This is a genomic window from Paenibacillus sp. YN15, from assembly GCF_003285005.1.
Lineage (GTDB): Bacteria > Bacillota > Bacilli > Paenibacillales > NBRC-103111 > Paenibacillus_AR.
The window spans coordinates 1-115343 of the sequence record NZ_QMFA01000009.1; the positions used below are offsets into that span (position 1 = coordinate 1).

The following is a 115343-nucleotide window of genomic DNA, read 5'->3' on the forward strand; positions in this document are numbered from 1 at the left end:
TCGGATCAGATGAATCGAAAGATGTTGAATATGCGTGTCGCTGGAAATTTGATGCGTGGAGCCTGTGGAGGAAAAGCATTTCTTGCACAATTTCAGCGGATGTGCTATTATTATTAAATAACCTTTGTTCACTGTTTGAATGTGTAAATTCTCACTGGCGCGGTCATCGGAGCCGCAAGGATGGAAGAGAGGCAGGGCTTTCGTTGTTTTTAAGATTCAAAGACGAAGCCGGCCGGTTGTTTCAACAAAAGGGTAGCTTATGATCTGTTACACCCCATAGATGCAGGTGCAAGAGAACGAATGCAGTTTGATGCTGTTGGAACCATTGGAAGGCTTCACGGAACAGGTAAGGTTAAGCTCAAGGCGCTTCTTCCCGACGGAAGGGGCGTCTTTTCTTCAACGTTTTGCGGGTGTATAAACAGGCGCATGGATTGCTATTTTCAGATTTGCGGACTATAATAACCTTATAATAATTCTAAATTCGTTTGCGGCCATGTAAGAACAAACGGGTGGTGAAGGAGGTTCGGAGAATGATCTGTGTAACAGAGGAACTGACCAAAATCAACAAACGGCTGTCTGCAAAAGGCTATAAGCTGACTCCCCAGCGGGATGCCACACTGCGGGTGCTGCTGGAGAACGAAAAGGACCATTTAAGCGCGGAAGAGGTTTACATGCTGGTCCGCAAGCAATCTCCCAAAATCGGCATTGCCACCGTTTACCGGGTGCTGGAGCTGTTGAGCGAGCTGCATATCGTGGAAAAGATGAACTTCGGCGACGGCGTGGCGCGGTATGATCTGCGCAGCGAAGAACATGAGCATATGCATCATCACCTGATCTGCCGGGAATGCGGAGAGGTGCGCGAGATTATGGAGGATTGGCTGTCCCTGCTGGAGAAGCGGCTGGAGGCGGAATACGGCTTTATTGTGACCGATCACCGGCTGGACTTTTTCGGCTCCTTCCGCGATTGCACCAATAAGAATTGCAAGCATTCCTGCAAGGCCGTTTCTTAATAAACAAACCAAACCGCCAAAGCCGCCTTCGGGCCTGTTTTGGCGGTTTTTTGCGTTCCGCTTAGCGCCGTTATGAAGGTCCGGGTCCTACTTACCTTTTTTTAACTACTGTCCCCCCAAAATTGAATATGCTACAATTGGAAAAGGGAGAAGCAGGCCCGACCGGCCTGCAAAGAGGATGAAAGACTAATAGAGGTGAAGACATGCAATACAGACCATTTGGCAATTTGGACTTTCAGGTATCCACCTTCGGGTTGGGATGTATGCGGCTTCCTCTGGAGGAACAGCCGGAGGGCGGCAAGGACGCGTCCCGCATTCATGAAGAGGAAGCAATTGAACTCATCCGGTATGCGATTGATCATGGCGTTACATATGTGGATACGGCGTATCCGTATCATGGAGGCAACAGCGAGCTGGTAGTAGGCAAGGCTCTGATGGACGGGTACCGGGAAAAGGTGAAGCTGGCCACCAAACTCCCCGTCTGGCTGTGCAAGACGTATGAGGATTTCGGCAGGCTTCTGGATGAGCAGCTGGCCAAGCTTCAGGTGGAGTACATTGATTTCTACCTGCTGCACGCCCTGAACAAGAGTACCTGGCAGAATATCATGTCCCTGGGTGTGCTGGATTTCCTGAATGAGGCTGTGGCCCAGGGGAAAATCCGCTATCCCTCCTTCTCCTTCCACGACGAGCTGCCGCTGTTTAAGGAAATTATCGATGCGTATGATTGGAAGATGTGCCAGATCCAGCTGAACATTCTGGACGTGAATTATCAGGCGGGGCTGGAGGGGCTGCAATACGCAGCCGACCGGAATATTCCGGCGGTGATCATGGAGCCGCTGAAGGGCGGCAGCTTGGCCCGGAATGTTCCCGACGATATTCTGGCCATCTGGAATGAAGCCGACGCCAAACGCAGTCCTGTGGACTGGGCCTTCCGCTGGGTAGGCAACTTCCCTCAGGTGGTCACCATCTTAAGCGGAGTCAACAATCTGGAGCAGCTGAAGGACAATCTGCAGATCTTCGACACCATCACCCCGGACTGCATGAACGCCAAGGAGCTTGGTCTGGTTCAGCGGGTCAAGGCGGCTTACGAAAGTAAAATCAAGGTGGGCTGCACCAAATGCGGCTATTGTGTTCCCTGTCCCGCGGGAGTGGCCATCCCTGATGTGTTTGCCCATTACAACCATTCCTCCATTTTCAATGCACTGCCGGAAAGCCGTAGGAACTACGCGAATCTGGTCAAAAACGGCAAGGACGCCTCCTTATGCGTGGAATGCGGCAATTGCGAGGAAGCATGTCCCCAAAGCATCCCGATTATTGAAAAGCTGGCGGAAGCCAATCTGGTGCTGGCCGGACGGTAAGCATCGCCATTTATTTCAGGCAGCCTCTCCTGACGGGGGTTGCCTTTTTTCCATTATTTGGACGAATCGAAAAAACACTGAAAAAAATGAGGTTCTGCAAAGACTGTGATATACTGGAAGCACCTCATATTTATTCTTCTACAAAATGTTTCATTATTTTTAGGGAGGAGGAAGAAAGATGACAAAAGCTACCGGGATTGTCCGTAAAGTAGATGAATTGGGCCGGGTGGTGCTACCCATAGAGCTTCGGCGCACCATGGGCATAGCCGAGAAGGATGCTATCGAAATTTATGTGGATGAGGAGCGAATCATCCTGAAGAAATATGAGCCTGCCTGTATTTTTACCGGATCTGCGGAGGATCTGATTTATTTCAAGGGAAAAATGGTCAGCAGAGCGTGCGCGGAGGAATTGGTGAAGCTGTGGAATGAAAAGAACGGCGGCAAAGCATAACAGGCTTGACGATACGCCAAACCCCCGGACATTGGAGGACCGGGGGTTTTGTCGCTGTTTTTTACAGAGCTTCTCGTCACCGTTGGGGGATTTGTTTATCCCCGGATGAGGGATTCCGCGCCGTCGATATAGATTTCGGTTCCCGTGACCAGGGAGGCTTCATCGGAAGCCAGAAACAGCACCAGATTGGCCACCTCCCGGGGGGACCCGGGGCCGTGGCGCAAGGGCTGGTCTCCGGCGGGGAACTCAACCGGAATGCGGATTTCCTGCACCTCCGGCAGCGTCTCCGTGCTTTCGCCAATATTGGTGGAGATGGCGCCGGGGCAAATAACATTCACCCTGATCCGGTACTGGGCCAGCTCCAGCGCCGCCATTTTGGCAAAGGCCACCTGGCCTGCTTTGGTGGTGCTGTAGGTGCTGAAACCGAAATTGGAGAATATCCGGTTGCCGTTGACCGAGCTGGTAATAATAATACTACCCCCTTGCTGCTTCAGATAGGGGATGGCATGTTTGACGGTCAGGAAGGTTCCCTTCAGATTCACATCCACCGTTTTGTTCCATTCCTCCAGGGGCATGGATTCAATGGGAGAGAGGGTGCCGTTGATGCCCGCATTGGCAAACAGCACATGAAGCTTCCCGCCGAAGCGGGAGACACCTTCCCGAAACGCGGCTTCGATTCCGGCCTCATCCGCAATATCCACGGGAAGCGGCACCGCTTCCCCGCCCAGCTCCCGGATGGCTGTCCCCACCTCCGCCAGCCGTTTCTCATCCTTGTCCGCCAGCAGCAGGCGGGCGCCATGCCTTGCCATAAGAAGGGCGGCGGACCGCCCGATGCCGGAGGCAGCTCCGGTGACCAGAGCCACCCGGCCTTTCAGACGGGCATTGCCATCCGCTTTAATTTCCAAAGGACGCCCGGTCATATCCATTCACTCCTTCGCGATAGCCACGGGTATAGGCATTCCAGCCGCCTTGATGCTCCTCTTGGGAGACATTCCCAATGACACTGATCTGCTTGCGTGAACCGCCGATGATAGCGCCGTCCTCAATAACCGCTCCTTCGCCGATAATGGCGTGGGAGATCAGCACATTCTTGCCGATAACCGCATTGGGCATGATGATGCTGTCGGTGACCAGACTGTTTTTGCCCACCCACACGCCCTTGGAGAGGATGGAGCGTCTGGCCCGGCCCTCCAGAAAGCAATGCTGGTGCAGAAGGGAGGCGGAGCCACGGTCATCCTCCATGCGCAGCATCTCATTTTGCAGGGTTTGTCCGGCCGGCCGCATGGGCCAGGTAGGCGGATTCAGCGCCAGTTGGGCAGGGGAGCCCAGCAGGTCCATGTGGGTGCGCCAGAGAGCATCCACCGTCCCCACATCCTTCCAGTATCCCTCAAACGGAAAGGCATATACACGGGCTTGCCCCTTCAGCAGCCTGGGAATAATGTCCTTGCCGAAGTCATGGGACGACTCCGGGTCGGCGGCATCCTGAAGCAGCAGTTCACGCAGCTCGGACCAGCGGAATATATAGATCCCCATGGAGGCCAGATTGGATTCCGGGCGGCGTGGTTTTTCCCGGAAGGCGGTGATCCGGCGGTCGGCGTCCACCGACATAATGCCGAAGCGGCTTGCTTCCTCCAGAGGGACCCGGATCACCGAGATAGTGGCGGCGGCCTTCTGGCTGTTATGAAAATGCAGCATATCGCGGTAGTCCATATGGTAGATATGATCGGCAGAGAGGATCAACACATTTTCCGGATGAAGCTGATCGATATAAGCGATATTTTTATAGATGGCATCCGCTGTGCCGGTGTAGCCTTCTTCCTGCTTCGAGCCGGCAGGCAGCAGAGTAATATTGGAATCGGAAGCGCCCAGATGCTGATGCAGAGTTTCCGCCCGGTATTGGGTAAGCACGCCGATTTTCTCAATGCCTGCGTTCAGGCAGTTGCTTAAGGGAAAATCGATCAGACGGTATTGTCCGCCGAAGGAGATGGCAGGTTTGGCATGAGTCAGGGTCAGAGGACGGAGTCTTTTTCCTTCTCCACCCGCAAGCAGCATCGCGAGGCAATTTGTCGTGTTCATGTTTGTTTCCTCCTTCTCGGGTTTGTTGGCCGCTGCACATTAACTTCCTTCAGGCCGCCAGGCTCGATATATAATCCGAAAGCTGAAGCTGTCCAATTGGAGGGTCATGCGGCCGTCGGCTGCAGGGACCTCCTTCTGTGTCCAGGCATCCTTCCAGTCATTGGTCTCCAGAGCAAGGGAGAGCTCCGTTGGCTTCTCCGAATGGTTTATCCAGATGAGGGCATGGGAGCCCTCCCCCAGACGCTCATAGACAATGGCGGGGCTGCCGCTCTCCGCATGGAGCATCCGGTACCGGCCGAGGCTTAAGGCGGGAATTTCGCGCCGCAAGCGGATGAGAGCTTGGAAAAAATCCAGCAGCTCCTGATCCCGCCTGTCGGGATGCCATTCCATACACTTCCGGCAATCCGGATCATCGCCTCCGGTCATACCGTATTCATCGCCGTAGAAAATACAGGGTGTGCCGGGATAGGTCAGCAAGAACAAAAAAGCGTGCTTCCGCTTCCGCTTGTCCTCCACCCGACTGGCAACCCGGCCTGTATCATGGCTGCCCAGAAGATTGAACAGCACCTCATGAGCCTGCTCCGGATAACGCACGGATAAGCGGGCAACCGTCTCGGCAAAGCTTGCCCCGTCCAGCGATTCCCCCTCAAAGTAGTCCAGAATCCGCTTGCCCAGAGGATAATTCATGGCGGAGTCGAACTGGTCGCCCTGCAGCCAGGGACCGGCGTCCGTCCAGCATTCTCCCACAATGTAAGCCTCCGGATTAATGGACTTCGCCAGCCTACGGAAATGCCGCCAAAATTCATGGTCGATTTCATCGGCCACATCCAGCCTCCAGCCGTCAATCCCCGTTTCCTCCATCCAATACCGGGTAATGCCCAGCAGATATTCCCGCACCTCCGGATGGGCCGTATTCAGCTTCGGCATATGGCCGAAATTGCCGAAGGTATCATAATGGGGCTGCCCGTTTTCTCCGCGAATCGGAAAAGAATGAATATGGAACCAATCCTTGTACGGGGAATGCTCCCCTTTTTCCAGAACGTCCGTGAATTGCTCCAGCGCCTCGCTGCAATGGTTAAACACCGCATCCAGCATCACCCGGATTCCGCGCTTGCGGCATTCGTCCACCAGCGCCTTCAGCTCCTCCTTGCTGCCCAGATTGGGATCAATCTGCCGATAATCGGAAATATCGTACTTATGGCAGGAAGGAGAGGAGAAAATGGGAGTGAGGTACAGAGCATTAATCCCCAATTCCTCCAGATAATCCAGTTTCTCGCGCAGTCCTTTCAGATTTCCGCCGAAGCCGCTGTCCAACTGCGGCGCGTCTCCCCAATGGAGAAACTTGCCTTCTTCCCGGGATTCATCGTAATCGGAGGGAAGGCTGAACCGGTCGGGCATAATTTGATAGAAAACGGCTTTTTTGGCCCAATCGGGAACGCGAAAAACCTCGGATTCATGCAGGTAGGGATATTCAAAGCAAGCGCCGGCGTCGGGGGGCGGGGCGCCCGCAATTCCCGCTTCGGAGTACCAGAACTGCTCTTCTCCGCGCTGCAGCCGGAAGGTGTAGCACATCCGTCTTTTGGGCGGGATGACGGGGCAGAACCAATAGTCGAACAATGCATCCGCCGCTATTTTTTCCATGGCGAACTCCTTTTGGCCGGCTCCCCAATCGTATTTGTCCCCTGCCTGTACGAAAACCTGATCCGCATCATCACGCTTGACGCGCAGCCGGAGATGAACGGTTTCATGGTTGTAGGCATAAGCCCAGCTTCCGCCTGCGGCATGGTACAGCGCTTCAGCCTGCATCCGCGCACCTCCTCTCAAAAATAGCCATCACGGATGCCAAGACCCGTGCATGACCTTGTGATACCTTATTAAACCCGGCGGTGAAAGAAGAAACAGGGCTGCCCCAGGATTTTGGCCGATGGTCCAAAAAACCATTCTATTTTCTGGACATGCTGCAAAACAGTGAGCTATGATTAAGAAATAGAGTCTATCAGCAAGAGGTGGCTTATATGCGAATTGCAATTGTGGACGATAATCTCATCAACCAGATGATCATCGAAAAAATTTTGGACGGGGCCGGATTCCTCAACCATGTCTCTTTTAACAATGCGTGGGAGCTGTTCTCCTATCTGGGCATGGACCGGCAGCCGGCGGAGCGGGTGGAGGCTACGCCCGATCTGATTCTGATGGATATGATGATGCCGGGCGTGGATGGGATTGAAGCCTGCCGGCGGATTCAGGGCGTGGAGAAGCTGAAGGATATTCCCATCATTATCGTGACGGCGCTGGGCGATTCCAATAAGCTGGCGGAGGCTCTGGATGCGGGAGCCACCGACTATGTGGTGAAGCCGGTCAACAAAATTGAGCTGCTGGCCCGAATCCGCGTCGCTCTGCGGCTGCGCGCGGAGCTGAACTGGCACAAGGCCAAGGAGCGGGACATGTCCCTGGAGCTGGCGCTGGCCAAGCAGGTGCAGGAGAGTGTGCTGAGCAAACCGTTCGAGAAGAAAAATTTGCGCATTGAGGCGGTTTATCAGCCGTCCATGGTGCTGGCCGGAGACTTTTACTTCTGGCAGCAGCTGGAGGACGGCAAATACGGCATCATCCTGCTGGACATGATGGGACACGGGATTTCCTCCTCCCTGATGTGCATGTATATTGCCTCGGCGCTTCAGGACGCCATGCAGAAGAATCCCGATCCCATCGAGGTAGTCAGCCTGCTGAACGCTTATATGCTGCGCCTGCAGAACAAAGACAAGTGGGTCCGGTATTATTTCACTGCCATCTATCTGATTATGGACCCTTGCGCCCGCACCGTGGAATATGTCAATGCCGGGCATCCCGAGGGGCTTATGCTGGCCGACGGAGAGGAGCTGCACAGGCTCCATTCGGGGGGCTGCGCCGTGGGGTTCGACGACCCCATCCAACTGGAGAAGCGGGTGATCCGTTACAAAGACCAAATGAAGCTGCTGCTTTTTACAGACGGCCTTCTGGAGGTTTGCGGCTCCGATTGGGACACCTCAACGGACAAGATTGCCGATTTGCTCCTGAAGAGGCCCGAGCTTCATGCGGCGGACCTGGCCGAGGCGCTGATGGATGGAAAGGAAATAAGCGAAAAGCGGGATGATTACTGTCTTCTTTCCATAGAAGCAGGCAAGCTGGCCGGAAAATAACAACTGGGTTCCCAAGGAGAGGAGCATCGGCATGACTATACGCAATAAGCTGCTGGCCGGCATGAGTATTCTTCTGATTGTTATGTTTTGTATCGCCGGCTTGGGCATGAACCGGCTGACCACCATGAACAGGGATATTGGAGCCAGCTATGGCGAAATGTATGACAATGTCAAGGATAGCCAGCAATTTCAGATCATCACCAATGAGATTGGCCGCAATTTGGTCAGCCTGATGCTGAATAATCCCGTCCTGACCCAGAGGGAAATTCTGGAGCGGCTGGCCCGGAATGACCAGGATATGCGCAAGCTGTTTGAGGATGCCCGGGCCAAATATCGGGATGCCCGGCAAGCCCAGGTAACGGAGGAGGCCATTGAAGCCATCACCCGTTATTTAAGCTATAAGGATACGATTGTAAAGGAGGTTATGAATAACCGGCTGGAGGAGGCGGTGCTGCTCCGCAGCTCGGAAGGGCTCAAGCTCCAGCAGGAGATCCAGGAAAAGAACGATGCCCTTGGCAGCTATAACCAGAACAGCATGGATCAGGTTCTGAAGGACGGTACGGAGAGCAACCGGCAAACCCTCCACTACACCATCAGCCTGATGATTCTGGGCCTGGTGCTGGTGCTCATGATTACATACTGGATTATTCAAAGCATATCCAAGGGCTTAAACCGGCTTTCCGCCCTGGTTCCCCGCACAGCCACGGATACGCTGGCGCCGATTGAATTCGCCGAGGACGGAGGACGGGACGAAATCAGCCAGGTCATCCGCCTGTTCAACCGGCTGTTCCGGGACCTGTCCGAGCAGCGGGCGCGGGAGCAGGAATTCAACAGGAAGAATGAAGAGGAGGCCTGGCTGAAAACGCAGCTGAACAGCATCATGCTGATCCTTCAGGGACGAACCAATCTGAAGGAGGTGGGGGAGCGCTTCGTGCGCCAAATTGCGCCGCTGGTGGAGGCGGTTTACGGCGGCTTCTACGTCTCCGACTCGGGGCAGCCCAAACCCGGCATGTATACATTGGTAGGCAGCTATGCCGTCCAGCCGGGAGAGATCCGCAGCGTCTACCATCTGGGGCAGGGGCTTGTGGGCCAATGCGCCGCGGACAACCGCTGGATCAAACTGCGGGAACGCTCCGCCCATCCCATCCGCGTGGAGCTGTCGCCGGGAGAGCTGGCATTGGGCGAGGTGCTGATTATTCCCCTGGCCTATGAGGGCAATGTGGTGGCCGTTCTGGAAATCGGCTCCGTCCATCCCTTTTCCCCGCGGCATGTGGCTTTGCTGGAGCAGGTTACGCAGAATGTGGGGGCTGTGCTTAACAGCATCATGGGCCGCATCCGGGTGGAGGAGCTGCTCCGCACCTCGCAAATTCTCACCGAGGAGCTGCAGACCCAATCCGAGGAGCTTCTCACCCAGTCGGACGAGCTGCGGATGACCAATGAAAAGCTGGAGGAGCAAGCGGAGGCTCTGCGGAAATCCGAGGAGCTGCTCCAGCAGCAGCAGGAGGAATTGGCGGCAACCAATGAGGAGCTGACGTTGAAAACCACCCTGCTGGAGGAGCAGGTGCGGGTTACGAAGGAGAAGAATATCGAGGTGGAGCGGGCCAACAAGGTGCTGGAGCATCAGGCGGTGGAGCTGGAGCTGGCTTCCCGGTACAAGTCCGAGTTTCTGGCCAACATGTCCCATGAGCTGCGGACGCCGTTGAACAGCATGATGATTCTGTCCTTGATGCTGCAGGAAAACAGGGAGGGCAATCTGACGGAGAAGCAGCGGGAATATGCCGCCGCCATTCACGGAGCCGGCGGGGATTTGCTGCGCCTGATCAATGATGTGCTGGACCTGTCCAAGGTGGAGGCGGGCCATATGGAGATTCATGTGGAGCCTCTGGAGATAAAAGAAATTGTGCAGTATGTGGAAAGAAGCTTTATGCCGGTTTCCGTCCGCAAGGGAGTGGAGCTGGCCATCCGGACAGCCGAGGCTTTGCCGGAGGTGATCAATACCGACTCCCAGCGCCTGATGCAGATTATCGGCAACCTGATGTCCAATGCCTTCAAGTTTACCGAGGAGGGCAGAGTCACCTTCCGGCTGGAGCTAAGCGACGGCATGTGGCTGTTCATGATTGAGGATACGGGCATCGGCATTCCCGATAGTCAGCAGGAGGAGATCTTCCAGGCCTTCCGCCAGGCGGACGGAACCATCAGCCGCAATTTCGGCGGCACGGGTCTCGGCTTATCCATCAGCCAGAAGCTGGCCAAAGCGCTGGGCGGCAATATCACCGTGACCAGCGGTGTCGGCGCCGGTAGCACCTTCATCCTGTGGATTCCGCTGATTGCCCCCAAGGCCGCGGCGGCTAACCGGATCTCCAATGCTCAGGACCCCATTTTTGTCCAGGACGAAAGCGCCGGGGAAACCGGTTATCTGCCGGACATGGCGGCTCCCCTGGAGGCGGCTGTTTCGATTTCCGCGGAAGAGGATAATGACTCCGTAACGGACTCTTATCTGCACAAGATTCTGATTGTGGATGACGACATCCGGAATGTGTTTGCGCTGTCCGTTGCGCTGGAGGATGCCGGTTTGCAGGTTGTATTCGCCGAGAACGGCGTTGATGCTCTGGAAATGCTGAATGCGGACAATCATGGCATCGACCTGGTGCTGATGGACATCATGATGCCCAGGATGGACGGTTATGAGGCCATCCGCAAAATCCGCAGGATGCCTGAATTATCCGGCCTGCCGATTATTGCCGTCACGGCCAAGGCCATGAAGGAGGACCAGCAGAGATGTATGGATGCCGGCGCGTCGGACTATTTGACCAAACCAATCGATATCGGCCGGCTGCTGTCGCTGTTGAAGGTTTGGCTGCATAAGGAGGAATGAAGGTGGAGCCTGCATCCCCTGTTCAAATATTGCTGGTGGATGATCATCCCGAAAATTTGCTCGCTCTGGAAGCGGTGCTGTCCGACAAAAGCTATCAGCTGGTGAAGGCTTCATCCGGCCACGAGGCGTTGCGGAAGGTGCTCCAGGGGGATTTTGCCGTGATTGTGCTGGATGTTCACATGCCCGATATGGACGGTCTGGAAACGGCTAAATATATCAAGATGAGAGAGCGTTCCCGGGATACGCCCATCATCTTTATTACCGCTGCGGACCAGGACCCTGCGGTCTATTTTTCTGCTTACGCCCTGGGCGCCATCGATTATATCCGCAAGCCCTTCGTGCCGGAAATCCTGAAGTCCAAAATTGACGGCTTTGTCAGCCTCCACCGCACCAGTATGAAGCTGCAGCAGCAGAAGGAGCTGCTGCGCCAGCAAACTATGGACCTGGAGAAGGCCAATGTGGAGGTACATGCCGCTTCGTTGGTGAAAACCCGCTTTTTGGCCACCATGAGCCATGAAATCCGCACTCCCTTAAACGGAGTGATCGGAGTGGCCGACCTGCTCCTGGGCACACAGCTGGACGAGGAGCAGCGCATGTATGTGGAAACCATCAAAAGCAGCGGCGACTCCTTGCTGCGGATGCTCAACGATATTTTGGATTTTGCCAAAATGGAGACGGGCAAGCTCCATCTCTCCGAATCTCTCTTCGATCTCCATGCCACGGTGATGGAGACGGTGGATTTGTTCCAGGCCAAAGCCAGGCTGAAGGGCGTTGAGCTGATTATGGAGCTATCCCCGGAGGTTGCCAAGCTGGTCAGCGGGGATGAGGCCAGACTGCGGCAAATTCTGATGAATCTCATCGGCAATGGGGTGAAGTTTACCAATAAAGGCTCCGTGTCCATTCTCATGCGGCCGTATACACCCGCCGCCCCTGTGGAGGCGGCTTCCTCCATGCCGGTGCAATGGGTGGAGTTTGAGATCACCGATACGGGAGAGGGAATCCCCGCCGGACGGGAGGATGAGCTGTTTCGGCCGTTCACCCAGCTGTCGCCATATATGACCCGGCATCATGACGGGACAGGGCTGGGCTTGTCCATCTGCAAGCTCCTGGTGGAGCTGATGGGCGGGAATATCCGGTTTGAGCACGCTGCCTCCGGTCAAGGGGCGACATTCATTTTCACCGCTTGCCTGATGGTGCCGCAAACCGGCTCCTCTGTTTCGGACTCCCTGTACACGGGTAATAGTCAAGTAAGAAGCGGAGGCTGAAGCACAATTCAGCAGCCTGCGCTTCCCGCTCCCTTCAACGAATCTGGAGGGGACAAGCCAAGAGCTCTTGGTTTGCGCTTGCGATACCGGCTTTCCTTACAGGAAGCTATTAGGAGGGATTGTTATGAACTCCCGGGCTATGATGCAAAAGGTCATTACCGGCGTGTTGATCGCCCTGGTGCCAAAAATCGTATCTAAGCTTATGGAACCGCGTAAATCCAAAATCCGCTCCGGCGGATCATAAGGAGGCGTTACCCATGACAATCAAACTGGTCCGAAACGAAGAGGAAGCCAATGATTTTATCCGCCAATTGACCCAGGAAGGCTACCACACGGATAATATTTACGCGTTGGCCTATAATGCCGACCGTACCGACGCCATTGTGGAGAACACGGAAATCAACAAGGTGGGCATGACCGAGCAGGGGATTATCCAAACCGTCGCCAATATCTTCCGTTCCCGTGGCGATGAGCTGATTGCCAAGATGAGATCCTTGGGCGTATCGGAAACGGATGCGGCCCATTATGAACGGATGCTGGCGGCAGGAGACATTCTGGTGCTCACCTGGCCGGCGGAAATTGAAGCGGGCCCCCAGGACAGCGGGATTGACAGCGAGCGGCCGCCGGAAAAGGATACGCTGCTGACCCAACCCGTCGTGAATCCGCTGCTGTTTGCGGGAAGCCCGGAGGACCGTCTGAGATAACGGCTGCAACCATCAGTAACGGCTGAAGGCCAGAAAGGGTGAGCCCCCATGACGGCAGGCTTAAAATATATGTTGTCCGCCGGCGGCTTAGCCGCCTTGGCAGGGGGATGGATAGCCGTGTATGCGGATTTCCTTCCGCCGCTGCCGGCGCTTCGGGTGGAGCAGGCGGCCGTTTTTGCCGGCCAGCCGCCGGGCATTCCGGCGTTTGCGCTGCCTGAGGAAGCGCCCGCCGAGGTTGCGCCGGAAGAGAAAAGGGAGACGCTCCGCTTAAGCTCCGTAGAAGGGATTAAGCTCGACGACAGCATCATGGAGCTGATCCGCAAAAAGGGACAGCCTGTCGCCATTCGCTCCGACCCCAGGCTAAGCGATCTGGAGGTTTACGACTATGGCGCCATGGATGTGGCGTTCCGCGGCGGCGATCTCCTCTATGTGGAGGTGGGAGCCGAAGCGGAAGCGGTCCAGATTGACGGAATCCCGCATTCCTTTGATCCGGAGGCGCTCCGGGAAACGCTGGGAGAGCCGGATTTTGCCGCCGAGGACGGCTGGGGCTACAAACGGGGGTTCGGCGCCATCAAGTTCTACACCGATCCGGCTACCGGCCAGATCCGGTCCGTCCATTACTTCGATGCCGTGGGCATATAGCTGCCGCAAGCTATATTGCCGGCGGCATTTTTTGCGTCGGCACACATACTAGGGCATATCTGATCACTCCGAGGGGAGCAGCTAAGGCCCATATTTTCGTTCCAGGCAAGGCACTTTTGTGAAGGCATGGCCGGGGGGGGGGACGTCAAGCGAAAGCGACGAAGAAAGGGGCGAAAGGAAAGTGAAAGATGCCCTCAAGCGGATTTTCAGACACGCCCTAACCGGCACTTAAGAAAAACCTGACGGAAGATCACCGCCATGTCCTTTACGTTGTGGTGGGCCACCTTGTGCTGACCTGATCTGCATTCCAACCCGTCCCCGCACCGGGAAATGGCCTGCCCTTACCTTTTCTTCTGCACCCGGAAGAGCGTAACGGAATTGTGCGACTCTTAAAAGCGGCTTTCGCCGCTTTTTCCCGATTGTACGGAACTATGAAGCCCTTATTCCCCGCCGCGGCCTGATTTCCACCCTATTTTCGCCGAATCAAGGATGGAACGGTTTCTTAGTTCCGTTAATTCTCCAAATTCTCATTTTCACCCTCATAAGAGTCACTTAGTTCCGCAATAGCAGCCTACCTGCCTGTCCCCGCTAACTTCTCGCAAACATCACTCGGGAAAGACGAAAAAAGGAGGACTGCTTCCAGTTGAAGAACAAAGGCTACGCCTTGCCTGCTTGCAAATCAGGTCTTATGACGATTGCCAAAGCGCCGCAAGCTGCGAAAGGACTTCCCTTCCCGGGAATTTTATACATTCTATAATTACAAAAAAGAGCCGCCCTCTGCAGGACAGCCCTTTTGGCCATATGATCCATTTCAGCAGTGGATTCATTTCAGATACGACTTCAGCATCCAGATATGCTTCTCCACCTTGCCCTTCAGGCCGGTGAGCATATCGGCGGTGGGGTCATCCTTGTGTTCATCGGCAAGCTCAATACCCTTGGAGAGCTCTCCGGCAATATACTCCAGATCCTTCCACGCCGACTCCACCATTTGGTCGGGGCTTTCCTTGCCGGTGGCTTCTTTGACGGCAGCCAGGGACAGGCATTCCTTCAGGGTGGAGGCGGGGGCGCCGTCCAGCGCCAGCATCCGCTCCGCCAGCTCATCCAGATTGAGGGCGGCTTCGTTGTACAGCTGCTCGAATTTCTCATGGAGCGTGAAGAAATTCTCGCCTGTCAGATACCAGTGAAAATGATGCCATTTCATATAAAGGACGGTCCATTCGGCTACTTGTTGATTCAAGCTCTCCAGCACCGGTTTGAGATCGGCGCGGGGGTCGGTTTTCAGCATCACTTTGGGCATAGTCAATTCCTCCTTCATGATGGGCTTCGCAAACCCTATGAACTCTATAAACCTCTTGTTTGGGATTGAAACAACCAAGAAATTTTGGGAAAATAGGACCAAGGCGTTTCATCCTTCCGACTTCAGGTTAAAAGCTCACAGGAGGGATGCACATGATAATCCAGATAAGCGCAGCCGTTCTAACCATCGCGGTAGTGGTGCTGATTGTGGCACTTGTCCGGACCCTGAAGGAGGCGCGGGCAGCTCTCAACAAAATCGGGATGCTGACGGATGAAACCCGGATTCAGCTCAATGCCTTGTCGGGTGAAGTGAAGGAAACCATTCAAGGCGTAAACGATGTAACCTATGATATAAAAACCAAGATGGCTGAGCTGCACAGCGCATTCCAGACCATCGGTGAAATCGGCAGAATGGCTGCCGGCACCACATTGACAATACGGCAAACCGCCGCTTCAGTCAGCAGAACACTGCGCCATAAGCTGGATGAACAGAAGGAAACGGCAGCGGCTACCCAATCTTCCTTGGCCGCATGGCTTTTGACCGCCGGCAAATTCGTTCAGAGGTTAAACGGCTTCAGGCGTTCCAAGGATTCCAAACGGCTAACGGCCAGAACATGACGCAGGAGGGAATGGGTGTGAGCATGATCAAATCGTTTCGATTGGTAAAACATATGTCCGAAAATTCCGTCACCTTTGTCTTTATCGGGGAGTTCGACTTGTCCCGCACATGTGAATTGCAGGGGGAGCTAGACCCCTATCTTTATGAGCCTGACCGCAAGCTGGTTTTTGACTTCAAGGATCTCCGCTACATTGATAGCACAGGCATCGGCATCATTCTGGTGGTAATCAAGGCCCGGGCCGAAATCAAGGCGGGCTTTGAGATCCGGAATATTCCCCCCCATATCAACCGATTGTTCGATATCGCCGGCATCAGCAAGTTTTTGAACAATAACGCAGTGTAGAATTTATGAAAGGGAATGGTACCTCCATGAACGCACAAAAGGATCGAATCGTAATGTCGCTGCCGGCAAAATCGCAATACATAGAGGTTGTCCGCCTTGCGCTGTACGGGATTGCCGTGCGGATGGGGTTCAGCTTCGAGGATATTGAGGATCTGAAGGTAGCTGTGGGCGAGGCCTGCAACAACGCCGTGCTTCATGCCTATGATGACGGGGAGGGCGTCATGAAGATCGTCTTTGAAGCCGCCCCCCGCTATCTGCGGATTATTGTGCAGGATGAGGGGAGGAGCTTCAATTCCTCCGAGGCCTGCAGCCGTGTGCCCGTGACCTTTACGGACAAGTCCCTGTCGGAGATGCACGCAGGCGGTTTGGGCCTGTATCTTATGCAAGCGTTGGTGGATGACGTGGAAATCCGCACAGAGGCTGGAACAGAGGTGATTCTGACCAAACTTCTGAATGGAAGCGGTGTGGTCATATGATCCGAAAGCTGCCGGATGAAGAGACTCCGATTGATGCGGAGGCGCTTCTGTCCAGCTACCGGGAATCCGGTAGCAAAGAAACGGCAGAAGTGCTGCTGAAGCACTATGAAGGTATGATCCGTATGGCCGCGGGACGGCTGTCGCGCAACCGCAAGGATATGTTCGAGGATTTGTTCCAGGTGGGACAGATGTCCATATTCCGCTTGTTTAATTCCTACGATCCGTCTTTTTCCATTCCTTTTGAAGCCTATGCCATGAAAAGCATCGTGGGGCATATGAAGAACTATCTCCGGGACAAGTCCTGGTATGTCCAGGTTCCCCGCCGGATCAAGGAGAAGGGCCATGCCCTGCAGCAGGCCCTGGACGAGCTGTCCCTGAAGCTGGAGCGTTCCCCCCAGGTGGATGAAATCGCCGCTTATCTGGAGCTGTCCGAGGAAGAGACCATCCAGATTCTGGTGGGATGGGACTGTTACCAATCCCTGTCCTTGGATACGCCCTTGTTTGCGGATGAAGCGGGGGCCACCCTGGCGGATATGATTCGTGAAGAGCGGGACGATTATCAGTCCCTGGAGGAACGGCTGGACCTGGAGCAGGCGATGGAGCAATTGAAGCCGGAGGAGCGCAAGGTGCTGCAAATGGCATATACGGAAGGCCGCTCCCAGCGCCATATTGCCGAAGAGCTGGGGGTTTCGCAGATGAGCATCTCCCGTATCCAACGAAGGGCCATGGACAAGCTCCGCCTGCTGCTGGCCGATCCAGAACGGGAGCTGGAGAGCGGGTAGAGGCAGCAAAATTTTTCCATAATAACCCAGAAACCTCTTTTTGCCGGAAGGCAGGCGGAGGTTTTTTTGCGCAGCCTGTGAAGGATTACTCATAGTAAAAGCGCATTCATTGCGGTAGAATGGGTTTAAGTTGGCCTGAAGGGGGAATCAAGATGTATAAATTGGTTATTGTGGATGATGAGCCTACAGTCCGCAACGGACTCAGCACATTATTTGATTGGAATGCCTATGGAATCGAGCTGATCGGCCAGGCTGACGACGGGGATACGGGACTGGAGCTCATTGCCCGGGTAGAGCCGGATATTGTGCTGACTGATGTGAAGATGCCTTCCATGGATGGCATCCGCATGTCCCAGGAAATCCGCAAGAGCTTGCCGGGGACGAAGATTATTTTTGTCAGCGGCCACAGCGATGCGGATTACCTGAAATCCGCGCTGCAGGTGTATGCGGTGGATTACATTTTTAAACCCGTGAAATTGCCGGAGCTGGAAAAGGTGGTGGAGCGGGTGATCCAAAATCTCCAGGCAGAGGATAAGGAACGCACACTGGTCAAGGAGATGCAGGTAAAGCTCACCCAAAGCATGCCTTTGCTCCGCGAGAAGTTCCTGATGTCCCTTGTCCGCGATGAGGCGGTCCAGTCTGCCGGCCTGAAGGAGAAGCTAGCGTTTCTTAACCTGTCGCTGCCTCCGGAAGCCGCTTATCTCGCCCTTCTGGTTGCCGTTGACGACCAGGCTGAGGTGCTGGACACCCGTTCGGAACGGGATAAGCAGCTCCTGTCTTATTCTGTTCTGAATATTGTTCAGGAGCTGATCGATCTTTATGGAAAGGGATATGCCTTCGAGAATCGGGCCGGAGAGTATGTGGGAATCCTGGTGCTGGATGAATGCCGGGAAGAGCGGGAGGCCATGCTATTGGCTTTGTCGGGAGAAATCCGGGATAATCTGAGCCGATGGATGAAAATCAGCGTGACCATCGGAGTAGGCGAGGAAGTGCAAGGGATTGGGAGACTGCCGCTCTCCTTCAAACGGGCCAGAGAGGCTGCCGACCAGAAATGGTACCTGGGGAAGAACCGGATTATTACCATTGACAGCCTGGAGGCGGGGGAGGAGGAGCTTCACCGGTTTGATACGGAGCAAAGCGAACGGTTGCGGTCGGCGCTGAAGGCGGGAGACCGGCAGCGTCTGGAAGCGGAGCTGGACGATATTTTTCTGCCGCTGATGCGAAACCGCAAGGATGGCTTCCGATACAGCCGCTATGTTGCCCTGCAGGTGATCCCTTTATCGGGCCGGGTCCTCCTGGAACTAAATATTCTGACCAAGGAATGGGATGCCCGGGAAAAGGATGCCTTGGACCAGCTGTTCCGGCTGGAGATAATGGCGGATCTGCGCCATTTTGTCGCGTCTTATCTGGGGGAAATCTGCACTTGGGTTCAGGAGAAGCGAAACAGCAGATCCAGCAATGTCATTGAGCGCATCCGCGCATTTATTGACGAGCATTATGCCGACAATCTGACGGTAGCCGATATTGCGGGTTATGTCTATCTGAGCCAGACCTATGTCAGTCTGCTGTTCAGGCAGGAAACCGGCGAGACCATTTATGAATACTTGATGAAGGTGCGGATCGAAAGAGCCAAGGAGCTGCTGCGGGACCCCCGCACCAAATTCTATGAGGTATGCCAGGCGGTAGGGTATACGGACCCCAGCTACTTCAGCAAGCTATTTAAGAAAATGACGGGCTTGACACCCAGCGCCTACAGGGATCAGTTCTATTGAACCGGTGAACCGGCGGCGGCATATCCCAATATGATCAGGAGGTGCCTTTGTGATCAAAAGCTTGCAAAGAGGGTGGAGCCGGATAAGAGGGCTGGGACAGGGGATTGCAGCGGCCAAAAAATGGATGCTGGCCTATACCGCGCTGATTTTATTGCCGGCCTCCGTGATGCTGTTCGGTTATTATCAGAGATCCTCCCAGATTCTCGAGGAGGAGGTGTCCCGCAGCATGCAGATGACGTTAAAGCAGGCGGGGATTAATCTTAGCTACCGGCTGAATCACATTCAGGATATTTCCAATTCTCTGTTTATGAACCGGAAACTGTACGAGTATTTGGATCTTTCTTACATCATTAACGAGCAGATTGACCAGTCGGGAGAGCTGATGAATCTGCTGCAATCGGTTCAGACCAAAACGGAGATTGTCAGGGCCCGCATATTTGTCGATACCGCCAATGTGTTTGGGACCGATCGGATCAATACCTTTCCTTTGGAAAATCTGGAGTCGAGCCCTTGGCACCGGGAGATTATAGACGGAGGAGGCCGCATTGTCTGGACCGGAGGGTATAAGGAAACGTATCTGGACCTGGGAGAGCAGAATGTAATCTCCTGCGCCAGAATGCTGCGCAATCCCCGCCACTTTGAACAAGTCTTGGGCGTATTGATGATTGATGTATCGGACAAAATGATTTCGGAGATTATTTCCGAGCTTGATTTTCCCAGTCAAATTCATCCCTACATTATGGACCGCAATGGCATGGTTATATACAGTGAAGAGCGTTCCCTGATCGGAACGCTGTCGCCTCTTCAGCAGAACGGGCAATGGGCGGGAAATGAGGAGGAGGGAATTACCCGGCGTACGGAAGGCAAGGAGGACCGGTACGTGGTCTATTCCACCATCCGTCCCACAGGCTGGAAGCTGGTGGCGGAGGTTCCGAAGGCGGCGATTTCCCGCCGGGCTACCGCCCTCAATCAATTTTCCGGCGTTGCCACCTTGATCGGGATGACGCTGATGTTCCTGATTCTGGCCTTCGTGCTGATGGCCTTCGTCATCAACATGATGAACCGACGGATCAAGACGGTTCTGAAGCTGATCCGCACGGAGGGGATTGACCGGCTGGAGGAGCAGCGGCCCAAGGAGGACGGTGATTTTCATCTCCTGGAGCGCAGCGTGGATTATCTGATCCACCGGGTGAAGAATCTGATGGAGGAGGCCTACCGTTCCAAAATGCTGGAGCGGGAAGCTCAATTGAAGGCCCTCCAAGCTCAAATTAACCCCCACTTTCTGTATAATGCCTTGGACACCATCAATTGGCTGGCGCTTGCCATCAAAGCCACGGATATCAGCAAAATGATTGAGGGCTTATCCGATTATTTCCGCTTGAGCCTGAACAAAGGCAAGGATCATGTAAGCATTACCGATGAGCTTGAGCTGGCCAGAGTTTATTTGGAGATCCAGCAAAGCCGGTTTCCTGCCAGCTTTACTTTTGATATCGAGGCGGACATGGATACGGACCGGTATCTGATTCCCAAGCTGACGCTGCAGCCCATTGTGGAGAATGCGCTGCTCCACGGTATCCGCAAAGCCAAGGGGAAAACAGGCCGCATTGTCATCCGGGCGGAGATGGAGGCGGACCGGGTGCGGATCAGCGTCAAGGACGACGGCATCGGCATGAGCCAGGAGATGGTGGACAGGCTGCTTGTGGAATCGCGGCCGGACCAGCGGCCTGACGGAAGCGGAAGCTCTTACGGATTGTACAATGTGAACGAACGGATCAAGCTGTTTGCCGGGAATGCCTCCGGCTTGGAAATCCATTCCTCCCAGGGGATGGGAACCACAGTGACAGTCTGGTTAAAGGCGGTTTTGGCGAATAAAACAGAGTAGGATGCACCCAGAAAGTGTCGGATTACCATCTACAGGCGGCTGCCTTGTGTCTTTATAATGGAACCATAAGGACACGGAGGTGTACGACATGAGCAATATCGCAACAAAGCTGAGCGGCAAGGCAGCGGAGAAGGGGGTCATACAAAAAGGGTCCGGCAAATGGAGGCTGGTCCGCAACAATTTGGACTATTATGCGCTTCTGATCCCGGGTCTTCTCTTCCTTTTCCTGTTCAAGTATACGCCGATGTACGGCATTGTCATCGCGTTTCAGGATTTCAATATTTTTGAGGGGATTTCGGGAAGCAAGTGGGTGGGATTGGAGCAATTCTCCAAGCTGATGCAATCCGAGGAATTTGCCCGGGTATTCGTCAATACGCTCCTGATCAGCTTTTACAAAATCATTCTGCTGTTCCCGATTCCCATCCTCGTTGCCTTGCTGTTGAATGAAGTCCGCTTCAGCGCCTTCAAAAGAACAATTCAAACGATTATTTATTTGCCCCATTTTCTATCCTGGGTCATTATTTCCGGCTTGTTCATTACGATTCTTTCCCCGTCCGGGGGTTTGGTCAATACCTTCCTTCATTGGCTGGGGTTTGAACCCATCACCTTTTTTATGGACAACCGCTTCTTCCGCAGCATTGTGGTGTTTACCGCAGGCTGGAAGGAATCCGGCTGGAACGCCATCATTTTTATCGCCGCTATAGCAGGCATCGAGCAGGAGCAATATGAAGCGGCTGCCATAGACGGAGCCGGGAGAATCCGGCAAATGCTCCATATCTCCCTTCCCGGCATTATGCCCACCATCGTCCTGATGCTGATCCTTCGTCTCGGTTCTGTGCTGGAGGCGGGGACAGAGCAAATTCTGACCATGTATAACCCGGTGGTATACGAAACCGGAGATGTGATCGGAACCTTCGTTTACCGGGTGGGCCTGGGCAAGATGGATTACAGCTTCAGTACGGCAGTGGGTCTGTTCAATTCCGTTGTCGGTTTTCTTCTGGTGGTCTCCGGGAATTTTGTCAGCAAAAAATTAGTTCAGCGCGGAATCTGGTAGGAGGTGCCGGCAATGAGAAAACGGACTTTCGGCGATTGGTCATTGGATCTATTTGTTTACATGTTTCTCCTGATATGCGGGATTATTACCCTTCTGCCCCTGGCCAATGTATTCTCCAAGGCAGTCAGCGCAGAGTGGGCGGTGGTCTCCGGGAAGGTCAATATTTTTCCCGTCGGGTTTCAGTTGGATACGATGAAGAGTGTAATCACCTCCAGCACCTTTACCCGCGCTTTTGGCGTATCGGTCTTTGTCACGGGAGTGGGAACGGTGCTGTCCATCCTGCTGACCGCTCTTACGGCATACCCGTTGTCCAAGCGCCATCTTCCCGGCATCTCCTTCATTCTGGTCTTATTCGTGTTCACCATGCTGTTCAGCGGAGGGATGATCCCCAACTATCTCTTAATCCGCAATTTGCATCTGATCAACAGCGTATGGGCATTGATTCTGCCCACCATGATCAGCGTATTCAATCTTCTGGTGATCAAAAGCTATTACGAAGGGCTGCCCGAAGCGCTGGAGGAATCGGCCCGCATAGACGGCGCCCGCACGCTGACCATTCTTTTCCGGGTGATTCTTCCCTTAAGCCTGCCTGTAATCGCTACCATCTCCTTGTTCTATGCCGTGGGGTTCTGGAACGACTACTTCCATCCCATGCTCTATATCAATGATCCGTCATTGAAAACGCTGCAGCTGTACCTTCGGGACATTGTCATGGAGGCGGATACCTCCAATGCCACCAACAAAAGCATAGACGATCTGATGAATATGTCCCCGGAAGGCATCCGGGCCGCAACCGTAGTCGCTTCCACCGTTCCGATTATTTGCGTGTACCCGTTCCTCCAGAAATATTTCATTAAAGGCGTTCTCATCGGCTCCGTCAAGGGATGATCTCGCATTAACGCTGACAGCGGAAGTTGCTGGCTGCTTAATGATAGAAAGGCTAGGCGTCTGTTCGACGATAGGAAAAGCGAATTCATATTCATGGTGGAATGACTGGGAGGGTAAGGAGTGACTTGAGGGCGAGTTTTTTTGGCGGCTTTGACACCTTAAACAAACATTCAATAAAATCAAGGCCGACAAAACGTGTTTGAGCATCCAAGGCACTCCTTTCCCGGTAAGGAATGAAGCCCAATGAATATGAATTCGCCTAAATAACTCCGTCGGACAGACGCCTATGAAAAACCAAAAACAGGAGGGTTACAAGCATGAAAAACAAATGGCTATTGATTCCGGTGGTTGCCAGTCTTGCTCTTGCGTCTACGGCATGCGGCGGCAGCAGCGGAGATGAAGCAGGCGGCGCCGCTTCCCCGGCTGCATCCGCAACGGTGGCTGCAACCAGCGGTCCCAAGCCTGAACTGAAAGCGCTTATGCGGTGGATGAAGGATGATTACAACACGTATCCCGTGGCCAAAATGCTGGAGGAGAAAACCGGATACAAAGTAATGTATGACATGCTCCCCGCCGATAAGCCGGCAGATAAGCTGAATCTGCTGATTGCGTCCTCGGAGCCTTATGATTTGATCAGTGTAGGAGGCGACAATACCTTCAAGGCTCTGTATGCGGACTATGCCCAAAAAGGGGCGCTGGTGGACCTGACCCCGCTGATTGACAAGTACGGTCCCAACATCAAAAAGGCCATTTCGCAGAAATCCTTCGATGCTATTAAAGTAAACGGCAAAATATTCGCCATTCCTCATACTACCTCCGTCACTGTCGGATCAGACCTGATGATCCGCAAGGATTGGCTGGATAAGCTGGGGCTTCCGGTTCCCACTACCCTTGACGAGCTCACCAATGTGCTGAAGCAGTTTAAGGACAAGGACCCCGGCGGCAACGGCAGCAATAACCTTCCCCTGTCCCTGAGAGGGGACGCTCCCATGCTGGACAATGTAATCGGAGCCTTCGGCTTGTCCAATGCATGGAATGATGTGGGCGGCAAGCTGATTCCCCGCGCCATGGACCCTGCCTTCAAGGATTACCTGACTTATATGTCCGATCTCTATAAACAAGGACTCATCGATAAGGAGTTTGCCATTAACAAGGACGCCACTGTGAAGGAGAAATTCACCAGCGGCAAGGTAGGGGTTATTCCCGTTAACTGGGCGGATGTTCCCACCATTGCCGACGCCCTGAAGAAAAATGTTCCCACTGCGGAATATCTGTATCTTCCTGCCTTGAAGGGCAAGGATGGCAAAGCCGGTTTTGGCGCTTCCTTCGGTTTCGACCGGCTGACCTTCGTCCCGAAATCCTCCAAACATCCGGAGGATGCCGTCAAATATATGAATGCCAAACTGGAGGAAGAAACCTTCAAGAATATGGCCATCGGCGAGGAAGGCAAGCATTATACCTTCAAGGATGGAGTTTATTCCCCGATTCTTCCCATCTTTAACGATGAGCGGAATCAGGCTACCAACTATCTGACGGGGATCGACGAAGTCAAATATCCGATTTATTGGCAGGCCCGCGTCCGCAAGGATCAACGGCTGTTCGACGCCTGGGATTATCTGAATCAAAAACAGCCCAGCGAGCTGAAATTCGCCAATCCTCTGGGTCTGGCTCCGTATCTGGCGCAATACGCCAAGGACAACGCCCAACTGGAGCAGCTGGTAACCGACTATGCCACCAAGGTGATCGTCGGCGGAGAGCAGGTATCCGGACTTGATGCGTTTATAGCCAAATACAAGGCGGCGGGCGCGGATGCCAGCTATAAAGAAGTAAATGACTGGTATGCAACGGTGAAAAAATAAACGAACCCATACGGATGATGGAGGCGGCTTATCCCGGATATCGGATTCAGACAATCCGTGGAGCGACTGTATTCTCCATCATCTGGTTTTTATGTAAATTATATATATTATAAAGGAGAGGATACAGCATGACGGCATATACCTTGTCGCAACGCACCATTCCCTTGCAGGAGGAGTGGGATGTGCTTGTTATCGGCGGAGGGCCTGCAGGCTGCGCCGCCGCCATATCCGCTGCCCGGGAAGGGGCAAGAACTCTGTTGATCGAAGCAACTGGCGCCCTGGGCGGGATGGGCACCTCCGGCCTGGTGCCGGCCTGGACTCCGTTCTCCGACGGAGAGAAAATCGTGTACAAGGGCATCGCGGAAGCAGTGTTCGTCGCCTTGAAAAGCGAAATGCCCCACATCGACAAGAACGCGACGAACTGGGTAGCGATTAACCCGGAGAAGCTGAAGCGCATCTATGACCGGATGGTCACGGAGGCCGGAGCGCAGGTGCTGTTTAACACCATGGTGTGCGCGGTGGATACGGATGGCGCAGGCGGGATTCAGGCGGTCATCGTGAATAATAAAGCCGGGCTGACCGCCTACCGGGCCGGAGTCTATGTGGATTGCACCGGGGATGCGGACCTGGCGGCATGGGCGGGAGCGGAGTTCCAGAAGGGCGATGAGGACGACGGCTCGCTGCAGCCCGCCACTCATTGCTTCACCATGGGCAACGTGGATGAATATGCTTACCGGCACGGCGTACAATTAAACGGGTGGAAAAATCCGGCCAGCCCGGTTCACGCCATTATCGCATCAGGGAAATATCCGCTTCTGGATCATCATATGTGCAACTCCTTGGTTGCTCCGCGTACCGTCGGCTTTAACGCCGGCCATATCCAAGGGGTGGACAATACTGATCCGCACTCCGTTTCCCAGGCGTTGATCAAGGGCCGGATTATCGCCGAGGAGGTTCGGAAGAGTCTGGCGGAGTATTGCCCGGACGCCTTCGGCAACGCATTCGTTGCGGCCACCGCCCCTCTCATGGGCATCAGGGAATCCCGCAGAATTGTCGGGGATTATGTCCTGCAGCTGGAGGATTATGTGGAGCGCAAAAGCTTTGAGGATGAAATCTGCCGGAACAGCTACTTTATTGATGTTCACGGCTCCCGCAAGAAGAAGCTGGCCACAGGCAAGGATGAGGAATATTACACTCATGTGATGAGATATGGCCCGGGAGACTCCCACGGCATTCCGTACCGCTGCCTCACGCCCAAAGGAATCCGCAATATGCTGGTGGCAGGACGCTCCATTTCCTGCGAAAGAATGGTGCTGGGAAGCGTGCGGGTGATGCCGGTGTGCCTGGCCATGGGAGAAGCGGCGGGGTTGGCCGCAGCCATGGCGGCGAAGCTGGACAGCCATGATGTCCATGCAGTGGACACCAAGCGTCTTCGGGAACGCCTGAAGGAGGAAGGGGCCTATATTCACTGAGGCGGGAGGACAGCATGATGAGCCGGATTGAAGAAAGACAGCCGATTTATGCGGATATACTAGTTGCCGGAGGCGGCATAGCGGGAGTGACCGCGGCATTGGCGGCGGCGCGCAACGGCGCAAGGGTGATCCTATGCCAGGACCGGCCCGTCCTGGGAGGCAATGCCTCCTCGGAGATTCGCATGCACATTGTGGGAGCCGCCAATTCCAAACGGAGGAAGGCGTTGGAGACGGAGGCGCGGGAAGGGGGCATTCTGGAGGAAATTCTGCTGGAATGCGCCGTCCGCAACCCGCAGCGGAGCGCGTCCATGCTTGATCTTATTCTGTATGAAAAGTGCCGCGCCGAACCCAATCTTACGCTGATGCTCAATACGGCGGTTACCGGGGCGCAGATGGAGGGAAGCCGGATTGTCTCCGCGCTGGCCGCCAGAGAAAGCACAGAGCAGCGCTTTGAGCTCTTCGCGGATATTTTCCTGGATTGCACCGGCGACGGGCGTCTCGCCAAGGAGGCGGGGGCCGTCTTTATGACCGGCAGGGAGTCCTCGGGGCAATACGGGGAGAGTCTGGCGGGAGAAGAGGCCGACCCCTATTGCCTTGGCTCTTCCCTGCTGTTTACCGCCAGGGACATGGGCAGGCCCATGCGGTTCATCCCGCCCGAGTGGGCGAGGAGCTTCTCGGAGGAGGATCTGAAATTCCGCTCCCACAGCTCCTGGGAATACGGCTATTGGTGGGTGGAATACGGCGGCTTGATGGACACCATTCAGGATAACGAGACCATCCGCGATGAGCTGCTGGCCATTATGATGGGAGTCTGGGACCATATCAAGAACAGCGGCAGTCATCCCGAATCGCTGAACTGGGCTCTGGACTGGTTCGGCTTTCTCCCCGGCAAGCGGGAGTCCCGGCGTTTTCTCGGCAAGCATGTGCTGACCCAGAGGGATTTGGAGGAGGCGGTCCACTTCGATGATGTGATCGCCTACGGGGGTTGGCCCATGGATACCCATCCGCCCCAGGGGATCGAGGCGAAGGACAGGGAGCCGGCCCGCCAGCCGGTGACCAATTATGTATACGGAATTCCTTTGCGGTCATTAATCAGTGCCAATGTGGAAAATCTGATGTTCGCGGGACGCCATATCTCCGCCACCCATATCTCCTTTTCCAGCACCAGGGTGATGGCCACATGCGGAGTGATGGGGCAGGGGGCCGGAACCTTTGCGGCATTGGCTGCCAAGGCCGGACTTCCCCCTGGACCTGCTGCAGCCGACGGCGAGCTGGTGCGGCAGACCCAACAGCAGCTGCTCCGGCAGGATGTGTTTCTCCCGGGGATTGCTCCTGAAGGAAATCTGGCGGGACTGGCTGTTGTCCGGGCCTCCTCCCAGCAACCGGAAGGGCAGGCCGAGAATGTCGTAGACGGTTATACCCGTTCCCTTCATGGTCCCAGCGGGGTCCGGCCGGGCCTTATTCCGCCGGGAAGCCACAGATGGATGTCCATGCCGGAGGATTCCAACCCCTGGATTGAGCTGGAATGGGCCTCACCTGCAGCCATACGGGAAATCCGGATTGTGCTGGATACCGGCATGCACCGCAGGCTGACATTGACTCACGAGGATGCACTCCATATGCAAAATGTATGGGGGCCGCAGCCGGAAACCGTGAAGGAGCTGCGGGTATCGGCGTATCTTACCGGTTCCTTGGCCGGATACAGGGAGGTGCTGCATATCCGGGACAACTATCAGCGCCTGATTGTATGTCCGGTTCAATTGGAGCAGGTGGTGAAGCTGCGCCTGGAGGCGCTGTCCACCAACGGACTGGACCATGCCCGGATTTTCGAGATTCAATGCTATTGAAAGCGGATGCCAAATGCGATGCACGGGCCGCCATAACAAACCAAAAAGCCGGGAGAACAGCTCCCGGCTCTTTTTGGTTTGCTTTCTGTTTTCCGGCGCCGCCATACCCCGGAAAAGGCCTCTATCGCTGTGCCGGATCGGACACAAAACCGTCCTTCTTCAACTCGGAATTGGTCTTCATGGCGTCCATCTCCTTGCCCAGCTTTTTCATTTCATCTTCATTTTGAGCCAGGGAGCTGTTATCGGATGCCTGCAGCTTCTCCTTGGTTTCTTCGGCATTGGCCTTGACGGTTTCCTTGGTTTCCTCCGCTTCCTTCTTGATGGTGCTGATGATGGTATTGGCAGAGTCCTTCAAATCGCCGGCCGCGCTTTTAAGGGAATCCACGGCAGCCCCGGCTATTTCTTTGGTCTCCTGAATTTTGTTCAGGCCGCTTTCCTTGGCGGTCTCCGCCAGCCCAGCCGCTTTCTCCTGGGCGATGCTCATCCACTCGGCGGACCGCTCCTTGATTTTGGCCACATCCTCGTTCAGCTTTGCCCGTGTATCTTTACCCGCGCGCGGGGCGAATAACAGACCGGCGGCGGCGCCGATAAGCCCGCCTGCCAGCAGGCCTTTCCATAATCCGTTGCTTTTGGCTGGAGTCGCTTCCATGTTCATCTCTCCTTTCGCTTGGTTACTGTTTTATACCCTGAGGTGCTTGTCCTGAAACCGGCATCCAATTGTGCTTGACAATGATTTCCTTTGGATATGCTATAATAAGAATCATCCCCAACAAAAATATTTCTCACCGAAAAGGAGAGTGTCACGTGATGAGAGACATGCTTCACCGTGCGGTGTCCCTTGGATTGGGTTTGGCTGTAGCCAGCAAGGAGCAAATTGAAAAAACAGTGGAGGAGCTGGTCAAAAAAGGCGAGGTCAGCCGGGCGGAATCCGGCGAGTTTCTGGAGGAGCTTCTAAATAAGGGCAGCGAGGCCAAGGCCCGGATGGATCAAGCCGTCAACGACAAGGTGCAAAGCATATTGAAGGACAGAGGCATTGCCTCCCTGGATGAGGTGAAGGCTCTGGAGCGCAGAATTGCCGTGCTGGAGCTGGCTATTGCCAGATTGGAGAAGCAAGACGGAGAGAACGGGGAATAATCGGCGGACTACGCCAACTTTTGACGGGGAGGCGGGACCTTCATGAATGTCAGCAAGGGCTTCCGTCACTTGCACCGGTACAGGGAAATTGCAGTGGCGCTGGCCCGCAACGGCTTCGGCTATGTGGTCGGCGAGCTGGGTTTCCCCGAGGCCATTCCGTTTCTGCGGAACAATGAGCGCAAGGATATCCATAAAAAAACGGTTGGCGAACGGATCAGGCTGATGCTAGAGGATCTGGGCCCCACCTTTGTTAAGCTGGGGCAGATTGCCAGCACCCGCCCCGATCTGGTCCCGGCCAGCGTGATCTCGGAGCTGGTGCAGCTGCAGGATCGGGTGCCGCCCTTCTCGTATGCCGATGCCGTGCGGATTGTGGAGGAGGAGCTGGGGGCGAGCATCGGGGAATTGTTCATGGTCTTCCCCGAGACGCCCATCGCGGCGGCCTCCATCGGCCAGGTTTACCATGCGGTGCTGAAGGACGGCACCCCCGCGGCGGTGAAGGTGCAGCGGCCCCATATCCAGCGGATTGTGGATACGGATCTGGATATCCTGGCGGAATTTGCCCGGGTAGCGGAAAACCGGCTGGAGTGGGCGAGAAATTACCGCGTCCGCGATATGGTGGAGGAGATTTCCAAGGCCATCCGCGCGGAGCTGGATTATGCCGCAGAAGCCCGGCAGGCAGAGAAATTCCAGCAGCAATGCCGGCAGCTTAAAGATGTGCTGGTCCCCGATGTATTCTGGGACTACACCACCCGGCGGGTGCTGACCATGCAGTATATGGAGGGCATTTCCCTGTCGGATCGGGGGCGGCTGGAGCGGGAGAATATCGATAAAAAAGCGCTGGCCCGCCAACTGGCGGATCTTATTATCCATCAGATCCTGATCGAAGGTTTTTTCCACGGCGATCCCCATCCCGGGAATATTCAGGTGCTGCCCGGCGGGAAGTTGGGCCTGCTGGATTTTGGCTCGGTGGGCAAGCTGTCCCAGGATATGCGCAAGCAGTTCGCCTTCTTCGTTATCAGTCTCCGCAATCAGAGCACCAGCGGGATTATCCGGGCGATCTCCAGCATGGGAATTATCCCCGACGAGGTGGATATGATCCAGCTTCGCGCCGATGTGGACGAGATGCGGGAGAAGTATTATGCCACTCCCTTAAGCCGGATCAGGCTGGGGGAGGCGGTGAATGACCTGTTCACCCTGGCTTTCCGCCACCACATCCGCATTCCCTCGGAGATGACCATGCTGGGCAAATCGCTCCTGACCTTGGAGGGAGTGGTGGTGTCTCTCGATCCGGACTTAAGTGTGCTGGAGGTGGCGGAGCCTTACGGCCGGAAGCTGTTTATGGAGCGGTATGACCCCAGGAAGCTGTACAAAAAAGCCATCGAGGACCTGCCGGAGTTTCTGGAGGCGGCCGTAGAGTTTCCCTCCGGCATGAGAAGCATGCTGGCCACCATCCGCAAGGGCAAGCTGCGTTTTGAGGCGGGCATTCCGGAGCTGGGCGTTTTCCTGAAAAGTATGGATAAGCTCACGGATAAGCTGGCCTTAAGCCTGGTGCTCCTGTCCTTCAGCCTGCTTGTGGTGGGGCTGATCATCGGCGCTGCTTTGGCTCCCGCGGAAACGGTGCTGTGGAATTTGCCTATCCTGGAAATCAGCTTTGTTATTGCCGCTCTGCTGCTGTTATGGCTGATCATTTCTCTCTGGCGCTCCCGCAAGCTGTGACGGTGAAGCAGCCTCGCGGCAGCCCCAAAAGGCCGTCTTCAGGAAGACGGCCTTCATCATAACAGGCAAGCTTTAGTTCTTGAAGCTGTGAATAGGGGCGGGAATCCGGCCGCCGCGGTTGATGAAGGCGTCGCAGGAGAAGCCGTTGACGGGCATTACCGGGGCATATCCCAGCAGGCCGCCAAACTCCACCATATCGCCCACATCCTTGCCGATGACAGGAATGATCCGGACGGCTGTGGTTTTGTTGTTCACCATGCCGATGGCCGATTCGTCGGCAATAATGCCGGAGATGGTTTCCTTCTTGGTGCTGCCCGGAATGGCGATCATATCCAGGCCGACGGAGCAGACGCAGGTCATGGCTTCCAGCTTCTCCAGGGTAAGCGCGCCTTTTTGCACCGCCTGGATCATGCCGTGGTCCTCGCTCACCGGGATAAACGCGCCGCTTAAGCCGCCCACATAGGAGGAGGCCATAACGCCGCCTTTTTTCACATTGTCGTTGAGGATGGCCAAAGCCGCTGTCGTACCCGGGGCGCCGGCTTCCTCCAGGCCCATCACCTGGAAGATCTCGGCGATGGAATCGCCGATTTCCGGTGTGGGAGCCAGGGACAAATCGATAATTCCGAAAGGAACCCCCAGCCGCTTGGAGGCCTCCTGAGCCACCAGCTGGCCGACCCGGGTCACCTTGAAGGCAGTCCGCTTGATGGTTTCGCACAGGGTTTCAAAATCCTGCCCCTTAACCTCCTCCAGAGCGCGCTTCACCACGCCGGGACCGCTGACTCCCACATTGATGACGCATTCGCGCTCGCCGACGCCATGGAAAGCTCCGGCCATAAAGGGGTTGTCGTCAACGGAATTGCAGAAGACCACCAGCTTGGCGCAGCCGATGGAATCCCGTTCCTTGGTCAGCTCGGCTGTCTTCAGGATAATCTCGCCCATCAGCTTAACGGCATCCATATTGATGCCGCTGCGGGAGGAGCCTACATTCACAGAGGAGCAGACCCGTTCGGTGACGCGGAGCGCCTCGGGAATGCTGTCGATGAGAATCCGGTCCCCTTTGGTGAAGCCCTTCTGCACCAGGGCGGAGAAGCCCCCGATGAAATTGACGCCCACTTCCTTGGCCGCCCGGTCCAGCGTCTCCGCAACCGGCACAAAGGTATCCGTATGCAGCCCGCCGGCGGCAATGGAGATGGGAGTGACGGAGATACGCTTGTTCACAATGGGCACGCCGAATTGGCGCTCCAGATCCTCGCCTGTTTTCACCAGATGCTGGGCGGTGCGGGTGATTTTTTCATATACATTCTGGTTAAAAATCTTCAAGTCCGAATGGGCGCAGTCCATCAGGCTGATGCCCATGGTAATGGTGCGTACATCCAGATTCATTTCGCGGATCATCTTGTTGGTTTCCTGCACTTCCACCAGGGAGATCATAGGGGTCCTCCTAAAAAGAGTTTTAGATGCGGTGCATAATATTGAAAATATCCTCGTGCTGCAGCTTAATCTCCACACCCAGGGTACGCCCTATATCCTGAAGATCCTCTACCAGCATTTCGAAGGACTTGGCGGGTTCGGAAATATCCACAATCATCATCATGTTGAAGTAGCCTTGGATAATCGTCTGGGAGATATCCAGAATATTGACATTGTGCTCCGCCAGGTAGGTGCAAACCTTGGCAATAATTCCAACCTTGTCTTTTCCCAGTACGGTAATAATGCCTTTCATGCGTACAGCCTCCTCATATATTCGCTCTTGTCCGTATCAATGGCAAAGAACCGATTTCAACTATTATGTCAAATCCCGGCGTCCGGGGCAACAAAATGTTTTTTGTCAATCTGAATGAAATTCTGAATTTACCAAAAAAAGGGGTGGGGAGAATGGCGGTTCAATTTCAATTATGCCAGCTGGACAAGGATTTTGACGCGTATGTAAGATTCTTGAGCCGGAATTATGACGAACTGAATTTACCCTATTCCTATGCCATGATGCTTAATTTTTTTGCCAGTCCGCTGACGATGGGCAAAGCGATGCTGGCCTATCTGGAGGAGCCGTACACTGTCGTGGGGGCAGCCGGCTTTGTCTACGGAACCTCGGCCAAGGACCATAAGGACCGGAACATCTGCCAGATCGAGGTGGTGTATCTGCTCCGGGAGTACCGGACGCCCATGATATTTATGCGGGGCTTGCGGGCGCTCCTGCGGGAAATCCGCGCCGGGAATCCGGAGGTGTCCACCATCCAGTTCTGGGTGTCGGAGCGGCACAAAGGGTTCAAACGGCTCATTACCCGCTTTTCTTCGCTGCCGGGAGCGGTGATGGAGGAGAAGGACGGACTTATGCTTTATATGATTCCGTTTGCGGAGCTGGAATTATTCAGCAGACGGTTTATTCCTTTGACCAGCCCCACGTGACAAACCACCTGTCCTTGAACAATCGGGGATAATGCCTCCCTCGAGCCATTGCGAGGCATGGTTGAAGGGCCGGCGGCAAAGGCTGAACCGTTTGCTGCCGGCTCCAATCCGGATCACCCCCAAGATAGACCCGCCCAGAGCCGTTTCGCAGCTTCTAGGCCTCCAGGGCTTCCACTACATTCGCCGAATAATATGAAGCTCCCCGTCCGGCGTCAACTCGGCATATGCAATTGCCTTGATGTCGGTTATACCCTGCTTCTCCAACTCCTCCAGGAGCCATTCCTCTCCAAGCCCGGCCTCCTCCAACTCCTTGCGGCACCGCTTTCCGTTCTCGATCACTCCCCGCGGCAGCACTGCCGGTTCATCAGGCAGTCCCAAATCCCTCCGGCTTACTGTTTCATAGGAGGATTTCCGCATTACGCTTAAGGTTCCGTTGGTTTCATAAACGGCAAAGGCCACCTCGCTCAAGGAAAAGATGTCTTTGCTGCGGAGCATGGTTCTCAGCTGGTCGAAATCCAGGTTATTGCGATAAAGCTCCTGTACATCGATTTTTCCGTCGCAAATGAGCAGATCGGGTTTTCCCTCCAACGGCTTCCGGAAGGCCTTCACATATTGTGTCAGCTTATCGAAGCAAATGGACAGGATGGTCCAGCCGGCAAGGGCCACAAGCAGCTGAAGGATGGTAAGGCTCTCCTCATAGATGGTGCTGCCCACCAAATCACCCAAAATGACGGCGGATACAAAATCAAAGGGGGTAAGGGCGGATATTTCTTTTTTGCCGAGAATCCGGGTCATGGCCCATAGCCCGAGAAAGCCTGCAGCCAGCTTGGCGAGTATCTGGAGATATTCCATAAGCAACCCTCCGGTAAGGATAATGGCAGCGGGCAATCATCCGCCTATGCACTCCATTAACCGTTCGGGTAGGGTTTTGTAACCCGGATCGGGGAATGATCGCAAACGAGAGTAATTATCAATGCATAGCAGAGATTTGGAGGAATTATTAGACAAAGGCAGAATTTGCGAGAATCATAGAGTTAATTTCTCCCTAAGGTGAATAGCGCGAATTTTTAGAATTTTTAATATTCTGTAAATTCACTTATAATACAAGTACACCGACGGCATCCAGTTGGAGGACAAGCCCGAGGTGAACCGCTCTTCTTTTTTGGAGGAGAAACAAAAATCAAGAGAGGAGAGAGCCCCGATGATCTAGGTTAGCGATGCATACCGGAGTTCAGCTGTAACCGGCAGGACGGAAGTGACACCGTTTTGGGGAACAGACTGAGGTATGCGGGAATCCAACTTCCCATGGATTTGGCAATCCCATTCTCGAAGCAAGGGATGTTCTTGCGAGGAAAGAGGGCGATTCCAATGGAAAGGGTAAGCGAAGCGTACGGATACGGTGAGGCACGCCTGGAGTGACGGAAGTGACAACGTTGCTCGTGATCGCCGGGTACGCGGGAACGCAAGACCAATTGAAAAACAATTACCATGTCAAGGCCGTGGATTGTTGCTGGAGGAAATGATTGAATTGAATAGCGTGTTACGCAAAAAATCCCCGTAGCCCGGTTGATCAGGCGGCGGGGATTTTTCTTGTGGGGCTCAAGCTTTATTTCTTGGACTCCTTATAGGAGGCATTGTATTCTTCAATAATTTTGTTGCCGCCGTCATTCTTCCATTTATCCACGGCTTTTTGGAACCCGGCTGCATCAATATCGCCTACCATGTATTTATAGGTGGCATCCTTGATGATGTCTTGGAGAATCGCACCCTTTTCTGTATATGTCTGTGAATCAAGGGAGTTAGTGGGATTCTGGACGGCGAACTTCACTGCAGCATCAGAGAGCTGCACCGCTTTCTCCTGGGTCTTCAGGGTGTAGTAGGTGGGCAGGATGTTGGTGGAATCCGCAAGCGCTACAGTCAGATAAGCTTTTTGCTCCTTCTCCAGCAGCTTGGCATCGGTAACCGGTTGAACCTTGCCTTCCACCAGCTTGTAATGCTCGTTTTCAACGCCATATTTCAACAGATTGGCAATTTCCGGGCTGAAGAACTTGTCATAGAAGGCAAGGATTTTCTTCAGCTCAGCTTCGGATTTAACCGCCGATTTGGGGAAAACCACCAGGGTGCCGTAACCGGGAATGCCCCAGGTAGAAGCGGTTTTTTGGGTGGAGCTGGTGATTTGGTTGACTACGTCATACACAGCCGCTTTGTTATTGGCTTCGGTTTTTTGCTGCAGGGTTTGCACGTCATGCATGGAACCGACGTACATGCCGGAAGCGCCGGTATACATCAGGTTCTGCTGGTCCGTCTTGCTGGTAACCGGGAAGTCCTGGTTGATCAGGCCTTCGGTGCGCAGCTTCTTGATGAAGTTCATAGTGTCCATATAGCCTTGGGTCATGAACTCGGGAACAAGCTTGCCATCTACAAGTCCCCAACCGTTGGGGGTTCCAAAATAGGCGGACAATGTTTTGAAGGAGCCGTAGATCAGGTCGTTGCGGTCTGCCAGCGGGATGGTTTTGCCGCCGCCCAGGTTGGCTTCCTTGAACTTCTTCAGCATGTTGTAGATATCGTCGGTAGTTTTTGGCTCAGCCAGGCCCAGCTTGTCGGCCCAGTCTTTGCGGTAAATAATGCCTTGCCGGGCAATGGGGCGCTCCTGGTACAGGGAATAAATTTTGCCGCCGACCTTGGTATTTTCCAACACTTCGGGGTTCAGGTTTTTCAGGTTCGGATAATCCTTCAGATATGGTCCAATTTCCCAGAACTGCCCGTCTTTCAGCGTTTGTCTCAGCAAGACGAAGGAGGCTTGGTTCTTGAGATAAACCGCTTGCGGGAGGGAGCCCGTAGCCAATGCAGCCTGGAACTTTTCATCGTAGGAGCCGTCGGGCACCCATTGGAACGTGATGTCGCTGTTGGTTTTTTGCTCCAGCAGCTTTTCCAGCTTGTCGGAGGGAACCTCAGGCGTGGACAGGTTCGCCATAATGGTGAGCTTCAGCGGAGTGTTATCCACTGTAGGAGCTGGAGAGCTTGTGCTCCCGCTGCTGCTGCCTGAGCCTTTGCCGCAGCCTGCCGCCACCACGGACAGAGCCATCAGCGTAATTGCAATTGTTTTCTTGTTCATCACATAAAATCCTCCCCGAAATATCGTTGCAAACGTTTGCAATTATATATATTTGCTATGCCGAAAGAAATTCCTCTTTTTTTGACTTCTTAAAAATTTCTTAAGACGGATTTCTGAAGGTGCAAAGCGGAAGTGGCTTTTTTTGCCGCGGCGGATTCAAATTTTGGTTGACATTCGGAAGAAATCAAGGGACAATATTCCTTGTTGACCAAAAAAATGAAACTTCTTGGCAGTAAGGAGGCAGCCGTGAAAAAAATCATACTTCGTTTTGTGGCGCTGGGATGTGCATGTGTGCTTGCCGGTTTGTTATATACACAGTTTAAACCATATTCATTTTCTTATACGCTGGAGTCGGAACATTTTTCGTTTTATTATACGAAGGCGGATAAAAGCTCCATTGATCAGATCCGGGACCGGCTGGAGGAAAACTACGGCAGGATTGTGCAGGATTTGGCTCCGCCGTCCATGCCCAAGGTTAAGGTGAGAATTTATCCGAATCTGGCGGACTTTCATAAGGAGATTGACCGGAAAGACGCAGGCAATTGGCTGGTGGGGATTGCAGAGAGCAATGACGAAATGCGGATGGTGTCGCCCAATGACCCGGAGTCCGGCCAATCCTTTGAGAGCATTCTGAAGGTGGCTGTACATGAGTTTACTCATGTTGTCACGTTTAATCTGACGGCGTATCCCAGCCCGTCCGTGAACTGGCTGTATGAGAGTATCGCCTGTTATGAAGCGGGGCAGTTCACAGATCCGAAAGATGTGGTGCATCTGTCGGGAGGAAGGTATCCGACTTTGGCGCAATTAAACAGCGGCAGTGGAAACCTCAACATATATAGTGTTGGTTACGTCATGATTGAGTATATCCGAGACACCTGGGGGATGTCGGCGGTCCGGGAGCTGATTACAAGCTCCGGCAACCTTCCTGCTGTGCTGGGGAAGACGGCGGAGGAATTTGAGAAGGGCTGGCAGGACTATGTTCAGGCGAAATACCTCAACCCCAAAAAGCAATCCTAAAAAAACCGGTCTTGCCTATGGCAAGGCCGGTTTTTTGCAATACCCGGAAGGGGACTGGCCGTCGATGGTTGCGGGGGAGAGGGGGGATGGCTGCGGACCGAGCGTCCGTTATTTTCCGCATTTGGCCCTTTTATTGATTTTCACGGACACACCATTCGTTATTTCGCTCCAGAANCCCTTTTATTGATTTTCACGGACACACCATTCGTTATTTCGCTCCAGAAGCAGGAAGACCCATTGGTTTTGCGGATTTAACGGATTCTGTGTCCGCGTCGGAGCAAAAAAGGCCAATTTTGGCGAATTAGCGGAACCTGGGTCCGTACAATGAGAAGCAGCATGGCGCAGAACTGCATGATGCATGATGCAGGTAGTCTGGGAGATGCTAGTTGAGAGGCCTCTCGCATGGAAAAAGTGCTGTTTTGCAAAGGACTACTGAAGCTCCGGCTGAAGAAACTCGCGGAAATTCTGCTGCAGAAACATGGAGTTGATATCCTCCCGGAGGTGGCGGTCAATAAGCTCGGGAAGATGGGGGCCGTCTCCCTGGATCAGTCCCTCCAAAATCCGGCAGTGCTCCTGGAAGAGGTCCTGGAGCTTTTCCTGCTTCAGCAGATGCAGCCTGCGGTAGCGGGCATAATGGACATTGGATTGCTGCAGCAGATTCCACAGATAGGAGCGTCCCGCCAATTGAAACAGGGTCCGGTGGAAGGCGTCGTCGCACTCCATGAACTGTTCATGGGCGTTGTCGGCGGAGGCAATAGCCTTCTCCTGGGCAGCAAGGTTATCCCTAAGCTCCAGAATGCCGGGCAGCGGCAATCTGCCGGAGAGGCTTTGCAGAATTTCTTTTTCCAGCACGCTGCGCAGGAAGATCATCTGCTCCACGGATTCCAGATCGATATAGGAAACCACATTTCCTTTTTTGGGATAAATATTCATATATTGCTCCAAAGCAAGCTGCTTGAGGACATCCCGGAGAGGCGTCCGTGAGATCTGAAACTGCTCTGACATGGCCGTTTCGCTGAGAATGGTGCCGGGCTTTAGTGCCAGAGTCACAATATCCCGTTTTAAGGTTTGCAAAATTTCCTCTTTCCGCATGGCAATCCCCTGTCTTTTGAATAAGATCATGTGAGAATTAGTATACAACAGTTTCGGATAATCTGAAAGCGGAGGATACTTGCAGAAGTGAAATTTCTTCTTTATTCGGTGTATTTCCTTGTTATATCATGATTGACACAGAGAAGCTTTGTCGCTTATGATCAAATCAGACTTGTATACAAGATGAAATTTACTTAGGAGGATTTCTGCAGATGAACATGACTTGGAGATGGTATGGGGAAGGCAACGATTCCATTACATTGGATCACGTCCGGCAAATTCCCGGCGTAATGGGAATTGTCTGGTCCTTGCATGACAAGGTGGCCGGCGAGGTTTGGGAAATGGAGCGGATTCAGGCGGAGGCGGACAAGATCGTCGCCAAAGGCTTCAGCCCGGCAGTGGTGGAGAGCGTCAATGTCCATGACGACATCAAAATCGGTCTGCCCAGCCGCGACCATTACATCGATATCTATATTGACACCATCCGCAAGCTGGCCAAGGTGGGGGTGAAGGTCATTTGCTACAACTTCATGCCCGTATTCGACTGGACGCGGACGAATCTGTACAAGGAACTGCCCGACGGCTCCAATGCATTGTTCTATGAAAAGGCGGCTATCACCGATGATCCCAAGGAAATGGCGGAGCGGATTCTATCCGGGGCCGGACACTTTACTATGCCAGGCTGGGAGCCGGAACGGATGGCGCGGCTGGATGATCTGTTCGCCGCATATGCCGGTGTTACCGAAGAAAAGCTATTCGAAAACCTGGTCTATTTCCTCAATCGGCTGATGCCGGTTTGCGAGGAGACGGATATTCGCATGGCCATCCACCCGGATGATCCCGCTTGGCCGATCTTCGGTCTGCCGCGGATTGTCCGCAGCCGGGATTCCATCCGCCGCCTTCTTGATGCCGTGGATAATCCATATAACGGTCTGACCTTCTGCACCGGCTCCCTGGGCTCCAATCCGCAGAACGATCTGCCGGCCATGATTCGGGAGTTCCATGACCGCATCTATTTTGCCCATATCCGCAATGTGAAGGTGTTCGAAAACGGCGACTTTATCGAGGTATCCCACCGGGGCTGCGACGGCAGTGTGGATGTGCCCGAGGTGGTTAAGGCTTATCATGAAAACGGCTTTAAGTGGTATGTGCGGCCGGACCACGGCAGACATTTGTGGGGCGAGGAAAAAACTTGCCGTCCAGGCTATGGACTGTATGACCGGGCATTGGGTATTATGTATTTGTTGGGAGTTTGGGACAGTCTGGAGAATACCAAAGGAGTGAAGTAAATTGCTGACGCTTAATCTGGCGAGTCTGGTCAATGCTGCGGAGTGGGAAGCAGCAGGTGTGGAGCTGCCCCGGTTTGACCCCAAGGAGGTAGCCGCCAAAACCGCGGCCCAACCGGAATGGGTTCATTTTGGAGCGGGGAATATTTTTAGAGGCTTTGTGGCCAATGCCCACCAGAAGCTGCTGAATGAGGGCAAAGCCGCTACGGGAATTATTGCCGCCGAGGTGTTCGATCTGGAGATGATCGACAAGGTGTACAAGCCTTGCGACAATTTGACCCTGCTGGTGCTGATGAACGCCAAGGGGGACTTCCAGAAGAAGGTGGTAGCCAGCATTGTGGACGCCATTGCGGCAGACCGCAGCCGTGAAGGGGAATTTAACCGCCTGGTGTCCATCTTCGAGACTCCTTCCTTGCAAATGGCCAGCTTCACCATTACGGAAAAAGGCTATGCCATCACCGGTCCGGACGGAGCTTATCTGGGCATCGTGCAGCAGGATCTGGAGAAGGGCCCGGAGCAGGCAGTCCACATTATGAGCGTGGTTACGGCATTGGCCTATAAACGCTATCTCAAGGGCAAGTATCCCATGACCTTCGTCAGCATGGACAACTGCTCCCATAACGGCGACAAGCTGAAGAAGAGCATGGTTGCTGTCGCTGTGGAATGGGCCAAGCGCGGCCTGGTGGAAGAGGGCTTTGCCGCCTACCTGCAGGATGAGAGCCGGATTGCTTTCCCGCTGTCCATGATCGACAAGATTACCCCCCGTCCTTCGGAAAAGGTGCAGGAGGCGCTGCTGGCTCAAGGCATCGGCGGCATGGATATGGTGGTCACCTCCAAAAACACGTATACTGCGCCTTTTGTCAATGCGGAGATCAGCGAATATCTGGTCATTGAGGACTGCTTCACCAACGGGCGTCCGTCTCTGGAGGAAGCAGGCGTGATGTTTACCGACCGGGATACGGTGAACAAGGTGGAGACCATGAAGGTTACCACCTGTCTGAACCCGCTGCATACGGCTTTGGCCGTGTCTGGCTGTCTCCTGGGTTATACCCTGATCGCCGATGAAATGAAGGACCCTGCCCTGCGCAAGCTGGTGGAGATTATCGGCTACAAGGAAGGACTGCCCGTTGTGGTCAACCCGGGCATCCTTGATCCAAAAACCTTCCTGGATGAGGTTATTCACGAACGGTTTGCCAATCCGTTCATTCCGGATACGCCGCAGCGGATCGCCACGGATACCTCCCAGAAGGTGGGCATCCGGTTTGGGGAAACCATTAAGTCGTATATGAAGCGCGACGATCTTGATCCGGCTTCCTTGACCGCTATCCCCCTGGCCATTGCGGTGTGGTGCCGTTATCTGCTGGGTGTGGATGATGAAGGCAAACCCTTCACCCTGAGCCCCGACCCGCTGCTTGCCGACCTGCAGGCGCAGCTTGCAGGAGTATCCCTGGGGGACAAGACATCCGATGTCCGGACTATTCTGGCGAATGCGCAGATTTTCGGCGTATCCCTGGAGGAAGCCGGTTTGGCCGGCAAGATTGAAGGCATGTTCCACGAAATGCTGGCAGGCCCCGGCGCGGTCCGCAGCACCATCGAAAAATATGTAAGCTGACCTTAAAAGAGCGCGTGCGCTGTCGTAAGGGGTTCCCCCAAAAAGTATGTGGAATTCTCTCCGCAGGCTGGATGGTGTTATGGAAGCCTCGAGACCGGCGGAGCCGCTTTGAGGATCTCCCCCAAAATTTCATCCTTTTATGATGCCGCTCTTTGAGCGGCAGGGATGGCTTTTGGGGGATGTTTTTACTTTCGCAGGGTTTTGCCCTATGGTGGGATAAACATGAACGGAGGGAACGGCCATGAAAGTAGTGTGTATCGGCGACAGCTTTACCCGCGGCTTCAAAATCAAAGCAAACGAGGCTTGGGCAGCGCTGCTTGGGGAAAGACCGGGGGTGGAGGTTCTGAACCAGGGGATCAATGGCGATTCCACCGCAGGCATGCTGTCCCGCTTCCAACGGGATGTGATCGATGCCGCGCCATCCCGCGTTATCATTGCAGGAGGCATCAACGATCTGATCCTCCGGGTTTCTCCCGATTCGGCATGCTCCAATATGGCCACCATGGTTCATCAGGCCCGTCACTACCGGATCACGCCTATCTTGGGAATTGAGCCGCCCGTTATCCCGGATATGGCGGAGTCGTTTTGGCCGGGGATTACGGATTTCTGGCGGGTGAATCTGGAGCTGGCCGAGCTGCGGCGGAAGCTTCTATCGTTTGCCGAGGCTTTCAAGGTAGAGACTGTGGATTTTTTCGGCCGGCTGGAAGCCTATGAAGGGGAACAGAGGGCTCTATACAGCGACGGTCTTCACCTGAACGCCGAAGGCAACCGGTTGATGGCGGAGGCGGTTCAACTGGGAGAGAATTAATCAAATATAGGTTTTGAACCGGCTGGCCGATTCAAACGTCAAACCGAACAGAAAGCTTGCCGATCAGGCAGGCTTTTTTCTATCGAGGAAGCGGCTCGACTTTTTGACAAACGCAGGTTGTCAAAGGACGATGACAGGCGTTTATCCTCACTGGATGTGGAATAAAGGGGGGAAGATACATTTTGCCTTTATTTCTGGGCCCAACTTGACGATATAGGTAATGTGATAGATTAACAAAAGTGAGGTGGACTTGATTTGAACAGCAAGCGGAAAAAGGTTGCCTTACTCGCCTTTCTGTTAACGGGAGCTTTTGCGGCAGGGGCCGCGGCCTCCAACGGAATCGAGCGAGTGGACGCGTTTCTCCGGCCCGATTTCAAGCTGATCGTAGACGGCAAGGCCGCACAGCTGAACAAGCCGATCCTGATTTATGACGATACCAGCTATCTGCCGATCCGGGACATCAGCGGTCTGTTGAACGCCGATGTGAATTGGGACAATTCCTCCAATACAGCTTATGTCAATTCCCGATATGCGGGACAGCCAACCATTCCAGAAGATAGTGGGGATTATAAGGAAATTGAGATGAAAAGCCCTTCTCCTATTTTCATGAGATATCTGGGCAGAGACTATGGGATACTGACGTTTTATGGGGACTCCGGAAATTACGGAACGTATTATCGGGTTACGGATTTAAACCGGATGGGTGTGAATACGGCAGGCGTTCTGAAGTACCGAGAGAAGAACACGCATGATTTGTATATTCAAGAGGAAGATGTCCAAAAGCTTTGGAAGGAGACTCCAGAATATCAAGGATCGTATGAGATCATTATGTCCGGAGTGAGTGATTCCAAGGTGAAGGAGTTCCTTCAAAATATGATCCGTGATGCCATTCCTGATTATAACAGCACTGGACAATACGTTTTTTCTCCATTCACCACCGTATTCTTTGTAGATTCCGTGGAAAACCATCCAGGATACTACGCCATGTATTTTTGGAATGAAAAGGGAGAGATCGGGATTATTATGGTTCAGCTTCAAAAAGACGATAATGGAGATCTTATGCGAAGATCCTTCAGCATTGTCGATCTGCAATATATGCATAAGTTCTTTTCGCAATAAAACTACATAATATTGGCAATGCAGAAAGAGTTTGTTGAACGATTGCTGCACAACCACTTGTCCGAAATCCATGCACCAGGACATACTGCCAAAGCAGCTTCGCCCATCCGAAGCTGCTTTTTCAGGTTTTTCTGCAACTTTTCAAAATTCGGGTGGAGTTGTGGCGCAGAACCCTTTATAATATGACAAGTAGATTTTATAAAGGAAAAGGTGTTTACACTCCATGAGTATATTAAATGTTGAAAACCTGAGCCACGGTTTTGGAGACCGCGCGATTTTCCATGACGTATCATTCCGGCTGCTGAAGGGTGAGCATATTGGTCTGATCGGCGCCAACGGCGAGGGAAAATCCACCTTCATGAATATTGTCACAGGCAAGCTCCAGCCGGACGACGGCAAGATTGAATGGGCCAAGCGCACGCGGGTAGGGTATCTGGACCAGCACGCGGTTCTGACCAAGGGGCAGAGCATCCGGGATGTACTGCGCGGGGCTTTCCAATATTTATTCGATATGGAACAGGAAATGAACGATATGTACGGCCGGATGGGTGAGGTGTCCCCGGAGGAACTGAAGCAGCTGCTGGAGGATGTGGGCACCATTCAGGACATTCTGACCAACCAGGATTTCTACCTGATCGATGCCAAAATCGATGAAACCGCCCGCGGCCTGGGCCTGACCGATATTGGTCTGGACAAGGACGTCAACGACCTCTCCGGCGGTCAGCGGACCAAGGTACTGTTGACCAAGCTGCTTCTGGAAAAGCCCGACATCCTGATGCTGGACGAGCCCACCAACTATCTGGACGAGCAGCATATTGAATGGCTGAAGCGGTATTTGCAGAGCTACGAGAATGCCTTCATCCTCATCTCCCATGACATTCCGTTTCTGAACAGCGTCATCAATCTGATCTACCATATGGAAAATCAGGCACTGACCCGGTATGTCGGGGATTACGACTACTTCCAGCAGGTGTACGAGGCCAAAAAGCAGCAATTGGAATCTGCCTACAAGCGCCAGCAGCAGGAAATTGCCGATCTGAAGGATTTTGTGGCCCGGAACAAGGCCAGTGTGGCGACCCGGAATATGGCCATGTCGCGGCAGAAGAAGCTGGACAAGATGGACGTTATTGAGTTGGCTAAGGAAAAACCGAAGCCCCAGTTCAACTTTAAGGATGCCCGCACCTCCGGCAAGCTGGTGTTTGAAGCGAAGGATCTGGTTATCGGGTACGACTCCCCGCTGTCGAGACCGCTCGATCTCCGCATGGAACGGGGCCAAAAAATCGCCCTCTACGGAGCCAACGGCATCGGCAAAACTACCCTTCTGCGCAGCATTCTGGGCCAGATTCCGGCGATTTCCGGTTCGGTCCAACTGGGCGATCTGCTGGAGATCGGCTACTTCGAGCAGGAGATGAAGGATGCCAGCTACAACACCTGTATTGAGGAAGTATGGCAGGAGTTCCCGGCCTTCTCCCAATTCGAGGTGAGGGCGGCGCTGGCCAAGTGCGGGCTGACCACCAAGCATATTGAGAGCAAGGTAGCGGTATTAAGCGGCGGCGAAAAGGCCAAGGTCCGCCTCTGCAAGCTGATTAACCGGGAAACCAACCTGCTGGTATTGGACGAGCCTACCAACCACTTGGACGTGGATGCCAAGGATGAGCTTAAACGGGCGCTTAAGGCGTATAAGGGCAGCATCCTGCTGATTTCCCATGAACCGGAATTTTACCGCGACGTAGCCACCGAAACCTGGAACTGCGAATCGTGGACGACGAAGGTGTTTTAAAAACTGGTTTATGCATCGCATACAGAGATACCCTGCAGCTTCAATGGTTCTTTCCACCATTGAAGGGCTGTAAGGGTATTTTTTTTATGAAAAAAATGTTATTTTATATGGTTTATACCTTCTACAGGATTCGGCGCGATGTATGTTATACTGGTGATAAAACAGCGAAAAAGCTTATGACAAGGGGGGCATCGCATGGAAAAGGTCAATTCACCGGAAGAGTTGATGGAGAACATATCGAATATGAGCCGCGATAACTCTGTGTACCAATTTCATATTCCAGGTAAAGGAAAGTTCACACTCGTCTTGCAAGAGGAAGAGCAGCGGTCCATTCAGGCCGACGTTGAGGCGAATCCGGAATTAAAATTCATGATTGAACAAAGCAAACAGGAATTCAAGCTTGGCAAAAGCATGAGCACATCGGAGTTGCTTAAATCCTTATCTCCCGAGGACTTTCGACCATAAACCGCGTAATTTTATGGTCTCCGGCAGTAAGATACAAGCTCTCCCAGTTTCGCAGCGAACGATTTTCCCCTGAGGAAACGTTTGATTTCATATCTCAATTCATTCTTGAAACAGAAGCTGTACTCTCCAATTCGATAATAAGCAAAGCTTATACAGAGGAATACGGATTGAATCCAAAAGCTGACCTATTGCAATTCCTTTGAGGATGCAGTGGGTTTGTTTATATACTTGGATTATCGCGAGGTGCTTAATGCCTGTGAAGCTAACGAAGTCTGCTCTGAATAAGTATCTGAAGCAGCCAAGCAACGACCAGCTTATGGTATTTGTTGAGCAGAACGCAGTTGATCCTATAGTAGAATGTGGATATAATGTAGTTAGAATATTGCTATGGAAGGCGGCTGAACAGATGCAAATTAAACCATCCGCGAGTATTAGGCAAAATTATAACGAAATTGCAGACTTGTGCAAATCTTCTGGAGAACCTGTGTACCTGACCAAAAATGGCGAGGGCGATCTGGTGGTAATGGATATCGCTTCATTCACCCGCCGTGAGAAAATGCTGAAGCTGCGCGAAGAACTGCTGGCCGTGGAGGAAGAACGTTTGGCCGGACGAACGGGTATGACGCTGGATGAACTGGATACGTATCTGGACGATCTTATTGGCGAGGTGGAGCATGGAACCAACGGCTCCTTATAAAGTAATCGTATCCGACCGTGCCCGTCAGATGCTGGCTGGGCATGTTCGGTTTCTGGCCCAAAAAAGCCCTGAAGCCGCCCGAAGGACCAAAAATGATTTGATGAAGGCCATTCGTTCCTTGTCCCATATGCCGGAACGGTTTCCTTTTCTGAACGCAGAATATATTCCGCTGAACAAGTATCACAAAATGTATATAGAAAAGTGGTATTTGATTCTGTATCAAATCAAGGATCAAACTGTTTATGTGGACTATATCCTGGATTGCAGACAAGATTACGGGTGGCTGGCGGGAAAGTAAGGTGTTTTTATTTATTTGTAAAAAAACCGTTCCTTGATGAAGGGAGAAGTATCTCCGAGCCTTCATAGGAGCGGTTTTTGTTTTGATTCGTAACAGCTTTATACGAATAATGCATAAATGCCAATATGAGATTTCGGGATGAAGTATACTTTTACTTAGGTGATGATGACATTATGGATTTATTTTTCCCATTGACTTTGGAGGATAAAAATGAAAAGTATTCTAGCTGACTTGTATGAAGGCAAATTGCATCCCGATGAAACGATCATGCCCATTGACCCTGAATACCGCCGGAATAACAGAGAAATCTCCAACACCCCATAGAGGCGTGTAAAAAGACATTCTCCGAAAGCGATTTTAAATTGCTGGAGGAGGTATTGGACCTGTATGGAACCTCTCACTCCATGCTCAATTCGGCATCCTTTGTAGAGGGCTTCAAAGTGGGGGCTTTAATGATGATCGAGGTTTTTGCGGGGAAAGAGGAAGGGGGGAATAAAATATAAAATACGGCATGTATATTGCACTCTACAAATTACCAATATAAAATAAGCTTCTGTTCGATATAGGCATTTTGTCATATAATGATAAAGTTAAATTCCATCATAACAGGCTATGACATTATAATAGAGTTACAGGGGAGTGCCGCGGCAACGACTGAAAGAAAGCAGTAGAGGACATTTTAATCAAAATACTCCTAAGGAAACGGAACAATGGAAGGGCAGCATCCTGCTGATTTCCCATGAACCGGAATTCTACCGCGATGTGGCCACTGAAACCTGGAACTGCGAATCGTGGACGACGAAGGTGTTTTAAAAGCTGTTTTTGCGCAGCTTTGCATACAGAGATACCCTGCAGCTTCAATGGTTCTTGCAACCGTTGAATAGCTGTCGGGGTATTTTTTTGTGAAAAAAATCTTATTGTATAACTTATTATATGGTTTATAATAAGTCCCGAGATAATACTGCGGCTACATTAACTTAAGCTTGGGTGGTGAAACGGAATGGGCGTGAATGCGCTGAATCTGAAGCAGAGCAATGTGTATACCGTCCTTTGGACGCTGTGCTCCTGCAAAACCTCCACAAGGCTTTGGCCCGCATGACGGACCTTAGCTTTGCCACAGTGGGAAATATCCTGAACGCTCTTGTGGAAACCGGGGAGGTGCTATTGGGGGAACAGGTTGCTTCCGCAGGCGGCAGACCGTCGCAAACCTATACCTTCAATGCTGAATATGCCCATGTGCTGGCCGTGTCTGCCCGGGTGCAGCATGGAGCGCATACGATTCAGGCTTGTGTGGGCAATTTGTACGGCGAGGTGGTTTGGGAAACACGGCAGAGCTACGACACCATCCAGCTGGCGAGCCTGGAAGCGGTGGTGGAGGCGTATTTGCGCCAATACCCAACCATCCGTGTGATGTCCTTTGCCCTGCCCGGTGTGGAACATAACGGCCGGATTCTCATCAACGACTATAAGGAACTGGTCGGAGTCCCGTTTCAAGCACATTTTCAAGAGAAATATAATCTGCCAGTGATTGTGGAAAATGATGTGAACGCAGCGGTGCTGGGCCATTGCCGGGAAAGGGAGACGCCGTCTGTTACAGTGGGCATCGACTGGTTGGCAGTGGATTACGGGAATCCCGTGGAAATCGGCAGCGCCATAACCCGCCTGATCGGCATGCTCTGCGGAATCCTAAATCCGGACCAGGTGGTGCTGTATGGGGATTTTCTGTCTCTGCCCGTGCAGGAAAGCATCCGGCAGGAGATTCCCTCCTTGGCAGTCCGGGATATCTTCCCTTCCCTGAACTATACCAGTGACCTGAACACGGACATTATTGCCGGGCTTATAAAGCTGGCGGTTTCCGTTTATCAGCAGAATGTGTTCGGGAAGAATCACTAGGAGCTGCACCGTAGTCTCCAAGCAGAAAGACAACTTCTGAGTAAAGCAGGCGATGATACATGATTTTTCTGGCCTTAATCTATCTGGCGTTTATTAGCTTGGGATTGCCGGATTCACTGCTGGGGTCCTCCTGGCCCATGATGAACCAAGAATTTGGAGTACCCGTAGGCTATGCGGGCTCTGTCTCCATGATTATCTCCGGCGGCACCATTGTGTCCAGCCTGTTCTCCCACCGGCTGATCCAGCGCTTCGGGACCGGCAGGGTGACAGTAGTCAGTGTGGCCATGACCGCTGTGGCGCTGCTGGGCTTTTCTGTATCGCCGTCGTTTTATTGGCTTCTGGCTCTGGCGGTTCCTCTTGGTCTGGGGGCAGGGGCGGTGGATTCGGGCTTGAATGAATTTGTAGCGGAGCATTACGAGGCCAGGCATATGAACTGGCTGCACTGCTTCTGGGGAGTGGGCGCCATGCTGGGGCCCGTTCTGATGGCGGCGCTGGTGCAGGGAGGACATCATTGGAGAAACGGCTACTCCGCCATTTCTCTGATCCAGTTCGCGCTGGTAGTGCTGCTGCTGTTTTCCTTGCCCATGTGGAAAAGGTACGAGACTCCGTCTCTCGGACACGTGGAAGAAGCTCTTACCGGCAAACAAGAGCAGGGACTGCTTGCGCCGCTGCGGGCAAAAGGGGCCGTCTTCGCCATGCTGACCTTCTTCCTGTATACCTCCATCGAGGCATCCATGATGCTGTGGGGAGCCAGCTACCTGGTTAATGTCAAAGACATCCTGCCGGAACACGCGGCGGGCTGGGTCTCCTTATTCTTCCTGGGCATTACCGCCGGGCGGATGCTGAGCGGCTTCGTCTCTATCAAAGCAAGCAACGAAGCGTTGATCCGCCTGGGAACGGTACTCATTATCGCGGGGATTGTCCTGATGCTGCTTCCGCTGCCCACCTGGGTAACTATTGGCGCATTTATCATGATCGGGCTGGGGCTGGCCCCCATCTATCCGTCCATGCTGCACCAAACCCCGGTCTATTTCGGCAAAGCCAATGCCCAGGCCACCATGGGCCTGCAAATGGCCTTCGCCTACACCGGCACCACCCTGATGCCGCCCCTCTTCGGGCAAATCTTCGCCCGTGTATCCTTCTCGCTGATGCCATACGTCCTGCTCATTTGCAGCACAGGCCTGCTGGCCAGCACCATGATCCTGGCCGCGTTGGCGAAGGACAGAGGTGTGGGGGCGAGGGAGTAGTTTTTAACAATAGCGCGTCAAATAAAAACCGTCCTTGATGAAGGGGAGGAGTTATCTCCAGTTCTTCAAAAGGGGCAGTTTTTGATGTAGCGGCAATCACTCAACTAGAACGGTTGGGATTGTCTGTGACCTATTATCTGGCAGTCCAGATTCTGTTGGCCGCAACTTGCATATATTGAAAGGATGATAAATGGGGAGGGACCGGCTTGAGCAAATCAGCGGATAAGGCAAATGGAGTATCGGTTATTGTATGCACCAATCGCCCGCAGTTTTTTCATAACATCCTGAGAAATTTCCTGAATCAGCGGTATGCCCATAAGGAATTGATTATCATCCTGAATAAGGACAGCATGGATGTGCGGCAATACCGGAACAAAATACGCGCCTATCCCCGGATCTCCGTGTATCAGGTGCCGGAGAAAATTTCATTGGGACAATGCCTGAACTGTGGAATTGCCAAAGCCAGGCTGCCGCTAATCGCTAAGTTCGATGATGATGACTACTATTCGCCCTTTTATTTGAGGGAGCAGGTCAAGGCGCTGCGGCGCACCAAAAGCGATATCGTGGGCAAGCATGCCTCGCTCGTGTACCTGGAAGCGAGCAAGAAGCTGATTATCCGGTCGCCTGGCGAAGCGAACAAGCAGGCGCATTTTGTGCAGGGTGGCACATTACTGTTCACCGGACGAGTGTCCAGGCAGGTGCGGTTTCCCGATCGTTCTCTGGGGGAGGATGTGGCGTTCCTGAAGCAGTGCCGCGACAAGGGATATGAAACCTACGCCACATCCCCTTACAATTATGTATACATGCGCAGGGAAAATAAAAGGAGCCATACCTGGAGGGTGCCGGACCGCTTCTATCTGAGAGGCAGCAAGCCGGTTGCCCATACGGTCCGCTACCGTTCCATCGCCGTCCGTTATTGCCGTTGAGACTGGAAGCTCTGAGGTGCCGGGGAATGCTTCCAATGAAAGCTGGCTGAAGAAAATTGGCTATGCTTCTCCGTCTGAGACCTTGGAGCAGTTGGAGGATGTGCTGGCAAATTCCGTAATAATGATCCTGACGGCTTTTCTCAAGCTACACTACGGATATCAAGCTTACGCAAGCGCAAGAAGCCGATTCTAAACCATCGGCTTCTTTTAGCGCTGCTCTGCAACTTTAGCCGCGGAATTCAATCAGCTCGCCATCGGGTCCCTGGAAAACGACTCTTTTCCAGCCGACCTCCTGCGGTGTTCTGGGGCTTGGGATATGAGGCTCCTTTACGACCGGTATGCCGGCGGCCGCCAGCCTGGCATAATCCGCATCGAAATCATCGCTAATCAGGCAGAAGTGGTAGCCTTTGTTCTCTGTTTCGATGGTCCACTGCTCCATCTCCAGGACGGTATCTCCCAATTGAAGGTACACCACTTTTTCGATTTCCGGCATTCCGGGTACATCATGTTCAAAGTATTTCCTGAATCCGAAATTCTCCTCATAAAAGGCAACGGATCTGGCCCGGTCCTTCACCGAAAAAGCAACATGGTCTATCCGCGTAAACATAGGGGCATCCTCCTTTAATTTATTTTTGCTTTGATCTGCAGCACAACCCAATTGGAAGGGCTGGTGTTATAGAAGCCGTGAGTCTCACCGTTGGGTGAAAAAAGAATATCCTTTTCCTTCAGCAGGAAATCCTCATTATTGATCCTGACCGTCCCTTCGCCGGAAACCACATAAAACACTTCGTCTATATCCGCGTGCTTATGATCCGGTGTGGATTGTCCCGGCGTATAGAGCAACAGTCCTGTATCCAGCAGCCCCTCTTTCAAAATGGCTTTGCGGGAGCTTTTGTTATTGGCGAAATCAAGCATGTTTTCGATATTGCTTTTTTTCAAGCTGCACACCTCCTCTCTGTTGGAATCTACGATAAGGCCAATACTTACTTTTCGCAAGAAGGCACTATTTTGTGCTATACTGACCAAAAAGTAAGTAATGGACATCATGATGGTTAGGAGCCAATAACATGCCTTGTGATCAATCTTGCCCCATCGAGCATACCGTGAATTTGATTGGACATAAGTGGAAGGTGCTGATTCTAAGGAATTTGTTTAACCAAGGCACGCAACGATTCAGTGAGCTCAGCAAGGGAATCAGCGGTATAAGCCAAAAAATGCTGACCCAACAGCTCCGGCAACTGGAGCACGACGGAATCATTCAGCGGACTGTCTATCCGGAGGTGCCACCCAGGGTAGAATATGATCTTACGGAGCTGGGACAATCGTTAAAGCCCATATTGGAGGAAATGAACATGTGGGGAAAGGAGCATATGAAGCGGAGCGGCCAGGGGCAGTAAAACTGCAAGGAGATATAGTTTTATAGAAAATACGCAAATGGTTGCAGGAAGCTGACAGCAGAACTTCATGTGCAAACTCGATCATGGAAGGTTCTTTTTTGGGTAAAATATCCTTGATTAATTTAAAGGGAGGTGATGCCCATGACCACTCAACACGTACCCAATAGATTAGCCAAGGAAAAGTCGCCGTATTTGCTGCAACATGCTCACAATCCGGTGGATTGGTTTCCTTGGTCGGAGGAGGCTTTTGACAAAGCCAAGCAGGAGAACAAGCCTGTTTTCCTGTCCATTGGCTATTCCACCTGTCACTGGTGTCACGTTATGGAACGGGAGTCCTTTGAGGATGAGGAAGTGGCGGGGCTGCTGAATGCGCATTTTGTTGCGGTGAAGGTGGACCGGGAGGAGCGGCCCGATGTGGATCATGTGTACATGTCGGTGTGCCAGGCCATGACCGGGCAGGGCGGGTGGCCGTTGACGGTGCTGCTGGCGCCGGACCGGACGCCTTTTTTTGCCGGGACGTATTTTCCCAAACGCCGGAAGTATGGCCGGGTGGGTCTGATGGAGCTGCTGGCTCAGGTGGCAGAGAAATGGGAGGCGGACCCGGAAGGGATGGCGGCTATCGGCACCCGGGTGGCGGAGCAAACCCGGCAGCAATTGGGCGAGCATAGCCAGGGCCAGGTTCACACCGGGCTGCTTCAGCATGCCTATGAGCTGTACAGCAAGAACTATGAACCCCAATACGGAGGCTTCGGCCGGGCGCCCAAGTTCCCTTCCTCCCATAATCTGTCTTTCCTGCTGCGGTACCATTACCGGACGGGGGATTCCTATGCTCTGGAAATGGTGGAGCATACCCTGCAGGCGATGTACCGCGGCGGCCTCTATGACCATGTGGGCTTTGGCTTTGCCCGGTATTCCACGGATGAGAAATGGCTGGTGCCCCATTTTGAGAAGATGCTCTATGATAACGCCCTCCTGGCTATGACCTACACGGAAGCCTACCAGATTACCGGGAAACCGGAGTATGCCAAGGTGGTAGAAGAGATTTTCACTTACGTGCTGCGGGATATGACCTCTCCGGAGGGGGGCTTTTATTCGGCGGAGGATGCGGATTCGGAAGGGGAGGAGGGACGTTTTTATGTATGGTCTCCCCCGGAAATTGCCGAGGTGCTGGGCGAAGAGGACGGAGCCCTCTATTGCAGGGTTTATGATATTACTCCCCTGGGAAATTTCGAGGGGCACAGCATCCCGAATCTGATCGAAACCGGCAGCTTGGAGCACGCGGCGGAGGAGCTAGGTTTGGACGCTGCCCAACTGAAGGAGCGGCTGGAGGCCTGCCGCCGGAGGCTGTTCCAGCAACGGGAGAAGCGGATTCATCCCCACAAGGACGACAAGATCCTCACTGCGTGGAACGGGTTGATGATTATGGCTCTATCCAAGGGAGCCAAGGCCTTAAACCGCAAGGAATATGCGGAGGCTGCGGAACATGCCGCGGCATTCCTGAAGGCCAAGCTCCGGCGAGAGGACGGGCGTCTGTTGGCCCGGTACCGGGATGGAGAGGCGGCTTATCTTGGGTATGTGGACGATTATGCTTTTTTAGTGTGGGGGCTGATCGAGCTGTATGAAGCCACCTTCAGGCTGGACTATCTCAAGGATGCATTGGAATTGAATGAGGAGATGCTGAGGCTGTTTTGGGACGGGGAGGAGGGAGGGCTGTTCTTCAATGGAACAGATGGGGAGGAGCTGTTCGCCCGGCCCAAGGAGCTGTATGACGGGGCGATGCCCTCCGGCAACTCCGTGGCGGCCCAGAACCTGGTCCGCTTGGCCCGGCTTACAGACGCGGAGGCTCTGACGAAACGGGCAGAGGCCCAGCTCACTGCCTTTGCCGGCACGGTGATGGGGTATCCCCCCGGCTTTGCCATGTATCTGCTGGCAGCCGATCTTCACCTCTACCCGGGACGGGAAGCCGTAGTGGCCGGAGCGGCAGGCGCCGCGGATACGGAGGCATTGGCAGCAGTATTGCGGCAAGCCTACCGGCCGGATACCGCCTTGATGCTTCATCCCGCAGGGGAGGCGCATGAAGCGGAAGCCCTTCTCCCGCTGACAGCCGGGAAGGACCCGGTTGCAGGCAAAGCCGCCGTGTACATCTGCGAGAACTTCGCCTGCCAGGCTCCGGTAACCGATCCGCAGCAGCTTCTGCAGGCTCCGTAAGTTCTTTCTCCAGGAATGCCGCATAAAAAAGCCACTTGGGGCCTTTTTGCCGGAGAGGGAACATCATGAGGCCGCCAAAGCCCTAAAAAAACAGCAAATACCGCGGGGTATGCTTTTTGTAGTCCAGGTAGGCCGATCCGAACAGGCCGGGCAGGAGCTTTTCCTCCTGGAGGATTTGCAGATGGAGGATCAGGATGCAGCATATGGCGGCAAGGAAGATGACCACATTCGGCATGGCCAGCGCGCTGCCCAGATACAAGAGGTCAAAGCCGACGAAGGCGGGATTCCGGCTGATCCGGTACACGCCTTGAATGACCATGACGGTTTGCTGGTTTTCCTCCACGCCTGCCCGCCAGTTATCCTTCATAGTGGCGAGAGCGGCGATGAAAAAGGCGACGCCGATCACCATCAGGAATACCCCGGTGGACCGGACATCCTTTGGCAAAGGAATGCCAACGAGATAGCGGGACAATCCGGAGCTGCCGTACTGAATGACGGCCATTCCGTAGGTGGCCGCCAGCACGGCCATTTCCACCCGCATGGTTTTCACCGGTTTTTGCCCTCTGGCCAGCCGGTTGGTGCGGATGCCTTGTTTGGCAAGCAGCACCTGCTTATAGAAGTAAGCCAGGTAAAACAGGGTCATGCAGATTACAGCTGCAATTTCATGGATCATGAGTTTGTCTGCTTCCTCCATTCCCATAACATAGAACAGCCCATCATGGGGAAAAACGCGCTTGTTAAGCTTGAGCGTTCCCTCCGCCAATGATGGGCTGTATGGCTTTCGCCAAAAAATGAACGATGCGGTTCTATTCCGGACGGATGGTTATTTATTCTGCAGAATGGTTTCCCAGAAGGCTGGGTCTTCCTGGCCGAGCCGCCAGGCTGCTACGCCCGCCAGGTCATATTTTTTCGCCAGCTCCAGACGGGCTTGCACGCTTTCCTGATTTTCCAGCCAAAAGACCCGCTTATTGCCGTCATCCCCGACGTACTCCACCTTGTATTGGTTAAAGGTTTTGTCCCAGGTGGAGACGGTAGGCCTCGATGCCATCAAGGCCTTCAAATCCCGGGAATACAAGGCTTTGTTCCCCAGAAGTCCGCCCTTGGCATCCAGCGTCCACTCCCGCACATAGAAGGGAATGCCCAGGATCAGCTTGTCCCGGGGGATGCCGTAGGACAGGAACTCTTCGATACCTTCTTCCACCCATTGCAGTCCTGCAACGGAGCCGGGCACCGTGCTGCCGGAATAGTGCTGGTCGTAGGTCATGGTGATGACATAATCCACGATGCCGCCCAGCTTCTCATGATCGAAGGCGGTGAGATGATTCCACTTGACGCTGCCGCGGGGCAGGTCTACGGAAATTTTGAGCCCTTGCTGATGGGCCGCAGCGGTCAGATTGGTGATAAAGGTGGTGAAGGCCGCCCGGTCCTTGCCGTTCAGGCTTTCAAAGTCCACGTTGATCCCGTCCACCCGGAGCTGGGCGCACTTGGCCACCAATGCCGAGATGAAGCGGGCTTGGGCATCCTTGTCCGCCAGGAACTGGGTGGTCAGGGCGCTGTCGAACTGGTTGCTGACCAAGGGATGGACCTGGTAGCCGCGGCTGCGCAGAAGCTCCACGGTCTCCTTGCTGGAGGCATCCTTCAGCTTGCCCGTCGCATCCTCCAACGTGAACCAGCTGGGTGAGTCCACATCGAGCCCCATCAGATTGGAGGTCTGGGTGTCAATGGTATTCTTGGCGGAGGAGCCGTTCCAGCTCCATACCTGAAGCGTGCGGAAGTTGTTCCAAAATTTCATGCCTTCCCGGCTACGGATGGAGGCATTAGCATAATAGGAGGCGTAGCTCAAGGCGTCGCTCAACTTGTTATATTCGCCGATCAGATTGCTGTTCTGGTATACAGTATAGGTTGGATAATTATTCCAGATAATGTTGCCGTTCAATCGGATGGAGGAATGCCCCCACAACCGGGCGTAATCTGCCGCTTCATCCAGGCTGACAAACTCGTCCAGGAAAGTTTCGTTCTGATACACCTTGTATTCCTTGAAGTTAGTAAAGACGGTTTTCTTGTCTGAAATGCGGACAATCTGCGAGCCGCCCCATTTCAGAGCTTCGTTTACCGCATCCTCCAGATAGGCAAAACGCCAGCCGTCCTGGGAGTAGGTTCCCTGGTAGACCTGATAAACCGGCTGGCCACTCCTAAGCTCCGTCTTTTCCTTGGCGCTCAGGTTGTCCCATACCCAGTGGTTATCCGACAAGTCGATGATATGAGCGCCACCCCACTTGCGGGCTTCGGCAATGGCCGCATTCAGAGTGGTGAAGGACCAGCCATCCAGAGTGTTATCCCCCTGATACACCCGGTAGCGGGGATAGTTGTTCCATACCCAGCCGCTTCCCTGCAGGTCGCGGATGCTGGATATTCCCCATTTGGAGGCTTCGGCAATGGCTTCCTCCAGCGTGCGGAAAGCGCCGTTGGGAAGGGCGTAGCCCAATTGATACACCTGGTAGCGGGGATAGTTGTCCCACTTCCATGCCCCGGTGCTGATTTCTTCCACACGGCTGGCATAGAAATATTGGGCGTAAGCAACCGCTTGCCCATAGTCGGAAAATTCCTTGACGGGCTGGTCAAACTGGTAGACCCGGTATTTCGTGGTTTTGTCCGCCGCATATCCCTGGGAGGGGGCCAGGAAGGGAACGGCAATGGCGCAGGCCAATGAAACAGCTAATCCTTTATACATCCAATTCCTCATGCGTCACTCCTCTTTCTGCCAGTTTCTACTCTATTAAACGGTAGATTGATAGATTTGTTGCGCAGGAAGATTTGGAAATTCTTTGTCATTGGCAAAAAGACTCCTTACGTCCGCGAAAACATGAAGGCCGGTAGACAGAATTGATGCGGTTTCGCAAACGATGTACTTTTGTTAAAATAGGGTTATTGGTTTCAGGATAGGACGGTGAGCACATGGGGAATATTGGATATGCCGACGCATACGTAACTTATTTGGCACATTTCCATGGGACCAGGGATTATTTTGAATGCCATGAGCTTCTGGAGGAGCACTGGAAAAAGGAGCAGGACCCTCAGCTGAAGGAGGTCTGGCATGGGCTTATTCAGGTGGCGGTATCCCTGTATCATGAACGCCGCGGCAATCTGCCCGGAGCACGGAAGATGCTGGAGCAGGCCATTCTCCATCTGACCCGTGTCAGTCCGGAGATAGCGGGACTTGACCCCGGCAAGCTTCTGGAGCTGCTCCGGGCCCGGTACGCCTCATTGGCGCGGGAACAGGAGCAGCCGGGGGAGCGGCGGTTTCAGGATATGGCGTTGCCTTTTATAAACGGCGAGCTGCTGCGTAAAGCGATGGATGTGTGCAAGGCCTGGGGCTGCCAATGGGGAAGGCTGAGTCCCCTGAATGAGGATATGCTGGTGCATCGGCATCTTCTCCGGGACCGGGCGGATGTGGTGACGGAAAGGGCCAGGCAGCTTGCAATCCGCAGGCAAACCCGACAGGACTTGGCAGAGAGGGATGGCGTATGAACGGAGTTTCGGGCATTAAAGTTCTCATCGTGGATGATGAGCCGAATATTGTGGAGGTCATCCGGCTGTATGCGGAGCATGTGGGGTATAAGCCCATTGTGCTGCATTCCGGCAAGGATGTGGTCAAAACGGTAGAGGAGGAGCGCCCCGATCTGGCGGTGCTGGATGTGATGCTGCCGGATATCAGCGGGTTTGATCTGTGCCGCGGCATCCGGGCGCTGCCCGAGCCGATGAATGAGCTGCCGATTATTATGCTGACGGCCAAGGGAGAATCCATCGACAAGCTGCGGGGGTTCAATCTGGGTGCGGACGACTATATGGTGAAGCCCTTCGATCCCAATGAGCTGGTGGCGCGGATGAAGGCGATTTTGAAGCGGGTAAAAAGCCCGAACCACCGCAAGGAGGCCAAGCAGCCTGAACGGCGGGTGCTGGAATACCCCGGGCTCCTGGTGGATTTGGAGCAGTATAAAGTGTCGGTGGACGGGGAACGAGTGGAGCTGACTCCCAAGGAGATTGAGCTGCTCTATTTTATTGCGTCCACGCCGGGGAGAGTGTATACCCGGGAGGAGCTTTTGGAGCAGGTCTGGAAGTTCGACTTTGCCGGAGGCACGCGCACCGTTGACGCCCATGTGAAGAATATCCGCAAGAAGCTGGGCGCTTATCCGGCCTGGACCATCCAGACCCTGTGGGGAATCGGGTATTCCTTCGAGGTGGAGCGGGTATGATCCGGAAGCTGCGGCAAAGCCTGTACCTGAAATTGTTTTTGTCCTTTTTGGCCACATGTATTTTGTTTTTTCTGGCTCTGGCCGTGTTCTGGAGCAATTATTTCTCGGATTTGTTCTATAAGGACAAGAAGCAGCTCTTGGTAGACCGTTCGTCGGATTTGATGCAAGTGGCCAAAAGCTATCAGGAGGGCAGCTTCTACAGCCGGGAGCTCAGGATCTCCATGCGGCTTATCTCCCGCAGCTTCAACGGCCAAATCTGGATCATGAATCAGACGGGCGCGATTATTTACAGCACCGATCCGGCCACGGAAGGGCAAACCCTGCCCAAGACGCTGCAAAGCGCCTTCAGCAAAGCCCTGAGCAACAACCGGGATTTCTTCGTCGAGCATCTGCCGGTTGGAGGGCCGGGGCGGCCAGACGGGCCTGGCGAACCGGCTCCGGAGCGGCGGAGCAGCTTTCTCATCTATTATATGCCCCTCCAACTGAACGGGGAGCCCACAGTGGCATTCTTCTATACGCCGGTAGAGGATATCACCGATGTGGTCAATGCGGTGCGGTGGAATATCTGGGTGCCGCTGATTTTCTCACTTATAGCCGTTGGCCTGATCTTGTATATTATCAGCCGGAAGCTGGCGCGGCCTCTGCAGGAGATGAACCGGGCCTCCCTGGCTGTGGCGGAGCGGAATTTTGCCATTCGGGTTCCGGAGGGTTCAGATGATGAAATCGGCCAGGTGGCCAAAAGCTTCAATATTATGATTGAAGAGATGGAACGGTGGGAGGGTTCGCGGCAGGAGTTTCTGGCTAATGTCTCCCATGAGCTGCGTTCGCCGTTGACGGCCTTGCGGGGCATGATTATGGCTATGAAGGACAATGTGATTCCCCCGGACAAACATGCCCGCTATCTGGATATTTGCGATATGGAGGTGCAGCGGCTGGGACGGCTGGTGGACGAGCTGCTGGATCTGGCGCGGATTCAGAACGGGTCGGATGTATACCGCTTCGAGCCGGTGCCGGTTATGAAGAAAACCCGTGAGGTGCTGGAATTGATCGCGCCCACCGTCAAAGCCAAGGGTCTGGTGCTGGAGGTGCGGGAGCCGGAGGCGGAGGAGGAGCGCCGGGCGCTGGTCAGATTGGACCCGGACCGGTATGCCCAGATTCTCAACAACCTGCTGCATAATGCCATCAAGTTTACCCCGGAGGGCAAGCGCATTACGGTGCAAATGCGGGTTTGGGCCGGGGAATTCGAGGTCAGCGTGGCCGACACCGGCAAGGGAATGACAGAGGAGGAGATCAAGCGGATCTGGGAGCGCTTCTACAAGGCGGACCCTTCCCGCGCAGGCAAGGACGGGGGCGGGACCGGACTGGGGCTTACCATCGCCAAGCATCTGGTCAACGGTATGGACGGGCATATTGCGGTGAATAGCGCCTTGGGGGCGGGAACCGTATTTACGCTGCGTTTTCCCTTGGCCGGCCATTCATGATTTTATTTCACATCTTTTTTACAAATCATGCATACCTGCTTCAAAGTTGTCCGCTATCCTGACGGTATCGTCAGGATTTTTTTGCGAAAATGCTGTATTCGAAGGAGATTTGTCTTGGTTGAAACTGGAGGACAAGGGGGGCCGGATGTGCGGAGGAACAGCTACATAAAACCTGTTTGCCTTCTCGTTTTGGCTGTCTGCGGACTGCTTGCGGTGGTCGGCTGTGCGAGCCAAACGGAATCCCGGCTTGCCCAGGCCGTATATCCGTCCCCTTCCGGAGCTTCGGCTACGTCATCAGCCCTTGAGCCGATTCAAAGCCTGCCGGAAGCGGATATGGTCCAGTTCTTTCATTTTCTGTTGGAAATGGATGACAAACCGAAGACAACCCTGACCAAAATGCAAGCGGAGGCGGTGCTGCCCTTAGTCAGACAGAATGTGGAAAAAGGAACCATGAACGAGGATGATAAAAAAGCGATCCTGCGTCTTTTCGGCGATGAGCAGATGGCTTTTTACACCCGTTGGGCCAATCGGGGGGCGGCTCCCGAAGCAGGCAAACCTCCCGAAAGCGGCAGGGATGGCGGTCTTACGGATGAGGAATGGCAGCAATGGAAGCAGGATTGGATGCACCTGCACCGGGCGGATGAGGCCCGGCCGGACCGCCCTGCACCGGAAGCATCGGGTTCACCCGGCGCCTCGATTTCCCGCAGCCCGGATGGCGCTGACCCGGGAGGCTGGGCGGCCGGGGAAAAGAATGTGGAGCAGCTGCTTATGGAGCGGCTGGAACAAAAGATCGAGCTTTGACAATTGGACATGACGGACAATCGCGGTGGTTTAGGAGGCGGAAGAATGAACTGGTTAAAACGAAATAAACGATGGCTGCTCATCGCCCTGGTTCTGGTGGTCTGCGGGGGCGGGACCTGGCTCTATCTGGGCCAGCGGGAGGCCTCGGGAAGCAGCAAGGATACGGAGCTGACGGCCAAGGTAACCAAGGGAACGATCAAATCCTCCGTATCGGGGACCAGCCAGCTTCAGCCTGTGGAGACGAAGACAATTCAGGCTCCGCAGGAAGCGGTGATTGAGAAGATCAACCTGACCAAAAACATGGACGTGAAGGAAGGAGACGTGCTGGTTGTTCTGACCAGCGCCACTCTGAACAACAACATGTCCAAAGCGCAGGCCACTTTGGCTACCTTGAAGGCGGAACTGGACGATATTGCCGATCAGATGAATTCCCTGCAAACCGTATCTCCCATCAATGGTGTTATTACACTGGCCAGCGGTTTGGATGCAGGCGTGGAATTGAACCGCAAGGCGAAGATTGGCACTGTGTCGGATAACACCAAGCTGGTGGTTACCCTGCCCTTTTTGATGGAGGATGCACAGCAATTTCACGAAGGGGATTCTGTGGAGTTGACCATTGACAGCTTCATGATGACCAAAAGCGGGAAGGTCACCAGCATTGGCAAGGACCCTAAGCCGGACCTGAAGGGAAACCGCCTCTTGGATGTGGAAATTACGGTGGAGAATGATGCCACCATGGATGCCGGCTTGAAGGTAACCGGCAAGGTTGCAACAAGCACCGGCACGGCTGAATCCAAAAAGGAAGGGACGCTTGCTTATAGCCAAACAGTCAATATTCTCGCAGGCGTCTCCGGCACTATTGAGCAGCTGAATGTCAAAAGTGGAGATTATGTGCAGGCTGGACAGCTGATTGCGGTGATTGCCAATCCAAGTATCAATAACGACTATTTGAACAAAAAGACCAGCTATGACCAGCAGCAATTGAGCATCGACACGCTGCAGGAGCAACTGGATGCGTTGACCATCAAGGCTCCCTTCGACGGTGTGTTCTCTACCGACTTTGTTAATCAGCGGTTTAACGTGCTGACCTCTCTGGTTCCCGGCACCAAGGTGACCAGCGCCACCCAATTTGGCGGCGTGGCCAGTATGAAGACCATGACATTAGGGATTCAGGTGGATGAATTGGATTTGCCGAATATTAAGACGGGCATGTCGGTAAATGTCAGCGTTGACTCGGTCAAAAATAAAACCTTTAAGGGAGAAGTCACTCAGGTATCCACTGTTGGTACTACGACGAATGGCGTTACATACTACGATGTGGTCGTGACGGTATCCAATCCCGACGGATTAAAATACGGGATGACGGCTACCGGAGAAATTCTCATCCAGAACAAGGAGAATATTCTGATGATCCCGCTGGAGGCTCTGCAAACCAGAGCCGGGAAATACTACGTGAAAATTAAAAATGATGACGGCACCTATGAAGAACAGCATGAAGTCAAAATCGGCATCCGCAGCAAGACCAATGTGGAGATAACCGAAGGAGTCACTGAGGGACAAACTGTGGTTATTCCTATTCAGACCAAGACTCAAACCATGAGCTCCAGCGATGTTCAGAGGCTGCGTGAACAATTCCAGCAAGGCGGTCAAAACGGCCAGATGCCCGGCGGCGGCCAATTTGACCCTGCCATGATGCAGCAGTTCCAGCAAGGTGGCGGTGGAGGCGGCACCAGAGGCGGTGGCGGTAGCGCCGGTACGGGCGGTGGTCAGCGTTGAGCGGTACACAAACCAATATTATTGAGTTGACTAATATTGTGAAGACGTACAAGCGGGGAGCAGAGGAGCTTCATGTTTTGAGGGGGATCACCCTTCATGTGGAAGACGGAGATTTCGTCGCCATCATCGGCCCCAGCGGCTCAGGCAAATCGACTCTCATGAATACCATCGGTCTTCTTGATATACCCACCTCTGGCAGCTATGTGCTGGACGGTGTGAATACTCTGGGGCTCTCCGACAATAAAATGGCCGAGCTGCGCAATCATAAGATCGGTTTTATCTTTCAGCAGTTTAATCTGCTTCCTCGGCTGACGGCACTGGAGAATGTGGAGCTTCCGATGATCTATTCTGGCATGTCCCGGGCGGAACGACGGAAAAGCGCCTTGGATATGCTGGACAGCCTGGGGATGAAAAGCCGTGCAGGACACCGGCCCAGCGAGCTGTCCGGCGGCCAGCAGCAACGGGTTGCCATTGCCCGGGCACTTGTCTCCAAACCCTCGCTGCTGCTGGCGGATGAGCCTACTGGTGCGTTGGATTCGAAAACGGGCAAAGAAGTGCTTGAGCTTATGCTGGAATTGAATAAACGGGGCAATACCATCGTCCTCATTACCCATGATTCTGGAATCGCCGAACATGCCAGTCGTGTGGTAGCCATCCGGGACGGAGAACTGATCAGCGATCACCGCAATGATGGCAGGCAACAGCAGCAAGTTAAGCGGGACGAGGCGGTGTTGAAATGAAATTGTGGGAATTAGTCCGCATGGCACTTCGCACGGTGGTTTCCAATCCCATGAGATCCATGCTGACCATGCTGGGGGTAATCATCGGCGTAGGCTCGGTGGTGGCGCTGGTGGCCATCGGTCAAGGCTCAACTGCCAAGGTGAACGAGGAGATTTCGAGCTTGGGCACCAACCTGCTGGTGGTCAACGTAGAAAATAGCGGTCGGGCGACACAACTTGATTACAGTGAGCTGATGCAACTGGAGCAATTTCCCGAATTTAACTGGGTGGCGCCCACGATCACCAAGACCAGTGCCAATATTAAATACGACCGCACCAAGTCATCCAGCTATACGGTAGTGGGCACCAATGATCGCTATGGCAGTGTAAATATGGTAACGGTGTCCAGCGGCAGGTTCATTTCCGAGGCGGATCTGGAATTCCGCAACAATGTGGTGGTGCTGGGCAGCGATGTGGCGAAGACCTTCTTCGGCTTTCTGGATCCGGTGGATCAGGAAATTAATATTGATGGTGTCGTGTTTTCCGTGATCGGGGTTATGGCCCCGAAGGGAAAGAATATTACGGATACCTCCGTTGACTCCATGGTGGTGATGCCTTTAACCACTGCCCAACGGCAGTTCAAGCTGGGGAGTCTGAAAACGACTTATTTGGAGGCGGCTTCCAAGGATGATGTGGAGACGGCGGAAACTACATTGAAGCAATATCTGTACTACAAATTTAAATCCGAGAGCGGTTATACCATTCTCAACCAGAATGAAATGATGAAAACCCAGGAAGCCGTAGCAGCGCAGATGTCCTATATGCTTGCGGGCATCGCGGCAATCTCCCTGCTGGTCGGCGGGATCGGCATTATGAATATTATGCTGGTTACGGTAAGCGAACGGACCAGGGAGATCGGAATCCGCAAGTCCATCGGGGCCAAACGGAGGAATATTCTGTTCCAGTTTCTGGTGGAATCCATCGTGCTTAGCGGTCTGGGAGGTTTGATCGGACTTCTCGTCGGCATCGGCATTTCGTATGGGATCGAATACTTCAACAGCTCCATGCCCACTCAGGTTTCCCTATGGGTGAGCCTGGCCGCATTTTTGTTCAGCGTGCTGGTCGGAGTGCTCTTCGGATTGTATCCGGCCAACAAAGCATCCAAGCTGCGGCCGATTGATGCCCTCCGTTTCGATTAAGGAGCTGCGAGAACAGCAGATACAGCAAGCTTTTTAGGAAGCCCACAGGAGGTTGGACCCATTGACGAAAACTCGACTATTCAGCAAACAGAAACGGCTTTGGAGCGGCGCATTGGCTCTTGTCCTCGCCCTAGCCATGCTTCTCCCGGTATGGGGGAATAAGGCGGAGGCCGGCAAGGAAGGCGTATTCCTGGATTCCAACGTGTACTACACCCTGGAGAAGGTCCAGCTGTCCGCCGGAAGCGACAAAAGCTCTTTCCGCTTTACAGTGGAATTGGTGAATGATTCGGATTATGTAGTGGATATGAATCAGTACGGGGTAGCGGTCAGAGATGACAGCGGCAACCGTTACGGAGTGGAGCTGACAGAGAAAATCAGCTCCCGGGTTCCTGCCCATAGCGCCAAGCAGGTGAAGTACTCCGCCAAGCTCCCCGCCAGCATTAGCCTGGATCAGCTCAAGGTGGAGATTTATGCGTGGGATATGAAGGTCAGCGGGTATATCCGCTCCATCGGCATGCTCTCTGTGGCTGCCGCGGCGGAAGCCAGCCAAACGGCAAACCCCTCCGCCATTGTAGCATTGGGCGAAGTCGACAGCTCTTACGCCACCGATGCTCTGGTGAACTTTGAATTGCAGCGGGCATACCATGCGTATGCCAAGGACAACTGGAATGTGTACGCCGAAATGACCGTTGAAAATCTGGGGACAGGCAGCTTCAAGCTCCCGTCCGCCCTTCAGGTCGGGCTTAAAAACGAAGAGGGCTTAACCTTTAGCGGCTCCGTTGTACACGGCGGCGACGTGATGCTCCTTCCCCATCAGAAAGCGTCGGTGGTACTGGAATTCCCTGTAGGGGATCTGTCCCTGAACGGTGCCCTGTCCATCGATTTCAGCAAGAAGGCAACTACAACCTCGGCGAACAGCGGCAGCAATGCATCCACAGGAACCACCGGCACAACCGCAAGTGGCTCCGCTGCCTCCAGCTCCGGCACCGCCACGGTTCTGGAATCCATGTCCATCAACGGATTCATTGCCGCTTATAACCAAGGCGAGCTTCAAGCCGATTCCTCCAACCGCAGCGGACTGACTGCAACTGTTGAATCGGTGAATGTGTCGCCCCGCGCGGACGGCCTTTATGCGGAAAGCGTCTATACCCTTAAGAATGACAGCAGCAGGGCTGTCAGTGTGCCTGCTTTGACCGCTTTTTATCAATCCAATGGCAGCACCTTGACTGTTGCCGCCGAGGATTCCGCCTCCCATCCGGATTATTTGGCCCCGGGAGAAAGCACCTCTTATTATTACAGCGGAATTCTGCCTACCGGCATCGACAGCTCTGCCGTACAGCTGGTTGTGATGGAGGCCAAATCCGCCTCCGTCAGTGTCCCGGTGTTTGTGGCCAATCTGCCTGCCGATGCCGGAAATACCGGAGCTCCAGTGGAAGCCGGAAGCTCTGTCTATGCCACCTCTATCGGCAAGCTGGAAATTCACCTGAACGCATCCTACCGTCTGAAGAGCGGCACCGGGGATGACATTCTGATGAGTGAGGTTCAGGTGGTGAACCCGCAAACACAATCCGTTAAGCTTCCCGCTCTCTACGGCGGCTACTATGACGGCAAGAATACGGTGGACGCTACAGTGAAATACGTTCAAACCTCCGCATACATCAATGCCGGACAAAAAGCGACCTTATATGTATTCGCAACTGTCCCCTATGATATGGAAATGTCCTCCGGCAAGCTGATTCTCGGCGAAGGCACGGAAAGCGGTGGAACCGTCACGAAGAAAAAGGAATGGCTGCGGGTCAATTATATGCTGCAGGATGAAGCCATTTCTACCGTGACCTTGAACAATACCTGGATGGTCTCTGATCCCAGCCGCGTCTCTACCGGCGCTGTTGTGGAAGTGAAGACGTACGAAAGCTTAACCAAGGGTGATTCCAGCGAAACTGCAGTAGTGCGGATTAACCAGAAGAATCTAATGACCAGAAGCGGCAATGTGATTCCTTACTCGGGCTATATCCAAGCCTCCAACGGAGAGGTTTATGAGCTGACATCCTCATCTGTAACTACCGGCAAGCTGAACAAGGACGGCCAGGCTATGATCACCTTGTATGCCACTCTTCCGTTCGGCGTGTTGGACAAAAATGCTACAGTGGTATTCGGACCGCAAATTACCGACGAGGCGTTCTCTCCTCCCCACAAGTATCAATATGCGGTATCCTCCAACCAGCCGGGACCGCTCAACGGAGAGAACTGGGTTATTAACGAGTCCATTTTCCCCTTCAATATCAAAATAGGAGCCATTAACAGAACCTACACCTCCAGCGGATATGCGTTTAAATTCCGGTATATGCAGGAGAAACTGAGCGATACGCTGCATGTATCCACCAACCGCTTCCTGTATTTTAAGGTGTTGGATTCGGATGGCACGGTGGTAAAAACCGTTGAGATACCGCTGGAAGGCACAGGCGCCTTTGAAAGCTCCGATGATACCACAGTCCTTCAATCTCTAACCGTTCCTGTTTCCGATATTAAGGATTCGGATGCCTTTATGGAAAGCAACACCATCGAGGTGTACGAAAAGTTCGAGAACGGAATTCGCTATATCGGAGAACTGACCTACGGCTCCTAAAAACCGGGACAGCTTCCGGAAGCAATGTCCAGCCGGTGAGGCGGAACACGTGACGAGGCGCATGTTTGCTCTGCGCCTCGTCGCTTCCGTTTGTCAGTTGCCTCCGATTAACGGAGCCGGATCATTTCAACGGGGAGGAAGCTCAAAGATGAACGTTCACTGCAAAAAACTGTCTTCACTGTTAGTCGCGTTTCTGCTGACCGTTCCGCCGGCAGTTTCCATGGCTGCTGAAAGCACCGTCACTATCGCGGATATCCACGCCAGTCCGGTAACTGCCAACAAGGTATTCCGGGATGTCGGCAATCACTGGGCTGCCAATGCCATTTACAGCATGACCCAATATGGAATTATTAGCGGTTATGACGAAAATATCTTCAAGCCCGGAAACAGCATTACCCGGGAGGAGCTTTCCGCACTGCTGGCAAGGTCCTTTTCTTTGGAATGGGCCGATATGCCGGAAGTGACGTCGTATCAGGATGTCCAGCCTGACCGGTGGTCCGCTTCCTATATTGAAGCGGTTAAAGGGATTTTCCCTGATCCTTCCATTAAAGAAGCATCTGCCGAATTTCTTCCTGCGGCTGCGGTAACCCGTGAGGAGTTCGCCGTGGCTCTGGTGAAGGTGATGGGATACTCCCCGCAGAAGCTGCAAAATCCCGACATTCTGAGCACCTCCTTCCGGGATGTGGACAAAATTACCGAAGCTTACCGCAATGATATCGCACTGGCGGTGGAGTTGAAGCTGGTGCAGGGCCAATCTGGCAATATGTTTGCTCCTCAGGCTCTTATCAGCCGGGCGGAAGTGGCAAGTCTGCTGTACCGGGCCATTCAGCTGTCGGTCCAGGAAGAAGCGGATTTACTCAAGATAGTCACACTCAGTATTCCTGAACAAACAGCCAACGGAACCTTTGAAATATCCGGTTCTGCTCCGTCAGGAACCATCGTGGTGATAAACGGATTGGCTGCTAAGATGGAGGCGGACGGAAGCTTCCGGATGCCATTGCGGATGGGTCAGGAAGGCACGTACAATATCGTGGCTGCTGTGACCGTTCCCCAGCAACGGGTGCGATTTATCCGCAAAAAAATTACGTATCAATTGGCTGATCCCCAAATCAGCGTGTTTGGTCTGTCCAGTGTTGTCACGAAAAACAATGTCGAATTAACAGGCAAAGTGAGTGATCCTGCTTCGGAGCTGCTGCCTGTCTTTTACATCGGTGATGAGGAAGTCAGCTTGAACAAATATGGAGAATTCTACAAAAAAATGGATTTGGAGGAGGGGAACAACACTTTTGTGTTGAAGGCGGTAACGAATAAAGGCAGATTCGCTACAGTCACAAAGGTAGTCAAGTTCTCCCCGCCTGCACCTGTGCTGACCATTAGCGATATTGCGAAAACTACCAAATCCAGCACTATTACTGTCAGTGGTACTGTGAAAGATATAAATGACGAGGATGTGGAGGTATATCTGAACGGGGAATATTTGGATGTGGATGATAATCTCGGTACATTCTCCAAAACTTTTACTCTCAGTAACGGGCCCAATACCATAACTGTTTCAGCTCAAAATAAATATTCCAAGATCAGCACTGTTGTCAAAACTATCGAGCTGACCTTCGATTAATAACCAAGAATCCTAATAAGCATAAGCGCCCCCGTTCGGGCCTGGAGATTTCAATCTCTCAAGCCGCCATGGGGGCGCTTTGTGTTAAAGGTTTAGTTCGTAAATGTGTCCTTTACGGACGAATCCTCCGACAGCACATCCAACCTTCCGGTGGTGGGGTCCATGATGAGTCCGTGGACGAGAATTTCTTTGGGCAGGAGGGGGTGGTTCTTGATCAGGGAGACGCTCTTGACCACACCCTCCTGCACCTGGCCGAAGCCGGTGAGCCAACGCACCAGGTCGATGCCGGAGTGGGCGATGGTTTCCAGAATTTCCGGGCGGATACCCCGCTCTTTGGCCTTGGCCAGCACCTCCCCGGAGCTCAGTCCCGTCATGCCGCAATCGTAATGGCCAACCACAAATACTTCGGTCGCCCCTAGCTCATACACGGCCACCAGAATGCTGCGCATGATGCTCCCGAAGGGATGGGAGACGATGGCGCCGGCGCATTTGATGATCTTGGCGTCTCCGTTGCGTAGATTCATGGCTTTGGGCAAAAGCTCTACCAGACGGGTATCCATGCAGGTCAGGATGACGATTTTCTTGTCCGGGAATTTGTCGGTGACATATTCCTTGTATCGCCCTTCTTGCACAAAGGTTTGATTATGGTTCAGAATGTCCGTGATTCGCGACATGGCAAGCCTCCCAATGCATAATTATACAATACCTATTCACATATTTTAATGAGTATTCTATCACAGATCGCGGCGCAGTTGAAAAGGATTTTAAAAAAACGTATAGTATTCCTAAACAAAACGGGCAAGGTGGGATCAGGACATGGCAGATTTTGAAGCGGTATTGAAGGGTTACCGGGAGCTGGTAGGCAAGATTCGCAGCTACCAGGAAGCGGTGGGGCTGATTTATTGGGATATGCGTACCGGTCTGCCCAAAAAAGGGGTAGAGAGCCGCTCCCAGGTGGTAGGTGTGCTGTCCGGGGAAATGTTCAAGCTCTCTGTTTCCGATGAGATGGGCGGTTATCTGGAGGCTCTGGAGAAGCCGGAATATGCAGACAGGCTGGATGCCGTGAGCCGCAAGATGGTCAGTGAAAGCCGCAAGGAGTATGACCGGAGCAAGAAAATCCCGCCAGAGCGGTACCAGGAATATGTGGTGCTGACCTCCCAGGCGGAAGCGGCATGGGAGGAAGCCAAGGAAAAATCCGATTGGGCTGCCTTCCAGCCTTATCTGGAGCGGATCGTGGCATTCAATCAGGAGTTTATTGAGCTATGGGGCTACAAGGGCTCCAAGTATAACACGCTTCTGGATATGTATGAACCGGGCATGACGGAGGAGAAGCTGGATCAGCTGTTTGGCGCACTGAAGAGCAAGCTGGTGCCCCTGGTTGAGACAATCGCCCATGCCAAGCATAAGCCGGACACCTCCTTCCTGCGGCAGACCTTCCCGAAGGAGCAGCAAAAGGCCTTCAGCCTATTTATTCTGAAGGAAATGGGCTATGACTTTGACGCAGGGCGGCTGGACGAGACAGTGCATCCTTTTGCCACCGGCCTGAATCCCGGCGACGTGCGGGTTACAACACGCTATCTGCCGGAGGATGTGGTCAGCGCCCTGTTCGGCACCATCCATGAAGGCGGCCACGCCCTGTATGAGCAGAACATTATGAAGGAGCTGGAAGGAACCAATCTTTGCTCAGGCACCTCCATGGGCATTCATGAATCCCAATCCCGCTTCTGGGAGAACATGGTGGGCCGGAGCAGAGTCTTCTGGTCTCATTATTATCCCGATCTGCAGAGGATTTTTAAAGGCCAGTTCGATTCGGTTGCCGCGGAGGACTTCTACCGCGCCATTAACGAAGTGAAGCCTTCCCTTATCCGGATTGAGGCGGATGAGCTGACCTATAATCTCCATATTATGATCCGTTATGAGATTGAAAAGGCGCTGTTTGCCGGAACCGTCAAGGTGGCGGATCTGCCGGAGGTCTGGAATGCCAAGTACAAGGAATATCTGGGCATCGTTCCCGCCGATGCAGGCGAAGGCGTGCTCCAGGATGTGCATTGGTCCGGCGGCTCCTTCGGATATTTCCCGTCCTATGCCTTGGGCAATATGTATGCCGCGCAGATTCGCCATACGCTTCTTAAGAAGCTGCCGGAAGCGGAGGAGCTCATCGGCAAAGGGGAGCTGCTGCCCATCAAGGCGTGGCTGGCGGACGAGATTTACCAATACGGCATGCTGCATACGCCGGGGGAAATTGTGACCCGGGTAACGGGCGAGGAACTGAGCCCGGATTATCTGGTGGATTATTTGACGGCCAAATACACGGACATTTACAAGCTGTAATCAACAGGATTCTACCGGGAGGCGGAGAAAATGGAAGTCCGGATGAACGCTTTCACCACGGAAAAAATAAAGCAGACCATGGGGGATAAAGGCGGAATCATCAAGCTTTTCTATGACGCGGAGGATTGCGGCTGCAACGGGGTATTGGTTCTGCAGGTGCTGGATCAGCCGTATCCCGCGGATATCCGGGTGCAGGATGAGCCGCTTGCCATTTTTATTGACCGTCAGCAGGCGCCTTTGTTTGACGACATCATGAATGTGGAAGCCGATCCTGTTTTTCCGGTATACAAGGTCGCAAGCGACGACTCGGTATTCAGCACCAATGTGCCGCTGCGGGATTTGCGGAAGCAAGCCGTATAAATTCACATACAAATAAAAGCCCGGCCTTTCCACAGAGGAAATGAGCCGGGCTTTTTAACGTTCTTTAATAAGGGGAGGGCTTACCCGATATTCTCGGCGTAGTTGGGAGCGGGAATGGTAATAAGGGTCACGTACAGGGTGGAATTCCCGGCCCCGCCGCTGGTGTAGGAGAATTCCTCGTCGCCGGTAATCCGCACCACCTCGCCGTTGTTCAACGCCGTTTCGGCGCCGTCAACCGTAACAGCTCCGTTACCCTCCAACTGCAGGATATATACATCCGCCCCCGGGTGCTTGTGTGTCGGGAGCTGCTGGCCCGGACCAAAATTCAACAGGAAGACAATATGGCCTTCTTCGTTAAACAAAAGCCGCTTGGTAAAACGGCCCTCCGGAAACTCCTGATAGTCCTTGATCGCTTTTTTCTCCATGTTGCCCACTCTTCCTTTCCTTAGGTCATAGTTTCATTGTACATGCCGCGGCGCACTGCTTTGTGACGTACATCACAAGTATGGCTCCCGAAAAGTTTTTCACCCGGCTCTGGGCAGATGCATAGGATGGAGAAACGGGATATTCCATGAGCTTATGCTTACGATGCCGGCTTTCTGACGAAAGCCCTGAGGGAGGAACAGTAATGAAAAGGAAAGCCGGGTTACTTTCAATATCTCTTGTATTGGCTCTGTCCGCGGGGCTGGCGGCTTGCGGAGAGAAGAAGGAGGAGGGCAAGGCTACGGTCCGGTTGGCTGAGGTCACCCGCTCCATCTTTTATGCCCCCCAGTATGTGGCGCTGTCTCAGGGTTTCTTTGAAGAGGAAGGCTTGAAGGTAGAGTTCCAGACCATCGCCGGCGGCGATAAGGTGTCCACGGCGCTGCTGTCCGGGCAGATCGATGTGGCGCTGGTAGGGGCGGAATCCACCATCTACGTCCGCAACCAGGGGGCGGATGATCCGCTGATCAACTTTGCCCAATTGACTCAGACGGACGGAACCTTCCTGGTTTCCCGCAAGCCGGTGGCAAACTTTGACTGGAGCTCCCTGAAAGGGGTGACCTTCCTTGGACAGCGCAAGGGCGGGATGCCGCAAATGGCCGGGGAATTTACCCTGAAAAAGAAGGGCATCGATCCCCACAAGGATCTGAATCTGATCCAGAATGTGGATTTCGCCAATATTCCGGCGGCCTTCACCTCCGGTACAGGGGAGTATGTCCAGCTTTTTGAGCCGCAGGCAACTGTGATTGAAAATGAAGGCAAAGGCTATGTCATCGCCTCCTTCGGCAAGGAAAGCGGCAAGCTGCCCTACACTGTATTTATGTCCAAAAAGAGCTACATTAACAAAAACTCCGATACGGTGCAGAAGTTTACCAACGCCATCCACAAGGCGCAAAAATGGGTGGAGGCCAAATCCGTGCCGGAGATTGCCGAAGCGATTATCAGCTACTTCCCCAGCACGGATAAGGCTGTAGTGGAAGGAGTTGTGAAGCGCTACAAGGACCAGGGCTCCTTCGCCACCGATCCGGTGATTGACGAAGCCGAATGGAAGAACCTGCAGGATGTGATGGAGGCAGCCGGCGAATTGAAGGCCCGCGTTCCCCTTGACGAGCTGGTAAACAACTCCTTTGCAGAAAAAGCTGCGAAATAAGTCAGGTCAGCATGTAAGCACTCGCTTGAAAATTCGGGGCCCCCGCAAAGCAATCGGAATCTGCTTCATAGAATAGGCTTCATTTTGCGGGGATATCAGATTGGAGGCTGGCGTTCCCATGGGCTCTTCAGTCCGCTTGAAGGATGTTACACATGTCTATGTCAACAAGCAAGGCGCCACGCTGGCGTTGGAGGGGATTCATTTTTCCCTGAATGACGGGGAATTTGTCAGTATTGTGGGCCCCAGCGGCTGCGGCAAAACCACCCTTCTGTCCATTATGGCGGGACTCTTCAAGCCGGCGGGGGGGCAGGTGGAGGTCAATGGAGCCGTTCTGGAGGGACCGTCGCCGCATATCGGCTACATGCTGCAGCAGGATTATCTGTTCCCGTGGCGCACCATTTGGGACAATGCGCTTTTGGGCCTGGAGCTCCGCGGGAGAATTGCGCCGGAGTCCAAGGAATACACTCTGCATCTTCTGGAAGAAATGGGGCTGGCGGATACGCTCCGCCGTTATCCCTCCCAGCTGTCGGGGGGGATGCGCCAGCGGGTGGCGCTGGTGCGGACCCTTGCGGTGAAGCCGGATATCCTGCTCTTGGATGAGCCGTTTTCCGCTCTGGATTACCAAACCAAGCTGCAACTGGAGGATCTGGTGGCCATGACCCTGAAGAAACATGGCAAAACCGCAGTGCTGGTCACCCATGACATCTCCGAAGCCATCGCCATGAGCGACCGTGTCATCATATTGGACCGCGATCCCGGCCGAATCCGCAGAGAAATCGCTGTTCCGGAGGAAATCCGCAGTGAATCGCCGTTTCTGGCCCGGGAGGCGGAAGGATTTCATCCGCTGTTCCATACCATTTGGCAGGAGTTTGAAGCCATTGAGAAGGATGCGGCGGAACGCAAGGGGGGACCCGGACCATGAAAGAATCCTCCGAACCGTTGTCGCTCACACGCCGGGTCTGGGAGGAATACCGCGCGGCGCAGCAAAAGCGCAATCGCCTGGTTCGCCTGACGCAGCTCTTGATTCTCTTGGGCGCCTTCGGTCTGTGGGAGCTGGCAGGGCGGTTAAAATGGATTGATGTGCTGCTGTTCAGCTATCCCAGCAAGATCTTCACCCTTCTCTACGAACAGATTTCAACCGGCGAGATGCTCCCGCATATCGGGGCTACAGTTTGGGAGACCTTCGTAGGCTTCGTATTGGGCACCGTGGCCGGAACCGGACTGGCGGTGCTGATCTGGTGGTCGCCTTTTCTGGAGCGGGTGCTGGACCCGTACATTGTAGTCCTGAACAGCCTGCCCAAGGTGGCGCTGGGCCCGTTGTTTATCGTCGGCCTAGGCCCCGGCTACACCTCGATTATCGGGATGACGCTGGCCATTACGGTCATCATCACTACACTGGTGGTATACTCCAGCTTCAAGGAAGTGGACGTCAATTACCTGCGGGTGATCCGGGTGTTCGGCGGCGGCAAGACGCAGATTTTCCGCAAAGCGATTTTTCCGGCCTCCATCCCTACCATTGTATCCACCCTTAAGGTGAATGTGGGGCTGGCCTGGGTTGGGGTCATTGTCGGCGAGTTTCTGGTTTCCAAGGAAGGACTGGGCTACTTAATCATTTACGGCTTTCAGGTGTTCAATTTTACCCTGGTGATTGCCAGCCTTTTGGTCATTGCCGTGGTGGCAGCTCTGATGTATCAGGCGGTGGCCTGGCTGGAGAACCGGCTGAACAACCGTTGGTAAGAGAGTACAATGAAGAATGAAACAAAAGGAGAGGGAAATATGTCCAATAACGTTGCTCCCGCAGGTCAAGTGGTATATCAGGCAGACAATCAGCATGTGGAGACAGTAAAAGGGGTAAGGGAAAAGCTGCACGGCCTCTGCAAACAACGGTTAATGAACCGCCATGTGCTGGTGAAAACCATTGACGGACATGAATATGAAGGCATTATCGTATTCATTGACGACGGGAATGTATATTTGAGCCTTGCCGTGGACGAGGAGCTGAACAAACGGTTCTTCCCTTACGGTCCCGGCTTCTATGGTCCTGTAAATCCGGCCGGGGCGATGCTGCCCTTGGTGCTGTACAACCTGCTGGCGATTACGCTGCTGATGTGATTGACAGTTTGCTTCATACGGATTTTCATTCATCCGTTCCAAGCCTGCGCCTCTGCCGCAGGCTTTTTACTGTTTTCAAGAGAGAAACAAAAATCGTACAGAAACACCTAAAGATTCTTAAGGCTCGGAACGGCAGAATCGCGGTACATTATAAGCATCCCATCCAACCAAACTCTTAGCAGAAAGAAGGAGGAGCCATGAAAACAACGCCTGCCGCCGTCGGAACGGATCAAGTGCCGGCAGCCAAAGAGGCTTTTTACCAGACAAAGCGGTTCCGGCAGAACATCCCGCTATTTGTCATGCTTATACCGGGAGTGCTTTATTATCTGATCTTCCGTTACTTGCCTATGGGCGGTCTTGTGATCGCTTTCAAGAACTATAATTTTCACGATGGCATCTTGTCAAGCCCGTGGGTGGGATGGAAATATTTTGAGATTTTATTCCATTCCCACGTTACGCTGCAAATTATCTGGAATACCCTTACCCTGAGCATTCTGAACCTGATCTTCGGGTTCCCGGCGCCGATTATTATCGCCATTGCCTTGAATGAGGTGCGCAAGGGCTGGCTGAAGCGCTGGATTCAAACCATTATTTATCTGCCTCACTTTTTGTCCTGGGTTATCGTGGCCGGCATTATTCTGACCCTGTTCTCCATCGATGGAGGCACCATCAACAAGCTGCTGGGTCAATGGGGGATGGAGCCGGTGCCTTTCCTGTACCGCGCAAACTCCTGGACCGCTATCTTTATCGGCTCCGGCATGTGGAAGGAGATGGGCTTCGGCGCCATTATCTATCTCGCCGCCCTCTCCGGCATTGACCCCAGCTTGTACGAATCCGCGGGGATGGACGGCGCAGGCAAGCTGAGGCAGATTTGGCATATCACCCTGCCGGGCATCCGCCCTACGATTATCCTGCTCTTGATTCTTGGAATGGGCCGTCTGATGGAGGTTGGATTCGACCAGGTTTACAATTTGCAGAATCCCACGGTCCTGCAGAAAGCCGAGGTTATCAGCACCTACGTGTACAAGGTGGGGCTGCAGCAGGCCCAGTTTGGACTGACCACAGCCATGGGTTTGTTCGAATCCTTCGTCGGTCTGGTGCTTGTGCTGTCGGCCAATGCCTTGGCCCGTAAATTCGATCAGGGACTATTCTGAAGAAAGGAGGGACATCCTCTTGAAGGAATCCACAGGCGGAAAAGTGTTTGTCATCTTCATTCACGTGGTATTGATCATCATTTCGCTCACCTGCATCCTGCCTTTCCTGCATCTGATTGCGCTGTCCGTAAGCTCGGGGCATGCGGTTGACCTGGGTCAGGTCTGGTTCTGGCCGGTGGGGCTTGATTTCACCGTTTACCAATACTTTTTTGAGAATACGCCGGCCTTGCGCGCCTTTACCAACAGCGTCATCATTACCTTATGCGGAACCACCTTAAGCATGCTGGCCACGGTGCTGACGGCCTATCCCTTGTCCCGCCGTTACCTCTATGCCCGCAAGCCGATTACAACGGCCGCATTGTTCACCATGCTCTTCGGCGGCGGCATGATTCCCACTTATCTGGTGATGAACAGCCTGCATTTGACCAATACTTACTGGTCCCTGTGGTTTGGCGGGCTCATCAGCACTTATAATATGCTGATTATGAAAAGCTATTTTGAGAGCATTCCGGGAGAAGTGGCGGATTCCGCCCAGATTGACGGCTGCGGCGAGGTTCAACTGCTTACGCGCATCATTCTGCCCTTGTCTCTCCCCATGCTGGCCACACTGACGCTCTTCTACGGGGTGGGCTACTGGAACATGTTCATGAGCGTCATTCTTTACATCAGTAAGACGAATCTGCAGAATCTGACGGTTATCGTGCAGGGGATGCTGCAAATTCAGGGGAATTTCAATATGTCGGCCATGGATATGATGCAGCAGCAGGAAATGGTGTCCGAGAAGCTGAAGGCGGTTGGGGTTATGGTTATGGTTGTGCCCATGCTGGCGGTATATCCGTTTCTGCAGAAGTATTTTGTCAAAGGCATTATGCTTGGCTCTATCAAGGGGTAGTAATGAAATTAATCATAGATTAGGGGGACTCCACATGTTTGGACAAACATCCGCAGCAAGAATGAAGGTCACAGTGGCACTGGGACTGTCGGCGGTGATGGCGGCAGGAGCAGTCGGCTGCAGCCAAAAGGAAGAGGGAACAAAGGGGAAATCCGAAGAAAAAGCGACGATTACCGTATCCAACTATGACAGGGGCAATATTCCCGCAGCGGAGGGAACGGTAGAGGAGAACCGTTGGACCAAGTGGATCAACGAGCATTCTCCCGTTACAGCCAAGTATGTGCCGATAGCCCGGGCTGAGGCGGTCAAGAAGCTGAATGTGCTGTTTGCATCGGGCAGTGCGCCGGATATTGTCAATGATTATGATACGGGCTTCCGGAATTCCCTGTACCAGCAGAAGCAATTGATGCCTCTGGACGATTACTTGAAATATGCGCCTGAATATGAGAAGCTGCTGGAAAAGTACCCCCAGCTCCGCAAAATCGGCACCAAGCCGGACGGCAAGCTTTACGAAATCGGCAAAATCAATGAACCCCATCTGCAGAGCGTGGCCTTTATCCGGATGGACTGGCTGAAAAAGCTGAAGCTGGAGGTTCCGAAGACTACCGACGAATTGCTTGTTGTACTGAAGGCCTTCGTGGAGCAGGACCCTGACGGCAACGGGAAGAAGGATACGTATGGAACCAATATGAGCTACACCTCCGACGGCATGGTGGATTCCATGTTCGGCTCGTACGGCTGGAAAATCTCCAGTGACGACAAAATTGTAAGGACGTGGGACAATACGCTGGAGTCCCTTAAATTCAAGAAACGGTTATTTGAGGAAGGGCTTATCGATAAGGATTACCTGGCGGACAAGAATGGAGCCAAAGCCAAGCAGGATTTCCTGAACGGCAAAATCGGCGTTTTTCTTCCTCCTGCTATCACCAACTGGTTTGAGAATACGGTAACGGACGTTCAAACCCTCCGCAAGGTAGTTCCGGAGGCGGAGATTGCGCCTATGGCGCAGCCCAAGTCTCCCATGGGGCAGTTTGTCCATCATGTGGTCAATCCGGTGCAAATGACCACCGTAATTAATGCCGCAGCCAAAAATCCCAAGGCCGCTATGGAATATATTAATTTCATCATTAAGCCGGAGACCAGTCTGATTCTGAAAAAGGGAATGGAGGGAGAGCATTGGAAGAAGGGGGCTGACGGTTTCCCCAAGGTCATTGATCCCGCGAAAAATGCCAAAGAGCTGGATTGGGCCATGGACTACTCCATGTTCTACTCGATCCCCGAGAATCCGCTGCTGATTTCCACCACCGCCTTCGACGTAAGTGATCCAGACCAGAAGGCCGGCCTGGAAATGCTGAAGAAAGCCGACGAATTCCTGCTTAATCCCGAGGCCCAATATCCCGCGTTGAGCCACTATGAGCATATGCCTACCCTGCCCAGCGATTTGGTGGTGATTAATACCAATGTCGACAAGGAAATGAAAGACATCTGGACAAAAGGGATTATCGGCGGGGCCAAATATACCCCTGAGCAGGCTGTTGCAGATGCCAAAGCTGCCTGGGAGAGAGGCGGCGGCAAACAGATTGAGGAATTCATGAATACCTGGTATAAAGAAAATAAGGACAGAGCTTTCCTGGGCAAGGATATCTTGGAATTGGTCCGCTCCCAGCACAAATAAGGGCGAAACGGACCGGAATAAGATGAAAGTGGACTTGGTTCGGCAGAAGCCGGGCCAAGTTTGCTTCCGCAATATTTTAGATGAGAGGGAGTACATGAATCATGACCAATGAAATGCTGCTTCAAAAAATCGGACTGGTAGTGGACAAGCTTATGAATCTGGGCGGCAGCGACTATGAAAAGGATAAAACGGTAGTCCATGCCGATACCAAAAAAGGGATTGTCCAACGGGACTTCGGAATTGAAGAATGGGACTGGCCCCAGGGCGTCGGTCTTTATGGTTTGTATAAGCTGCAGAAGGTGTACGGCGATCAACGCTACAAGGAGTTTTTCCAGAATTGGTATACCCGCAATCTGGAGGCGGGTCTGCCGTCCAAAAATATTAACACAACCGCCCCTTATCTGGCTCTGGTTCTGCTCCTCACTCAGCTTGAGCCCTCCGATCAGTTGGAAGAGCTTTGCCGGGATCACGCGGACTGGCTCCTTCATGAGCTGCCCAAAACCAAAGAAGGCGGCTTCCAGCATACCGTCACTGCCATTGGCAACCGGAATGGAATCCATTTGCACAACGGGCAGTTATGGATTGATACCCTTTTTATGGCGGTTCTGTTTCTGAACCAGGCCGGGCGCAAGTTTAACCGGCCGGATTGGGAGCAAGAGGCAGTACACCAGATTCTGCTCCATATCAAGTACCTCTTTGACAAGCATACCGGACTGTTCTTTCACGGTTGGAGCTTTGAGCGCAATGACAACTTCGGCAGCATCTTCTGGTGCCGCGGCAATTCATGGTTCACCTACGGCCTCGTCGATTACCTGGAAACCTGCGGGGATACGCTTAACCCGGGGGTCCGTCAATTCCTGGTGGATACGTATAAGGCTCAGGTCAATGCCTTGATTCCGCTTCAGGCCGCTTCCGGTCTCTGGCACACCGTTCTGCAGGACCCAACCAGCTATGAAGAGGTATCCGGATCAGCTGCCATTGCCGCGGGTATCCTAAAAGGCATAAAAACCGGTATTCTGGATTCTTCCTATCAGGCTGCGGCAGACAAGGTCATTGAGGCGGTTTGCCAAAACATCAGCGAGGATGGAACGGTGCTGAATGTGTCGGCTGGGACCGGTATGGGAATGGATGCGGACCATTATAAAAACATCACCATCATGCCGATGGCATACGGGCAGTCCCTTGCCCTCATTGCTTTGTATGAAGCTTTGAAATAATCGGGGCAAAAGAAACCGGAAAGTGACGCGCTTCCTTCTACGTAGACAGGTAAAATGAAAACCTTGTTTGCTTGGAGGGGAGCGTTTTGTAAATACAGTATAATTCAAGGGGGGAGCCGGACTGCATCCCACAAGCTGGCCGGGATATATTGCCGGAAAAATCAAAGGCAGCTTCAAGATCAAGCTGATCGTGCTGCTCTCGTGTATGGTAACACTTGCTTTTGCCTTGGCAGGTTGGATGGTATACCGGTTAAATATCCAGTTGATGGAGGATGAAATCAGCAAGCAGTTTTCCATCGCCAACGAACAGGCTTTGGCCAGACTGGAGATGTCCTTCCAGGAGCTCAACCGGGTATCCCAATCCATTATTCTGAATCCGTACATTGAGCAGTTTCTCAGGGAAAATACCGCTCCCGTGAGCGATTCCTACACCCAATTCAAAAACCGCAAATATGTGGAGGAGCAGTTGAATATGCTGCTGGTGGATGCGCCGTCCATCCGTTCCGTTTTTTTGTACAATGAGAATGGGGAAATGACCGTTCTCTCCAGAAACGGGGCGTCAGGAGAGCCGGGACCGGATGACTTGGCCAGGATGATGGAAAAGCTTAAGCCACATCGGGGGAATATGGTCTGGGGCCGGGCCGAGGCGGCCAGCACCATTGATCCGGACGGACGCAGAACAGTTCTGGTTGCCGCCAGACGGATGCTCAATGAGAAGCTGATCCCTTACGGCACCATGGTGATGGCGATGGAGGAAAGCCTGGTATCCAAGGTGCTGCGGGATCTTACGGAGAACGGCAACGGCAAGGTGCTGCTGCTGGAGCCGATGGGCGGCATGCTTTACTCCAACGCCAACCAGAGCGAGATGGAGCAGCTGTTGCAGCTGACAGAGGCGAATTATCCCCGATATGTCAAAATGAATGGCATCACCTATCTGTTTGTCCGCCACGAGCTGATACCGGCAGGTTTTACACTGTACGGAGGGGCCTCCCTGCAGGAGATTCAGCGGAAAAACAAGGACATCATCCAAATATTCGCATTTGCCGGAATTGGCGTAATCCTGCTCAGTGCGGTGCTGATTACGATTTCTACCCGGACGCTTCTGACTCCTCTGGCCCATCTGATGCAGGGGCTGCGCAAGCTGCGCTCCGGCGATTTCACGGTTCGCGTCAGCGTGGACTCCGGCGATGAGCTTGGCTACATCGGAGACAGCTTCAACAGCATGGCGGAGCAAGTGAGCGCGCTGATCAACAAGGTATATCTGGCCCAGATCAGCCAGCGGGAATCGGAGCTGAAGGCCATTCAGGCGCAGCTGAACCCTCATTATCTGCATAACCTGTTCAATGAGCTGTATTGGAAGCTGTACAGCAACGACCAGGAGGAGGCGGCACTTCTGATCAACGCCATCTCGGAGATGCTGAAGTATTCCCTTAAATCTGTCCAGACGGATACCACTCTTGGCGAAGAGCTGCACCAGGTCCGCAACTACATCAAGATCCAGACCGAGCTGTTCACCGGTGAAATTGAAACCATCATTCAGGCTGAAGAAACAATGCTAGAGCTGCGGATGATGAGATCCCTGCTGCTGCCGGTGGTGGAGAATGTGTTTGTGCATGCCTTCCGTGATATGGACAAGGACCGGGTGCTGCGGATTAAAGCGTATTTGTTCAATGAGGCGCTGCACATCGAGGTGGCTGACAACGGATGCGGCATGGATCAAGAAACTCTAAAAACCTTGACAGAGGCGGAGACTGAACTGCCGGACGGCAATAAGACGGGAATCGGCTACAAAAGTGTGCTGCGGCGCATTGAACTGGTATACGGCCCCGCATATGGAGTGGAGATTACCAGCAGTAAAGGGAAAGGAACGGTTGTTCACATGACGCTTCCTATTAAATCCGGGGCACTGGAGAGTCATGAGGAGGGGACTGGATGAAAGGCAAGCTGTTTATTGCCGAGGATCAGCCCAACTTTCGCAAGGGGCTGCTGAAGCTGGCGGGAAAGCGGTCCGCTGAGTGGGTGGTGACGGGGGAAGCGGCCAATGGCCGGGATGCTTTGTTGTTGATGGAGAACTGCGTTCCGGATCTCTTGCTGACCGATATCCGGATGCCCCATATAGATGGTTTGCAGCTGGCGGAAGAAATCAGAAGCCGCGGCTGGCTGACGAAGATTGTGATTATAACCGGATTTAAGGATTTTACGTATGCCCAGGCCGCCGTCAAGTTCGGGGTGCTGGACTTTATCACGAAGCCTTGTGTGGAAACGGATATATTAAGCGTGCTCGACGGGATTTATGTGCGGCTGATTGAAGAGAGCCAGTCCCAGCTGCTGGTGGAGGGCTGGAAGCGCCAGCATGAAGACAGCCAGCTGCGCTCGGCGATTATGGGCATGCCCTGCAGCGGCGAGGAGGTGGAGGCCCTGCTGAAGCGGATGGAACAATGCGAGCTGTATTTTCTCCGTATTCCCACCTATTTTCCCGCGGAGAAGCATTATTCCGCCCAGGATGTGCCGCTCTTGCAGTTTGCCTTCACCAATATAGCCGGGGAGCACTTGAATAAATGGTTTCCCGGCGGCTTCCGCCTGTTTCCCTTGAACGCATCGGAATGGGCTTTGTTGGTGGACCGGAATGCTTCCCGGCCGGAAACCTCCGCCTCGTGGCTGCAGATCCTCTCCGACTCCGTTCATCATTATCTGAGGCTGGCTCTTGAATGCAGCCCGCAAGGATTATGCGTGAGCACGGAGGAATTGCGCCAGGGCTACAGCCGGTATTGCCGGGAGGGGGACAGGGAAGACGGTTCTGCCAATGAAGCTCTGCTCAACCAGACGGCGCTTTATGAGAAGGAGAAGGAAATTGTAACCTGGCTCATGTCGGAGGATAACGGCCGGTTAAGCAGGGAACTGCAGGATCAGGTTATCCGGATCAGCCATCTGCCGCCGCAAACCGCCAAGATCGAAGCGCTGCTGCTGGCTGCCGCCATTCTCCGGCTGGTGCAGGTCCAATTCCCCGAATGGCAAATGGCCGTGCGCCCCATAGAGTGGGATTCTGTCTACAAATGTGCGACGCCGGAGGATATTGCCGCGTGGCTGCACGGATACATCCATGAATTCCTGCAGGCCCACAACAACTGGCTTGCCGGCAAAAACGATAATCCGGTGAAGCAGGCCATCCGGTTTATTGAAGACTCCTACATGGGAGTATGCGGCTTGGCCGAGGTGGCGGCCCATGTCCATCTCAACCCCAGCTACTTCAGCAATCTGTTCAAGAAGGAAACCGGCGAAAGTGTAACCGTCTATATCCAGAACCTGCGGGTACAGAAAGCGAAGCTGCTGCTGAAAAGCACAGATATGAAAATATTCGAAATCTCCGAGGCCACCGGCTTCAACGACTCCAATTATTTCACGCATATGTTCAACAAAATAGCGGGAGTCTCCCCCAAAGAATACCGCAAGCAGATGGCCGGCCAGTGACTCCTCCACGAAAAAAGTTCATTTACACCGTGCCCAAACCGGTTTAATATGAATTTCTGAAGGAAATTCATCCACTGGCAGACAAGCTGTGCCAGCTGATTCGTGGGGAGTGGAATTGTGGGAATCCGTTTTGTGAAAACGGCGGCAGCAGTCTATTTATCCATCCTGGCCGCCCAATTGCTTCATCTGGATTACGCCCTAAGCGCTGGGCTTATCGCCGTGCTGGGGATTGATGTGACCCTGAAGCGCAGCCTGAACACCATTCTGGTGCGCATCGCCGCTTCCTTGTCGGGCCTGCTCATTGCTTCCGTTATTTTTCTTCTGCTGGGCTTTCATTTGTGGACCATTCCGGTATTTGTGCTCATTGTGTATCCGTTGCAGGCCCGCTTTAAGCTCAGTGACGGGATTGTATTAAGCTCCGTGCTGGTGTTCCACATGGTGGACAAGCAGGCGGTTACCTGGGGCAACCTGGTTAATGAAGTGGCGCTCTTGCTCATTGGCATGGGTATGGCTTCCATTGTGAATCTGCTGTACCGGCCGCGGACGGATGTGGAGCTGGAGGCGGCCAAGCACAAGGTGAATGGGCTGTTCTCCGCTATCTTCCTTCATATGGCCGACCATCTGCGTGATCCGGCTACAGTTTGGGACGGCAGCGAGCTCCTGGAGGCGCCGGAGGCCGTTAAGGAAGGGCTGGAGCTGTCCCGCCGGGCGGCGGAGAATAAGCTGTTCCAGTCGGCGGACCAATGGAGCCCTTATTTTGAAATGAGGCGCCAGCATTTTGACTCCATCCAGAGGATGATCGATCTCCTGGCCCAGGTGTACCAGACGCTGCCCCACGGGGAGGCGGTGGCCGGGCTGTTCGCCTCCTTAAGCGAAGGCGTGAAGTCCGACTACTACGCCGGCGAGGTGGAGGTTTCCCTGCTGCAGTTGGAGAAGGAGTTTAAAGCCATGCCGCTTCCGGCCACCAGAGCGGAGTTCGAAATGCGCTCCGCCTTGCTGCAGCTCTGCCTGGAGCTCAAAACCTACCTGGCCATGTCCCGGAAAGGCAAAAAAATCCGCCAGACGGCGGGGGAGGAGGGTCAACCGGCCTGATGCCGGGCTTGTCCGCCATATATTTTGTCCCCTTCCGGCAAAAATAGTTGTCACTCTAGACGAATGTCCTGCATACAATTACATTGAATGATTGTATGGAGGAGGTTGACAGAATGTCTACTTATACAGATAGAGACTTGCAAGCGAGAGAGATTATTACGAAAGCAGTGTGCGGCAAAGGTCGTAAGTTTAGCCAAGTGAGTCATACCGTGGTTCCGCCTCATGCTCCTACCAGCATTCTTGGCGCCTGGATTATCAACAACCAGTACGAGGCCCAAAAAGCAGGGGATAGCATCGAGGTCGTCGGAACCTACGATATCAACATCTGGTACTCTTACGACAAAAACACAAAGACCGATGTGGCCAAAGAAACGGTCTCTTACGTGGATACGGTGCCGCTGTCCTACCTGGACAAAAAGCACAGGGGCGCCACCGCCGAGGTATCCGCTTTTGCTACTCAGGAGCCCAACTGCATTGAAGCAGTGGTTGCTTCCTCCGGAGCAGGCGTGGTGATCCGGGTGGAGCGGGAGTTCAAGGTGGAGCTGGTGGCGGAAACCAAGGTGCGGGTAATCGTCAGTCCTTATGATCTGGACGATGAAGACAAGAATCTGGACTTCGATGCCGCTGCTGACGACGGCGACTACGAGGACCTGGACCCTGATCTTCTGGAGGACAACTGACGCCTTCCCCCAAAAGTGACGAAATGCCCTGCAGCGACTTCCGGGTACTTTTGGGGGAGCCCCCCACCTGAAAATGCGGATAAACCGCATTTTCGCAGAAGCTCTTGCTTCTTAGTTACAGGATATGCCGCATAATGCTTTTCGGATGGGGGCGAATGCCCTCTTTTTTGTTAAACTTTATCCCAAATAAGGATGGGATCGCCATGTCCATGTTTGTGTTGTACGGGAGTGCTGCGGCGGCAGGCATGCTGCCGCTCTACTTGAGAGCTCCTTCCGGAGAGCGGCTGCCTTCGGGCGGTAAGGTTCCCAAGGCCGTCCTGCAATGGGGAGTGCCGCCCCAGGACGCCCAAGCGCTGTTCCTGCTAAATCCGCTGAAGGGCTTGATCCGGGCGGGGCATAGCCGCACCTGCCGGGAATTCTGGCGGCAGAACGGCATGAGGGCGGCGTCCGGGAATGAAGAGTGGGTGAATCAGTTCCAGGTAGCTGTGTTTCAGTTGGATGCTTTGGCCGTATGGACCAAAGCGGGGGTTTCTGCGCTGGTTCCCGCAGGAGGGGGCGCGCGGGCAACCGGCCGGAGAAAGCAGCTGCCCGGACCGGTAAGCGGCGGGACCGGCGGATGGCGGGAGCTTCCTCCCGAGGAGCAGGAGGCATACCATATCCGGCGGGCCAAACGGGATGCAGTCAGGGCGGTATACGCTCTGGGGCTTAGCACTGGACTTGTGCGGGTAGGCGTCAACCGGGAGGGGAACACCGTGCTGATCGGGCTGGACCCGTGTCCGGCGTTGGACGACAGGCTGGCCGAGCTGTTTGCCGGGGCCATCAACCGGTATGCGGAGAAGCTGGAGGAGGCGGAGAGGACAGAGGGCATTTGGCAATCCGGCGCTGTCCTGCCTGCCGGCGTCCGGCTGGGGGCGGACCCGGAATTTGTGCTGCGGCGGCCCGACGGCGGTTTTGTGCCCGCCAACCGTTTCCTGGAAAAGGCCGGGACGGTAGGGTGCGACGCCGTTGTATTGTCCCGGGACAGGGTTATTCATCCCTTGGCCGAGCTGCGGCCCAGGCCCTGCGGCACGCCCGGCGAGCTGGTGCGGGAGCTGTACCGGACCATGCGCCAGGCGGCGCGGCAAATTCCGGACGTTTCCTTGGCCTGGCTGGCGGGAAGTATGCCCGGCAAGGGGCTGTCCACAGGCGGGCATGTGCATATCAGCGGCGTCTGGCTGCATCACCATTTGCTGCGCGCTCTGGACAATTACGTTGCCCTGCCGCTGGTATTGGCGGAGGGGGAGGCCGCCGGGCAGCGCCGTCCCAAGTATGGCTTCCTGGGGGATGTCCGGCGCAAGCGGCACGGCGGCTTCGAATACCGGACGCTGCCCAGCTGGCTTGCCAACCCGGAGCTGGCTTTAGCCGTCCTGACCCTGGTGCATACAGTCGCGCTGCACTACCGGGAGCTGCGCCAGACGCCGCTGGACCAACTGGACATCCAGCGGGCGTATTACAATGGCGACAAGGCGCAGCTATTGCCTGTGGTCCGCAAGCTCTGGGAGGATCTGGAGCGGCTGCCCGCCTACCGGCGGAGCAAGGGGACCATGGATGTTTTCCGCGACCGGCTGTTCCGCATGGAGGGATGGGATGAGCAGGCCGATTTCCGGATTCCGTGGAAAATCCCGCCTTACCAAGAGAAAGCCGCCACACACCCCGCTTTCGTGTTATAATAAAGGGAATCTTTTGATAAAATTTGCAAGAAAATCAATCGTTTCGTGATCGTTCGACTTTCCGGCTGGCCCGGCAAGTCTTTCTCACAGTACGGCGGAGGATCGATATGGCTAAATATACACCGATGATGGAACAGTATCTGGCCGTTAAGGCCCAGGTACCGGATGCGTTTTTGTTTTTCCGGCTTGGCGATTTTTATGAGATGTTCTTCGAGGATGCCATCCAGGCTTCCCGGGAGCTGGAAATTACCCTTACCGGCAGGGAGGGGGGCGCGGAGGAGCGCATCCCCATGTGCGGCGTGCCCTACCATTCCGCGGACAACTACATTGCCCGCCTGATCGAGAAGGGCTATAAGGTAGCCATCTGCGAGCAAATGGAGAGCCCGGCGGAGGCCAAGGGCATGGTCCGGCGGGAAATCGTGCGCATTGTGACGCCGGGCACCCTGATGGACGGCAAGCTGCTCAGCGACGCGGTCAACAATTACATAGCCAGTGTGGTCAAGGAGGCTGCCGGCATAGGCTTTGCCGTATGCGATATCAGCACCGGCGAGCTGTATACCGCCGCTTTGCCGGGTACGGAGGCTCTTTTGGATGAGCTGTCCGTGTACGGGCCCAAGGAGATTATCGGCACCGCAGAAACGGTGGAGTGGCTGAAGGAGAATGGCGCTTCAGCCCTCCGCCCGCCTGTTTATACCGTGTGGGACAAGGATGACCCGCAAGCTTTGGCAGCCCAATACGGTCAGGAGGAGCTGCGGAAGCTTACTCCCTTGACCCGGCGGACGGTCTCTCTTCTCATCGCTTACCTGGGCGAAACCCAGAAGCGCTCCCTGGGCCATATGACCCGGATTGAAACCTACCGCCCCTCCCAATATATGGTGATGGACCCGTTCACCCGGCGGAATCTGGAGCTGACGGAAACGGTGCGGGACCGCTCCAAACGGGGCTCGCTGTTGTGGCTGCTGGATGAAACGGTTACCTCCATGGGCGGGCGTCTCCTGCGCCGCTGGATCGAGAAGCCGCTGGTGAACCGGGAGCGGGTGGAGGAGCGGCTGGAGGCTGTGGACGCCCTCTACGGCAACCTGATTGTCCGGGAGGATCTGCGGCAAAGCCTGAAGGATGTATATGACCTGGAGCGGCTTACGGCGAGAGTCTCTTACGGCAGCGCCAATGCCCGGGACATGCTGGCGCTGAAGATTTCCCTGAGCCGCGTGCCGGAAGCGGTGCGCCTCTGCCGGGAATCCGGGTCGCGCTCGCTTGCGGCGCTGGTGGCGGGACTGGATGAATGCGCCGATGTCCAGGAATGGATCGCCTCCGCCATTGTGGACGAGCCCCCCGTCTCCGTCAGGGACGGCGGCATGATCCGGCTGGGGTACAATGAGCGGCTGGACCAGCTGAAGGAGGCTAACCAGAACGGCAAGCAATGGCTGGCGGAGCTGGAGCAGAAGGAGCGGGAGCGGACAGGCATCCGCTCTCTGAAGGTCGGCTTCAATAAAGTGTTCGGCTATTATATCGAAATTACGCGCAGCCATCTGGCCAGTCTGCCGGAGGGCTTGTATGAGCGCAAGCAAACGCTGGCCAACGCGGAGCGCTTTATTACCCCCGAGCTGAAGGAGAAGGAAGCGCTGATCCTGGAAGCCGAGGAGAAGATGGTGGACGTGGAATACGCCCTCTTCAATGAGCTGCGGGAGCGGATTGCCCTCCAGGTTAACCGGCTGCAGCGGCTGGCCGAGGTGGTAGCCGCCGTGGATGTGTACCAGTCGCTGGCTTCCGTCAGCGCCCGCAGGCGGTTCCGCAAGCCGGAGCTGTCCGCGGGTTATGATCTGTCTATCACCGGCGGCCGCCATCCGGTGGTGGAGGCGGTGATGCAGGACGGCTCCTTCGTGGCCAATGATACGGCCATGACGGCGGAGGCTGGTCCCATGCTTCTGATTACCGGCCCCAACATGGCGGGCAAAAGCACCTACATGCGCCAGGTGGCGATTATTTGCATCATGGCGCAGATCGGCTGCTTCGTGCCGGCGGAGAAGGCGGTTATTCCCATGACCGACCGGATTTTTACCCGGATTGGGGCGGCGGATGATCTCATCGGCGGCCAAAGCACCTTCATGGTGGAAATGATGGACATTCAGGTGATGACGGAAAAAGCCACCCGCCAGAGTCTGGTCATTATCGACGAGTTGGGAAGAGGCACCTCCACCGGAGAGGGCATGGCCATCGCCCAGGCGGTAATCGAGTTCATGCACGACCGGGTGGGCTGCAAAACCCTGGTGTCCACCCACTTTCATGAGCTGGCCCACCTGGAGGAAAGCTTGGCCGGGCTTAAAAATTACTGCATGGCCGTCAAGGAAAGCGACGGCCAGGTGACCTTCCTGCGGAAGCTGATTCCCGGCGCGGCCAGCACCAGCTACGGCATCTATTGCGCCCGGATCGCCGGTTTGCCCGGCAATATCATCGACCGGGCTTACCAGCTGCTGGCGGCCTTCGAGGAGCGGGCGGGAGCTGTGGAGGCGGCCGTCTCTCTGGAGCGGCCTTCCGGGTCTGATCTCGAGCCTGTGCAGGTTGCGCCTGTCTTTGCTGGGACAGCCCTCGTTGAGGCGGCTCCGGCAGAGGAGACGACGGCTGCGGTGCAGCTGAGCCTGTTCGGCCTGGAGGAGGACAAGCCCGCCGCCGCGGATAAGGCCAAGCGCAAGCAGGACGCGCGGTCGGAAGGGGTTCTTGCCTCCATCCGGGAGATGGATCTGATGACCATGACCCCGATGATGGCCATGAATCTGCTCTATGATTTGAAGCGGAAGCTGGATGGCAAATAAGCTTGCATCTTTACGGATTCACCCAAATAAAGACATGACGAGAGGGGATTTACCCATGAGATTCACCTTTGCAAAAAAGAGCCGGGCAGAAAGCTCTAAAAGCCGTTTGCCCGTCTGGAAGAAAATCGGCTTATCGGCTGTTGTCGCCACCATTGCCCTTCCCTCCTGGAGCGCCTATGCCAGTGAGGCGTCGGACCGGCTGCAGCAGGTGCTGGATATTCTCTCCACCAGCCATGTGAGCGGCGTTACGGAGGAAGCGCTCAGCGATGCCGCCATCAAAGCCATGGTGGATTCGCTGAATGATCCGTATACGGAATTTATGGACAAGCAGCAATGGAGCCAGTTTGAAGGCAGCCTTGCCCGCAATTATGTGGGCGTCGGCATTCTTATCAGCCACACGGCAGAAGGGGTTTATATCGAGCAGGTGTTCAAGGACTCCTCTGCGGAAGCGGCGGGGCTGCAGCCCGACGATATCATTGTGAAGGTGAACGACACCGACATTACTCCGGAGAATGCCAAGGATGTAGCCACCTATATTACCGGCGAGGAAAATACCAATGTGACCATCACCGTGCTCCGCGGCGCGGAACGGCTGGTTTTGACCATGCCCCGGAAAGCCGTGTCCCTGCCTGTGGTGGAAAGCGCCTATCTGGACGGCGGTGTAGGCTACCTGAAGGTGTACAGCTTCTCCGACGATTCGGATGAGCAGTTTACGGAAATTCTTGAGGGTTTCCAGGCAAAAAGCGATTTCCGCTCCCTGGTCATCGACTTGCGCGACAACCCCGGCGGACTTCTGGAATCGGCAGGCTATATGGCCTCCAATTTTATCAAGGACAGCGTTCTGATCCATACCAAAACTCGCAACGGGACGGATAATCCGGTGAATATTGTAGGGGGCGCAACCCTGCCGCTTCCCGTCTATGTGCTGGTGAATGAGAACAGCGCCAGCGCCTCGGAGATTCTGGCGGGAGCGCTGCAGGATTACAAGGTGGCGGTGATTGCCGGAACCAATACCTACGGCAAGGGCAGCGTCCAAAGCATCTACAGCCTAAGCGACGGCTCCAAGCTGAAGGTGACCATTGAGGAATACCTCACCCCCCTGGGGCATCCGGTCAACAAGGTGGGCATCAAGCCGGATCTGGTACTGGAAGGCGGCATGAATCAGCTGCTGCAGGTGCTCCGTTTGGCGGGCGTCAAGGAATTCAAGGTGGAAAAGAACCGCTCTGTTGTGACCGTCAACGGCATGCAGGTGGACGATTCCCTGCCGGCTGTGGAGGAGGACGGCAAGCTGTGGGTGCATTCCCGGGTGTTGGCGGCCTTGGCCGGCGCAGAATTGAAGTGGGTGCCCGAAGCCCAGGGTGTGGAGCTGATTGTGCAGGGCAAAGCACCGGTTCTTCTGTCAGGCAGCCAGGCCAAAATGGTGGGGGATTACCTGTTCCTGGATGCCGCGGCCTTCGCCCAAAGCTTTCCTGGAGTTAAGGTGGAGGGAACGCTGAATCAACTGGCGCTGGGCGCTTCTGCGGTGAACTGATATGGGCATTATCCGCGTATTGGATGACCACATTGCCAATCAGATTGCGGCGGGAGAGGTTGTGGAGCGCCCTTCCTCTGTGGTGAAGGAGCTGGTGGAAAATGCCATCGATGCCGGAAGCACCCGGATTGACGTTACGGTGGAGGACGGCGGCCTTACCTTGATCCGGATTGCCGACAATGGCGGCGGCATCGGCGCGGATGACCTGGAACGGGCGTTCCAGCGTCATGCCACCAGCAAGATTTCTTCGGGCAAGGATTTGTTCCACATCCGCACATTGGGCTTCCGGGGCGAGGCGCTGCCCAGTATTGCGGCGGTATCCAAGGTGGAATGTGTGACGGCGGCGGACGACAGCGGCCTTGGCCGGCGCATTGAGCTTGCCGGGGGCCAGGTGCTGGCCCATGAGGATGCCGCCGCAAGCCGGGGAACGGATATCCGCATCAAGGAGCTGTTCTACAATACCCCGGCGCGGCTCAAATATATGAAAACCATCCAGACGGAGCTGGGGCACATCTCCGACTTTATTTACCGGCTGGCCTTGTCCCATCCGGAGATTGCCTTTTTGCTCAAGCATAACGGCAATACCCTGGTGCAAACCATCGGCAACGGGGATCTGCTTTCGGTCATTGCGGCCATCTACGGGACAGGGGTGGCCAAGAAGATGCTGGCGGTGAAGGGGGAAAGCCTGGATTATCGGGTCAGCGGTTATATCTGCCGCCCGGAGGAAACCAGAGCCGGCCGCCACGCCATCTCCACCATCATTAATGGCCGCTACATCCGCAACTATCCGGTGGCCCAGGCGCTGATCAAGGCTTATCATACGCTTTTGCCCATCAACCGCTTTCCCATTGCCGTCCTCCATATCGAAATGGAGCCGTCACTCTTGGATGTCAACGTCCATCCCTCCAAGATGGAGGTCCGGTTCAGCAAGGAGCCGGAGCTGCTGGAATTTGTGGAGGCGACGGCGGCCGGGGTGCTGCGCGGAACCGCCCATATTCCCCAGGCGGCCCAGCCCCAGGCCAAGACGGCGGTCAAACCCGCCGTGATCCAGGAGCAGCTGGAGCTGTACCGGCCTCAGCCCCAGCCGCCTCAGGCGACCTCTGCAGCCGCCCCGGCCAGGGAGCAGGCTGCGCTTCCCCGGCCTCCGCAGCCGGAGACCGGGTGGAGGCTGCCGCAAGCTCCGCCGGAGCCTGTCCCGGACGACCGCCGGGAAGCCCGCAGCGCCGGGGGCTCCTTCGCGGGCCCGGCTGCCGGCGCAGGCGCGGCCGGCGGTTATCCGGCTCCGGCAAGAAACCAGCGCCAGCAGGAGCAGCCGCCCCGTCCGGAGACGGTGCAGAAGCTGCTTGGCGCGCTGGAGGATGTGGCTGGCGCGGACGAGGCCGATGGGACGGAGCTGCTGCCCGAGCCGAAGCGCAGCCTGCCCAAGCTGCCGGAGCTGGACCCCATCGGGCAGCTGCACGGCACCTATATTGTGGCGCAGAATCCGGAAGGGCTGTACCTGATCGACCAGCACGCCGCCCATGAACGGATCAACTACGAATATTATTACGAGCTGTTCGGACGGCCTCAGGAGGCCAGCCAGGAGCTTTTGGTGCCTATCACCTTGGAGTTTACCCCGTCCGAGGCGGAGGTGCTGAAGGGCAGGCTGTCGGTTTTGGAGCAGTCCGGCGTATTTTTGGAGGCCTTCGGCGGCAGCACCTTTCTCGTCCGGGCCTATCCCCATTGGCTTCCTCCCGGGGAAGAGCGGGAGATCGTCACGGAAATTTGCGAATGGGTGCTGGCCGAGCGGAAGCAGGTGGACCTGTCCAAGCTGCGGGAGAAAGCCTCCACCCTGTGCTCCTGCAAAGCCTCTATCAAGGCTAACCAGTCCTTGACCCGGGTGGAGATGGAGGCGCTTTTGGACAGGCTATCCGCATGCAGAATGCCGTATACCTGCCCCCACGGCAGGCCCATTGTCATCAGCTTCTCCACGTATGAGCTGGAGAAGATGTTCAAACGGGTGATGTAGGTCTGTTCCGGTCTCAGATTGAGTATATGAGGCATGATAGCGGGCAGCAAATGTCTGCTATGTTGGAAAATGGCATCATTTCAGCAAAATAATGACATAAAATGTCTGTTATTTTCCTAAAAGACCTGATTTCCGCTGAAAACGAAGTTCTTAGCAGACATTTTGTGTCGTTATTAGCTCTGTTTTCCGCTTTTTATGCAAATAGCAGACATTGTTTGCCGTTTACATTTATCCTATCGCATAAGAATCCCCAATCGTGCAAAACTTCCGAATGGCAAAAAAGCGGACCGGAGTATAAAGCTCCTTCTGGTCCGCTTTTTTGTGCTTGCTATGCCGCTGCCTGGAAATAACACGTTTCTAGCAGGGGCGCGGGCGGGGACGAGGACAGGGGCACGGCTTCGGACGGGGGGGAAGCGGACGCGGCGGGTTGCCGTGGTAACGGCGGTATACCCGCACGTTGGTGCGGTCGGTAATCCGCGTAAATCCATGTCTGACCAGACAGGCATGGGCGCTGGACAGCCTTCTGCCCACTTGAATTTCATCCTTGCAGGGTGCGGCGCTGCCGATGACACAGCATCCGGTAATCCGGAGTACGCCGTCAACGGTGGCAACCCGCAGCGTAACCACATCAGGCCTGCGGACACGGCGGAAATTTCTGCTCATCGTCATCTCTCCTTTGCGGTAAGAGTTATTATAGTAGATGAGCTCCGGAGGCTGCCGGCCACGGTCATGAGCCATGAGCCATACGCCCGATTCGCATTTCCGCGGATTGTGGTTTATAATGGGTAGGAATTCTACTAGCATATTTACAGGGAATGGAAAAAGAAATGTTTGTAACCACCTCGTATCATTCGACAACCGCGGAGCTGGAGCAAGCCCGGAGCTTGGCGGCAAGACTCGGCTGCCGGTATGTAGAGCGAAGGCAATCCTCCTTGCCCCGCCTGCAGCGGGAGCATGGCAGTCAGGATATTATAGTGGCCACCACCTTGGGCCTGCGTTACTTTCCCGAAGGGAGCAAGGAGCCGTTTTTCTTTCATCCCAGCTCGGCCCAGGTCAGAATCAAACGTTTGCTCCATGGGATGCCCGACGGCCTGCTGGAGGCGACAGAGGTGCAGGAGGGGGATGTCATCCTCGACTGCACGGCGGGACTTGGCTCGGAATCCATTCTGTTTGCGTATGCGGCAGGGCCCGATGGGGACGTTACGGCGCTGGAAAGCGAACCCTTGATCGCTCTTCTGGTGGGTGAAGGCTTAAAAACGTATGAATCCGGGCTGAAGGTGCTTGACCAGGCCATGCGGCGGGTAAAAGTGATCCAGACCGACCATTTGTCCGAATTGAAACGGCGGCCGGACAAAAGCGTGGATGTGGTGTATTTTGATCCCATGTTCCGGCAGACCATCGAGGAAACCAGCGCCCTTAATCCCCTGAAGGCCATCGCCAACAAAAGCGAGCTGCAAGCCGAAGCGGTTCTGGAGGCCAGACGGGTGGCCCGGCGGCGGGTAGTGCTGAAGGAGCACCGCGAGAGCGGGGAGTTCGGGAGGCTGGGTTTCCGCATGCTGCTGCGGACCAATACCAAAATCGCATACGGAGTGATGGATGTATGAATGATGCCGGCCGCTTCCGGCTGCCCGGGGACAAGCCGCCGCTTCTGGTGCTGGTGGGACCCACCGCCATCGGCAAAACAGGCTTAAGCATCGAGCTTGCCAAGCGTTACGGCTGCGAGATCATCTCGGGTGACTCCATGCAGGTGTACCGGGGAATGGATATCGGGACAGCCAAGATTACCCGGGAGGAAATGCAGGGCGTTCCGCATCATATGGTGGATATCTGCGAGCCGGATTACCCGTTTTCGGTAGCGGAATTTCAGGAAAGAGTGCGGCAGTTGATCCTTGACATCGGAAGCCGCGGCGCGATTCCCTTTATTGTGGGAGGGACGGGGCTGTATATTGAGTCCATCTGCTACGATTTCCAGTTCACCGACGTAGGCTCCGACGAAGAGTTCCGCCAGGAGCAGCGCCAATACCTTGAGGAGCACGGCCCGGAGGCCCTTCACGCCCGTCTCGCCGAAAGAGATCCCGGCAGCGCGGCCAGACTCCATGCCAACGATACCCGCCGGGTGATCCGGGCCTTGGAGGTTCTTCATTTGACGGGACGCACCCTGACCGAGCAGCTTGCCGGACAGACGAAGGAGTCGCCGTATAATCTGTGCCTGACAGGCTTGACAATGGATCGGGATATTTTATATAACCGTATTGAAGCCCGCATTGACAAGATGATGGAGCTGGGGCTGGTGGAAGAGGTGAAGGGGCTCCTGGCCCGGGGAATTACCCGCAGCCATATCTCCATGCAAGGCTTGGGGTACAAGGAAATTGCCGCTTACCTGGACAATGAGATGTCTCTTCCCGAAGCGGTCCGGCTTCTGAAGCGGGATACCCGGCATTTTGCCAAGCGTCAGCTCTCCTGGTTCCGGCATATGAAGGACATAAACTGGATTGAAATACCGGAACATGCAAAAGTTTCACGCATCCTGCACAAATTCCATGAAATTCTAGCAGGAAAGTTCGAAGGGGTTACGGAATATATTGGAGAGCATGAATATCCGCAGATTTGACATATAAGGCGTTCTTACACTTTGAAGGGGGATTCCTATCCATGAACAAGTCCATTAACATCCAAGACAACTTCTTAAACCAGCTCCGCAAAGAAAACATCCCGGTCACGGTTTATCTGACCAACGGGTTCCAGATCCGCGGCGTAATCAAGGCCTTCGACAATTTCACCATCATCGTGGACAGCGAAGGCAAGCAGCAGATGATTTACAAGCATGCCATCTCCACTTTTACTCCGCTCCGTCCAGTCTCCTTCAACCAGGAGGTCAATAACGATTAAGCGGGCCGCACCCGCCGGGATTGGAAAACGAAACCTTTTGCATATCCGGCACGTCAAATAGAATAGCGCCTGAAGAGCAATCCCTGACTCTTAGGGGTTGCTCTTGTTATTCGCAGGACTTATCCGATCAAGAGACAGGGGGATGAAGAGGTGGCCAACCGTAAACCCGCCAAATCAAAAACCAAGAAACCGGGCAAGCGCCGCTTTTCCTATGGCAAGCTGTTTATCGCAATGGGCATAACGGCGGCAATCGCCATCGTTTGCGCACTAATCGGCTACATGGTCATTATTTACAACGGCCAAAAGATTTTTAATGAAAATAAAGACAAGATGGACATGATGGAAGCCTCCATTATCTATGATGTTAACGATAAGGAGGTGTCGGTGCTGGGCCGGGAAAACCGGGAGCTGGTGGACAAAAGCGAAATTCCGAAGAAGGTGGCCTATGCCTTTATCGCCACAGAGGACAAACGGTTCGAGCAGCATGCCGGTGTGGACTTCTGGGCGATCGGCCGGGCGCTGGTGAAGGATGTTGTGGCCCGCAGCGTCGTTGAGGGCGGCAGCACCATTACCCAGCAGCTGGCGAAGAACCTGTTTCTGGACTTCGATAAAACCTTTTTCCGCAAGGGAACGGAAATGTCCATTGCTCTGGCGCTGGAGGAAAACCTGGATAAGGATGAAATCATGGAGCTGTACTTGAACCGGATTTACTTCGGCAAGGGCGCATACGGCATTAAGGCCGCCTCCAAGTATTATTTCGGCAAATCCGATCTGAACCAGCTGGAGACCTGGGAAATTGCCACCTTGGCCGCCATTCCCAAGGCGCCTGCCATCTATTCTCCGCTGGGGAACCCGGAAAAATCCAAGGAGCGCCGCAATGTGGTGCTGAAGCTGATGTATGACCAGGGCTATATTACCGAAGCCGAGAAGAACAAGGCCCAGGCCATGGAGTACGTGCCGCAGCCGCAAAAAACCGATGAGCTGCTGGCGTTTAAGGATTATGTCATCCAGGAGGCGGCGGAGAAATACAATCTGGAGGAAGAGGTCATCCGGCGGGGCGGCTACAAAATCTATACCACCATGAATGTGGATGCCCAGCGGATTGTGGAGACGGCCTTCAAGGACCCGAAGTTCTTCCAGAAGGACGGCCCCGAGCAAAAAATGCAGGGCAGCATGGTCATTGTGGACAATAAGGACGGCGGCATTGTGGCCATGTCAGGCGGACGGGATTATGCCGCCAAGGGTCTGAACCGCGCGCTGGTGCAGCGGCAGCCCGGCTCCGCCTTCAAGCCGCTTATCGCCTATGCCCCGGCCATGGAGCTGCAGAGCGGCAAGTACAATCCGTATACGCTTCTGCCGGATGAGCAGAAATCCTACGGAAACTACAGTCCCCGCAACTATGACGGGATTTATCAGGGTGAAGTGACGATGATGGAGGCGGTGCGCAAATCCATCAACGCCCCGGCCGTTTGGCTGCTGAATGAGATCGGCGTGGGCAAAGCCCGGGATTTTGTCAAAAAGATGGGGATTGTTACGGAAAGCCAGGACAATAACCTGGCCATTGCCCTGGGCGGTTTGACCAAAGGCGTAACGCCTCTGGCCATGGCTCAGGCGTACAGCGCCTTCCCCAACAACGGCATGATGAACACGGCCCACTCCATCCGCAAAATTGTGGACAGCGACGGCACCGCCGTTGCTTCCGTCAAGCTGGAGAAGACCAAGGTCATGTCGCCCAAAACCGCTTATTACATGACCGAGATGCTCAAAGGCGTGGTCAGCAGCGGCACCGGCACCGCAGCCAAGCTGAACCGTCCGGTTGCCGGCAAAACAGGCACTACCCAGCTGGATCTGAAGGGGCTGGAGAAGAACAACCGGGATGCCTGGTTCGTGGGGTATTCCGCAGAGTGGACGGCGGCGGTGTGGATGGGCTTCGACAAAACGGATACGAAGCATTATGTGCTCCCGGCCAGCGGCTCTTATCCGGCAGCTTTGTTCAAGGAGGTTATGAACAAAGCGCTGACCAATGTGGCGGCCAAGGATTTTGTTAAACCTGCGGATGTGCCCAGCTTGACAGAACCGCCCAAGGGTGTGGACAATCTGAAGGCGGAGTATGTGAAGGATGCGCTGCCCAAGGTGGAGCTGACCTGGACGGGAGACGGAGACAACAACATCGGCGCTTACCAGATTTTCCGCAAGGAGTCCAAGGAGCAGGAGTTCCGGCAAATTTCCGAGCAGCTGAAGGGAACCTTCAAGTTCGTGGACATCACCATCAAGGCTGGGGAATCCTACGAGTATTATGTGGTGCCGTACAATACCCAATCCAACCAGGCCGGGGAAAAGTCCAACATCGCTGCGGTGGAGATTCCCGCCGATACGGCAGCGAGCCCGTCTCCCTCCGGTTCTCCGGGGAGCAGCCAAAGCCCCGGCGGAAGCATCAAACCCAGCGGCAGCCCGGGCCGGACTCCCCGTCCCAGCGGGTCGGTCTCTCCGACCCCTACGCCTTCGTCCTCCTCTTCAGGCTCGGCCAAACCGTCGCCGGAGGAGAGCAAGGAGCCCCAGGGAAGCAATAACAAGCCTTCCCCCAGCCCGTCGGCTTCACCTGCCGGCAGAGTGCAGGGGGAGGCCGTTAGCAGTCCGTCCAAAGCCCCGGCAGGGGAACAATAAGCTATTTTCGTTTATAACGGCAAAACCAGCCCTGGGGAGCAAGCAAGCTCCATCTGGGCTGGTTTTTTAAGTCATTTAGGAAGTTGCACTCTGCCATCATAAGCCAGTTTGCGCCTGGGCTTGGGAATAGAGGAAGGGGGATGTCCGTTATTAGGCCAGCCCTGGCGATTAGGCCGGATTAGCGGGAAGCAGGTTTCCGCTATAATCCTCCGCCTCACTTTGGCGCTGCCATGCCCATTACGGCAGCTCCAGCTGCCTTATTTCCGCCAGCGTCTCCAGGGTCTGGGTCCGGGATTGAAATTTTTTTCACAAGCGTTGACGGACAAACTCCGGGATCAGAGGCCGAAGTGGTCGTTATAGTCGGCTTCCTCGCGGGAATACAGGGTCCAGGAGGTAACATTTTCGGAACCGCTTTCAATGGTCAGCTGGAACTGCTCGGCTATTTTCTCCACCAGACTGCTCAATTGGGAGGCAGCGCTTTCAAGCTGGCCTTCAATATAACCGCAATGCTCGGGCGACGCTACGCCCGATGCTTTGGCCGCGCCGCTGGGGGCCAATGCCCGTATCACAGCCAACGAAATCTTCACCTGATCCTGCGCCTTCAGAAATTCTGCCAATACCGTCATAAGCTCTTCGGGAGATTGAATGGAGAAGTGGCTGTCAGTATGCTGTTGAATAAGAATCGGCATGGGAATCCCTCCTTATCGGATTTCTATTGCATTGTATTCCACATCCGCCGAAAAATCCCTTCTTTTTTGAAGCAAAATCCTGTCAGGGTACAGCCGAAGGGCTCCGGCTAATGCTTTTGCGGAGGCTGGGGAGTCCAATGTGACAAGACATGAAAAATATGTTATTTTTAAATGTGATCAACACAGGCTGCTGTACAAGGAGGAAAATGTATGACGATTCCGGCAAAACTTCTGACTGCCGGTTTTGCAGTATGGACAGGCATGTGGATGCTCTTGTCCGGATGCGGGGCCAAACCGGAGGCGGGTGCCGCTTCTCCATCACCATCGGCCGCGGCAACAGTCAAGCCCACGACCGCGCCTTCTGTTTCGCCATCCCCAAGTCCGTCCAAAAGCTGGACCCAGCCGCCGGCTATGTCCATCGACACCAGCAAGACCTATAAAGCGGAATTCAAGACCAGCAAGGGCAGCTTTACTGTAGAGCTGTTCGCCAAGGATGCGCCCAAGGCGGTCAATAACTTTGTCTTTTTGGCCAAGGAGCATTTTTATGACGGAGTGGTTTTCCACCGGATTATCGAAAGCTTCATGATCCAGACCGGCGACCCCAAAGGAAACGGAACGGGGGGACCGGGGTATAAGTTTGCGCATGAGCCTACACAGTATAAGTATGACAAAGGTATCGTCGCCATGGCCAATTCCGGCGCGGACACCAATGGCAGCCAGTTTTTCATTGTCACCGGGGACGCCAGCCACCTGAATGCCAAGCCGGATTACACCGTCTTCGGAAAGGTGATTGAAGGAATGGACAGCACCGTGATGGACATCGCCAAAACGCCGGTTAAAACCAACCCTCTGAACGGCTCCGCGGAAACCCCGACGGAGAAGGTTACCATTGATTCCATTCAGATTATAGAGGAATAGAGCTGCTTGAGATGCACGACTACTAAGACTGAAGGGAATAACGCCTGTGAAACGTAAATATTCTGACCGGGCTAATTGGAGAAGGGTAACGGAAAAGAAATTCCAGGTCCGCACGCTGCATGAGCCGGAGTTTCAGGGCTATGTGGTGCTGTACCAGATCAAGCAGGTGCGGGACCCGCTGTGGAAGGAATATGACGGCAAGCGGTACTGCGTGGCGGATGCCGGGTACGAATGGCTCCAGCATTTCCAGAAGGGCGCCCACTATATTATGACCTCCATGTTTAACGACAAGGGGCAGGTGGTGCAGTATTACATCGACATTTGCAAGGTCCAGGGCGTGACGGACAGGGGAGTGCCCTGGTTTGACGATTTGTATCTGGATGTGGTAATCCTCCCTGGAGGCGAGCTGTTCCTGCTGGATGCGGAGGAACTGGAGGACGCCCTGAAGAAGGGGATCATTACCCGCGAGGATTTCGATATGGCATGGGCCGAGGCCAATAAGGTGATGGAGATGTACCGGGAGGGACGGTTTCCGCTGTTGAAGCTGTCCGGCAAGCACTGGGGCTATTTTCACGGCCGTCCGTAAACGGACCGCTCCTTCGCCGTGAAAGGAGGGTGCGGAGTCATGAGGCAGGAGGATAGGGCATGTTTGCTGCTGCACGGCTTTACCGGCGGGCCGTATGAGGTGGAGCCTCTGGCGCGGGCGCTGGAGGCATCCGGCTGGCATTGCCGGGTGCCCAGGCTTCCCGGGCATGATGAGGGCCTTGCCGGCCTGGCGGAGACGTGCTGCGACATGTGGCTGGAGGCGGCCACACAGGAGGCGGAGCTGCTGGCGCAGGAATACGGCGCTTTTGATCTGGTGGGTTTTTCCATGGGAGGGATGCTGGGCATCCACCTGGCTGCCCGGTACCCTGTCCGCAAGCTGGCGCTTTTGGGCGCCGCGGCGATTTATGTAAGTCCGGGGCGGATGGTCCGGAATATCTGGCATAGCCGCGGCGAAGAGCGGAATGTGCTTCAGTTTAAGATGAAGCAGACTCCGGCCAAGGCGGTGCTGCAATTTATGCGGCTGGTCCACCGGGTCCGTCCCGACATCCGCCGGGTTACGGTGCCGGCGCTGGTGGTGCAGGGTTTGCGCGACCCCATTGTGCATCCGGTCAGCGCCCGTTATCTGGCCAAACGGCTGCCCTGTGTGGCAGAGACGGTCTATTATCCCCGTTCCAGGCACATGCTGTGTCTGGAGGAGGATGCGGATGATGTGATTTGCAAGGTAAGAGGATTTTTGGACGCATAAAACAGTCCCCGAATGAAAATGTGCAGTGTACAGCATTTTCTAAAAAACCGGATGGTGACCCTCCAGCAGCGGAAGGTCGGCCATCCGGTTTTTGGTTGCGGGGATTGCCGGGTTAACCGTTAATGATGGTGCCGCCGTTAATATGCAGCACCTGGCCGGTGACATAGGAGGAATCGCCGCTGGCCAAGTAAACATAGCCTGGAGCAAGCTCCTCCGGCTGTCCGGCCCGCTTCATGGGCGTGGTGCCGCCGAACTCCGATACCTTCTGCTCGTCGAAGGTGGACGGGATCAAGGGCGTCCAGATGGGGCCTGGGGCAACGGCGTTGACCCGGATGCCCCTCTCGATAAGCTGCGCCGACAGGGAGCGGGTGAAGGTGACGATGGCTCCCTTGGTGGCCGAGTAGTCCAGCAGATCCTTGCTGCCCTTGTAGGCAGTAATGGATGCGGTGTTGATGATGGAGGAGCCGGCAGGCAGATGGGGAGCTACAGCCTTGGTCAGGTAGAAGAAGGCAAAGACGTTGGTCCGGAAGGTCTTCTCCAATTGCTCGGCGGTAATGCTCTCCAGGGTGGTTTGGGGATGCTGCTCCGCTGCATTGTTGACCAGAATGTCCAGCTTGCCCAACTGCTTCAGGGCAAAGTCCGCCAGCTCCTGACAGACCTTCTCCTGCCCCAGATCGCCGCTCCACAGAAAGCATTTCCTGCCTTCCTGCTCCACCTGGCGTTTGGTCTCCTCGGCGTCCTGGTGCTCGTTCAGGTACGCCACCACCACGTCCGCGCCTTCCTTGGCGAAATGGACGGCTACGGCCCGGCCGATGCCGCTGTCTCCTCCGGTAATGAGGGCGGCTTTGCCTGTGAGCTTGCCGGCGGCCTTGTACTTGCTGTCCTCAAAAGCGGGAAGGGGATTCATCTCCGATTCCACACCCGGCTGCCTGTTTTGATGCTGGGGCGGGAATGTTTTCTTTGGGGGAGTCTGAGTATTGGTTGCCATGATTTTCATTCTCCTTTCACTTCTTCAGAATGCATGTCCAACTTCAGTTTGCCTAAAAGAAACAGGGTTTATGAACCGGCCGGCCGCGGCACAACAGTTTTACCCCTTCGTCAAAGGCGCTAAACAGAACAATTCCCAAAAGTGGCGAAAGGCTTCGAAGCGCGCATTTTCGTAAAAGAAGAATATTTCTCCATTGTTCCGCCTATACTAAACAACGCAAGCTATTTTCTTCAACACGGCCCAAGATGGCCGTGGATTGAAACTATGGAGGTTTGTTACCAAGATGCAAACAGGAACAGTAAAGTGGTTTAACGCGGAAAAAGGCTACGGATTTATTACTTCCGACGAAGGCGGCGATGTCTTCGTCCACTACAGCGCCATTACCGGTGAAGGCTTCAAATCTCTGGACGAGGGCCAGAAGGTCAGCTTCACAGTGGTGCAGGGCAACCGCGGTCCGCAAGCCGAGAATGTCAGCAAAATGTAAGGCAGGTCTTCGGCTGTAACGGCGCATGACCACAAAAAACAAACACGCCTGAAGCTCCGGGTTATCCGGTCCACGGCGTGTTTTTTTTCTGGAATTCTTTCCGTTTCTTTTTCGGCAAAGAATTGTGTACAATAAAGGCAATGCTCCCTTCTGGCTCAGTCTTCCATTCCGCTCTCCTGTGTGCGGCATTGGACAATCCGCCCGGCGAATATAATTGTCCATAAGGAAATCGGCACAATGGGGGAGTGGACATGAGCGTTCGCAGTATTCCGGGAGATTCTTTGGAGAGCGTCCGGGCCTCCCGCCAGATCAGCGTGGTATTCCGCAAGGATGAACCGGCTGTCCAGCCTGCGGAGAACGGCATCCCCTTCGGCAATAAATTTCTGGAGCCCGGCACTCCGTATGCCAATGTGTTCCGGGAGCTGAACCAGATGATCGGCCTGGATAATGTGAAGGAGCTGGTGTACGAGGTGTACGCCATGCTTCAGGTCGGCCAATACCGGGCGGAGGCGGGGCTTGTGGCCAACACCCATGTGTACCATATGGTGTTTAAGGGCAACCCGGGAACCGGCAAAACTACGGTAGCGCGGCTGATTGCCAAGCTGTTTCAGGAGATGGGGATTCTCTCCAAAGGCCATCTGATCGAAGTGGAGCGGGCGGACCTGGTGGGGGAATATATTGGGCATACCGCTTTAAAAACCAGGGAATTGATTAAAAAGGCTTTAGGCGGCATTCTGTTTATTGATGAGGCGTACAGTCTGGCCAGAGGCGGGGAGAAGGACTTCGGCAAGGAGGCCATCGACACGCTGGTGAAGGCCATGGAGGATTACAAGAATCAGTTTGTGCTGATTCTGGCAGGCTATCAGGAGGAGATGGAGTTCTTCCTGAAGACAAATCCGGGTCTGCCGTCGCGTTTCCCCATTCAGGTGGATTTCGCCGATTATTCCGTGGACCAGCTGATGCAGATCGCCGAGCTGATGGTGAAGGAGCGCCAGTATGCGCTTTTGCCCCAGACGGAGATGAAGCTGCGCCAGCATCTGGTGTCCGAGAAGCTGCGGCAGGAGGACGGGTTCAGCAATGCCCGCTATGTCCGCAACACCATCGAAAAAGCCATGCGTTACCAGGCGGTGCGGATTCTCCAGCAGAATCAGGGCGCGCCGTCCCGGTCGGAGCTGATGACCATCCGCCCGGAGGACTTGAAATGGGACAAAACAATCCCCCAAAAGTGACGGCTGCTTCGAGGCCAATTTCGGGTACTTTTGGGGCAGCCCCTTGAATGAAAATGCAAAAGGAGTCGATGCAATAGATGAAACCTACATCGCAGGAAGTTGCGCAGCAGACCGGGGAACGGGCCGTTCTGGTCAGTCTGGTATTGAAGGAACGGGACGCCAACCCCCAATTGGCGGAATATTCGCTCTCGGAGCTGGTCCGCCTGGCGGAGACGGCAGGGGTTACGGTCGTGGAGACCATGAAGCAGAACCGGGATCAGGCGGATGCCAAGTGGCTCATTGGCAAGGGCAAGGTGGAGGAGCTGAAGGGGAGACTCCGGGAGCTGGATGCGCAAACGGCGATTTTCGACCAGGAGCTGTCCGGCATTCAAGTGCGGAACCTGGAGGAAGCGCTGGATGTGAAGATCATTGACCGGACCCAGCTGATTCTGGATATTTTCGCCGGACGGGCCAAAACCCGCGAGGGCATCCTGCAGGTGGAGCTGGCCCAGCACAGCTATCTGCTGCCGCGGCTGGTGGGACACGGCAAGAATTTGTCCCGGCTGGGCGGCGGCATCGGCACCCGGGGACCCGGCGAAACCAAGCTGGAGACGGACCGGCGGCATATCCGCAACCGGATCGGGGAGCTGAAGCGCCAGCTGGAGGAGGTTACCAAGCACCGTAAACTGCACCGGGAGCGCAGGCGCAAGTCCGGCGTTTTTCAGGTGGCGCTGGTGGGCTATACCAATGCGGGCAAGTCCACTCTCCTGCGGCAGCTGACCGCCGCTGATGTGCTGGTGGAAAATCAGCTGTTTGCCACTCTGGACCCGACCTCCCGGACGCTGGAGCTGCCCAACGGCAAGGAAGTGGTGATTACCGATACCGTCGGCTTTATCCAGAATCTGCCCCATGATCTGGTGGCGGCCTTCCGGGCCACCCTGGAGGAGGCCAACGAGGCCGATCTGATCCTCCACGTGGTGGACAGCGCCATTGATATGCGCGAGGAGCAGATGAAGGTGGTGCTGGAGGTTCTGGAGGAGCTGGGCGCCCGGGGCAAGGACATGATCACCGTCTTCAACAAGGTGGATCTTTGTCCGCCGGGACAGGTGGAGCTGCTGACACCGGCAGAGGGGGATTTTATCCGGCTGTCCGCCTATAATCAGGAGGACCTGGAGCGCCTTAAGCTGCTGATTCAGGATAAAATGGCCGGCGGGCTTCATTCCTTCCGAATTCCGGCGGTGCAGGGGGACAAGATTTCCCTGGCGTACCGGCTGGGAACGGTAGTGGATACGGCGGTGGACGGAGAGGATATGGTGATCTCCGTAGATGTGAATGCGCAGGATTATGAGAAGCTCGGCTATTTGCTGGCCGGATGCGAAGTGAATACAGGGGACATGGACAAGGGAGAGCAAATCGGCAGATGAATTTCAGAGAGACGATCATAAAAGCCGCACAACAGGCAGAAATTAAGGCAGAAGCAAAGCTGAAGGAAATTGACAGTCTGATTGACGAGAATCAGTGGAAGGTGATTGCCGCCTTCCAGAAGCATCAGGTAAGCGACTTCCATTTTGCAGGCTCCACCGGCTACGGATATAATGACCGCGGCCGGGAGGTGCTGGATCTGGTGTATGCGGATATTTTTGGGGCGGAGGCCGGTTTGGTCCGGCCCCATTTTGTGTCCGGGACCCATACCATCTCCACCGCCCTGTTCGGCTGTCTCCGTCCGGGAGACGAGCTGTTATACATAACCGGGCGGCCTTACGACACGCTGCATAAGGTGATTGGCAAACCCGGCGACGGGACAGGCTCTCTGCAGGATTACGGCATCCGCTACGGCGAGGTGGCCTTGACTGCGGCCGGCAAGCCCGATTGGGATGCCATCCGGGAGAGACTCAGCTCCCGCACCACCATGGTGGGGATTCAGCGGTCCCGGGGTTATGATTGGCGGCCCTCCTTCACCGTGGAGGAGATCGGGGACATGGTGCGCTTCGTAAAAAGCCTGTATCCCGGCGTCATCGTGTTCGTGGACAACTGCTACGGCGAATTCACCGAACGGCTGGAGCCCACCCAAGCGGGCGTGGATATCATGGCCGGCTCCCTGATCAAAAATCCCGGCGGCGGAGTAGCGTCAGGCGGCGGATATATCGTCGGGCGGGCCGAACTGGTGGAGAAGGCGGCCTTCCGTTTAACGGCGCCGGGCATCGGCGGCGAGGTGGGCGCAACTCTGGGAACACTGCGCGGCATGTACCAAGGGCTGTTCCTGGCTCCCCATACAACGGGACAAGCTATTAAGGGCAGCGTGTTCGCTTCGGCGGTTTTTGAGGATCTGGGCTTCGATACCCATCCCCGCTGGCAGGATACCCGCACGGACCTGATCCAGGCCATCCGGTTTACCGGAGCCGATCATCTGATTGCCTTTGTGCAGGGGATTCAAAAGGCTTCGGCGGTGGATGCCCATGTGGTGCCGGAGCCTTGGGACATGCCCGGCTATGAGCACCCGGTGATTATGGCGGCGGGAACCTTCATCCAGGGGGGGAGCCTGGAGCTGTCGGCGGATGCGCCTATCCGCGAGCCATATATCGCCTATATGCAGGGCGGGCTCACCTATTCCCATGCCAAGCTGGGCGTGCTGTGGGCGCTGCAGAACATGGTGGAAAAGGGCTTGCTTTCCTTGGATTAGTCGTTGTAATTAAATCTAACACAGCTTGACAACTTCTTGTTATAGAGGTACACTTATAACATAAAGTGTCACAGGGGTGATAAGGAATGAGTGATGACATCCGCAGGAATATGGCGCTTTTTCCTATTGGTATTGTAATGAAACTGACGGATTTAACCGCTCGCCAAATCCGTTATTACGAGCAGCATGAGCTGGTGATGCCTGCCCGTACCGGCGGCAACCAACGGCTGTATTCCTTTAATGATGTGGAACGTCTCCTGCAGATCAAGGATTTGATTGAGAAGGGTGTCAACATTGCCGGCATCAAGCAGGTTCTGTTGCCTGTGGATCAAACCTCCGATGAGGCCACCGTATTGAATGAGCAAACGGAAGTCAAGCGCAAGGAACTGACGGACTCCCAGCTTCACAAGATGCTTAAGCAGCAGCTCATGACCGGCAAACGTCCCGGCCAGGTATCCCTGATCCAAGGGGAGCTGTCCCGCTTTTATCACTGATTCAGGCCATATTGTACATAAGGGAGGAGAACCCAAGTGCACTCCAATTACACAAAAGAAGACATTCTTCGCATTGCCAAGGAACAGAATGTCCGGTTTATCCGGCTGCAGTTCACCGATCTTTTGGGCGCCATCAAGAATGTGGAAATCCCCTTAAGCCAGCTTGAGAAAGCGCTTGACAACAAGATGATGTTCGACGGCTCGTCCATTGAAGGGTATGTGCGGATTGAGGAATCCGACATGTATTTGTATCCGGATCTGAACACCTGGGTGGTATTCCCGTGGGTCGCCGAAGACCGCATTGCGCGCTTGATCTGCGATATCTATCTTCCGGATGGCCGTCCGTTCCCCGGAGATCCCCGGGGCATTCTCAAGCGGATGCTGAAGGAAGCGGAGGAAATGGGCTACACCGCCATGAATGTGGGGCCGGAGCCGGAATTCTTCCTGTTTAAGACCGACGAGAAGGGCTACCCCACAACCGAGCTGAATGATCAGGGCGGTTACTTCGACCTGGCTCCCGTGGACCTGGGTGAGAATTGCCGCCGCGAGATCGTGCTGACTTTGGAGGAGATGGGCTTTGAGATCGAAGCCTCCCACCATGAGGTAGCTCCGGGCCAGCATGAGATTGACTTCAAATATGCCGATGCGCTGAAGGCGGCTGACCAGATTCAGACCTTCAAGCTGGTGGTGAAGACGGTCGCCCGCCAGCATGGCCTGCACGCCACCTTTATGCCCAAGCCTCTTTTTGGGGTGAACGGCTCCGGCATGCACTGCCACCAATCCCTGTTCAAGGGCTCCGAGAATGCCTTCTATGACGAAAAGGACAAGCTGGGCCTGAGCGTTGACGCCCGCTATTATATGGCCGGCATTCTGAAGCATGCCAAGGGAATGGCCGCCATTACCAACCCCATTGTCAACTCGTACAAGCGGTTGGTGCCCGGGTATGAAGCGCCCTGCTATGTGGCCTGGTCCGCCAGCAACCGCAGCCCGATGATCCGCATTCCCGCCTCCCGCGGCTTAAGCACCCGCGTCGAGGTTCGCAATCCCGATCCGGCCGCCAATCCGTATCTGGCGCTTGCCGTAATGCTGGCTGCAGGTCTGGACGGCATCCGCCACAAGACCACCCTGCCGGCGCCGGTGGACCGGAACATCTACGTCATGACCGACGAAGAGCGGGAAGAGCAGGGTATTCCCAGCCTGCCGATGGATCTCAAGGAAGCGTTGGGCGAGATGATCCGCGACGACATTATCGTCAATGCCCTGGGCGAGCACGCCACCGCTTATTTCTACGAGCTGAAGGAAATCGAATGGGACATGTACCGGACCCAGATTCACCAGTGGGAACGGGATCAGTACGTGACGCATTATTGATAGGGAAAAGCGCGTAACAGCGCGGTGTTAATTTTCAAATCATAAATCACGAATGGATAGCTCCTGCTGTTAAGCGGGGGCTATTTTATTTATACCGGAGCTGCGGAACCGGCTTGAGAGAAGAAACGGATAAAGTAATGCCTAACAGACAAAATAATCAATGAAGATACAGGATATTCCACCTTTCTGTGCTAGGTATATATAGTACCCCCAATACGAGGTGGAAGAAATGTCGTCATACTGCTTTATTTGTCATGGCAACATACGGCTGGTAGGCCCATTAACCCTTGAGGAAGCAACCAAGGAACTATTCATCTTGAACAGAACCTTCAAGGGCCTATACATAGAAATTATCGATTCACATACAGGGAAGGTAATAGGGAGAATACCGAAGAAGCGGTGATAAGGCAATTAAACATTTTCTCTGGTAAACAACTCTCCTCGGCTGGCTTATGTAGCTGGCGGGGATTGAGAATGATAATACGCCAGGATCAACTAGGGCGGGTTTGCAAACACGGCCTAGCACATCCGATAAATACTATTTGAGCGTTAACTGATTTTTATTCAGCAGCACTTTTCTTTGATCCGCGGTTTCCAAAGCCATAAAAAATGAATGCTCCCCAACTGCTCCTGTTTACTTCTCATTCGGAACAGGCTATAATATATTTGCTTTTACGATTATTAAGGAGGATCAAAACATGGTATTTATCAGACTGCGTTTCCAAGCTTTGAACAAGTAATTGAATATGTTCAAAGCCTCTGTTTGTGCAACAGAGTGAACGGGATCAGTCTGTCCATGTGAAGAGAGCCCGCCTGCCGGACAACGGTCAATATATGCGGCTGGCTGCTGTGTTCATCCCCCTATTACCATAGGGTTATTTCCGTTCCTCACCAACCACAGGCATAGAGTCTGTGGTTTTTTTATTTTCAACAGTCAGGAGGTTCAGAATAAGAATGCGGACGATGCATTGGTATTTCTTTATATAATCCTCTCTTCACAAATCGCAGGAAAACCTGCGGTCCCAAAATCTGCGATTTTTGAAGGAGGAGCTAAACATGGAACAATTGATAAAAGCGAATGACATATATGTGGAGCACAAAGGATGTACGGTGCTGGATATTCATGATCTGGAGATTTATGAGCATGACCGTATCGGGCTTGTGGGAGCAAACGGAGCCGGAAAAAGTACATTGCTGCAGGTTTTGCTGGGGCAGATCGGTTTGCAGTCCGGCAAAATTGAACGCAGAGGACAGTTTGCCTATCTTCCTCAGCTGGATCAAGCGGCAAAGCCGGAGCAGCAGGATTATGCGCTTATGGGCAGGCTTGGGCTTGACCGGACAGCGGAGGGACATCTCAGCGGCGGAGAGGAAACCCGTTTGAAAATCGCCCGGGCTTTGTCGACGGAAACACATGGCATTTTTGCCGATGAACCAACCAGCCATTTGGACCGGGAGGGGATAGAAATACTCGCGAAGCAGCTTCAGTATTTCAAGGGGGCGCTGCTGATTGTCAGTCATGACCGATATTTTCTCGACCGGGTTGTCGATAAGATCTGGGAGCTGGATGAAGGGCGCATCACCGAATATTGGGGCGGCTACTCCGATTATCTGGCCCAAAAGGAAGAGGAGCGGCGCAATCAGGATATCCGCTACAAGCAATTCACCCATGAGCGGGAACGGTTGGAACATGCTTTGACGGAAAAGAAAAATCAGGCGAGGAAGCTGGACCAAAAGGCAAAAGGATCGCCGCGGAAAAACAACACGGAAAACGGCGGTTGTTTGGCCCATCAAAAAACTACAGGGAGCAAACAGAAGAAGCTCCATCATGCAGCCAAAAACATGGAGCACCGCTTAGAATCCCTCGGTGAGGTTAAGCCGCCGGAAGCCATCCGCTCCGTCACGTTCAGATTAAGTGAAGCATTAAAGCTGCACCATCCTTTTCCCATTGTTGGACAAAATATCCGCAAGATGCTGGGAGATAAGCTTCTTTTCGAGGAGGTTTCCTTTCAATTTCCCGTGGAGCCAAAATTGCCGTAACAGGAGGGAACGGTGCAGGCAAAAGCACACTCTTCCAAATGATTGTGAACCGGGAAGAGGGCATCACTGTTTCGCCGAAAGCGGAAATCGGCTATTTTGCCCAGACGGGTTATAAGATCATCGGCAATCAGCCATTGATGTCCTTCATGCAGGATAATTGCGATTATGAGGTGCGGGAAATCCGTGCTGTCCTGGCGTCCATGGGATTTACCCAGGAGGACATCCGTAAAGATACGGCTGTATTAAGCGGCGGGGAAATGATGAAGCTCCAGCTTGCCAAACTCCTCTTGGGCAAATACAATATCCTGCTGCTGGATGAACCCGGCAACTTCTTGGATCTGCAGGCAACAGAAGCGCTTGAACGGTTTATGAAGCAATATGCGGGCACACTGGTTTTTATTTCCCATGATGTCCGTTTGATTGAGGCGGTATCTGACCTTGTATATGAGATCGCCGACCAAAAGATGATTCGCTTGAAATAAAGATGTGCGAGCCGGCAATTTGTCGGCTTGCACTCTTTTGATCTATCCCTTATAATACTGAATATCCGTTCAGTATTATTCTGCAAACGAGGTGAGGCCGTACGTGAACAAAAAGAAGCTGCAAACCGAGCAGACGAAAAAGAAAATCGCCGATGCGTCCAGAGCCTTGTTTATCCAGAAGGGCTACAAAGCCACGTCCATCGAAGATATTGTCAAGGCTACCGCTTGCAGCGCCGGCAATATTTATTACCATTTTAAGAGTAAGGAGGGCCTGTTCCTCTATTTGATTGATGAATGGAACCGGGAATGGGACGAAACTTGGCTGGCCAAGGAGCAATCCTTTCCGACGGTAATTGAAAAAATCTACGGTCTGGCGGAGCATCTGGCCTTGGATCAGCTGAATCATCCTTTGACCAAAGCGGTGGATGAATTTTATAACAATACCGAAAAACCTACGGAAGTGGAAGAGCATATTGGCGAAATTGTCCAGGGTTATCTGACCTTTAACCGGCAACTGCTGCAGCAAGGAATCGATAACGGGGAATTGCAAAACTTCAATATCAATGGTTTGGCTGTCATTCTGGACAGTCTGTTTTTGGGTTTGAGCCAGCATTCCCGGAATATGAGCCGTCAAGAAACAATGGATACGTACCGCTTGGCTGTTGATGTGTTTTTGCGCGGCGTTGCTGCCGTTTAAATTTTTTTGCCATGATCTAGAATGAATATTCAGTATTTTGAAGACATCTTGGAGGAAAAAACGTATGTCGATTATGTTGAAAAAACGGGGAGCCATCCTGATCCTGATGCTGAATCTGTTTCTGGTATTTACCGGAATCGGATTGGTTATCCCGATTATGCCCAAATACATGGAGAACCTGGGGATCACGGGCAGCACCATCGGTCTTTTGGTTGCAGCCTTTTCGCTGACCCAGCTGTTATTTTCGCCTTTGGCCGGACGGTTGTCCGATCAATGGGGAAGAAAGAAGATGATTGTCACCGGAATGGTGCTGTTTGCGTTCTCGGAGGCTTTGTTCGGAATGGCCAGCGCTACGGCGCTGCTGTTTGTTTCCCGGATGCTCGGCGGAATCAGCGCTGCGATGATCATGCCTGCCGTAATGGCTTACGCGGCGGATGTGACCACCACCGAGGAGCGGGCAGCTGGTATGGGCTACATTAATGCTTCGATTACGACAGGCTTTATTATTGGGCCGGGGATTGGCGGATATATCGCCGAGTTTGGTATCCGGGTGCCGTTTTATTCAGCGGCGGTAGCCGGCCTTGTTGCCGCCTGCATCACGCTGCTGGTGCTTCGGGAATCTCTGCCGGAGCGCAAGGCGGCGGACACGGCGGCGCCGGCAGGCAAGGAACGGGGCAGTCTTTTGACCCAATTGAGGTATTCCTACCGGGAGCCGTACTTTTTGAGCCTGATCATTGTGTTTGTGCTTTCCTTTGGACTGGCGAACTTTGAGACGGTTTTCGGCCTGTTTGTGGATCATAAATTCGGTTTTGAGCCCAAGGATATCGCGTTTATTATCACCTTTGGGTCCATAAGCGGAGCGGTGGTTCAAGCCACAGCCTTCAGTTGGATTTTGAAGCGTTTTGGGGAAAAACGGGTGATTTCCGTTTGTCTCCTTTTTGCCGGAGTATTTATTCTGCTGACATTATTTGTCCATAAGTTCTGGATGATTTTCGCCGTAACCTTTATTGTATTTCTCGCCATTGACATTCTGCGCCCGGCCATCGGCACACAAATGTCCATGCTTGCCAAGGACCAGCAGGGTTATGTGGCCGGGTTGAATTCGGCCTTTACCAGTCTTGGCAATATTGCCGGGCCAATCGTGGCCGGATTCCTGTTCGATTTGAACATTAATTATCCCTATAGCCTGGCTTGTGTCGTGCTGCTCTTATGCTTTGGATTGTCTCTGCGCGTAAGCCGGCGCGAGCTGCGGCAAACTGTCGTAAAAGCATAAATACCCGACTATGTACCGAAGAAAAAGCGTATTCCGCCGCGGAAACGCTTTTTCTTTTTTGCTGGGCGTCATGAGCTTCCTTTTTATTCAATTGCGCCCCGGCTTTCGGATTTGGTATGATAAAACCCTTCGAGGCTTGTTTAGTTGTCCTTTTATGCGGCAAAAAGCGACAAAATATATAAAATTGGCACTCCCATTTTTGTCCTTTTCGTGATATATTTACTGCAGGGTGTGTAAACGATATGCAAAGTCAATGCATAAATAAATTGCATTTTGATTGCATTCCAATTGAATGGGGGGAAAATAATGTCGTATTCCATTTTAATCGTGGATGATCACCCCCTGATGGCTCAGGCAACCAAGGTTATGCTGGAGCAATTGGAGGATATTCAGGTCATCGGAATCTCGTCTACCGGCCAGGAGTGTATGAATGTAGTCGGGGAGCTGAATCCGGATCTGGTGCTGCTGGACTATTTGCTTCCCGATATGGCGGGCACGGACGTTTGCGAGCTTTTGAAGAAGAAGTACCCGGATATCAAAATTGTGATCTTCACCGGGATGGAGACAGAGCCATTGCTCCCTAAATTCCTTGAGATTCACGCCAGCGGAGTGATCTCCAAAGGAATGAAGCAGGAAACGATTAAGCATATTATTTATTGTGTGCTGGCCGGGAATGTCGTCATTCCCCAAAGCGGCTTGCAGCTGCTCAGCAGACAGCCCCTTCCCACAGTTGAGGTGGAATTGAACACGGAAGAGGCGGCGATTATGAATATGATTATGAAGGGATACACCCAGGAGCAAATTGCCGACCAGATTCATATGAGCAAACGGTCCGTTGACAATTACCAGCGGAGAATTTATGAAAAGATGGGTGTCCGCAACCGGGTTCAGGCGATTGAGACCTTCGTGAGGTCCAAGTATTACAGCGTTTAGATGGAATCATACACCCAAAAGCCTCTTCCATTTAAGAATGGCGGGGGCTTTTTGCTGTTTATTTTTTAAAGTCGGGGCAAACGAACGGGGATTAGAAGAATATAAATGCAAGCTATATTAAGGAAAGGCCTTATTTTATTCGGTAATTTTCAAAACTATTTAAAAAAACTACGGTATTGTTTACAATTCACTTCATAAACGTTCCCGTTGAACGGCGAGATAGGTTGAGTAATATGAGTCCAAATAAAAAGGAGTGGGAGCTAATGGATACGATTGACCGTGACATTATCCGGCTGTTGCGAGCTGACGGGCGGATGAGCCATTCGGAAATCAGCAAGCAGATTCATCTGTCTTTGCCTGCCGTGTCGGAGCGGATTCGCAAGCTGGAAGCCGGCGGCTGTATAGACGGATTCACAGTAAAGCTGAACAGGGAGTATATGGGGCTGGGGCTTTTGGCGTTTATTTTTATCACTCTTGAACGGCCGGAGCATATTCCGGCGTTTCAAGCCGCAGTCCAGGAGGAGGAGGCGGTTCTGGAATGCCATCATCTCGCCGGGGAATTCGATTATTTGCTCAAAACGGCAACAGGAAGCACGAAGCAATTGGAGGAACTGATTTCCTTGCGGCTTAAACAAATTCCCGGAGTCATCAAAACCAATACCATGATCGCATTGTCCACGATAAAGGAGCTGTAGCCATGTTCAGCGCCTTGTTCGTAAAAAGCGTATTTCTGGGAGCATCGGTGGCTGCGCCTATTGGGCCAATCGGCATGATGGTGCTCCAGCGTACCTTGAAGCTGGGACTGAAAAAAGGATTGGCCTCCGGCTTGGGGGTAGCTCTGGCCGATATGATCTGTGCAGCCGCAGTCAGCGCCGGTATCGCCGCCATTCTGCTGCAGGCCGGCCCGTTGGCCTGGTTGTTGAAGCTTGCAGGCGGCGCTTATCTTGTGGGCATAGGAATCAGAGCTTGGAAAGCCGCGGCGGATGCGGCAGGAGAGGCGGCGGATCTGAAGGGGGAGGGGGCCTTGTCCATTCTGCTGC

Annotated in this window: 103 protein-coding genes and 2 pseudogenes (1 of these 105 running past the window's edge); 86 read left to right on the plus strand and 19 right to left on the minus strand. The window is 54.1% G+C overall.

Annotated features, from left to right (window positions below):
* The 4 genes from DQG13_RS31195 to DQG13_RS09750 all read left to right on the plus strand — a co-directional run.
* A partial coding sequence (locus tag DQG13_RS31195; RefSeq protein WP_220094354.1) for a hypothetical protein occupies window positions 1–263 on the plus strand: 263 nt, incomplete at its 5' end.
* A 267-nt stretch (window positions 264–530) separates the two neighbouring features.
* Window positions 531–1010, plus strand: a complete 480-nt coding sequence (fur, locus tag DQG13_RS09740) for a ferric iron uptake transcriptional regulator (protein ID WP_113019566.1) — start codon at window positions 531–533, stop codon at window positions 1008–1010.
* A gap of 203 nt (window positions 1011–1213) precedes the next feature.
* Window positions 1214–2368 (plus strand): aldo/keto reductase, encoded by a 1155-nt coding sequence (locus DQG13_RS09745; RefSeq protein WP_113019567.1) that lies wholly within the window; start codon window positions 1214–1216, stop codon window positions 2366–2368.
* A gap of 178 nt (window positions 2369–2546) precedes the next feature.
* Window positions 2547–2819, plus strand: a complete 273-nt coding sequence (locus tag DQG13_RS09750; protein WP_113019568.1) for an AbrB/MazE/SpoVT family DNA-binding domain-containing protein — start codon at window positions 2547–2549, stop codon at window positions 2817–2819.
* A 95-nt stretch (window positions 2820–2914) separates the two neighbouring features.
* Here DQG13_RS09750 and DQG13_RS09755 read toward each other — a convergent pair whose 3' ends face one another.
* The 3 genes from DQG13_RS09755 to DQG13_RS09765 are packed head-to-tail and all read right to left on the minus strand — an operon-like array spanning window position 2915 to window position 6701.
* On the minus strand, window positions 2915–3739 hold the full coding sequence (locus DQG13_RS09755; RefSeq protein ID WP_113019569.1) for an SDR family oxidoreductase: 825 nt from the start codon (window positions 3737–3739) through the stop codon (window positions 2915–2917).
* The gene (locus DQG13_RS09760; protein WP_113019570.1) at window positions 3714–4895 is read right to left on the minus strand and encodes a sugar phosphate nucleotidyltransferase; all 1182 of its coding nucleotides are present in this window, start codon (window positions 4893–4895) and stop codon (window positions 3714–3716) included. The genes DQG13_RS09755 and DQG13_RS09760 overlap by 26 nt, the downstream gene beginning before the upstream one ends.
* A 39-nt stretch (window positions 4896–4934) precedes the next feature.
* Window positions 4935–6701 (minus strand): alpha-glycosidase, encoded by a 1767-nt coding sequence (locus DQG13_RS09765; RefSeq protein WP_113019571.1) that lies wholly within the window; start codon window positions 6699–6701, stop codon window positions 4935–4937.
* 209 nt (window positions 6702–6910) lie between these two features.
* On the opposite strand from DQG13_RS09765, the gene DQG13_RS09770 reads away from it, so the two are divergent.
* The 5 genes from DQG13_RS09770 to DQG13_RS09790 all read left to right on the plus strand — a co-directional run bounded on the left by DQG13_RS09770 (window position 6911) and on the right by DQG13_RS09790 (window position 13557).
* Window positions 6911–8071: a SpoIIE family protein phosphatase gene (locus DQG13_RS09770; protein WP_113019572.1), complete on the plus strand. Its 1161-nt coding sequence runs from the start codon at window positions 6911–6913 to the stop codon at window positions 8069–8071.
* A 31-nt stretch (window positions 8072–8102) separates the two neighbouring features.
* Window positions 8103–10946, plus strand: a complete 2844-nt coding sequence (locus DQG13_RS09775; protein WP_113019573.1) for a response regulator — start codon at window positions 8103–8105, stop codon at window positions 10944–10946.
* A 2-nt stretch (window positions 10947–10948) separates the two neighbouring features.
* A complete protein-coding gene (locus DQG13_RS09780; protein WP_258525598.1) occupies window positions 10949–12211 on the plus strand; it encodes an ATP-binding response regulator in 1263 nt (420 codons plus the stop codon).
* 257 nt (window positions 12212–12468) lie between these two features.
* Entirely contained in the window at window positions 12469–12915 is a 447-nt protein-coding gene (locus tag DQG13_RS09785; RefSeq protein ID WP_113019575.1) for a YflT domain-containing protein, read from the plus strand.
* Between the two features lie 48 nt (window positions 12916–12963).
* Entirely contained in the window at window positions 12964–13557 is a 594-nt protein-coding gene (locus DQG13_RS09790) for a hypothetical protein (protein ID WP_113019576.1), read from the plus strand.
* 823 nt (window positions 13558–14380) lie between these two features.
* Here DQG13_RS09790 and DQG13_RS09795 read toward each other — a convergent pair.
* A complete protein-coding gene (locus DQG13_RS09795; RefSeq protein WP_258525599.1) occupies window positions 14381–14854 on the minus strand; it encodes a Dps family protein in 474 nt (157 codons plus the stop codon).
* Window positions 14855–15006: 152 nt separating this feature from the next.
* Between DQG13_RS09795 and DQG13_RS09800 the strand changes: the two genes are divergently transcribed.
* The 11 genes from DQG13_RS09800 (at window position 15007) to DQG13_RS09850 (ending at window position 27847) form a co-directional block, all read left to right on the plus strand.
* On the plus strand, window positions 15007–15471 hold the full coding sequence (locus DQG13_RS09800) for a DUF948 domain-containing protein (protein WP_181592673.1): 465 nt from the start codon (window positions 15007–15009) through the stop codon (window positions 15469–15471).
* A 23-nt stretch (window positions 15472–15494) separates the two neighbouring features.
* Window positions 15495–15815 (plus strand): STAS domain-containing protein, encoded by a 321-nt coding sequence (locus DQG13_RS09805; RefSeq protein WP_258525614.1) that lies wholly within the window; start codon window positions 15495–15497, stop codon window positions 15813–15815.
* A 26-nt stretch (window positions 15816–15841) separates the two neighbouring features.
* A complete protein-coding gene (gene rsbW, locus DQG13_RS09810; protein WP_113019579.1) occupies window positions 15842–16291 on the plus strand; it encodes an anti-sigma B factor RsbW in 450 nt (149 codons plus the stop codon).
* Complete coding sequence (locus DQG13_RS09815) at window positions 16288–17073, plus strand: sigma-70 family RNA polymerase sigma factor (protein WP_113019580.1); 786 nt, start codon at window positions 16288–16290, stop codon at window positions 17071–17073. The genes rsbW and DQG13_RS09815 overlap by 4 nt, the downstream gene beginning before the upstream one ends.
* Window positions 17074–17225: 152 nt before the next feature.
* Window positions 17226–18845, plus strand: a complete 1620-nt coding sequence (locus DQG13_RS09820; RefSeq protein WP_113019581.1) for a response regulator — start codon at window positions 17226–17228, stop codon at window positions 18843–18845.
* 49 nt (window positions 18846–18894) lie between these two features.
* Window positions 18895–20727, plus strand: coding sequence for a cache domain-containing sensor histidine kinase (locus tag DQG13_RS09825; protein WP_113019582.1), 1833 nt, complete (start codon window positions 18895–18897; stop codon window positions 20725–20727).
* An 88-nt stretch (window positions 20728–20815) separates the two neighbouring features.
* Window positions 20816–21781 (plus strand): ABC transporter permease, encoded by a 966-nt coding sequence (locus DQG13_RS09830; protein WP_113019583.1) that lies wholly within the window; start codon window positions 20816–20818, stop codon window positions 21779–21781.
* 12 nt (window positions 21782–21793) lie between these two features.
* Window positions 21794–22669, plus strand: coding sequence for a carbohydrate ABC transporter permease (locus DQG13_RS09835; protein WP_113019584.1), 876 nt, complete (start codon window positions 21794–21796; stop codon window positions 22667–22669).
* A gap of 317 nt (window positions 22670–22986) precedes the next feature.
* The gene (locus DQG13_RS09840) at window positions 22987–24528 is read left to right on the plus strand and encodes an extracellular solute-binding protein (RefSeq protein ID WP_113019585.1); all 1542 of its coding nucleotides are present in this window, start codon (window positions 22987–22989) and stop codon (window positions 24526–24528) included.
* A 128-nt stretch (window positions 24529–24656) separates the two neighbouring features.
* Window positions 24657–26000: an FAD-dependent oxidoreductase gene (locus tag DQG13_RS09845; RefSeq protein ID WP_113019586.1), complete on the plus strand. Its 1344-nt coding sequence runs from the start codon at window positions 24657–24659 to the stop codon at window positions 25998–26000.
* Window positions 26001–26014: 14 nt separating this feature from the next.
* The gene (locus DQG13_RS09850) at window positions 26015–27847 is read left to right on the plus strand and encodes an FAD-dependent oxidoreductase (RefSeq protein WP_220094356.1); all 1833 of its coding nucleotides are present in this window, start codon (window positions 26015–26017) and stop codon (window positions 27845–27847) included.
* A gap of 121 nt (window positions 27848–27968) precedes the next feature.
* Here DQG13_RS09850 and DQG13_RS09855 read toward each other — a convergent pair whose 3' ends face one another.
* A complete protein-coding gene (locus DQG13_RS09855) occupies window positions 27969–28496 on the minus strand; it encodes a YtxH domain-containing protein (protein WP_181592675.1) in 528 nt (175 codons plus the stop codon).
* Between the two features lie 158 nt (window positions 28497–28654).
* On the opposite strand from DQG13_RS09855, the gene DQG13_RS09860 reads away from it, so the two are divergent.
* Together DQG13_RS09860 and DQG13_RS09865 are read left to right on the plus strand one after the other, a co-directional pair.
* Window positions 28655–28981 carry a phasin family protein gene (locus DQG13_RS09860; RefSeq protein WP_113019589.1) on the plus strand — a complete coding sequence of 109 codons (327 nt, stop codon included), beginning with the start codon at window positions 28655–28657 and terminating at the stop codon, window positions 28979–28981.
* 42 nt (window positions 28982–29023) lie between these two features.
* A complete protein-coding gene (locus DQG13_RS09865; protein WP_113019590.1) occupies window positions 29024–30697 on the plus strand; it encodes an ABC1 kinase family protein in 1674 nt (557 codons plus the stop codon).
* A gap of 72 nt (window positions 30698–30769) precedes the next feature.
* On the opposite strand, the gene DQG13_RS09870 is transcribed toward DQG13_RS09865, so the two are convergent.
* Window positions 30770–32125, minus strand: a complete 1356-nt coding sequence (locus DQG13_RS09870) for a PFL family protein (RefSeq protein WP_258525615.1) — start codon at window positions 32123–32125, stop codon at window positions 30770–30772.
* Window positions 32126–32150: 25 nt separating this feature from the next.
* Complete coding sequence (locus DQG13_RS09875) at window positions 32151–32420, minus strand: ACT domain-containing protein (protein ID WP_113019592.1); 270 nt, start codon at window positions 32418–32420, stop codon at window positions 32151–32153.
* A gap of 152 nt (window positions 32421–32572) precedes the next feature.
* Between DQG13_RS09875 and DQG13_RS09880 the strand changes: the two genes are divergently transcribed.
* Window positions 32573–33103 (plus strand): hypothetical protein, encoded by a 531-nt coding sequence (locus DQG13_RS09880; protein WP_146767131.1) that lies wholly within the window; start codon window positions 32573–32575, stop codon window positions 33101–33103.
* A 174-nt stretch (window positions 33104–33277) separates the two neighbouring features.
* Here the strand turns inward: DQG13_RS09880 and DQG13_RS09885 are convergent, their stop codons facing one another.
* Window positions 33278–33955, minus strand: coding sequence for a DUF421 domain-containing protein (locus tag DQG13_RS09885; protein WP_113019594.1), 678 nt, complete (start codon window positions 33953–33955; stop codon window positions 33278–33280).
* Window positions 33956–34709: 754 nt separating this feature from the next.
* A complete protein-coding gene (locus tag DQG13_RS09890; RefSeq protein ID WP_113019595.1) occupies window positions 34710–36218 on the minus strand; it encodes an extracellular solute-binding protein in 1509 nt (502 codons plus the stop codon).
* A 246-nt stretch (window positions 36219–36464) separates the two neighbouring features.
* Here DQG13_RS09890 and DQG13_RS09895 point away from each other — a divergent pair, with 246 nt between their 5' ends.
* Window positions 36465–37235, plus strand: coding sequence for a gluzincin family metallopeptidase (locus tag DQG13_RS09895; protein ID WP_113019596.1), 771 nt, complete (start codon window positions 36465–36467; stop codon window positions 37233–37235).
* Between the two features lie 429 nt (window positions 37236–37664).
* Here the strand turns inward: DQG13_RS09895 and DQG13_RS09900 are convergent, their stop codons facing one another.
* Entirely contained in the window at window positions 37665–38327 is a 663-nt protein-coding gene (locus DQG13_RS09900) for a GntR family transcriptional regulator (protein ID WP_113019597.1), read from the minus strand.
* A 212-nt stretch (window positions 38328–38539) separates the two neighbouring features.
* Here DQG13_RS09900 and uxuA point away from each other — a divergent pair, with 212 nt between their 5' ends.
* The 14 genes and pseudogenes from uxuA to DQG13_RS09960 all read left to right on the plus strand — a co-directional run bounded on the left by uxuA (window position 38540) and on the right by DQG13_RS09960 (window position 50458).
* Window positions 38540–39616, plus strand: coding sequence for a mannonate dehydratase (uxuA, locus tag DQG13_RS09905; protein WP_113019598.1), 1077 nt, complete (start codon window positions 38540–38542; stop codon window positions 39614–39616).
* 1 nt (window position 39617) lies between these two features.
* Window positions 39618–41225, plus strand: coding sequence for a mannitol dehydrogenase family protein (locus tag DQG13_RS09910; protein WP_113019599.1), 1608 nt, complete (start codon window positions 39618–39620; stop codon window positions 41223–41225).
* A gap of 241 nt (window positions 41226–41466) precedes the next feature.
* Window positions 41467–42033, plus strand: a complete 567-nt coding sequence (locus DQG13_RS09915) for a GDSL-type esterase/lipase family protein (protein WP_113019600.1) — start codon at window positions 41467–41469, stop codon at window positions 42031–42033.
* A gap of 255 nt (window positions 42034–42288) precedes the next feature.
* Window positions 42289–43152 carry a stalk domain-containing protein gene (locus DQG13_RS09920; RefSeq protein WP_113019601.1) on the plus strand — a complete coding sequence of 288 codons (864 nt, stop codon included), beginning with the start codon at window positions 42289–42291 and terminating at the stop codon, window positions 43150–43152.
* 223 nt (window positions 43153–43375) lie between these two features.
* The gene (locus tag DQG13_RS09925) at window positions 43376–44932 is read left to right on the plus strand and encodes an ABC-F family ATP-binding cassette domain-containing protein (RefSeq protein WP_113019602.1); all 1557 of its coding nucleotides are present in this window, start codon (window positions 43376–43378) and stop codon (window positions 44930–44932) included.
* 195 nt (window positions 44933–45127) lie between these two features.
* Entirely contained in the window at window positions 45128–45397 is a 270-nt protein-coding gene (locus tag DQG13_RS09930; protein ID WP_113019603.1) for a hypothetical protein, read from the plus strand.
* Between the two features lie 406 nt (window positions 45398–45803).
* A complete protein-coding gene (locus tag DQG13_RS09935; protein WP_113019700.1) occupies window positions 45804–46094 on the plus strand; it encodes a type II toxin-antitoxin system Phd/YefM family antitoxin in 291 nt (96 codons plus the stop codon).
* Window positions 46072–46392, plus strand: coding sequence for a type II toxin-antitoxin system RelE/ParE family toxin (locus tag DQG13_RS09940; protein ID WP_113019604.1), 321 nt, complete (start codon window positions 46072–46074; stop codon window positions 46390–46392). Before DQG13_RS09935 ends, DQG13_RS09940 begins: the two co-directional genes overlap by 23 nt.
* A 210-nt stretch (window positions 46393–46602) precedes the next feature.
* The gene (locus DQG13_RS31855) at window positions 46603–46716 is read left to right on the plus strand and encodes a DUF6809 family protein (RefSeq protein WP_397333957.1); all 114 of its coding nucleotides are present in this window, start codon (window positions 46603–46605) and stop codon (window positions 46714–46716) included.
* Between the two features lie 38 nt (window positions 46717–46754).
* Window positions 46755–46895, plus strand: coding sequence for a DUF6809 family protein (locus DQG13_RS31860; RefSeq protein ID WP_397333958.1), 141 nt, complete (start codon window positions 46755–46757; stop codon window positions 46893–46895).
* A 202-nt stretch (window positions 46896–47097) separates the two neighbouring features.
* Window positions 47098–47205: pseudogene (locus DQG13_RS31480) on the plus strand (hypothetical protein); the annotation flags it as partial.
* Between the two features lie 282 nt (window positions 47206–47487).
* Window positions 47488–48285 (plus strand): ROK family protein, encoded by a 798-nt coding sequence (locus DQG13_RS09950; RefSeq protein ID WP_113019605.1) that lies wholly within the window; start codon window positions 47488–47490, stop codon window positions 48283–48285.
* 59 nt (window positions 48286–48344) lie between these two features.
* Window positions 48345–49532, plus strand: coding sequence for an MFS transporter (locus tag DQG13_RS09955; RefSeq protein ID WP_113019606.1), 1188 nt, complete (start codon window positions 48345–48347; stop codon window positions 49530–49532).
* Window positions 49533–49738: 206 nt separating this feature from the next.
* Window positions 49739–50458 (plus strand): glycosyltransferase family 2 protein, encoded by a 720-nt coding sequence (locus DQG13_RS09960; protein ID WP_113019607.1) that lies wholly within the window; start codon window positions 49739–49741, stop codon window positions 50456–50458.
* A gap of 226 nt (window positions 50459–50684) precedes the next feature.
* Here DQG13_RS09960 and DQG13_RS09965 read toward each other — a convergent pair whose 3' ends face one another.
* Window positions 50685–51065 carry a VOC family protein gene (locus tag DQG13_RS09965; protein WP_113019608.1) on the minus strand — a complete coding sequence of 127 codons (381 nt, stop codon included), beginning with the start codon at window positions 51063–51065 and terminating at the stop codon, window positions 50685–50687.
* Between the two features lie 14 nt (window positions 51066–51079).
* Window positions 51080–51397: a cupin domain-containing protein gene (locus DQG13_RS09970; protein ID WP_113019609.1), complete on the minus strand. Its 318-nt coding sequence runs from the start codon at window positions 51395–51397 to the stop codon at window positions 51080–51082.
* A 128-nt stretch (window positions 51398–51525) separates the two neighbouring features.
* On the opposite strand from DQG13_RS09970, the gene DQG13_RS09975 reads away from it, so the two are divergent.
* Entirely contained in the window at window positions 51526–51855 is a 330-nt protein-coding gene (locus tag DQG13_RS09975; RefSeq protein WP_113019610.1) for a winged helix-turn-helix transcriptional regulator, read from the plus strand.
* A gap of 141 nt (window positions 51856–51996) precedes the next feature.
* Entirely contained in the window at window positions 51997–54063 is a 2067-nt protein-coding gene (locus DQG13_RS09980; RefSeq protein ID WP_113019611.1) for a thioredoxin domain-containing protein, read from the plus strand.
* Window positions 54064–54145: 82 nt separating this feature from the next.
* On the opposite strand, the gene DQG13_RS09985 is transcribed toward DQG13_RS09980, so the two are convergent.
* Both DQG13_RS09985 and DQG13_RS09990 read right to left on the minus strand, forming a co-directional pair.
* On the minus strand, window positions 54146–54736 hold the full coding sequence (locus DQG13_RS09985) for a methyltransferase family protein (protein WP_181592676.1): 591 nt from the start codon (window positions 54734–54736) through the stop codon (window positions 54146–54148).
* A gap of 150 nt (window positions 54737–54886) precedes the next feature.
* Window positions 54887–56806 carry a glycosyl hydrolase family 18 protein gene (locus DQG13_RS09990; protein WP_258525604.1) on the minus strand — a complete coding sequence of 640 codons (1920 nt, stop codon included), beginning with the start codon at window positions 56804–56806 and terminating at the stop codon, window positions 54887–54889.
* Window positions 56807–57018: 212 nt separating this feature from the next.
* Between DQG13_RS09990 and DQG13_RS09995 the strand changes: the two genes are divergently transcribed.
* The 9 genes from DQG13_RS09995 (at window position 57019) to DQG13_RS10035 (ending at window position 68536) form a co-directional block, all read left to right on the plus strand.
* Complete coding sequence (locus DQG13_RS09995) at window positions 57019–57591, plus strand: DUF309 domain-containing protein (RefSeq protein WP_113019613.1); 573 nt, start codon at window positions 57019–57021, stop codon at window positions 57589–57591.
* Window positions 57588–58316 (plus strand): response regulator transcription factor, encoded by a 729-nt coding sequence (locus tag DQG13_RS10000; protein ID WP_113019614.1) that lies wholly within the window; start codon window positions 57588–57590, stop codon window positions 58314–58316. Before DQG13_RS09995 ends, DQG13_RS10000 begins: the two co-directional genes overlap by 4 nt.
* Entirely contained in the window at window positions 58313–59797 is a 1485-nt protein-coding gene (locus DQG13_RS10005; RefSeq protein ID WP_113019615.1) for a sensor histidine kinase, read from the plus strand. Before DQG13_RS10000 ends, DQG13_RS10005 begins: the two co-directional genes overlap by 4 nt.
* A 114-nt stretch (window positions 59798–59911) precedes the next feature.
* Window positions 59912–60598 (plus strand): hypothetical protein, encoded by a 687-nt coding sequence (locus DQG13_RS10010; RefSeq protein WP_146767133.1) that lies wholly within the window; start codon window positions 59912–59914, stop codon window positions 60596–60598.
* A gap of 45 nt (window positions 60599–60643) precedes the next feature.
* Window positions 60644–62374 (plus strand): permuted SH3 domain-containing protein, encoded by a 1731-nt coding sequence (locus DQG13_RS10015; RefSeq protein WP_181592677.1) that lies wholly within the window; start codon window positions 60644–60646, stop codon window positions 62372–62374.
* The gene (locus DQG13_RS10020) at window positions 62371–63114 is read left to right on the plus strand and encodes an ABC transporter ATP-binding protein (protein ID WP_309472226.1); all 744 of its coding nucleotides are present in this window, start codon (window positions 62371–62373) and stop codon (window positions 63112–63114) included. The genes DQG13_RS10015 and DQG13_RS10020 overlap by 4 nt, the downstream gene beginning before the upstream one ends.
* Window positions 63111–64292 (plus strand): ABC transporter permease, encoded by a 1182-nt coding sequence (locus DQG13_RS10025; RefSeq protein WP_113019618.1) that lies wholly within the window; start codon window positions 63111–63113, stop codon window positions 64290–64292. Before DQG13_RS10020 ends, DQG13_RS10025 begins: the two co-directional genes overlap by 4 nt.
* Window positions 64293–64353: 61 nt before the next feature.
* Window positions 64354–66918: a hypothetical protein gene (locus tag DQG13_RS10030; protein ID WP_146767135.1), complete on the plus strand. Its 2565-nt coding sequence runs from the start codon at window positions 64354–64356 to the stop codon at window positions 66916–66918.
* 148 nt (window positions 66919–67066) lie between these two features.
* Window positions 67067–68536 carry an S-layer homology domain-containing protein gene (locus DQG13_RS10035; RefSeq protein WP_181592678.1) on the plus strand — a complete coding sequence of 490 codons (1470 nt, stop codon included), beginning with the start codon at window positions 67067–67069 and terminating at the stop codon, window positions 68534–68536.
* A 92-nt stretch (window positions 68537–68628) separates the two neighbouring features.
* Here DQG13_RS10035 and DQG13_RS10040 read toward each other — a convergent pair whose 3' ends face one another.
* Window positions 68629–69210 carry a beta-class carbonic anhydrase gene (locus tag DQG13_RS10040; protein WP_113019621.1) on the minus strand — a complete coding sequence of 194 codons (582 nt, stop codon included), beginning with the start codon at window positions 69208–69210 and terminating at the stop codon, window positions 68629–68631.
* A gap of 142 nt (window positions 69211–69352) precedes the next feature.
* Here DQG13_RS10040 and DQG13_RS10045 point away from each other — a divergent pair, with 142 nt between their 5' ends.
* Window positions 69353–70867, plus strand: a complete 1515-nt coding sequence (locus DQG13_RS10045) for a carboxypeptidase M32 (RefSeq protein WP_113019622.1) — start codon at window positions 69353–69355, stop codon at window positions 70865–70867.
* 30 nt (window positions 70868–70897) lie between these two features.
* Window positions 70898–71227, plus strand: coding sequence for an iron-sulfur cluster biosynthesis family protein (locus DQG13_RS10050; RefSeq protein ID WP_113019623.1), 330 nt, complete (start codon window positions 70898–70900; stop codon window positions 71225–71227).
* Window positions 71228–71307: 80 nt separating this feature from the next.
* Here the strand turns inward: DQG13_RS10050 and DQG13_RS10055 are convergent, their stop codons facing one another.
* Entirely contained in the window at window positions 71308–71652 is a 345-nt protein-coding gene (locus tag DQG13_RS10055; RefSeq protein WP_113019624.1) for a cupin domain-containing protein, read from the minus strand.
* Between the two features lie 203 nt (window positions 71653–71855).
* Here DQG13_RS10055 and DQG13_RS10060 point away from each other — a divergent pair, with 203 nt between their 5' ends.
* The 16 genes from DQG13_RS10060 to mutL all read left to right on the plus strand — a co-directional run bounded on the left by DQG13_RS10060 (window position 71856) and on the right by mutL (window position 93205).
* Window positions 71856–72857, plus strand: a complete 1002-nt coding sequence (locus DQG13_RS10060) for an ABC transporter substrate-binding protein (protein ID WP_113019625.1) — start codon at window positions 71856–71858, stop codon at window positions 72855–72857.
* A 118-nt stretch (window positions 72858–72975) separates the two neighbouring features.
* Window positions 72976–73779, plus strand: coding sequence for an ABC transporter ATP-binding protein (locus DQG13_RS10065; RefSeq protein ID WP_113019626.1), 804 nt, complete (start codon window positions 72976–72978; stop codon window positions 73777–73779).
* Complete coding sequence (locus DQG13_RS10070; RefSeq protein ID WP_113019627.1) at window positions 73776–74594, plus strand: ABC transporter permease; 819 nt, start codon at window positions 73776–73778, stop codon at window positions 74592–74594. Before DQG13_RS10065 ends, DQG13_RS10070 begins: the two co-directional genes overlap by 4 nt.
* Window positions 74595–74633: 39 nt before the next feature.
* Window positions 74634–74969 carry a hypothetical protein gene (locus DQG13_RS10075; protein WP_113019628.1) on the plus strand — a complete coding sequence of 112 codons (336 nt, stop codon included), beginning with the start codon at window positions 74634–74636 and terminating at the stop codon, window positions 74967–74969.
* A 197-nt stretch (window positions 74970–75166) separates the two neighbouring features.
* Window positions 75167–76123 (plus strand): ABC transporter permease, encoded by a 957-nt coding sequence (locus tag DQG13_RS10080; RefSeq protein ID WP_113019629.1) that lies wholly within the window; start codon window positions 75167–75169, stop codon window positions 76121–76123.
* A gap of 19 nt (window positions 76124–76142) precedes the next feature.
* On the plus strand, window positions 76143–77015 hold the full coding sequence (locus DQG13_RS10085) for a carbohydrate ABC transporter permease (protein WP_181592679.1): 873 nt from the start codon (window positions 76143–76145) through the stop codon (window positions 77013–77015).
* A 34-nt stretch (window positions 77016–77049) separates the two neighbouring features.
* Window positions 77050–78690 carry an extracellular solute-binding protein gene (locus DQG13_RS10090; RefSeq protein WP_113019630.1) on the plus strand — a complete coding sequence of 547 codons (1641 nt, stop codon included), beginning with the start codon at window positions 77050–77052 and terminating at the stop codon, window positions 78688–78690.
* A 101-nt stretch (window positions 78691–78791) separates the two neighbouring features.
* A complete protein-coding gene (locus DQG13_RS10095; protein ID WP_113019631.1) occupies window positions 78792–79907 on the plus strand; it encodes a glycoside hydrolase family 88/105 protein in 1116 nt (371 codons plus the stop codon).
* Between the two features lie 238 nt (window positions 79908–80145).
* The gene (locus DQG13_RS10100; protein ID WP_258525607.1) at window positions 80146–81843 is read left to right on the plus strand and encodes a cache domain-containing sensor histidine kinase; all 1698 of its coding nucleotides are present in this window, start codon (window positions 80146–80148) and stop codon (window positions 81841–81843) included.
* Window positions 81840–83375: a response regulator transcription factor gene (locus DQG13_RS10105; RefSeq protein ID WP_113019633.1), complete on the plus strand. Its 1536-nt coding sequence runs from the start codon at window positions 81840–81842 to the stop codon at window positions 83373–83375. The genes DQG13_RS10100 and DQG13_RS10105 overlap by 4 nt, the downstream gene beginning before the upstream one ends.
* Window positions 83376–83492: 117 nt before the next feature.
* A complete protein-coding gene (locus tag DQG13_RS10110; RefSeq protein WP_113019634.1) occupies window positions 83493–84467 on the plus strand; it encodes an aromatic acid exporter family protein in 975 nt (324 codons plus the stop codon).
* A 113-nt stretch (window positions 84468–84580) separates the two neighbouring features.
* Window positions 84581–85147: an outer spore coat protein CotE gene (locus DQG13_RS10115; RefSeq protein WP_113019635.1), complete on the plus strand. Its 567-nt coding sequence runs from the start codon at window positions 84581–84583 to the stop codon at window positions 85145–85147.
* Between the two features lie 203 nt (window positions 85148–85350).
* Complete coding sequence (locus DQG13_RS10120) at window positions 85351–86856, plus strand: putative amidoligase domain-containing protein (RefSeq protein ID WP_181592680.1); 1506 nt, start codon at window positions 85351–85353, stop codon at window positions 86854–86856.
* Window positions 86857–86963: 107 nt separating this feature from the next.
* On the plus strand, window positions 86964–89666 hold the full coding sequence (mutS, locus tag DQG13_RS10125) for a DNA mismatch repair protein MutS (RefSeq protein WP_113019637.1): 2703 nt from the start codon (window positions 86964–86966) through the stop codon (window positions 89664–89666).
* Between the two features lie 55 nt (window positions 89667–89721).
* Window positions 89722–91197 carry a S41 family peptidase gene (locus DQG13_RS10130; RefSeq protein ID WP_113019638.1) on the plus strand — a complete coding sequence of 492 codons (1476 nt, stop codon included), beginning with the start codon at window positions 89722–89724 and terminating at the stop codon, window positions 91195–91197.
* A 1-nt stretch (window position 91198) separates the two neighbouring features.
* On the plus strand, window positions 91199–93205 hold the full coding sequence (gene mutL / locus DQG13_RS10135) for a DNA mismatch repair endonuclease MutL (protein WP_113019639.1): 2007 nt from the start codon (window positions 91199–91201) through the stop codon (window positions 93203–93205).
* A 357-nt stretch (window positions 93206–93562) separates the two neighbouring features.
* On the opposite strand, the gene DQG13_RS30730 is transcribed toward mutL, so the two are convergent.
* The gene (locus tag DQG13_RS30730; RefSeq protein WP_181592681.1) at window positions 93563–93868 is read right to left on the minus strand and encodes a hypothetical protein; all 306 of its coding nucleotides are present in this window, start codon (window positions 93866–93868) and stop codon (window positions 93563–93565) included.
* Window positions 93869–94020: 152 nt separating this feature from the next.
* Here DQG13_RS30730 and DQG13_RS10145 point away from each other — a divergent pair, with 152 nt between their 5' ends.
* The 4 genes from DQG13_RS10145 to DQG13_RS10160 all read left to right on the plus strand — a co-directional run bounded on the left by DQG13_RS10145 (window position 94021) and on the right by DQG13_RS10160 (window position 98758).
* The gene (locus tag DQG13_RS10145; protein WP_258525608.1) at window positions 94021–94809 is read left to right on the plus strand and encodes a class I SAM-dependent methyltransferase; all 789 of its coding nucleotides are present in this window, start codon (window positions 94021–94023) and stop codon (window positions 94807–94809) included.
* On the plus strand, window positions 94806–95816 hold the full coding sequence (gene miaA, locus DQG13_RS10150; RefSeq protein ID WP_113019640.1) for a tRNA (adenosine(37)-N6)-dimethylallyltransferase MiaA: 1011 nt from the start codon (window positions 94806–94808) through the stop codon (window positions 95814–95816). Before DQG13_RS10145 ends, miaA begins: the two co-directional genes overlap by 4 nt.
* 41 nt (window positions 95817–95857) lie before the next feature.
* Window positions 95858–96094, plus strand: coding sequence for an RNA chaperone Hfq (gene hfq / locus DQG13_RS10155; protein ID WP_113019641.1), 237 nt, complete (start codon window positions 95858–95860; stop codon window positions 96092–96094).
* Between the two features lie 150 nt (window positions 96095–96244).
* Entirely contained in the window at window positions 96245–98758 is a 2514-nt protein-coding gene (locus tag DQG13_RS10160) for a transglycosylase domain-containing protein (RefSeq protein ID WP_258525609.1), read from the plus strand.
* A 335-nt stretch (window positions 98759–99093) separates the two neighbouring features.
* Here DQG13_RS10160 and DQG13_RS10165 read toward each other — a convergent pair whose 3' ends face one another.
* Complete coding sequence (locus DQG13_RS10165) at window positions 99094–99447, minus strand: hypothetical protein (protein WP_113019642.1); 354 nt, start codon at window positions 99445–99447, stop codon at window positions 99094–99096.
* 210 nt (window positions 99448–99657) lie between these two features.
* Between DQG13_RS10165 and DQG13_RS10170 the strand changes: the two genes are divergently transcribed.
* From DQG13_RS10170 to DQG13_RS10180, 3 genes are read left to right on the plus strand one after another with little or no spacing between them, the layout of a single operon-like run.
* On the plus strand, window positions 99658–100365 hold the full coding sequence (locus tag DQG13_RS10170) for a peptidylprolyl isomerase (protein ID WP_258525610.1): 708 nt from the start codon (window positions 99658–99660) through the stop codon (window positions 100363–100365).
* Window positions 100366–100411: 46 nt separating this feature from the next.
* Window positions 100412–100951: a ribonuclease FAU-1 family protein gene (locus DQG13_RS10175; protein ID WP_113019643.1), complete on the plus strand. Its 540-nt coding sequence runs from the start codon at window positions 100412–100414 to the stop codon at window positions 100949–100951.
* A gap of 39 nt (window positions 100952–100990) precedes the next feature.
* Complete coding sequence (locus DQG13_RS10180) at window positions 100991–101656, plus strand: alpha/beta hydrolase (RefSeq protein WP_113019644.1); 666 nt, start codon at window positions 100991–100993, stop codon at window positions 101654–101656.
* Window positions 101657–101768: 112 nt separating this feature from the next.
* On the opposite strand, the gene DQG13_RS10185 is transcribed toward DQG13_RS10180, so the two are convergent.
* Entirely contained in the window at window positions 101769–102644 is an 876-nt protein-coding gene (locus tag DQG13_RS10185; RefSeq protein ID WP_113019645.1) for an SDR family oxidoreductase, read from the minus strand.
* Window positions 102645–102927: 283 nt separating this feature from the next.
* On the opposite strand from DQG13_RS10185, the gene DQG13_RS10190 reads away from it, so the two are divergent.
* From DQG13_RS10190 to DQG13_RS10245, 12 genes and pseudogenes are all read left to right on the plus strand, one after another.
* A complete protein-coding gene (locus tag DQG13_RS10190) occupies window positions 102928–103128 on the plus strand; it encodes a cold-shock protein (protein WP_113019646.1) in 201 nt (66 codons plus the stop codon).
* A 251-nt stretch (window positions 103129–103379) separates the two neighbouring features.
* Entirely contained in the window at window positions 103380–104357 is a 978-nt protein-coding gene (locus DQG13_RS10195; protein ID WP_113019647.1) for an AAA family ATPase, read from the plus strand.
* A gap of 77 nt (window positions 104358–104434) precedes the next feature.
* A complete protein-coding gene (hflX, locus tag DQG13_RS10200; RefSeq protein ID WP_113019648.1) occupies window positions 104435–105760 on the plus strand; it encodes a GTPase HflX in 1326 nt (441 codons plus the stop codon).
* Window positions 105757–107016 carry a methionine gamma-lyase family protein gene (locus tag DQG13_RS10205; protein WP_113019649.1) on the plus strand — a complete coding sequence of 420 codons (1260 nt, stop codon included), beginning with the start codon at window positions 105757–105759 and terminating at the stop codon, window positions 107014–107016. Before hflX ends, DQG13_RS10205 begins: the two co-directional genes overlap by 4 nt.
* A gap of 86 nt (window positions 107017–107102) precedes the next feature.
* A complete protein-coding gene (locus DQG13_RS10210) occupies window positions 107103–107510 on the plus strand; it encodes a MerR family transcriptional regulator (protein ID WP_113019650.1) in 408 nt (135 codons plus the stop codon).
* A gap of 36 nt (window positions 107511–107546) precedes the next feature.
* Window positions 107547–108881, plus strand: a complete 1335-nt coding sequence (gene glnA / locus DQG13_RS10215) for a type I glutamate--ammonia ligase (RefSeq protein WP_113019651.1) — start codon at window positions 107547–107549, stop codon at window positions 108879–108881.
* Window positions 108882–109937: 1056 nt separating this feature from the next.
* Window positions 109938–111400 (plus strand): annotated as a pseudogene (abc-f, locus tag DQG13_RS10220) (ribosomal protection-like ABC-F family protein).
* Between the two features lie 103 nt (window positions 111401–111503).
* Complete coding sequence (locus tag DQG13_RS10225; protein WP_113019652.1) at window positions 111504–112097, plus strand: TetR/AcrR family transcriptional regulator; 594 nt, start codon at window positions 111504–111506, stop codon at window positions 112095–112097.
* Between the two features lie 64 nt (window positions 112098–112161).
* Window positions 112162–113370, plus strand: a complete 1209-nt coding sequence (locus DQG13_RS10230) for an MFS transporter (RefSeq protein WP_113019653.1) — start codon at window positions 112162–112164, stop codon at window positions 113368–113370.
* Between the two features lie 306 nt (window positions 113371–113676).
* On the plus strand, window positions 113677–114303 hold the full coding sequence (locus tag DQG13_RS10235; RefSeq protein WP_113019654.1) for a response regulator: 627 nt from the start codon (window positions 113677–113679) through the stop codon (window positions 114301–114303).
* Between the two features lie 263 nt (window positions 114304–114566).
* A complete protein-coding gene (locus DQG13_RS10240) occupies window positions 114567–114998 on the plus strand; it encodes an Lrp/AsnC family transcriptional regulator (protein WP_113019655.1) in 432 nt (143 codons plus the stop codon).
* Window positions 114999–115000: 2 nt separating this feature from the next.
* A protein-coding gene (locus DQG13_RS10245) for a LysE family translocator (protein WP_113019656.1) crosses the window boundary here: on the plus strand, window positions 115001–115343 show its 5' portion. Its footprint extends 254 nt past the window's final position; only the first 343 of its 597 coding nucleotides appear in the window; the start codon lies at window positions 115001–115003; its stop codon lies beyond the right edge, outside the window.

Coding starts and splice junctions, on each gene's coding strand:
- fur (WP_113019566.1), top strand. CDS start 531: ATGATCTGTGTAACAGAGGAACTGACCAAAATCAACAAACGGCTGTCT.
- DQG13_RS09745 (WP_113019567.1), top strand. CDS start 1,214: ATGCAATACAGACCATTTGGCAATTTGGACTTTCAGGTATCCACCTTC.
- DQG13_RS09750 (WP_113019568.1), top strand. CDS start 2,547: ATGACAAAAGCTACCGGGATTGTCCGTAAAGTAGATGAATTGGGCCGG.
- DQG13_RS09755 (WP_113019569.1), bottom strand. CDS start 3,739: ATGACCGGGCGTCCTTTGGAAATTAAAGCGGATGGCAATGCCCGTCTG.
- DQG13_RS09760 (WP_113019570.1), bottom strand. CDS start 4,895: ATGAACACGACAAATTGCCTCGCGATGCTGCTTGCGGGTGGAGAAGGA.
- DQG13_RS09765 (WP_113019571.1), bottom strand. CDS start 6,701: ATGCAGGCTGAAGCGCTGTACCATGCCGCAGGCGGAAGCTGGGCTTAT.
- DQG13_RS09770 (WP_113019572.1), top strand. CDS start 6,911: ATGCGAATTGCAATTGTGGACGATAATCTCATCAACCAGATGATCATC.
- DQG13_RS09775 (WP_113019573.1), top strand. CDS start 8,103: ATGACTATACGCAATAAGCTGCTGGCCGGCATGAGTATTCTTCTGATT.
- DQG13_RS09785 (WP_113019575.1), top strand. CDS start 12,469: ATGACAATCAAACTGGTCCGAAACGAAGAGGAAGCCAATGATTTTATC.
- DQG13_RS09790 (WP_113019576.1), top strand. CDS start 12,964: ATGACGGCAGGCTTAAAATATATGTTGTCCGCCGGCGGCTTAGCCGCC.
- DQG13_RS09795 (WP_258525599.1), bottom strand. CDS start 14,854: ATGCCCAAAGTGATGCTGAAAACCGACCCCCGCGCCGATCTCAAACCG.
- DQG13_RS09800 (WP_181592673.1), top strand. CDS start 15,007: ATGATAATCCAGATAAGCGCAGCCGTTCTAACCATCGCGGTAGTGGTG.
- DQG13_RS09805 (WP_258525614.1), top strand. CDS start 15,495: ATGATCAAATCGTTTCGATTGGTAAAACATATGTCCGAAAATTCCGTC.
- rsbW (WP_113019579.1), top strand. CDS start 15,842: ATGAACGCACAAAAGGATCGAATCGTAATGTCGCTGCCGGCAAAATCG.
- DQG13_RS09815 (WP_113019580.1), top strand. CDS start 16,288: ATGATCCGAAAGCTGCCGGATGAAGAGACTCCGATTGATGCGGAGGCG.
- DQG13_RS09820 (WP_113019581.1), top strand. CDS start 17,226: ATGTATAAATTGGTTATTGTGGATGATGAGCCTACAGTCCGCAACGGA.
- DQG13_RS09830 (WP_113019583.1), top strand. CDS start 20,816: ATGAGCAATATCGCAACAAAGCTGAGCGGCAAGGCAGCGGAGAAGGGG.
- DQG13_RS09835 (WP_113019584.1), top strand. CDS start 21,794: ATGAGAAAACGGACTTTCGGCGATTGGTCATTGGATCTATTTGTTTAC.
- DQG13_RS09840 (WP_113019585.1), top strand. CDS start 22,987: ATGAAAAACAAATGGCTATTGATTCCGGTGGTTGCCAGTCTTGCTCTT.
- DQG13_RS09845 (WP_113019586.1), top strand. CDS start 24,657: ATGACGGCATATACCTTGTCGCAACGCACCATTCCCTTGCAGGAGGAG.
- DQG13_RS09850 (WP_220094356.1), top strand. CDS start 26,015: ATGATGAGCCGGATTGAAGAAAGACAGCCGATTTATGCGGATATACTA.
- DQG13_RS09855 (WP_181592675.1), bottom strand. CDS start 28,496: ATGGAAGCGACTCCAGCCAAAAGCAACGGATTATGGAAAGGCCTGCTG.
- DQG13_RS09860 (WP_113019589.1), top strand. CDS start 28,655: ATGAGAGACATGCTTCACCGTGCGGTGTCCCTTGGATTGGGTTTGGCT.
- DQG13_RS09865 (WP_113019590.1), top strand. CDS start 29,024: ATGAATGTCAGCAAGGGCTTCCGTCACTTGCACCGGTACAGGGAAATT.
- DQG13_RS09875 (WP_113019592.1), bottom strand. CDS start 32,420: ATGAAAGGCATTATTACCGTACTGGGAAAAGACAAGGTTGGAATTATT.
- DQG13_RS09880 (WP_146767131.1), top strand. CDS start 32,573: ATGGCGGTTCAATTTCAATTATGCCAGCTGGACAAGGATTTTGACGCG.
- DQG13_RS09885 (WP_113019594.1), bottom strand. CDS start 33,955: ATGGAATATCTCCAGATACTCGCCAAGCTGGCTGCAGGCTTTCTCGGG.
- DQG13_RS09890 (WP_113019595.1), bottom strand. CDS start 36,218: ATGAACAAGAAAACAATTGCAATTACGCTGATGGCTCTGTCCGTGGTG.
- DQG13_RS09900 (WP_113019597.1), bottom strand. CDS start 38,327: ATGCGGAAAGAGGAAATTTTGCAAACCTTAAAACGGGATATTGTGACT.
- uxuA (WP_113019598.1), top strand. CDS start 38,540: ATGAACATGACTTGGAGATGGTATGGGGAAGGCAACGATTCCATTACA.
- DQG13_RS09915 (WP_113019600.1), top strand. CDS start 41,467: ATGAAAGTAGTGTGTATCGGCGACAGCTTTACCCGCGGCTTCAAAATC.
- DQG13_RS09925 (WP_113019602.1), top strand. CDS start 43,376: ATGAGTATATTAAATGTTGAAAACCTGAGCCACGGTTTTGGAGACCGC.
- DQG13_RS09930 (WP_113019603.1), top strand. CDS start 45,128: ATGGAAAAGGTCAATTCACCGGAAGAGTTGATGGAGAACATATCGAAT.
- DQG13_RS09935 (WP_113019700.1), top strand. CDS start 45,804: ATGCAAATTAAACCATCCGCGAGTATTAGGCAAAATTATAACGAAATT.
- DQG13_RS09940 (WP_113019604.1), top strand. CDS start 46,072: ATGGAACCAACGGCTCCTTATAAAGTAATCGTATCCGACCGTGCCCGT.
- DQG13_RS31855 (WP_397333957.1), top strand. CDS start 46,603: ATGAAAAGTATTCTAGCTGACTTGTATGAAGGCAAATTGCATCCCGAT.
- DQG13_RS09950 (WP_113019605.1), top strand. CDS start 47,488: ATGACGGACCTTAGCTTTGCCACAGTGGGAAATATCCTGAACGCTCTT.
- DQG13_RS09955 (WP_113019606.1), top strand. CDS start 48,345: ATGATTTTTCTGGCCTTAATCTATCTGGCGTTTATTAGCTTGGGATTG.
- DQG13_RS09965 (WP_113019608.1), bottom strand. CDS start 51,065: ATGTTTACGCGGATAGACCATGTTGCTTTTTCGGTGAAGGACCGGGCC.
- DQG13_RS09975 (WP_113019610.1), top strand. CDS start 51,526: ATGCCTTGTGATCAATCTTGCCCCATCGAGCATACCGTGAATTTGATT.
- DQG13_RS09980 (WP_113019611.1), top strand. CDS start 51,997: ATGACCACTCAACACGTACCCAATAGATTAGCCAAGGAAAAGTCGCCG.
- DQG13_RS09985 (WP_181592676.1), bottom strand. CDS start 54,736: ATGATCCATGAAATTGCAGCTGTAATCTGCATGACCCTGTTTTACCTG.
- DQG13_RS09990 (WP_258525604.1), bottom strand. CDS start 56,806: ATGAGGAATTGGATGTATAAAGGATTAGCTGTTTCATTGGCCTGCGCC.
- DQG13_RS09995 (WP_113019613.1), top strand. CDS start 57,019: ATGGGGAATATTGGATATGCCGACGCATACGTAACTTATTTGGCACAT.
- DQG13_RS10000 (WP_113019614.1), top strand. CDS start 57,588: ATGAACGGAGTTTCGGGCATTAAAGTTCTCATCGTGGATGATGAGCCG.
- DQG13_RS10005 (WP_113019615.1), top strand. CDS start 58,313: ATGATCCGGAAGCTGCGGCAAAGCCTGTACCTGAAATTGTTTTTGTCC.
- DQG13_RS10015 (WP_181592677.1), top strand. CDS start 60,644: ATGAACTGGTTAAAACGAAATAAACGATGGCTGCTCATCGCCCTGGTT.
- DQG13_RS10025 (WP_113019618.1), top strand. CDS start 63,111: ATGAAATTGTGGGAATTAGTCCGCATGGCACTTCGCACGGTGGTTTCC.
- DQG13_RS10035 (WP_181592678.1), top strand. CDS start 67,067: ATGAACGTTCACTGCAAAAAACTGTCTTCACTGTTAGTCGCGTTTCTG.
- DQG13_RS10040 (WP_113019621.1), bottom strand. CDS start 69,210: ATGTCGCGAATCACGGACATTCTGAACCATAATCAAACCTTTGTGCAA.
- DQG13_RS10045 (WP_113019622.1), top strand. CDS start 69,353: ATGGCAGATTTTGAAGCGGTATTGAAGGGTTACCGGGAGCTGGTAGGC.
- DQG13_RS10050 (WP_113019623.1), top strand. CDS start 70,898: ATGGAAGTCCGGATGAACGCTTTCACCACGGAAAAAATAAAGCAGACC.
- DQG13_RS10055 (WP_113019624.1), bottom strand. CDS start 71,652: ATGGAGAAAAAAGCGATCAAGGACTATCAGGAGTTTCCGGAGGGCCGT.
- DQG13_RS10060 (WP_113019625.1), top strand. CDS start 71,856: ATGAAAAGGAAAGCCGGGTTACTTTCAATATCTCTTGTATTGGCTCTG.
- DQG13_RS10065 (WP_113019626.1), top strand. CDS start 72,976: ATGGGCTCTTCAGTCCGCTTGAAGGATGTTACACATGTCTATGTCAAC.
- DQG13_RS10070 (WP_113019627.1), top strand. CDS start 73,776: ATGAAAGAATCCTCCGAACCGTTGTCGCTCACACGCCGGGTCTGGGAG.
- DQG13_RS10075 (WP_113019628.1), top strand. CDS start 74,634: ATGTCCAATAACGTTGCTCCCGCAGGTCAAGTGGTATATCAGGCAGAC.
- DQG13_RS10080 (WP_113019629.1), top strand. CDS start 75,167: ATGAAAACAACGCCTGCCGCCGTCGGAACGGATCAAGTGCCGGCAGCC.
- DQG13_RS10090 (WP_113019630.1), top strand. CDS start 77,050: ATGTTTGGACAAACATCCGCAGCAAGAATGAAGGTCACAGTGGCACTG.
- DQG13_RS10095 (WP_113019631.1), top strand. CDS start 78,792: ATGACCAATGAAATGCTGCTTCAAAAAATCGGACTGGTAGTGGACAAG.
- DQG13_RS10100 (WP_258525607.1), top strand. CDS start 80,146: ATGGTATACCGGTTAAATATCCAGTTGATGGAGGATGAAATCAGCAAG.
- DQG13_RS10105 (WP_113019633.1), top strand. CDS start 81,840: ATGAAAGGCAAGCTGTTTATTGCCGAGGATCAGCCCAACTTTCGCAAG.
- DQG13_RS10115 (WP_113019635.1), top strand. CDS start 84,581: ATGTCTACTTATACAGATAGAGACTTGCAAGCGAGAGAGATTATTACG.
- DQG13_RS10120 (WP_181592680.1), top strand. CDS start 85,351: ATGTCCATGTTTGTGTTGTACGGGAGTGCTGCGGCGGCAGGCATGCTG.
- mutS (WP_113019637.1), top strand. CDS start 86,964: ATGGCTAAATATACACCGATGATGGAACAGTATCTGGCCGTTAAGGCC.
- DQG13_RS10130 (WP_113019638.1), top strand. CDS start 89,722: ATGAGATTCACCTTTGCAAAAAAGAGCCGGGCAGAAAGCTCTAAAAGC.
- mutL (WP_113019639.1), top strand. CDS start 91,199: ATGGGCATTATCCGCGTATTGGATGACCACATTGCCAATCAGATTGCG.
- DQG13_RS30730 (WP_181592681.1), bottom strand. CDS start 93,868: ATGAGCAGAAATTTCCGCCGTGTCCGCAGGCCTGATGTGGTTACGCTG.
- DQG13_RS10145 (WP_258525608.1), top strand. CDS start 94,021: ATGGAAAAAGAAATGTTTGTAACCACCTCGTATCATTCGACAACCGCG.
- miaA (WP_113019640.1), top strand. CDS start 94,806: ATGAATGATGCCGGCCGCTTCCGGCTGCCCGGGGACAAGCCGCCGCTT.
- hfq (WP_113019641.1), top strand. CDS start 95,858: ATGAACAAGTCCATTAACATCCAAGACAACTTCTTAAACCAGCTCCGC.
- DQG13_RS10165 (WP_113019642.1), bottom strand. CDS start 99,447: ATGCCGATTCTTATTCAACAGCATACTGACAGCCACTTCTCCATTCAA.
- DQG13_RS10170 (WP_258525610.1), top strand. CDS start 99,658: ATGACGATTCCGGCAAAACTTCTGACTGCCGGTTTTGCAGTATGGACA.
- DQG13_RS10180 (WP_113019644.1), top strand. CDS start 100,991: ATGAGGCAGGAGGATAGGGCATGTTTGCTGCTGCACGGCTTTACCGGC.
- DQG13_RS10185 (WP_113019645.1), bottom strand. CDS start 102,644: ATGGCAACCAATACTCAGACTCCCCCAAAGAAAACATTCCCGCCCCAG.
- DQG13_RS10190 (WP_113019646.1), top strand. CDS start 102,928: ATGCAAACAGGAACAGTAAAGTGGTTTAACGCGGAAAAAGGCTACGGA.
- DQG13_RS10195 (WP_113019647.1), top strand. CDS start 103,380: ATGAGCGTTCGCAGTATTCCGGGAGATTCTTTGGAGAGCGTCCGGGCC.
- hflX (WP_113019648.1), top strand. CDS start 104,435: ATGAAACCTACATCGCAGGAAGTTGCGCAGCAGACCGGGGAACGGGCC.
- DQG13_RS10205 (WP_113019649.1), top strand. CDS start 105,757: ATGAATTTCAGAGAGACGATCATAAAAGCCGCACAACAGGCAGAAATT.
- DQG13_RS10210 (WP_113019650.1), top strand. CDS start 107,103: ATGAGTGATGACATCCGCAGGAATATGGCGCTTTTTCCTATTGGTATT.
- DQG13_RS10230 (WP_113019653.1), top strand. CDS start 112,162: ATGTCGATTATGTTGAAAAAACGGGGAGCCATCCTGATCCTGATGCTG.
- DQG13_RS10235 (WP_113019654.1), top strand. CDS start 113,677: ATGTCGTATTCCATTTTAATCGTGGATGATCACCCCCTGATGGCTCAG.
- DQG13_RS10240 (WP_113019655.1), top strand. CDS start 114,567: ATGGATACGATTGACCGTGACATTATCCGGCTGTTGCGAGCTGACGGG.